Below are 115343 nucleotides of genomic sequence, written 5' to 3'. Positions count from 1 at the left end.
AGAAGAACCGAGAAAATGCACAATCATTAAACTGGTGAGAGCAGCTAAGAAATTGCCCCCAATGACATTCCGGGGTTGAGCCAAAGGGCTGTCAGGGACACCAAATATCAGAACGCTTGTAGCGCCAAACGGAGCCATTAGTAAAGGAGTATTAGTTTTTAGAGCAAGATAGGACGTTGCAGTAATTGCCAAAAAACTGCCAATCAAACTCCAAAAAATATGCCGAGGATGAGGTCTGTCTATTGGGCAGGTCAATGGACACGAGCGCCATCTCCCAAAGGTTTTAAACCAATAACTTTCCCATTTTAGTTGAATTTTTTTACTGTCAATCATAAATCAGGTTACTTGATAACCAGGCTTCTTAAATTGTCTGAACTAGCCTCCGGTAAAGTTAAGATATCATAACAATTGCTCAAAAAGTAGCTAAAGGCACAGATTTTTTACTTCTATGCCACTCAAGCAGCAGCTAACCACTCGCTTGGAACCCACTAGCAAGTTTGGTCGGTTTTGCAACCGACTTTATCGGCAGTCGCACAACTTCACCGTTAGCCGTCAGAGTTATTGATGAGGGTAAAGCCAGAGGTTACTTGTAAGGTGCGATGCCCAGTAAGCATAAATTGAAAGATCGCACCCACACTTTGGATAAGTCTCTAGGTCAGAATGCGATCGCCGTTTTCTGGTTAGTGCGATCTTCTCGCTCGCACTCGGATCTCATTACGAACTTAATCTTCGTTACGGAGAGTTTTGCCACTCGGCGGTAAGCTTGCGGAAATTGTATTGAGACGCGCCGGGGTGACAAGTAACGCAACTGCTGATATTTGCGGGTTGTGGCAGTTTTACTTTGGGGTGCAGTGCTTTGAAATAGCGAGAACTGGCGACTCGGTAGGCGAGTTCTTCGTCTTTTGCTTGGGGACGGGAAAAAGTTTGCAGGTAGTTCCAGACTAGCAGGCGGGGCGGGTCTACTAGCAGTTGGATGGTTTGTCCGTAGTGTTGGGAATCTTGCAGCAAGCGGCGCCAAGTTTCTGTAGGTAATACTTGCGGCGGTAAAGCGATGTGACAGGTGGCGCAGTTTTCTAGGTACAGTTGCTGTCCGAGTTGGTAGCGTTCGGGAATGCGATCGACCGTACCAGTATCCTCGATCGAAGACACCTGAGCAAGTCGCGCGGGAGTGCGAGAGTAGGCAGTCTGAGCTGCAACCCATCCGCCACAGGTACAGCAGATAATTATCAACACTAGCAACGTTGAGTAAAGCCCCCGCAAGCCTACTCTGCGACGTTTGCGGGGTTTTTCCTGTTTCATAATTCTGAATTTATTTTTGGTTAAATCACTGGTATGCTCATGCCTTCGCGGGCTAAGCAGGCATTGGCGAACGTTGCCTGCACCTCTGCTTCGACTCGATCGAGAAAATTGTCGTCGTGGCCCGGATCGTGGTGAAACATCACGATTTTTTTGACTCCAGCAGCTTTCGCTATTTCTACTCCTGCTTGCCAAGTCGAGTGTCCCCAGCCGACTTTCGGGGTTTTGAAGTTGTAATACTCTTCGTTGGTGTAGTTGGCGTCGTAAATCAGCACGTCGGCGTTGCGAGCTAGGTGTACCACGTTGTCGTCGAGGCGATCGGGAAAATGTTCTGTATCGGTGCAGTAGACGGCCGTGTGTCCCTCCCAGGTGACTCGATATCCGATCGCCGTATTAGGATGGTTGAGCAGTGCTGTTTCTATTTTCACATCGTCGAGTTCGAGAATATCCCCAGGCGTCAAATCGTTGAATTTGAGGTCTGACTGCATCACTTGGATGGGGACGGGAAAATTGGGGTGCACCATTTGGTCGGCAAGACGGTGTTTGATGGTAGTGCCGTTGGGGGCGATCGCACCGTAAATGTGAAAGCAGTTCCCCGGGATAAAGGCGGGAGTAAAAAACGGAAACCCTTGAATGTGATCCCAGTGAGTATGACTAAAAAACATATGGGCTTCCACTGGCATTTGCCGCAGCAAGTTTAGACCCAGAACTCGCAGGCCCGTACCGCCGTCAAAGATCAGGCGTTTTTTACCCAAGCGCATTTCTACACAGGAGGTGTTACCTCCGTAGCGAAGTGTTTTGGTGCCGGGGGTGGCTATGCTGCCCCGCACGCCCCAAAACTGAACGACAAACTCGGTCAAAGGACTATTTTCCATTGTGGCTTTGCGATCGGAAGGCTGTGGATTGGGTAGAGAGGGTGCGGAATCTGGCATTTTTTTTAGTTTTGGCGGCAGGAACTTGGGAGTTGAAATCTTAGTTTTTACTTTTTAGTTTTTACTTTTTAGCAATCTGTACTATAATCAAGCGCTTTATCGGGAAACCATCCGAGTGCCGAACACTTGGGCTGTTAGAATTCTCAACCTTACGGGTTGGTGTAGGAGATGTCACGCTTGAGAGATTATTTTTTGCATCATGCGGGCTGCCCGGCGTGTTCTGTGTTCTGAGATTAAGATAGCGCCGATCTATCTAAGTGTTAGGGTAAAATTTCCTCAAACGTAGAACGCATTCCCCAGGGGTATAATTTGCGCTTAATCTTACTCTAGGAGTAGTATTTTTTTCAAGATTGGGGCTGGGGCTGGGTTTTGAGGAATGCCGTTCCGGTGACTCGGCATTCACGACTGATTTGACCTTCTAGCTACCCGTTCCTCGACTGCATCCTTAGACTGGCAGCGGTTGCCTTAAGTTCGGCCTCCTGAGTTTTTAGTCGGGTTGCAGTCGAGGAGTGCGGGCTAGGGGCTTATTTGCGATCGGCTGCGATGCACTTTTCCACTAAGGCCATGACTTGATCGACATCTTGCCAACCCTGAATTTCCGTGACTTTTTTCTCCAAATTTTTGTAGGTTCTAAAAAATTCGGCAATTTCGTCCAAGCGGTGGGGGGCTACGTCTTTGAGGGACTTATAGTGAGCGTAGCGCGGGTCTTTGTCGGGAACGCACAGGAGTTTTTCGTCCCTGTCGCCTCCATCGATCATTTCCAGCATTCCGATCGGACGGGCTGCGATTATGCACCCTGGAAATGTGGGCTCATCCATCATCACCATGCCGTCGAGGGGGTCGCCATCATCGGCTAAGGTATTGGGTATGAAGCCGTAGTCGCACGGATATTGGACTGAGGAAGAAAGCACCCGATCGAGAGCAAAGGCTTGCAAGTCTTTATCAAATTCGTACTTGTTTTTGCTACCGGCGGTAATTTCGATGAGGACGTTGAGCAGTCCTGGTTTCGGCTGTGCCGGAATTAGCGATAAGTCCACAACAATATCTCCAAGTTAACAGATGATTGGGATGAGTGCTACTTGCCAAATCCCTTTGATAGCATTTTACGGGCGATCGGGGCCGACGGTTGCATGAGATTGACCGAAAGCCGACGAGTGCGATCGGGGTTACACAATTTGAGGATGAGGCTTGTGGGGTGTCCCACCTGCTGTGAAAATACACCGGAGGGGCGGGACGCATCCCACAGTTTGAGGGCGCAATGCTTTGTTTTTGTCGTGGGGAGATATTTTCATATCTACCATATAATCACTCCACCGTCTTTCAAAGTTCTTTTAATTTTCAATCCCAACCACTGGCTGAGTTCTGTTGCTAACCATTCGATTTCTGATTCACTTAGTCTCTGCTTCACTCCTAGTCGATATTTTTGGTGGCCGGCTTGAATAATCATCTGAGAAACTCGGCGTAATTTTTGTTGCGTGCCGCACCTAGTATATTCAATTTCTTTAATTTCCCACTGGCAAATGTCTTGTCTGGGAGCTGGTCGGGAATGATTCCATCTCAACCCTAGCAGATGCCAGCTATAGGAAATTTGCGGCCGATCGATTCTGAGACGCATTTCCCGAAATAGTGCAAATAAAAACATTACTCCTACCGCACCTAAGAAAGTTCCTGATATTATTATAAATAATTGGTGATTTATCGCTAACTGAGCGGTAAAAAAATTCCTCTCTATAAATGAGGTATTACTCGCCGCTACCGCAGCCGAAAGCAGGGTAATTAAACCAAAAGTGATTCCTTGTGGCGGAATTACAATTTCTATAAACTCATAATTTTTTGTTAGTTTAATATCGCTGCCTGGTGGCTGTACTGTCCTAAGACTTTTGTCTATCGGGCGGGGACTTTTGAGTGCTCGCAATGCTTCCCCAGCCGAAGATAACCGTTTGTCCCAACTCGGTTCTGTCATCCACTCCAGCCAATCAATTAAATCTGGGTTGAGCTGCGTTACCCGATCGGCAAACTGAATTTTCAAATCCTGCTGCGACAGTTCGGTGGGATGCAAACCCGTTACCAAATAAATTAAAGTTGCACCTAAACCGTAGAGGTCAGAAGCCGGAACCGAGCGCCCGCCAAATTGTTCCGGCGCCATATATCCATAAGTTCCCACTACTGTAATTGTCCCACCAAGTTTTGCAGCTTGGTTCTGCACCGAACCAAAATCAACTAAATAAACTTGTCCGACCGAGTGACCGGCTCTGCTGTGCAGTAAAATATTGCTGGGTTTAAGATCGCGGTGAATAACAGGCGGATTTTGCTCGTGCAAATAAATCAAAATTTCTAACAGCGATTTAGCTAATTCTTTCACCTCGCTTTCGCTAAAAGTACGCCCCGATCGCAAATGGTCTTCCAAAGTTTTCCCCTCTACATAAGTCTGTACCAGGGCAAATCCTTTGCTGTCTGGTTCGTCAATTTCCAGGTAGTCGAGGTAGCGAGGAATTGCTGGGTGATCGAGTGCTTTTAAAGTTTCCGCTTCCCGTTCAAATAGCTTGAGGTCTTGCCATTCAAAATCGCTGCCGAGGAATAGCTGTTTGATGACAACTAATTTTTGAGTTTGCAAATCACGAGCTAGCAGCGTTTGGCGACCAGTTTGTTTTCCCAGTTGTCGCTGTACTTCGTAGCGTTCTGCTAATACTTTGCCACTCATCTTTTTTTACCTTAATTTTAACTTGAGGTTATCATTGGGGTCCCGAAACCGGGTTTTTTAGCGAGTTTTGCGGTTGCAATGAAGTATTTTCGTAAAAACCCGGTTTCTTTGGTGGGAGTGCGTAAGTCCTATCTAAATTTTAGATTACAGTTCGCTTGCTTTTTGATACCACCGGGCAATAGACTTGCTACTTGCACCCATTGACAGTCCTGCAATTAGCGACGGTGCAAGCACAAAGATAATATACTCGCTGGAAGAGATAATATGATTACCGTTATCGTGGCTCACATAGATCTGCGCCATTGGCTGAAAGAAAACGATGGTTGTCCAGGTGCAGAGTCCAAAACTAATTGCAGTTAAAACCTGTCGGTGAAGTTTGGGATTAGTTAGGGGAAAAAACCACAAGCGCGTGACGATTCCTACGATTATTCCGTTCCCCACCCCCAGCAGCAAGCCGAGAACAAGACCGATACATGCTCCGACAATTGTCCCCAGTACCGGAATAATAAAGGTGCTGTAAATTGCTGCACAAGCTGCTACAGCTAGGGTTCCCATCCCAAAGCTGCGGTCGATCGCATTGTCGAACAAGCTAAAGGTAGTCACGGTTTTTCCCTGTCTCAATGTCTGGGAATATTTATTTATTTGCTGCGGTTTTTCTAGAACTTCTTTTGCCATCTGAACTGAGGCGGGACGGCGCTCTAAACTGGGATGTGTCATCCACTTCAGCCAATTGGTAAAACCGGGACTCAGTTGGGTAAATTGCTCGAATTCGATCTGCAAATCTTGTTGCGGTAAATCGGCAGGATGCTGCTTGGTAATTAAGGCGATTAATGTTGCTCCCAAGCCGTACAAGTCGGAAGCGGGAACCGCCCTCCCGCCAAATTGTTCGGGCGGCATATAGCCGTAGGTTCCGACAACGGTGACTGTTTTTCCCTGTTGCGTGGCTAGGGTTTGAACTGCACCGAAATCGACTAGGTAGACTTCGCCGACGCTGTTACCCGATCGATTTTTGAGTAAAATATTGCTGGGTTTAATGTCGCGGTGAATCACCGGGGGCTGTCGCTGGTGCAGGTATGCGAGGATGTCTAATAATGCTGTGGCTAATTGTTTGACTTCGCTTTCGCTGAAGGTGCGGCCGTCTGAGAGATATTCTTGTAGGGATTTGGCTTCGATGTAACTCTGAACTAGGGCGAATCCTTTGCGGTTGGGCGTGTCGATTTCAAAGGAGTCTAGATATCGGGGAATTGCGGGATGGGATAGGGATTTTAAGGTTTCGACTTCTCGCTCAAACAGTTTTAAGTCTTCCCAGTTAAAGTCGCTGCTGAATGAGAGAAGTTTGACTACTACTTGCTGTTGGGTTTTTAAGTCGCGGGCGAGTAAAGTTTGCCGTCCTGCTTGCTTGCCGAGCCGCCGATCGCACTGATAGCGATCGGCTAATATTTCTTTTGACAAATCGCCGATGTTTTGTCCGCTCATGTTCTCTTGCCCTAGAACCGATTAAACCTAGTGTAGTTGACAAAAGCGCAATAATCGGAAATGTTCGGGCTACGGCAAAAAAAATTTTATGTCAAAGAGCAACTGCCTTTAAGAGCCAGCGATCGCGCACCATAAAGATGCCCCTGAGTTAAGCTTGAATTTAATTTTGGATTTGCTTGTAAATTGACTGCACTACGTCGAGCAGGCTCAAGACTTGCTGCCATTCGGGAGCATCGGGCTTGTAGCTTTTGGCGCGCTGAGTTTTCAAACTGTGGTGCAAGAGGGAAAGCAGCGCGTCTGGAGACTGTAAGGAATTTTCATCTTCATCTGTTGGGGTTCCGGCTGCATTTTCTTCGATGTCTTCTTTAATTTTTTGTGCTCTATCGGCGAGGGCTAAAGATCTGCCTGCAAGGTTTTCCGGCATTTTTGGCTGTTCCGACAAAGACGCGCTGGTTAGTTCTACCAATAGTTGACAGACTCGATCGACCCATTCGCGATCGTTTACTGAAAAGGAACCAGATTTGAACACTTGCCCGTCAGGTCTTTGCTGAATGCTTTGTACCTTCTGGATCAGAGGGATAGCCTTAACAGTGATGTTTTCCGGGATTCTGGGGATATCTGACAAGGAGCTCCGAGCAATCTCCAGCAATAGTTGGTAAACCTGATCTACCCACTCAACATCTCCCGATTGCGAATTCCAATTATTCATAACTGACGCTAGTGGTTTTCTATATCTAAGACTAGAACATTGACTATCTGCGAAGGAAGCTCTTTTTAGGAGCCACTAACGCTATTAAGACTTACGCGGGCGGGGTGAGAAACCCGGTTTTTGAGCGGATGTTTCGTCGCCTTTCTCCAAGATTTTTCTCAGAAACCTGGTAACGCTGCCGCCCGTCATAACTATTTTTAAGCGCTTCAAATAATAGAAGTGCTAAGTTTGTTGCGGTAGGTAGTGCGAACGAAACACCTAGGGCGAAACCCCGGCATCTCGCTTGCAAATTCAAATCCGGTTATATAACCATAATACCTGTTGGAGCTTATTTACAATTACCTCAATAGGATATTCAGGTTAATAGGTGGTGGGGTGGGAGGCGCACCCCCCGATCGCGATTGCCCCACCCGGAACCCTGGCGCCACCGCGAGGATTTGCTGTGGGCTACTGCTATTTTTCTGTGAGATTCCACACACCATCCCAGTTGAGTACATCTGAAAACGCATGCTGAAATAACATACAGCGATCGACGTGCAATTTAGCTGCCTTGTTTTTCGGGTCAACATCCAGAACGGCCTTAAATTCGCCTTCAGCGTCTGTAAAGGCTTGCTTGGCTTTTGGTTCTAAGGCTTTCTTAAACTCGCTCAGCAGTTTTTTCACCCGATCGAGTCCCAGGTTTTCAAATTCCTCATCTAACATTTCTGCAACTGTCTCGCAGGCCCGACTTTTAATTTTCGCCTGCAATAGCTGCCTGATCTCTGCGGGTTTCAGCCTCTTGATTTGGGGATTTGATGGTTGTAAGATGTCTGCTTCCAAGAGCTTTTTGACTTCGCCTTCTTGCAAGTATTTAATATCGTCTGCTGATAGCGGCTTGATTTTTGCTTGCAGCAGCATTTTGGCTTCGTCTTCCGAGAGGTTTTTAATTCCTTCCAATTTCAGCAGTTGGATTTCTGTCTGCAACAGTACGATGAGTTTGTCGGCTTCTGACAGGTTTTTCGGATCGTACTCTGACAGCTTTTTCAGTTGATATAACAGCTTCCTTAGTTCGTGTTCCAACTGTTGCTCTAGATTGTAGGACAGTTTCTTAATCTCTGCCTCCGGCATTTCGGCGACATCCTTTAAGATGTTTTTCACCTCACTTTCTGAGAGTCTTTGGCTGACTGGAGTTTTGTAATGTTCGCGCCCCTTGGTGTAATGTTCTACAATTTTTTGCTGTGTTTCGGTTAGTGACTTGCCCACTGGCGAGTATCCCTCGCGGATGCCGATGAGTTCGTAAACGATTACGGGTTCGCTTTTGCCTTTGACAGTAATAAAGTCGAGTTCTCGCACGTACAGCCGATCGGCATAATCTCTGTAAGTATTGTCGCTGATGATCAAGTCGGTGCCGTACTGCTTGCTGGCGCCTTCTAAGCGAGAGGCGAGGTTTACGCCGTCTCCGATCGAAGTCAATTCCATGCGTTTGCTACTGCCGATGTTGCCGCTGACAACTTCATCGGAATGGACGCCCATACCGATGCCGATCGGCAATTCCCCATGTGCCATGCGCTCTTGATTGAACTCTGCCAGTTTTTCCCGCATTTTCACTGCGGTTTGCATGGCGCACCAAGCATGATCCTCTAGGGGCGCTGGAGAGCCAAAAACTGCCATCAGAGCGTCGCCGATGTATTTGTCGAGAGTCCCTCCGTACTCGAATACGACATCTACCATCACTTCAAAATATTTGTTTAGCATCACTACCACTTCTTCGGCTTGCAATTTTTCCGTAAGTGTGGTATAGCTGCGAATGTCTGAGAACAGCACCGAAACGTTTTTGCGCTTACCGCCCAATCCAATATCCCCTGAAGCTAACAAAGCTTCGGCTACTTCAGGCGTCATGTAACGGTACATCAAGTTCTTGACTTGCTTGGCCTCGCTAATATCTTCCATGACGACTAACGCGCCGTTGACCTTGCTGGGGTCGATCGCATCCGTCATAGAATTTATCGAGAGATTGATACTCTGCGGTTTCCCTACACAGGATACCAAAACTTGATCGGGGTAATACTGCTGGCGATCCTTATCGTCTTCGGGAGACAAAGACGCATCAAACCACTTAGCAAAATCGCCTTTTTCTAACTTAATTAACTCGCGCAAAGATTGACCTTCGGCTAATTCGGCATCGCTGACACCCAGTAATTTTGTGGCACTGGGATTTGTCGCTACTATATGGCCTTTTTTATCTGTAGAAATCACGCCGTTAGTCAGGGCGTGCAGCATATCTTTTTGTCTTTGTTCTTGCTGTTTGACTTCTGCAAACAGTTTGGCGTTTTGCAGGGCGACTCCTGCTTGGATATTAAACGCCTTCATAAATTCCATGTCGCTGCGATTGAAACTCGCTTTCCATTGTTCTGGGGCTTGTGGCCAGTTTTCGGGGTTGTAGGGGGGAAATTCTCCTTGTTTTTTTTTGTTCATTAATTGAGTAACTGCGATCAATTTGTGATCTGCATTAAAGACTGGCATACAGAGCATACTGCAAGTACGGTAGCCAGTTTTTGGATCCACTTCTTTGGCCATTTCAGCGCGAGGATCGTCGTACACGTCAAAGGGAATCAACAGCGGTTCGCCGGATTCGGCCACGATGCCTGCAAAACCTGCTGTTCTGGGTATGCGAAGTTCTTTCAAGCTGCCGGCGAACGGGATTTTCGTCCACAGTTCGTCTTTCTCTTCATCGATCAGCCACAGCGTGCTGCGATCGGCGTTCATGAGTTCTTGGGCCTGATCCATCACCCTTTTTAGGGTATCTTCTAAGTCTAAACCGCTCTGAGAAAGAGCGTTGACGGCGTTCATCAGCGCTGTCGCGGCCCGTTGTCTTTGAGTTGCTGCGTAGAAAGATTTAGAAGACTCTAGAATTAGGCGAATCGACGGGGCAAATTCTCGAAAAACTTGTTCGTCTTCTTGAGTAAATCCTGCCTTGTCAATCTGTGATTCTAAAGTACCATAATGTTGGTGGTTGGGTTTGAGTTTATTAATCAGTTGAACTACTGCTACTAACTCTCCTGTTTCTTCGTTGAGCAGGGGCATCGCCAGCATTGTATAAGTGCGATATCCATTTTTTTCGTCAAATTTTTGGGCGTTAGCCGATCGGGGGTCGTTATAAAAATCATAAGGAATGTTCACCACTTTTTTTTCCGTGGCTACTTCTCCCGCAATGCCCACATGGGCGGGAACTCGGATCTCTAGACTTTTGCCATTTTCGTCTTTAGCGACGATCGCCCAGAGTTCATTTTTTTCGTCGTCTAATAAATATATCGTGCTGCGATCGGCATTTAGCAATTCCCCGGTTTTGAGGGTAATCGACTGCAACATTTCGTTAAGGATGGCGTCGAATCCCTGCGCGTCAAGAATATTGTCCAGCATTCCCAGGGTTTGATTGACAACCTTAAGTTTCTCTTCTACTTCCTTAACTACTTCTGTAAAGCTTTCCTTATTTAGGAGATCGAGAACACCGGATAATCCTGGACTTTTGGCAAGGGCGCTACTGCTAGAGGAAGGCTGAGAATATTTTTCCTGATGGTTTTCACTGACAACAGTAAAATCATGGTTTTCACTGACAACAGTGGCCTCTACTGTCACTGTCGTGTTGTTTTCCATAGCTGGCAGATTGGGAGATGCAGATTTCATAGACCTTTACAGAATCTTAAGCGTAAGGGTTAGTCTCTAAGCTAGGAGAGCGGGCAAGTTCATTAGTGAGTCACCTGTCGCACAAAACTCAATTATGTGTGAAAGTATTTCCCAGTTTACAGAACTCCGGCCACAGGCCAAGGGAAATTCAGTTGGCCTTGCTGCTGAACGGAGGGTGGGAGAGTAACGAGGCTATGGGAGTGCTGCAATCTTTTTAGAGATCGCGAATGTTGTTTAAATGGTTTATTAACTGATTTTGACATTGTGCGTACCTGGTTTAAGTAGGTTCTGCCGATCTTTGAGCCGATCGCCTGCAGGAACATGAATGCGTACTGCTGGGAGGACTGCTGAAAGAGGGATGGCATTGTAGGACTATCGGCAATTGTGACACCACCAGTTGCTAGTGATGTGTGCCCTTCTCTACACAATTGTGGTTTTTAACTAGAATTTCTCTCAATTTTGCTGCTCTTAGCTTTCATCCCGTAACTAAACTCACGGGGCTTTCAGCTTTTTTTTGTAAAACTTGCGGTTGCCATTTTTAGTGTAACCTCCGGATCGGAAAAACTCCGCCTTTTAACCCCACGATCGGCTTGAGGGTCTGCTTAGGGTTTGGCAGACTGAGTTTGGCGCAATCCGGCGGCTTCGACAAGCAGGGATTCGGCGAAGGCGATGGCTTCTGTTGCTGAGCGGCCGCTGGCGAGTTGGGCGAGTTCTTCGCGCCGCTGCTCACTGTTGAGGGCGGCCACTCTGACTACTGTACGTTCCATTGGTTCGGAGTGGGCTGCGGCTTCCTCGATACTTGGTTCTGCTTCGATCGTCTGTTTGTTGACGCGAAAATGAAAATCAGCCATCGCAGCGATCAGCGGCTGGTGGGTGACGCAGAGAACTTGGTGTTTGTCGGAGAGTTGGTAGAGTTTTTTGGCGATCGCCCCGGCGACTCTCCCGGAGACTCCGGCGTCGATTTCGTCAAAAATCAGGGTACCGGCGCTTTCTATTTGGGAAAAACAAGCTTTGATGGCGAGTAGAAAGCGGCTCATTTCTCCCCCGGAGGCGATCGCGCCCAGAGGTTGCAAAGGTTCGCCCGGATTGGGGCTGAAACAAAAGGCGATTTGGTCGGCACCGGTAGCGGTTGGGGTACAAGGCGAGATTTCGACTTGAAACTGCACTTTTTCCATTGCTAACGGCTTAAGTTCTCCTACGAGGTGCGTTTCTAGTTTGAGGGCTGCTTCGCGCCGCAGGGTGGTGAGGTGGTTGCAAGCCTCTTTTAATTGCTCTAAAGCGGTCTGATATGCGAGTTCTAAGGCTTCCATTGACTCGCCTCCTTCTAAAAGTTCATTTAGTTCGTTTTGGATGCTTTGGTAGTAGGCGATCGCTTCTTTAAGCGGCCCGTATTTGCGGCAAATTTGTTTGAGTTCCCGAATCCGATCTTCTACTTCTTCGAGTCTTTCGGGATCTGCTTCTAATTGTTCGCCGTAGCTGCTAATTTGCCGGCTGGCTTCTGTGGCTTGAGCTAAAGCATCGCTGACCATTTCTAGGATTGGTTGCAACTGCACGTCGTAAACCGCCATGTCGCTTAAAATTACTTCGGCTTTGCTCAACAAGTCGGCGGCTGATGCGGTGTCGCCGTCGTTTTGGTACAGGGCTTGGTGGACTTGGTAACTCTGCTGCTGCAATTCGACGACGTGGCCGAGTCGGATCGATTCTTGTTCTAGCTGTTCGAGTTCGTCGGCGTCCTCGATGTGGGCTTCGCCGAGTTCTCGGACTTGGTATTCTAACAAATCAAGTCTTTGCAGTCGCTGCTGTTCCGACTGACGCCTGCGTTTGAGGGCTGTTTTGGCGTTGTTGGCTCCCAGCCACGCGGAGGCGATGATCGATCGTGCTTCAGTAAGCTTTTTGCCGCCGTATAAATCAAGCCATTCTCGCTGGAGGGTTTCTTGTCCGAGGTGGACGGTTTGGCCTTGGGCGGTAATTTCGACCAGCCGATCGCGCAGTTGATCCATTAACTGGCGGTTGACGAGAATTCCGTTCAAGCGCGATCTGGTGCGTAGAGCACCGCTGGATGCGTTAATTTCCCGGCTGCAAACGGCTAAATTTCCGTCTATGGGTTCGATTTCTTGCTCGCCCAGCCACAAAGCTGCGGCTTTGTCCAATTCAAAGGTAGCTTCCAATATTGCCCGCGCTGCTCCGGTGCGAATCGAGCGGCGATCGACTTTCCCGCCCAACACTGCATCGATCGCATCTAGGATAATCGATTTGCCGGCCCCGGTTTCCCCTGTAAATACGTTCAAACTCGGGCCAAAATCTAGATCCAGGCAGTCAATTAAGGCAAAGTTTTCTATTCTGAGGGATATTAACATGGGGAATTTGGAATTTGGAAATTGGAATTGGAAATTGGAATTAGTAATTAGTAATTAGTAATTAGTAATTGGGAATTGGTAACAACTGTCAACTGGCAACTGACTTCGGCTATAGTTTCAACCACCCAAACAAATCTCCTACCGTCAGCCGCAATTCTGCTGCCCAATCTGGAACGGGCAACACTTCTTCGGGTTTTGCTAAAATTTCTGGTTGCTTTCCAGGGGGATAAATTAAGATCGAGCGCACCATCGGATCGATCAGCCAACCCATTTGAGTGCCGTTTTTCAGACAGTGTAAAATATTCCCAGTTACTTTAGTTTGACTCGGCCCTGGAGACAGAATTTCAATTGTCCAATCTGGGTAAGTTTCAAATACATTAGCAACATCCCCATTTTCATCAACTGGTATTCTTTCCCAAGTAAATACTGTGACATCTGGCACGATTGACCTGCCGTCAAAAGTACACCGCAATTCAGGAAAAGCTAAGGCAATTTTCTGAATCTTAACAGCGACATTGATGGCTGGGACTAATTCACCTTGAATCCGGCTATGTTTTCCTTGTGGCATAGGTTTTTGGATGATTTGACCGTTGATATATTCGCTAGCTGGTTCGGTTTCGGGCAGTTTTAGAAACTCGGACAAAGTTAGTGTTTTTGTTTGTATTTGTACCATTTTTTACTCCTTTTATTCCATAAAACCCAAATGTTTTCTAGCAGCAAGAGTTACCATTCTGCCCCGACTTGTCCGCTGCAAAAATCCGATTTGCATTAAGTACGGTTCGTATACATCCTCAATGGTTTGAGTATCTTCTCCTGTCGAAGCTGCGAGAGTTTCTAAACCCACCGGCCCACCGTTAAAGTTCTCAATCATTGCTGTCAAAATCCGTCGATCTGTCCAATCTAAACCCAGCGGATCGACGTTGAATAATTCCAGGGCTAGTGAGGCCACTTCGGCATCAATTGGCTTTAAGTTTTTGACTTCGCTGTAGTCTCTAACTCGCCGCAGCAAACGGTTAGCGATCCGGGGCGTTCCGCGAGCTCTGCGGGCAATCTCTATGGCTCCTTCAGGAGTGATTTTAGTGTCGAGAACTTGGGCGGTTCTTTGGACAATTAGACTGAGTTCGTCTATTTCGTAGTAGCGCAATCTTTGGATCAAGCCGAAGCGATCGCGCAATGGAGATGTCAGGGACCCGACTTTTGTGGTTGCTCCTACTAAGGTAAATGGTTTCAGGGGAATGCTGCGGATTTTGGCACTTTTGCCTTGACCGATCGTAATATCTAAGCGGCAGTCTTCCATCGCCGGATAGAGGATTTCTTCTGTAACTTTAGATAAGCGGTGAATTTCGTCGATAAACAGCACGTCGCCTGCTTTGAGGTTGATCAGCAATCCGACAATATCTCGCGGTTTTTCTAAAGCTGGGGCGGTGGTGATTTTGCATTCAACTTCCATTTCTGCTGCTAAAATTAGCGACATTGTGGTTTTGCCCAACCCTGGCGGCCCGTATAGTAACAGGTGATCCATCGGTTCGCCGCGAGATTTGGCGGCTGCAATTGCGATCGCCAAAACTTCTCTCAAGTCTTTTTGCCCGATGTATTCAGCTAACCGCTGGGGTCGGATTTTGTCGTCTTGTTTGCTGTTGATTTCGTCGGGTAGTTCTTGCGATTCTAGCAGCGATTCCGCCTCGGGTTTGGCCACTTTTTTGCGACGGGTCGGGGCTATGTCTTCGGGTAGATTTGGGTCGGGGGGCTGTTGTTTGGAGGAGATAATAGCCATATTTATTTGCGATCGGGCAGCGGGAAGTGTTTACAATTGTTGTTAGCAGAATCTTTAAAATTATTGAGTTCGTTATGAGTATTCCATCTTCTTTATTAGCATCGGAAAGCATAACTTTTGAGGGGGCGATCGAGCTGACTCAATCTTTACTGTCGTTCATTGAGGCTAATCGACTTTTACAAGCCGACATCCAGCAAGCTGTTACATCTCTGGTGAAAACACAGAACGGTGCTAGGGGTTTTTTTGTCACCTATCTAACGGATGATCGACAGGAGGCAGATCACCCGTCACCCGGAGTAGTCGAGGCGCTGCGATCGGCTCCTGAGATCGTAGCAGAACTGCTGGTGAAAAATTTGGCGATGTCGGCGGCAATGGTTGTGCATCATTCGCGCCAGCAAAAGCAGGAAATGGCGGCCGATTCTGCTAGAGTGCAGGAGCGATCGCGCAATTTAATTCAAATCCTGCAAATACCAGCCTGTCAAACTATAGCGTCGCAAATGCTAGAAAGTTTGCAGAGTGCCAACGGCAAGTATGAAAAATTTTTCCAGCGGTGGGGCTACGACGACGAGCAAAAACTAGCGATGGGTTCGGCAGTTCGATCGGCGATCGGCTAAAATAACCTCCGAAGGAAGAGGAAAGAAGAAAGAAAGAAGAAGCCGAAGCTAGGGTGGCAGATCCTTGATCAAAGCGGCGGGGCTGTGGAATAATTGCGGTTTAACAAAAGCTGCACAATTGTAGCTTGAGTTGATTTAGGTGTGAAGCTAGTGAACGAGGGCGAAAAAATTGCTGAGAACGGTGAAAGGAGTTGCCCAAAAAGCCCGAAGGGTGCGCGGCAGGCTGCCCGCAATTACGCCCCGGCGGTGGGCGAAGCTGAATCTGCTGGCAACATTGGTGCGCCGGGACTTGGAAGCTCAATACAAAGGCTCGATTCTGGGCAATTTGTGGCCGCTGCTGAATCAGCTATCGCAATTGGTGATTTACACATACGTATTTTCGATCGTCCTCAAGGTAAAGCTCAGCCTTGCAGGCTTCCCGGAAAACAGCGACATTACATTTGGAGTCTGGCTGTTTGCAGGTTTGTTGCCTTGGAGTGCCTTCACCAGCGGTTTGATCAAGTCGGGAGTATCGGTGGTGGGGCAGCCGAATTTAGTGAAAAAAGTGGTATTTCCTCTCGGTTTGCTGCCGCTAGTGCCGATTTTTACAGCTTTTATTGAAAGTTCTCTGGGTTTAGCAGCTTTGATTGTGATAGTAGCAGTATCGTCGCAAAAGCTCAACGCTACTTTATGCTTACTGCCGTTGGTGTGGATACCTCAGTTGCTGATAACTGCTGGTTTGGGATATTTGACAGCGGGCTTGACTGTATTTTTGCGAGACATTCCTCAGACATTAGGTGTTATTCTAAATTTTTGGTTTTATTTGACGCCGATCGTCTACCCAGCATCAATAATCCCCCAAGAGTGGCGGGCGTGGATATTTTGGCTGAATCCAATGGCCGCCATCGCGGAGGTTTATCGAGACCTCATACTGCTTGGAGAAGTTAAGCATTGGGGCGAATGGGGTGTCGCCACGCTAATTTCTGCTGCTATATTTTGTGGAGGTTTGGCGGTTTACCGGCGTTTGCGTCCCGCTTTTGCTGACGTGCTGTAAATTTGTTTGAGATCTACAGTCAATCTAAAATCTAAATTCTAAAATCTAAAATCGATTGTGCTGTAAATATGTTTGAGATTTCAAGTCAATCTAAAATCTAAAATCTAAAATCTAAAATCGATTGACTGCCGCCAATGACAGAAAATGTAATTTCACTAAAAAATGTTTCCAAATGCTTTAAGCGGTACGATCGTCCAGGAGACCGCTTAAAGGAAATTATTTACCCCAGCAAAAAACTGGCTGACGAATTTTGGGCCCTGCACGACATCAATCTGGAAATTCCTCAAGGACAAACTCTGGGAATCGTCGGTCGCAACGGTTCGGGAAAAAGCACTCTCCTGCAAATAATTGTGGGGACGCTAACGCCTACCGCAGGAAGCGTGGAGGTTAAAGGGCGAGTCTCCGCTTTGTTGGAACTCGGAAGCGGGTTTAACCCGGAATTTACCGGGCGGCAAAATGTGTTTTTTAACGCTCAGTTACTGGGATTCAATCAAAAACAAACTGAAGAAAAATTTGACGATATCGCTGCTTTTGCTGATATTGGGGATTTCATCGAACAGCCAGTCAAAACTTACTCTAGCGGTATGTTTGTCAGGCTAGCTTTTGCTGTTGCAACTAGCGTCGAGCCAGATATTTTGGTGGTTGACGAGGCGCTTTCGGTGGGCGACGAAGCTTTTCAACGCAAGTGTTTTGCCCGCTTGCAAAGCATTCAGGAAGGTGGCGGAACGATTTTATTTGTTTCTCACGCTGCTACTTCTGTGGTGCAACTTTGTACGTCAGCTATTTTAATGGATAGCGGTGAATTGCTGCTGGCTCACACGCCGAAGGTGGTAATTTCTAAGTATCAAAAGCTGATTTATGCCGATCCGGATCAGGTTTTGGGGTTGAAGTCAGATATTCGAGCTCTGAACCAACTGACAAAACAGGAAAGTCAAGACCACCTTCAGGAGGCTAATTTAGAAAGCACAAAGAGGGAAGTTAAACCGGAGCAACATCTCTCTAAACCCAACGAATATTACGATGAATTTTACGATCCGGGGATGATACCGTCGAATACGGTAAGGTATCCGTCTCGCGGAGCAGAAATTATCAACCCCCACATCGAGACGCTGAAGGGAAATGTGGTAAATCACTTGCTAGGCCGTCAAGATTATATTTATACTTACTCGGTCACTTTCTCGCGGTCAACTTCCAAGGTTAGGTTTGGAATGTTGATTAAAACGATTAGCGGTTTTGAGTTGGCGGGTGCTTCTTTGAAGGCTTCTACTCAGTCAGTTAGGTATGTGGAAGCGGGAACGACAATTGTAGTTAAGTTTCAGTTTAAATGTTTGCTGAATCCCGGGGTTTATTTTCTGAATGCTGGGGTTGTGGGAACGGTTGATGGAGATTTAACTTATCTGGATCGCTGCGTTGATGTGGCGATGTTTAGAGTTCAGTCTTGTACTGAGTCCTGCGGTAACGGCATCGTTGACTTGCTGATAGAACCGTGTTTAACTGTTGTTAATGCTGATTCTATAGTGAAAGAGCAGTCAACAGAGGTTATCTAAAATTCTGTAAAAACAATGAGCGATATCAATTTAGATTTAGTCGGAAATCCCGTAATCAAAGCATTTATTCAAGATCAAGCTAAGTTTCCCGAAAATTTTAAACTGAATATCTGCGAAGACGATGAAATGTATTTGTTCAGCTTGAACAACGTCAAAGACGATCGCGATCGGGCTTTGGTGCGCTATTATTCGATCGGGCGTCGCATCTTGGATACGGTTAAACAAGTTGTGGAATGGCATTTTGGCAGTTTTGAAAATGTCCCCTCTTTTCTAGATTTTGCCTGCGGTTACGGTCGATTTACCCGGTTTGTGATTCAGGAAATGTCGCAGGAACAAATTTGGGTTTCTGATATTTATGCTAACGCGGTTAAGTTTCAAACGGAATACCTGGGCGTCAACGGTATTGTCTCAACGGGAGAACCAGAAAATTATTTAATTGACCGAAAGTTTGACTGCATTCTGGCTAATTCTTTTTTCAGCCATATGCCGGAAAGAACTTTTACAAGTTGGTTACAAAATTTGTATGATTTGTTGACTCCTAACGGCATTTTGATGTTCAGCGTTCACGATGAGTGTTTGCGTGCAGCTAATACAGAAATGCCGACCAAGGGTATTTTGTTTAGTCCTAAAAGCGAAAGTCAGTCTTTAGATAAGGAGGAATACGGCACAACTTATGTAACTGAAAAGTTTGTGAGAGAATGTGTCGAGAAAGTTAGCGGAGGCAAAGCTTTTGTTCACCGCCTCAAAAAAGGCATATGCAGGTTTCAGGATTTGTATGTTGTAACAAATGAGTTAGTTAGAGATTTTTCGGAGTTGAAATTCCATCATCATCCGGAAGGATATATTGATGTTGCTGCTTTTACGAATAAGGAAAATTTGTATCTGGAAGGATGGGTGGCTGATGTGAATTCCGGCGGTCGAGTTGAGGAGCTGCAAGTGCTGGTAAACGGCGAGGTTGTACAGAGGTGCGAGCCTTTTTACGATCGCCCTGATGTGGCTGGATATTTTGAAAATGATGGGGCTTTGCAGTCGGGTTGGAGGTGTTATTTACCAAAAAACACGGTGGCGCTGCAGGATGTGTTAATAGTCAAAGCAATCAATAACTATGGTTTGGAATGGATTCTGGAAACTTGCACTGTTAAATCGCTGGTTAACCAAAGGCAATCGCAGTCTTTGTTGGGGTCTACCCAGACAAAACTCAAATTACTCGAGACTCAGTTAGCCTCGGCTAAGATAGAATGGGAGCAAAGCCAAAGTGAGTTAATGATTACTCAAACAAAGTTGGAAGAAACTCAAACTGAATTAGTTTTAGCTCAAATGCAGTTGGAGCAAACTCAAAATCAGTTAGTATCGGTGCAAATGCAGTTGGATAAAACAGAAAATCAGCTAATTAATCTCAAGCAAAAACTAGAGCAAGCGAACAGTCGGGTTTTGGCAATGGAAAGCAGCAAGTTCTGGAAGATCAGAAGCGCGTGGTTTCAAGTCAGGCGCTCCCTGGGCTTAGCGGGAGAGTAGCGAGTAAATTTGGTGTGGGAATTAGGGCGAGGGAGAGAAATTGTGAGTACAAATGACAGCAAACCGTCGGTTTTTATTGTTACCGGAATGCACCGTTCCGGTACGTCTTTAACAGCTTCTTTGTTTCAGAAAGTCGGGGTTGATATTGGCAAAAAGTTAGTGGGCCCGGCCGACGGAAATGTGAAAGGTCATTTCGAGAATGTTGATTTTGTGGATTTTCACAAAAGTGTTTTGCGATCGCACGGTATTGATGAGCTAGGATGTACGTTTGAAAAAACGATTCCGGTAGCAGCAGAATACGTAGAAATCGCCAAACGCGCGATCGACCAAAATCAACAAACTCACAAACATTGGGGTTGGAAAGACCCCCGAACAGCCCTTTTTTGGGATTTTTGGCTGACTTTACTCCCCGAAGCTAATTTTATCTGTGTTTATCGATCGCCCTGGGAAGTAGTCGATTCCCTTTACCGCCGGGGAACCGATGTCAGCTTGCTGCAAAATCCCGAAATGGCAGTAAAAATGTGGATTCACTACAATCAAAAAGTTTTAGAACTTTACGAACGTTTCCCCGATCGCTGTCTCCTAGCCAATGTTTACCCCATCGGCAACACTCCTGAACTTTTCCTCGATCGAGTCAACGAAAAATTTAATGTTAACTTAGGTGCCATACCGGGCGACAATTTTGAAGAATCTTTATTAGTCAACGATATTGTCAAAAGTCACAGACCGAGTTTAATAGAAAAATATTTTCCCGAAGCATTAGAACTATATGAACTTTTGGAAACCCAAGCTGGCAATCTCAGCAGCGAATCGAAAGGTGCGATCGATCAAGTTATTCATTTCCCAGCCTCTCCAGTCTGGCCATTTGAAGATTGGCTAAAAATCCGCTTGCTGGAAAAACAGCAAAAAATTAGGTCTTCCGAACTCAAACAGTGGCAAGAAGAATTTCACCAGGCCCAGGCGAAAGTGTTGGGATTAGAGACAGAATTAGGATCAACTCAAGTACAGCTTGCAGGCAAAGAATCAAATTTTCAAGAAGCTTTAGCAAAACTCCTCGGATTAGAAACCGAATTAGGACAAACTCAGGTACAGCTTGCCGGCAAAGAATCGCAATTTCAAGAAGCTTTAACAAAAGTCTTAAAATTAGAAGCAGAATTAGGACAAACTCAGGTACAGCTTGCCGGCAAAGAATCGCAATTTCAAGAAGCTTTAGCGAAACTCCTCGGATTAGAAACAGAATTAGGACAAACTCAGGTACAGCTTGCCGGCAAAGAATCGCAATTTCAAACAGCTTTAGCGAAAGTATTAGAATTAGAAGCAGAATTAGGGCAAACTCAGGTAGAATTTGAAGAGACTGAATTTATATTGCAGCAAAAGTTAGCTGAGTTACTTCAGTTAGAAACAGCACAAAGTCAAACTCAGGAAAAATTAAAGGATACTCAGGAAAATTTAGAACAAGCCCGCCAGGAAAATGAAAATTTTCGTGCAGAACTTGCTATAATTAAGTCTTCAATATGGTGGCAAGTGAGAGAAAAGTTGTGGGAAGTTCAGCGCAAAATCCGCGACTTGTTCCCTAAATTTATTTTTTCGTTAGATCGACCCACTACTTGGCAAGTTTGCGATTCGCACCTGCTAATTGTCGGCTGGGTTTTTCACCAAAAAAGAGAGACTACAGCAGTCCGGGCAAGAATTAAAGACCAGGGTTTCGCAGGCGTTTACGGCATAGATAGAAGTGATATAGCGCTAGCACACTCTAATATTCCGGCTGCGAAGAAATCAGGTTTTACAATTCAATTGGAAGCGCCTGCCGGACGGCACGAAGTGCTGCTGGAAGCGCAAGATGAGCGAGGTAAATGGCATTTGTTGGCAGCTTATCCGTTGTTAGTTTCAACGATTCAAGCATCGTTAGATGTACCGGTGGTGTGGGAACAGCGTCAGGGTCAAATTTTGTTTGCAGGTTGGTGCTGCCACCACGATCGCAAAATTGCTAAATTAAGCTTGTTGTGCGGCGATACTTCTGTAGAATGCGCCTACGGTTTGCGGCGAAAAGATGTCGGCGAAGTCTTCCCCGACTGGGTTAACAGTTCGGAAAGCGGTTTTGAGGCCCTTGTCGATTTGCCTCCGGGCGAATGGCACGTTTCTCTGCAAGCTGAGTTAGAAACCGGGGAAATTTTGTCTTTTCAAGCGCCTAAAATATTGACTGTGCGGCGCTACCATATTTGGCAGCGAAGTGCTGATAAATTTGAGGAGTTATCAAGGTTTACAGCCGCAATCCAGCAGCGGGCGAGGGAAAGAAAACAGCGTCTGGGCAGGATTGTGCCGATGCCTTGGGAAATTGTGAAAGTGCTCCGCCAGTTGGGGAAGATTTACCGACAGCAAAAACAGTTTACTGCGCCGGGAGATTTGCTGCCGCCTGCGGGTTTTGTGGTGCCTCAACCCATTGATAGATATGACGCATGGCTGGGTGTGAATCAGTGGAACGATCGCGCGCGCGATTACTTAATTTCTCGGTTAAAATCCTGCCGGGAACCCCTGCCAAAAATTTCGGTAGTAATGCCAGTTTACAACCCGCAGATAGATTTTCTCGAAAGTGCGATCGACAGCGTAATCAATCAAGTTTATCCAAACTGGGAACTCTGCATTGCCGACGATTGCAGCACCGATTTCACTGTTGCGGACACTTTGAAAAACTGGGTTCAAAAGGACGATCGTATCCGCATCACATTTCGTACAGAAAACGGCAACATCAGCGCAGCAACCAACAGCGCCGCCGCCCTCGCAACAGGCGACATCATCCTGTTTTTAGACAACGACGACGAACTCACTCCCGACGCATTAGGCGAAGTCGCCTTATATTTTGCCTCGCATCCAGCCACCGATTTTCTCTATTCCGACGACGACAAAATCGACACTAAAGGTCGCCGATTCGCCCCGCAATTCAAACCGGAATGGTCGCCGGAACTGCTGCTTTCCTATATGTATCTCGGTCATTTGTGCGCCGTGAGAAGACACATTTTTGAACAAATAGGCGGTTTGCGGATAGGTCTTGAAGGCTCGCAAGATTACGATTTTGCATTGAGAGCAACCGAAATTTCTCGCCACGTCGCGCACCTGCCGTTAGTGCTGTATCACTGGCGAACCGCACCCGGTTCTACAGCCATATCTGGGGCCGCGAAACCTGCCAGTTTTGCCGCAGGTCAAAAAGCCATTCAAGATGCACTAAACCGTCGCCAAATTAACGGCAATGTCGCTCAGCACGCATGGGCGATTAAAGAAAATTTGGGCATATTTTCCCAGAATTTCCCGGATAATGGCCCATCAGTAACGCTAATTATTCCTACAAAAAATCAGCTTAAATTGCTGAAAGCCTGTCTGGATTCTATAGAAACTACCACATATAAAAATTATCAAGTTGCTGTCATCGACAACGAAAGCGACGATCCTAAAACTCTAGAATATTTAAAGCAATTAAATTGCCAAGTTTTGCATATAAAAAATCCTGGTGGCAAGTTTAGTTTTGCAGCAATTAATAACCGCGCTGCCGAACAAGTTGATAGCGAATATGTGTTGTTTTTGAACAACGATACTGAAGTAATTAACCCGCGCTGGCTGAGTCAAATGGTGGGATACGCTCAAATCCCTGGCGTGGGTGCAGTCGGCGCGAGGCTGTTATATCCCGACGGCAGAATTCAGCACGCGGGCGTAATTCACGGGCTGCATCACGGCTTGGCTGGTCACGCTTTTAAGCTGATGAACAGCGAAAATCGAGGCTATCTGTCTCAAGCGATGGTAACGCGAAATTACTCTGCGGTAACAGCAGCTTGCACGATTACTCCGCGTCAATTGTTCTTAGAATTGGGCGGTTTTGATGAGGAGAATTTTGCTGTTGCTTACAATGATGCAGATTACGGATACCGACTGTTAGAACGGGGTTATCGGTGCGTATATTGTCCCGATGCGGAGTTGTTGCACAAAGAGGGAACTTCTAGGGGTTTTACCGACAATCCTCAAGAAGTGGCGGCTTTTAGACGCAAGTATGCGGGGAAAAAGGACAGTTTTTACAGTCCTCACTTGTCTTTAGAAGATGAGTATTTTCATATTCAACCCCGACGGGTTTTTATGAAGGAAGAAGGAAGTTCGGCAACGAGCACTGTACAAGATGTAACTGATGTAACTGATGTCAGGAATAAGGAAGAATTAGAATGTGCTGATTGTGGTTTGTTATCAGTAGCAAACAGTTCTATCCACCCTATCAAAGTTTTGATGTGCAGCAATTCGCTGGATTTCACTGGTGCGCCGCTGCATCAGTACGAAATCGCGGTGAAATTGGCGGCTGAGGGTGTGATTAAGCCGATCGTACTTTGCACAACAGAGGGGCCTCTGCGTCAAGCTTACCAACAGCAGGGAATTGAAGTAATTGTGCGCGACAATCCTCTCGAACACATCTACCAGCGCGATGCTTATGATGAAGCCATCCGCAGTTTTAGCACAGAAATTGCAAGTTTAAAAGTAGATACAATTTATGCCAATACTTTAGAAAACTTTTTTGTAGTTGATGCGGCGCGCCAAATCGGAATTCCTGTGGTGTGGAACGTCCACGAAAGCGAACCTTGGCAAACTTATTTTAACAGGTTTGGTTCTGAGATTGCGGCCAGAGCTTTAGAGTGTTTTCGCTTTCCTTACAAGGTAATTTTTGTGGCGGATGCAACGCGGGACAGGTATTTGCCTCTCAACAGCCACCACAATTTTACGGTGATTCACAACGGCTTAGATTTGAGCAAACTCGAAAATTCGCAGAATTCTGAATTGGCTAGAAAAACTTTAGGTGTTGCAGCGGAAGATGTGGTTATTTTGCTGCTGGGAACGGTATGCGAACGCAAAGGCCAGCAGGATTTAGTTAAGGCACTTTCACTTTTGCCGGACAAATGGCACAAAAAAATTAGGTGTTTTATTGTGGGCGATCGCCCGAGTATTTACAGCAATAAATTAGCCGATTTGGTGGGGGAATTGCCAGAAGAGTTGCGGCAAAGGGTGACAGTAGTCCCAGAAACTGGAGAGACGGCCAAATATTACAAAGCGGCTGATATTTTTGTTTGCACTTCTCGCGTTGAAAGTTTTCCGAGAGTGATTTTGGAGGCGATGGCTTGCGATTTGCCAATTATTACAACGCCTGTTTTTGGAATTAGAGAACAAGTGCGGCCGGGAATTAATGGTTTGTTTTATACGCCCGATCGCCCGGAGGAATTAGCCGCCTCATTGAATAGTTTATTGGAGGATAAATATTTGCGTCAGCGATTAGCAGAAAATGCTAAATATGTGTTAGAGTCGTTGAATACTTTTGCAGAAATGACTGAAGCTTATGGTCAATTTTTTAGAGAAGCTTATTTTACTCCTAAAAACTAATCGTTCAAGATTCAATGGTAAGAAAGTATGGCGTAAAATTTCGAGCATCAGGGAAGAGAACACCTCAAATGAATTAACAGCTAAAATTTACTGGGAGACTAACCCAACAGCCGCCATTGGGAAGCAGGGTTACTGGTTGTCTAATCCGATTATTGAAAAAGCTATAAACCATCGGCTGTCAGGTGGTAAGACTCAAGGTTACTGGCTAACCTGGTTAATCAATAATTTTTTCAAAAAGCGACGGTTTGATAACCTTTTGTCTATTGGTTGTGGTGTGGGGAATCACGAAATCTTGATGGCTAAATTAGGATTTGTCAATCAAATTGATGCCTTTGACTTTTCCGAAAAATCTTTAGAAATTGCTAGAAAAGATGCTGCCGCAGCAGGAGTAGAAATTAATTTTTATAAAGACAATTTTAATTCATTTAGTATTGATGATAGTAAAAAATACGATCTAGTTTTTTGCTCAGGTTCGCTGCATCACGTCATAAAACTAGAACGATGTTTATCAATTCTTTGGAAATGTTTAAAACCAGATGGATATTTTATTGTCACTGAATACATAGGAGATTGCTACAATATATATAATCAAGCTCAATTGGATTTGATTAATCGCATTTACAAATGTTTTCACTACACGCTAAGGTCTGGAACAACTGAAATATTTTCGAGTCCAACTATTGAGAAAGTATTTACGAGAGACCCTTCAGAAGCAGTCCGGTCAAAGCTGATACTTCCGTTTTTAGAATTCTACTTTGATGTGGAAGTCTTGAATCTAGCCGGTGGAGGGTTGCTTCACGAACTTTACCCTTTGTTAGATCACGATCAACTTTCAGACGGAGAACCCAAGAGTGAAACGATCGTCAAGTTATTGCTTGACATTGAACAAATCTTAATGGCTGTACCCGGAGGACTATTAAGCGATTTTTGTTTGTGTATTCTGAGACATAAAAAACCAAAAACAGAGGATAAATATTTGCGTCAGCGGTTAGCATAAAATGCTAAAGATGTGTTAGATTCATTGAAGATTTTGGCAGAAATGACTCAAACTTACGGTAAAATTTTTCTAGAAGCTTATTTTATTAAAAAGTAACCGTTCCAGATTCAAGGGTGAAAAAGTATGGATTCAAATTATGATCGTATGGAAGATAACATCTCCGATCAATTTACCGCTAAAAAATATTGGGAGACTAACCCAACAGCCGCAATTGGGAAGCAAGGTTACTGGTTGTCTAATCCCATTATTGAAGCAGCTATAAACGAGCGGCTGTCAGGTGGTAAGGGTAATGGTTATTGGCTAAACTGGTTAGTAAATAAATTCTTCAAAAAGCGACGGTTCGAGCGTCTTTTGTCTATTGGTTGCGGCGTCGGCAATCACGAGATTCTGATGGCCAAATTAGGATTAGCTACTCAAATTGATGCCTTTGACTTTTCAGAAAAATCTTTAGAAATTGCTAGAAAAGATGCAGCAGCAGCGGGAGTAGAGATTAATTTTTATCAAGATGACTTTAATTTGTTTACGATTGATGATAATAAAAAATACGATATAGTTTTTTGCTCAGGTTCGCTGCATCACGTCAGAGAACTAGAACGATGTTTATCAATTCTTCGGAAATGTTTAAAACCAGATGGATATTTTATTATCAATGAATACATAGGAGATTGCTACAATATATACAATCAAAATCAAGTGGATTTGATTAATCGCATTTACAAATGTTTTCACTACACGCTAAGATCGGGAACAACTGAAATATTTGCTAGTCCAAGTATTGAGAGAGTATTCGCGAAAGACCCTTCAGAAGCAGTCCGGTCAAAGCTGATACTTCCGTTTTTAGAATTCTACTTTGATGTGGAAGTCTTGAATCTAGCCGGCGGGGGGTTGCTTCACGAACTTTACCCTTTGTTAGATCACTATCAACTTTCAGACGGAGAACCCAAGAGTGAAACGATCGTCAAGTTATTGCTTGAGATTGAACAAATCTTAATGGCTGTACCCGGAGGACTATCAAGCGATTTTTGTTTGTGTATTCTGAGACCCAAAAAACCAAAAACAATGGAAATAATACCGCCTAAAATAGACTACGAAGAAGCTTGGGATAGCTACGCCCAAGAATGGAAAGACAATAATCCTGAACTCGCTTATTTGGGCGATGAATGGATAGGGAAAGGTGCCGGTGCGGCTAACTCGCTATCAGAATATGAATCCTTGATAGAACAGCAATTTATTGCACCGTACATCAAAAAAGAACATAGGGTTTTAGAAATTGGTATCGGCGGCGGAAAAACAGGTTCGCTGTTGCTGAAATATTGCGATCGACTAATTTGTGCCGACATTTCCAGTCAAATGCTGCAAGCCGCCCGATCGCGCTTGGGGAGCGATCGCGTTTCTTACGTCAAACTCGACGGTTTAACATTAGACAGCATCGCCCCGTCCTCAGCCGATGCCTGCTTTTGTTACGATACAATGGTACACATAGAGCCGGTAGACATATTCAACTACCTAACTCAAATTCCCAAACTACTGCGGGGCGATCGAATTTGCGTCTTTCACCACGGCAATATTCTCAGCGAATTAGGGTGGCAAAAATTCGCCAGCGAGTGGGACAAAAACCTGCTGGGACGCAGAGACGGCACTGCATTTTCAGTTATGACTGATACAATTATGGAAAAATTTCTCACTCATTTAAACTATGAAATCATCGTGAAAAATACATCTTCAGTCCCGCGAGATTGCGTCTGGATATGCAAAGCACCAACCCCCAATGAATAAAACCAAAGCTTTTTAGCCGAATCTAAATATTTTATTCCAACTAAGAACAGAAAACAGTCAACAGTCAACAGTCAACAGACAACAGACAACAGACAATGAAAGCATTATTTCTCCATCCCAACTTCCCCGCCCAATACCGCCACATTATCACGGCGTTAGGCGCCGATCCCAAAAATCAAATTGTTTTCGGCACTAAAAACGAGCGTCCCGAATGGAACATTCCCGGCGTTCGCAAAGCAGCATTTACCCCCAGCCGGGAACCCCACGCGCAGACTCACCAATACGTCCGCCCTTTAGAAAGTGCCGTCATCTACGGACAAGCCGTATTTAGAATGGCAGAACAACTCAAAGCAGACGGTTTCGTACCCGATATTATCTGCGGACATTCCGGTTGGGGGCCAACATTATTTGTCAAAGAAGCTTTTCCAAATACGCCGCTTTTGTGTTATTTCGAGTGGTTTTATCATGCTATTGGTTCCGACGCAGATTTCGACCCAGCGGAACCTTTAACAGTTGACGATATGGCCAGAATTAGAATCAAAAATGCGCCGATTCTGATCGATTTATATTCTTGCGATTGGGGTGTGTCGCCCACTTATTGGCAGCGATCGCAATTTCCGCCAGAATTACAACAAAAATTATCCACACTCCATGACGGCGTAGATACCGATTACTTCAAACCAGACCCCGGTGCTAAACTGGTTTTGCCTAACTTAGACTTGTCTGGGGTGGATGAAATTGTCACCTACGTATCGCGGGGAATGGAACCTTACCGGGGTTTTCCCGAATTCATTGAGTCGATCGCCTATGTACAAGAACGCCGCCCCAACTGTCACGTCGTAATCGTTGGTTCCGAAAGAGTTTGTTACGGGCGTTCTTTACCCAACGGCGAGTCTTACAAAGACTATATGCTCAAAAAAGTACCGCTAGATTTGTCGCGAGTTCACTTTGTCGGGCCGCTACCTTACGGACTGTATTTAAAAGTAATTCAAGCATCCGACGTACACGTTTATTTGACCAGACCTTTTGTACTATCTTGGTCGATGATTGAATCTTTATCGACAGGATGTTTAGTAATCGGTTCCGACACAGGGCCAGTCAGAGAAGTTATCCGCGATGGAGAAAACGGTTTGCTAGTCGATTACTTCTCCCCCAAACAAGTAGCCGATCGCATTGATGAAGTTTTAGACCATCCTACCCGCATGGCAGAAATTCGCATCAAAGCCCGTCAAACTGCCCTAGAACGCTACAGTTTAGCTAAAATGCTGCCGCAACATTTACAACTAATTGAGCAAGTAGCCAATCGTTCCATGCCGCCTACAGTTGGTATGGAACCAGAACGGGAATTAGCAGCATCTTTTGCAGTGAGAATTTAGCAATAAAGTTGGTCAGCACTAAACCCCTGGTCATAAGCTCTCCTGTGCGGTGTAGTCGCACAGGAGACTCCACCCACTAGACGATAAACCTCGGAACATCTCGACGTTTTAGTTGCCAAATTAAATAGTTTGATAGCAGTCCGTTAATCCCTTCTAGGCTAGTCGCAAACTAGCTTCGAGAGCCATAATTTAGGCGTTGCATAATAGCGGGATGATTTTGATTTTTTTTGTGGGATGGGCGTCCCGCCCGTCCCGTGTATTTTCGGGCGTTGCATAATGGAAATATGAACTGTCCTAAATGTGAATCCGCCCCAATCAGCAATAGCAATGGAGCATCTCATATTTGTAAAAATACTTCTTCTCCTTCCTTCCTTCTGCCTCCTGCCTCAAAACTCCAATTTCTAGCTTGGCTGCAAAAGTGAGAGGCTACCGAAGGCTTCTATCCGTTTCTTACTTCATTACCTAAAGTATTGGAATATCCCCCTGCCGGATCGATTTTGATATAGTTGTGCAACCCTTAAAATTTATTGAACTCCCCTTCAGTTAAAATCAACTAAGAAATACCCAAAGCTGTTTCAGACATCGTAATTAAATTATTAGCAAAATTTTTCTGGTGAATTGGAATATCAATAATAAAGAGTGCCCCCTGATTAGGAGCTGAAATACAATTGAGCTGGCCGCCGTGTTTATCCACTACAATCTGATGGGAAATTGACAGCCCAATACCAGTACCCTTCCCGATAGGCTTAGTAGTAAAAAATGGCTCAAATAGGTGTTGGCTAATTTCTTCGGTCATCCCAGGGCCGTTATCCTTAATATGAATTAACACCCGATTAGATTCCGTGACCTCCGTGCGAATGAAAATCTTAGAAGGATTAGCTTTCATTTCACTTAACGATCGCGTCGTATTATAATCATCTATGGCATCAATAGCATTAGCAACAAGATTCATAAACACCTGGTTAAGCTGACCCGCATAACACTCTACCAGAGGCAGATTGCCGAATTCTTTAACCACCTCAATTGCAGGTCGATCGCCCCTTCCTTTAACGCGGTTATGCAAAATTAACAGAGTGCTATCAATACCCAGGTGAATATCCACCGGTTTCATTTCAGATTCATCCAATCGCGAGAAGATTCGCAGCGACTGAACAATTTCCCGAATTCGGTCTACACCTACCTTCATTGAAGTCAGCAATTTAGGTAAGTCTTCAACCAAAAAATCTAGTTCTATTTCGTCTATTTTATCTTCAATTATTTGCCCAGCCGCAGGGAATTTTTGGTGATAAAGATTGACTAGATCAATCAGATTTTGGGTATAATCATGGGCATAAGAAATATTCCCAAAAATAAAATTAACGGGATTATTGATTTCATGGGCTACACCTGCAACAAGCTGACCGAGAGAAGACATTTTTTCGCTCTGCACAAGTTTAGTTTGGGTCAATTGCAATTCACGAAAAGCTTTTTCTAAACATTGAGCTTGGGTTCGCAATTGAGCTTCCGATTCTTGCAATCCCGCCTCTGCTTGCAGACGCTCTTGAATCTCCTGTTTGAGCAATTGATTGGATAGAAAAAGTTCAGCCGTCCTTTCGTCAACTCGCCTTTCCAACTCCGATGCCAGCTTCAACAGCGAGGATTCCGCTTTGACACGCTGTTCGATTTCTGCTTGCAAGCACACATTTTGCTCTAGGAGTTTCTTCGACAAATTGCGGAGCTTCATGTGGACATTAACACGAGCTAAAACCTCTTCATGCTGAAGAGGTTTAGTGATATAATCCACCGCACCCAGACTCAAACCTTTAACCTTATCCACCGTATCAGCAAGAGCCGTCATAAAAATCACGGGAATGTCTCTCGTTAAATCATTCGCTTTCAAACGGCGACAAGTTTCAAACCCATCTATTCCCGGCATAAGCACATCCAACAGAATCAGATCTGGCGCAGCATATGCGACCTTCTGGAGAGCACTTTGTCCATCCCTAGCTACCAATACTTTGAAGCCATAATCAGCCAAAAAATCGAACAGGACACCTAAATTAGTCGGAGTGTCATCTACGATTAAAATGGTGCTTTGTTCGGCAAGTTCACTACTCATTGGTTGTCGTCCTATATTGTTTAATAAACTGTAGGATTTGTTGTTCTTCAAATCCTTTCGCTAACTGGCGCAGATGGGTAGCAAAGGGAACCCATTGCTCATTGAGTTGTTCGAGTTTTGCAGCTCGCTCCGCAATCCCTCGGAGATCGCCCATCATTGCTAGATCGAATAGAACGGCCATTTCCTCATCGGGGGGAGCTACAATTTCAGAACTTAGAGATTTTTTTTCTCCTTCTGCTCTCCTAATCTCTTCCAAATTTTTTTCATAAATCCATTCTAACTCTAAGTGAGTACGTAATTTTTCTAAAAGCTCCTCGAGTCGTATGGGTTTCGGAATAAAATCATTGCAACCTACCTCGGCACTTTGTTGTCGATCGAAATCAAAAACGCTGGCAGAAGTAGCAATCACCACTAACTTAGTCTGACCTAGTGATTGGCGAAGCCGGCGCGTTGCTTCTAAGCCACTCATTACTGGCATCATCAAGTCCATTAAAATACAGTCGGGTTTAAACTCTGCTACCTTGTTTAAACAGTCCTGACCCTCCGTTGCTTCCAGAATTTCAAATCCTAACGGCTGAAGCATTCCTGCCATGATCGAGCGATTCTGCCACTTGTCGTCAGCTATGAGAATTTTTCGTTTTCCGCCTTTGAAACCAACGATTGTGTGGGCATTGGCTTTGGCTGCATTAGTCGCCCATTCCGATACCTCTGGCAAATCTAAATCGAAGAAGAAAATGCTCCCTTGTCCTAATGTACTCTTCACCTTTATTTCACCGCCCATCATCTGGACTAATTGGCGGCTAATTGCCAGTCCCAACCCGGTTCCTTCAACCTTGCGGTTGGCATCCCCTACTTGGTGAAAAGGCAAAAATATATCTTGCAATTGCTCTGGTGCCATACCAACTCCGGTATCTTCAACTTGAAACCGGATTTTGCCATCCTGATATCCTACTTTGAAGGCCACCCCACCTTTTTCGGTAAACTTAATCGCATTGCCGAGTAAGTTGATTAAAACTTGCCGCAACCTTTTTTCATCACCCTGAACGGCAATAGGTAGTGGGGTAATTGCCTCGTAAATCAGGGAGATTCCCTTTTGTTCTGCGCGAATATTGCAAATTTCAGCCAGACCTTCCAAAAATTCTGATAAATGGAAATTACTCAGGTGAATTTCCATTTTTCTCGCTTCGATTTTAGAGAGGTCTAAAATATCGTTAATCAGGGTTAAGAGGTGATCGCCGCACTGACTAATCACGTTCAGACTATCTTTTTGCTGGTCAGCCAAGTTTTTTTGTCGTTTGAGGATTTGCGTGTAACCCAAAATGCCATTAAGTGGGGTTCGGAGCTCGTGGCTCATATTAGCAAGAAACTCACTCTTGGCAGAGTTGGCGGCTTTCGCTGATTTTTCTGCTTTTTGTAGATGGATATTTTTTTCTTGTAACTGTTGCGTTCTTTCTGCCACCTTCGCTTCTAAAGTAGCGTTGGCTGCTTCCAAATCGTTATAAAGACGGGCATTTTCAATCGAAATAGCTGCTTGAGAAGATAAAAGTTGTAAAACTTCTAAACGCTCGGGAGTAAAAGCACCAGTTGTGAGATTATTTTCTAAATACAGAATCCCAGTAAGTTTTCCTTGATGGATGATGGGAGTACATAATACTGACTTTGGTTTTTGGTTGACGATATAAGTATCCGCCGTAAAGGTTCCCTCACAAGTCGCATCGCTTAATACAACATTTTCCTGAGTTCTGGCAACATAGTTAATCAAAGATATGGGTAGTTGCTGACTATTTTCCACTGGTATTGTTTGCAGCACTTCTACATCGCTATCTACGGTTCCATAGGCTTCTATTAGTAAAGTTCCCGCTTTTTCTAAAATGAAAATGCCACTTTGAGCGCCCGCATTCTCGATCGCAATTTTCATCAATTTTGCCAACAGCTTACTCAGTACAATTTCACCAGAAAGAGCTTGGGATGCTTTGATCACAGTAGCTAAATCTAGAGATCCTGCACTTCCTGCACTCGTCGAGGTAGTGATCATCGTGACCGGGCTACCTTGACTTTCGGGCTTGGCTATCCGGGAAAATATTTGAGGATATCTCGCTTCCAAATCTTTGACTATAGCTTTAGCTCCCCAGCGAATATATCCGTAGCGAGCATCGGTTAAATAAATCCGAGCAATTTTATCTTTAGAACGGGAAAAATAAAAGTCTCCTGCTAATTCGTTGGCTAATGCTTCTTCTTGGATGTATCCCTGTTCTTTGGCTCCTGCTATGGCGCGATCGTAATAATCGCTCGCTTCTAAAGGTTGTCCCAAAATCCGCGCTTTTTCTGCTTCTACTAACTCATACTTGTGCTGAAAATTGCACGGCGCATGGAACGCCCAAGTCTTCATTCTTTCTTGGTTAGCTGCTACTACACTTAGATATTTTTCTTGCTCTTTTGGCAAGGCTTTTGGATACAGTGCTAGGAGGGAAAGAGAATGGTAAAAGTTGTCGATACTCATGTGGATTAATCCTGCACCCATGCTGGCGTATTTTAATGCTAAATCAGCAATCCTCACTGTTTGATTAAACTCTTTAAATAAATAAGATAGCATCATTTTGCCGGCATAATAGGCATAGAGCAAAGTCCCATTGTTAGAAGCTATAATTCCTGGCAGTAGTTCTTCTTCATTAAAGCTTGCACCTAGTAAATTGTATTTGTCTGAGTTTTTGTCCAGTAAATTGTCAACTATTTGCTGGTGAACTTTCACAAATAAAGTATCATATTCTTGTTTGAGCTGAATAGTCATAGCAACATATTTTGCCTGTTCTTGCTCAACTTTTTGTAGTTCTCCCCCGCTAAAAAATAAGTGATTGCAATAATTTGCTATACTGTGACAAGCATATTCTATATCTCCAGTTTCTATACCACTTTGAATTGCCTCAACAAAAGATTCTAGGGTTGCATTAAGCGGATCTTTCCAAAACCTTGCCAGACAATTAAATATACAAATAATTTTTGATTTAAGGGTAACTGCGTTAAATTTTTCTAGTAAAAAAATAGCTAATTTGCCAAATCGATATCCAGAATCTATGTCTCCTAATCCTCCACAGAGTAACACTCCATACCAAACATAAGCAAAAGCAGACTCAGGCGAATTTCCATACTTAATAGACAAGGCTATTTTTGTATAAAGAATTCGCGGAAACATCGCAGGATTTACAATAAAAGCTGGTGTTATAATAAGATTTAATATTCGCATAGCTGCGAGTTTATCGGGAGCTGTCATTGTCGGCAAGTTAGCTAAATCATCAACTATCAGTTCTTGAGGTGGTTCTTGCTCTAAGCTAATTCCGAACATTTCCAGAACGGCGAGTCCATTATCTATAGCTGATATTCTCCGATTTTGAGACATCTCTAATTGAATTCTAAGTTCATAGACCTTGCCTTTTTCCAGAAGGGTTTTCGCTTGTTTCAGGCTCGTCTCCGATAACTGTTGCGCTCGCTCATAATTAGTGTTTATATATTCAGTTTCTGCTGCTTCCAGATGCAGGTTAAACGTCAGCTCATATTGACTCTCCCAGCTATCATGAGGGAGAACTCCTAAACCCACATTCAAATATTTGACAGCCGACTCATAAGCTGTGGCAGCTTTGGCTTTCTGTCCGGCGATCAGATTCAGTTCGGCCAACTCATATCTTTCCCACTCCAAAGTGATTAAATCGGTGCCGTAATTTAGTTGGTTAACCAGTGCAAAGATATTTTCTTTTCGTTCTTCAGGGGTTGTGGAATTCAGCAGTAGTTGACCAATTTTTCGGTGAGTTTCTTTTTTTTGATCCTCGGGTATCAGAGAATAAGACGCCTGTTGCACTCGGTCATGCAAAAACTTGTAGGTGACATTAAACTGCTCCGTTGAGTTTTCTGTAGATATTTCCGAGTCAAATAGCAGGGGAATTTTGTAGGAATTATTTAGTGGCAGAACGAAACCAGCTTGTAGGGCTTCCCATAAATCCCTTGCCGTCTCTGACTGAGATTTTTTATTAGCAATTGCCAAAACGTCTAAACTAAATTTATCTCCTATACAGGCAGCTAATTTTAAGACATTCTGCGTCTGGGAGGATAGCTTTTGAATTTGGCTGACCATCAATTCGACGACATTATCGCTGATATCAATGCCTTGAAGCAGTTGGATATCCCATTGCCAACAAACTCGATCGAAATCAAAGGATAAAATTTTGTCTTGATAAAGGGATTTGAGCAGTTGAGTTAAGAAGAAGGGATTTCCCTGGGTTTTATTAAAAACTAACTCAGCCAGGGGTAAAACTTCGGAAATGTGACTGCGAAGAGTTTCGCTCACTAATTGGTTAACATGAGAGAGCTCTAAAGATTGGAGGATAATATTATTTACTCTTGCCCTAGTATTTTGAATTTGCTCTAAGGTATAAATTAAGGGATGAGTGGCACTGACTTCATTATCTCGATAAGCCCCAATTAATAGCAGATATTTACTATCTGGATCGGTCATAATTAGCTGGATAAGCTTGAGGGAAGCCGAATCTGCCCACTGCAAGTCATCCAAAAATATCACTAGGGGGTGTTCGGGTTTACTCAACACCTGTATAAATTTTTGAAACACTCGATTAAATCGGTTTTGAGATTCAGTGGGTCCCAAAGCCGGAACCGCAGGCTGTGGATCAATAATCTTTTCTACTTCGGGAATAACCTCAATAATAATTGACCCATTAGCACCAAGTGCTTCGAGAATTTTAGCTTTCCAAATTGCTATTTGAGCAGAATTTTCAGTGAGCAGTTGCCGCATCAATCCTTGAAATGCTTGAATTAAAGCAGCATAAGGAATATTCCGCTTAAACTGGTCAAATTTACCGGAAATAAAATACCCTCGTGCTCCGACTATAGGTTTATCAACTTCGTTAACTAAGGAAGATTTGCCGATACCTGAATAACCGGAAACTAGGATCATTTCCGTTGTCCCACCACTGACGCGAGCGAAGGCTTCTAGCAAACTAGCAACTTCTCTTTCCCGTCCATAGAGCTTTTGCGGAATCATAAATTGGCTGTAGGAATCTAGTTGACCTATCATAAAGGGAAAAATCTCTCCAGCCGAAAGCATCTGCTGGCAGGTTTCCAAGTCAATTTTTATTCCGAAAGCACTTTGATATCTATCTTCAGCAGTTTTAGATAATAATTTCATTACAATTTCCGAAACTGCATCCGGGATTTCTGGATTCAGCTTTTTAGGTGGTATGGGTGCTTTAGCTATATGGCAATGAACGAGTTCTAGGGGGTCTTTTGCGGAAAAAGGTAGCTTACCCGTCAGCATTTCATAAAATGTAATACCAAGGGAGTAAAAGTCGGTACGGTAGTCCACTGACCGGTTCATTCTGCCGGTTTGTTCCGGTGATATATAAGCAAGAGTTCCTTCTAATAAGTTTGGATTTGTGACCGTTTGATTTTCTCGCTCTAAAAGAGAAGCAATGCTAAAATCAATAATTTTTACTTCTTTTGTCTCTGAGTTAATTAGGATATTTGAGGGTTTAATGTCTTTATGGATTACATTACTGTGATGAATTTCTCCCAGAGTTTTTGCCAACTGAATTCCGATTTTGAGAAAGGCGTTTATAGCCAAGGGTTGATTGTTAAGAAAATCTTTCAAAGATTGACCGCTAAAATTTTCTAGTATCAGCGCTAAGCCGTTATGATAGTTTTCTAAGGCTATGGGTTTGACTATTCCTTGACTGTCTAAATGTCGGAGTATTTTATGTTCGTGTCTTAATCGGGAAATTTCTGCGATTGTCGGATGCTCAGCTTTGAAGGTTTTGATAATTGCTGAGGTTCTATCACTCTCTTTGATGCCGCGATAAATAATAGTATTGACACTTTCGTAAATAGCTGCGCTTAGGTTGTAACCCAAAATAGTAATGCTCATGTGCGTAATTTCACTAATAACAAGTTGAAGAGCAGGCGGTATTTCAGTAGGTCTACTGATATTTATGACAGAACCGAATTAAAAAACAATTTTCAATGCGCTATAAATAAGTATAATCAAAGCTTTTTGAAGAATATTTTAATTTTAACAAATCTCAATATGGTTGTTTGGTAGTTAATATGCGAGAATATTAAAAATTTATTAAATGTTTAAGTAAAGTCCTGAAAAAATTCACAGCAAAATTGCTGAATATACCGATGTGATAGTAGAGGATAGCTGGGACACAGAAGAGACGATTATTTTATCGGTTAGAGTAATAAAGAAAACAGCAGTTGGCCCACTATGTAGTCCAACCAATTATTGTCTTTATCAAAATAAGGTAGTCCTACATAGTCACGACTACCTTATTTTAACAGGAAAAAATGGCTGTACTTGCTTGAAAATACCGATTTTTGTTATTATTGTTAAAACTCAACTAAATTCCTATGAAATCAACTACTAGGGCGCTGAAAGAATGGAATGTAGCAGTTAATGCTTTGGAACAAGGTCAAACGATTGTGCTGTTGCGGAAGGGGGGAATTCGCGAGCAAGCAGGACAGTTCAATGTCAATGAGAAACAGGTTTTGCTGTATCCAACTTTTGAACACCAACAGCCTGATTTATTAAAACCGGATTTTGCGAGTCAGGTAAAAACTGTAGAATCTGGTTGGCATCCGGAAAATATTAGAATTGGCAGTTGGGCTGAGATTACCGATGTTTTTTTGGTAGCTTGGGAACCGGCAATTAATGCGCTATTTCCTTACCATATTTGGAATGAAAAATTTGTCAGCGATCGCCTGAAATGGAAACAAAATCAGCCAATTTATATTTTATTGCTGCGGGCTTATCGCCTTGCAGAAAGCCGCGAAATTCCCTACATTCCTGAATACGGCGGTTGCCGTTCTTGGATCGATTTGGCAGATGCTATTTCGCGGGAGGGAAGCCAACCTGTTTTGAGCGATCGAGAGTACATTGAACGCTCAAATGAAATCCGCAATCTGATAGCAAATCCTGCGACTGCTTCTGGTTCGCAGAGAGTGACAACGCTGACGGAAGGTAGCCAGGATTTTAGTCCTCATTAATAGTTTTTAAGGTACTTTTCGAGAGGCGCGCTTCTACCAAACCCAGCCCAAAATCCGCAGCTAAGGCCATTAAAGCCGCCGGAATTGCCCCAGCCAAAAGTAACTGATTGTTGACGGTAGCAACGCCGCGAAAAATAAATACGCCCAAGCCGCCGGCACCAATTGCAGCCGCAATGGTTGCCAGTCCGATCGCAATTACTGTGGCTACTCGCACGCCCGCCAGAATCACGCCCAGTGCCAGGGGAATTTCCACTTGCCATAACAGTTGCATATCAGTCATCCCCATGCCTCTTCCTGCTTCCGTAATCGCTGGATCGACGCCGACAATACCAGTATAAGTATTGCGGATAATTGGCAGTAAAGAATACAGAGTGAGGGCGATAATTGCCGTGTTATCGCCTATTCCACCCACTACCGGCACCGGGATTAGCAAGCCAAACAAAGCTAAACTGGGAATTGTTTGCATAATATTAGCAAATCCCAAAATGGGCTTTTTCAATTTTGGTTTTCTGGTGACTAAAATCCCTAGGGGAATCCCCACACTAATAGCGATAAAAATTGCAACAGTTACTAAATATAAATGCTCGGTGGCGCGCTGAATTATCTCAGCGCCATAGCGGTTGATAAAAATTATCATCGGGTAATTGGTTATTCCTGATTGCTGTCAATCTTATAAATCATTTTCCATTTCAGGACTTTGTTCACCAGGATAGAAGCGAGAGTCCAGAATTTCTTCTAAGGTGTAAAGGCAGTTTTGAGGAAATGTTTTGAGAGGTAAATCTGTTTCTCCTACAGCCAAATCTCTACCGTTTTGATAAGCTTCTTGGAAAGCTTCTTGCAAGTAAGGTTTCAGACTGGGGTTATCTTGTATCAGTCTCTGAGTGTCCCGCCGCTGCACTCGAAGTGTAGACAGCCACCTCGGACTCCGCTGCTGGGGCTGATATTGCCACTTCAGCAAATGTCCCAGCAAAATGCTCAAACGATTTCTAAGCTCTTGACGTTCCTGTTTGCCCAAAGATTCAATCTCCTCAATTAAATTTGGCAAGTCAAGTTGACTCCACTGACACTTGCGAAGTAACTTGGCTTGTTCTTGCGTCCAAGCATAGAAGTCTGTCTCGTAAAGACTGTGCATCGTTTGATTATCAGCTTAGTTACTAAAACTATATTATCAAACTTTTGCTAATATCATTCAAATCTAGCTACTTGCAAACATTCAAGAAATGCGCGAGCTTCTGGATGGTGAGATTTTAGAAAATTATCGGGCGATGCCAATTCAATCAACCGTCCATCTTGCATCAAACCAATTCTAGAAGCTAACAAAAAAGCTTCTTGAATGCCGTGAGTCACAAAAATCACAGTTTTGCCGAGTTGCTGCTGCAATTGACCAAATTCTCGCTGCAATTCCAAACGAGTAATCGGGTCTAAAGCACCAAACGGTTCGTCCATTAACAATATCGGAGGGTCAGCCGCCAGTGCTCTAGCGACGCCTACCCGCTGTCGCTGTCCGCCGGATAACTGATGGGGATAGCGTTTGGCGAAGTGCTGGGGGTCGAGGTTGACTAATTCTAACAGTTGCCGGACGCGAGATTGAATACGATCGCCCTCCCAACCTTCCAATTTCGGCACTAAACCGACGTTTTGCTCGACGGTAAAATGGGGAAATAAACCGATTTCTTGAATCACATAGCCAATTTTTCGACGCAGTTGAATGGGGTTCCACTGAGTTGTCGGTTTTCCCATGACAAGAACTTCACCGCTGCTTGGCGTTAGTAAATTGTTAATCAATTTCATGGTGGTAGTTTTACCACTCCCGCTTCGTCCCAGCAATACTAAAACTTCTCCTTGCAGCACTTTGAAATTGAGTTTGTCTACTAAATGCCTGCGGTTGAGGCGATATGTAACGTCGAGGCATTCGACAGCAACTTCATTATTGAGAGGCATGATTAGTTTTGGTGATTTTGGTTTTGAGCAACTTAAAATCGGCGACCCTCGAAAAACAATTCCTAATCTAGAATCTAAAATCTAAAATCTAAACTCGACTTGATTTTGCCATTCTAGCAGTAATGCTCGACATTGGAGGCAAGTTAATTTTTTGAGCAAGTCGCGAATTCCGTCTGGGGTGACAGGATATTCAGCACCGATAAGTTCGGGGTTTACTGTTGCTGTAGGGTGCAATTCTGCAACAAAACCGTAGAGTTTTTGATTGGAGAAGGAACTGTTTATTGCCCAGCCGACGGTGTTAATCGGTTCGATGCGGGCGATCGCGCTTTCTGTCACGCCTAGCTCTTTTTTGAGTATAGCTGGAACTTCCGCTGCTGGCGTGGCTTCGGCTTCTACGCGACCGCCGGGAAAATCCAGGGTTGCTTCTGCTACACCGGGGCGATACATCGGTGGGGGAAACAGCAATTTGTCAGCTTGAATGGTCAAGATTACAACTGAATCTGCTCTTTCTACTCGCCAATATTCTACTGTTTTTCCTTCTGTTGTTTCGAGATGTTCCGCGATTAGTTTTACCCAACGAGAGTTGATTTCTACAAAGCGGTCTAGAGTTTTCCAGTGGGATTTTGCAGTTTGGTTCATGTCGGAATTTTTTAAATAAATCAGATGTTGTTTGCTATGGTAGGCGATCGTTGCCGAGCGCAACAATAGCCGATCGACCTTTTCAGCTTTGAACCAGTTTTTTCCTCTCGATTGTAAATTTTTGCTACAACCCTACACATTCGCCTAGATAATTCGGTAACATACACTACAGAATCAAAGTTTATCTGCGCCTTCGCTCTGGGTTGTTTCAACCAGGCACTGGTGCAGGCTCTTAGCTCAAAAGGAGTAGTTATGCAACTGCAAACAGATATTCGTACTTGGCAATCCCAAGCAACGCCAGGAAGCTTCGCCAGTGTCCGCGACTGGGAAAAATTTGGCTGCGCCGTACCTGCACCAAAATTGGCTCCTTCTATGTGGGTTAAATTGTTCAATCCGCCAACAGCATTCAGCTTTGACGAAGCGTGGCTGTTGTGTGAATGTTCTGATGACAAGTGGCTAGCTTGGATTCCTGATTATGGCGAAATTTTACTGAGTACACATGAATTTTGCGCTACTAAATCCTGAATTACGCAGACAAACTTTCATAAACCGGGTGTTAAAATCCATATCCCTCGGGTTCCACGGGATATTTTGGACAAAAGCTGGTTTCTGCGTAATTATGTCGTTTGCAGTGAGGAATGCAAGTCCTCAAAGTTTGATAAGGACTTGCATTCCTCTCTGCAAACCCCTTATATGATGTCGTTCCAGCGGACATCATATAAGTCCTAATAGATATTAATTGAAATTTCGCTAACAAAAAGAGCAATAGAAAACCTATTGCTCTTTTTGTTCAAAAACACTCTCTAGTTTTTATCTGTAGATAGCGGAACTTATATCAAGTGGTCTCGATTGACCCCAATATCGCTGCGGTGACGGGTTTACTGTATTGATGCTCGCATGGAAGATATTGGTGAACCCGCCCTTACAGCAATTACGGTCAATTTAGCCGTCATGATATGGCTGGTTTATTTGCAAACTGCACGGTTATTTACGTTTCTAACAATCGTGCCTGCTCTGCCATTAATCCGAACCGGGTTCTTAGTGCTGGCTCGAATCAAGAGAGGCTGTTTGGCGAGACATTCTCTGATTGATGTTGCCCAGGCGGTGAGAGCTCCGGTGTATTCTGTACGACCCGCTGGGGCGCGAAACTGATCGGTAATTAGGAAATCCGAGGTAATGCTAGTGTCAGTACCAACATTGGTAATAATTGGAAAGTCAAAGGCTCTGGGCAAGGTTCTGTCCTGGATTCTGCCCGGTAGCAACTGGTATTTCATTGAGCCACCCTTGTAGTCAAAATCTACTTGAGGGCTTGTGGGAGGGCTTGTTTGAGCCAACCCAGGAACAGGCAGGCTGGCTACCAAAACGGTGCAAAAACTCCAAAATAATTTCGATTTCATCTGATTCATCTCCTCAACTTTATGACGATTAGCACTAATTAGGTAGGCTCTAAAAACAGTAGCTTTTATGAAAAAAGCGCCTCATGATATTGAGCTTTTGAGTTTGAGTTTAACCTACCTAATTTATTACCAAACATTCTCAAAAATGTTATAACTGGTTGGCCTGACAAACTGTAGAATAGTTTCAGTTGAGTTAGACATTTACACATCTGAAGTTGTTACAGCATTTGGGAGTCGGTTTTACCAGAATGATTCATTTTTGAGCGATGTCATTGGAACTTTATCAAATTTTGTCTCAGATATCAAGTTTTGCCGATCGCCTATCACGTTTTAACACTGGTTTGCGGCTCGATCGAGCTTTGACTGTTGCAAGGTATACCAAAGCGAGAAAGATGCTAGAGTGCACCAATGGGCGTTTGAGTATTTTCAGGCGACAATAGACAGAGAAGGGGCTTGAAAATAGGTGATTTTAGTGGAAGATAGTAAATTTATCGACGTATCGGACATTATGGGGGTTCCCGCAGCTCCGGCGGGTTACAAATCCGGCTTTGTGGGTATTGTCGGACGCCCGAATGTCGGAAAATCAACGCTGATGAATCAGTTGGTGGGGCAGAAAATTGCAATTACTTCGCCGGTGTCTCAGACGACGCGCAACAGGCTACGGGGCATCCTGACGACACCTGAAGCACAAATTATTTTTGTAGATACTCCCGGAATTCACAAGCCGCACCACCAATTGGGCAAGGTTTTGGTGCAGAATGCCCGCACAGCGATTCAGTCGGTGGATGTGGTGCTGTTTGTGGTGGATGGTTCGGTGGAATCGGGAGGGGGCGATCGATATATTGTCGAAATTCTCAGCAATTGCAAAGTTCCGGTGATTTTGGGGATGAATAAGTTGGACGAACAACCGGAGGATTCCGTGTTGATCGATCGAACTTACGAGCAAATTGTCAATCCTGAGTGGCCTGTAGTGAAATTTTCGGCTCTCACGGGCGAGGGTGTGGAGCCGCTGCAACAATTGTTAATCGAACATTTGGAGGTTGGGCCTTATTATTACCCGCCAGATTTGGTGACTGACCAGCCGGAACGTTTTATTATGGGCGAATTGATTCGGGAACAGATTTTGCTGCTGACGCGGGAAGAAGTGCCGCATTCCGTAGCAATTGCGATCGACATCGTTCAAGAAGAAGCAAAAATTACTCGCATTCTGGCGACAATTCACGTCGAACGGGATTCCCAAAAAGGCATTTTAATCGGTAAAAGCGGCAGTATGCTCAAGTCGATCGGCAGTGCGGCGCGAGAACAGATTCAAAAGTTAATTGAAGGCAAAGTGTATTTAGAATTATTTGTCAAGGTGCAGCCGAAATGGCGGCAGTCCCGCACTCGTTTGGCGGAATTGGGCTATCGCGTGGAAGAGTGAAACTTTGTCAGTTGGCAGTTGGGGTTCTTCCGTTCTATGAATCAAGAATCGAGCACGACTTTCGCTCTCAGAGAGTTTCATCGGGGCCGGAGAGTCGATACAAACCCCCGCTTAACAACTAGAACGCCTTTCCAACAACAGTACACTAAACTGAGAGCAGCCCCATTCGCCCCAGTTGACCTATGCCGCGTTGGTTCAATACTGCTGGCCCATGCCAAGAAGACATTCATTACGCACTGTCGCCCACGGTACGCTTACCAAGCTTAGAACGGTTAATCGCTCAACGCAACTATTTCGTCATCCATGCACCCCGGCAAGTGGGGAAAACCACCGCTATGCTGGCGTTAGCCAAACAACTCACCGAAAGCGGACAATACACCGCCGTGATGCTGTCGGTAGAAGTCGGCGCACCCTTCAGTCAAGACATTGCGGGTGCAGAAGAGGCTATTTTGGGGGCTTGGCGAGATAACAGTTCCGTCCGTCTCCCACTCGAACTGCAACCGCCTGACTGGACAGCGATGCAATCGGGACAGAAAATTCGGGCTGCTTTACAAGCTTGGACACAAGTTTCATCTCGTCCTTTGGTGGTTTTCATCGATGAAATTGACGCACTACAAGACCAAGCTTTGATTTCTATTCTGGGCCAATTACGCGATGGTTATCCCAATCGCCCGAAAGCGTTTCCGCAATCGGTGGGTTTAATTGGTTTGCGGGATGTTCGCGATTACAAAGTGGCTGCGGGGGGAAGCGATCGACTCAATACATCCAGTCCGTTTAATATTAAAGTGCGATCGATTACTCTGAGAGATTTTAATGCCTCAGAAGTCGCCGAACTCTACGCGCAACATACCGAAGATACCGGACAAGTTTTTACACCTGAAGCGGTAGCCTTAGCTTTTGAACTGACTCAGGGACAACCTTGGTTAGTGAATGCTTTAGCTAAGGAAATTGTAGAAGAATTAGTAACAGATGAATCTATAGAAATTACACCACAACATATTTTAGAAGCCAAAGAAATTCTCATAAAACGACAAGATACGCATTTAGATAGTTTGGCAGAACGACTGCGAGAAAACCGAGTCAAAGCCATTATCGAGCCGATGCTAGCCGGACGAGAATTGCCAGAATCTTCTAATGACGATCGCCAATACCTCGTAGATTTGGGCTTGCTCAAACGAGATCCAGCCGGGGGTTTAGTCATCGCCAATCCGATTTATCGAGAAGTGTTGCCGCGAGTTTTGGCGCAAGGGCCGCAAGATAGTTTACCGATTATCCGTCCGAGTTGGTTGAACGATCGCGGCGAACTACTACCAGATGCACTCCTGCAAGCGTTTCTCGCGTTTTGGCTGCAACATGGTGAACCGTTACTCAAAAGTGCTTCTTATCCCGAAATTGCACCGCATTTAGTGTTGATGGCGTTTCTGCATCGGGTGATTAATGGTGGGGGAACGTTGGAACGGGAATATGCGATCGGACGCGACAGAATGGATTTATGTCTGCGTTATGGTGAGGTAACATTGGGAATTGAACTGAAGGTTTGGCGCACTCGGAAAGTCGATCCGTTGAGTAAAGGTTTGGAACAGTTAGATGGATATTTGGCTCGATTGGGACAAGATGAAGGGTGGTTGGTGATATTCGATCGGCGCGAGAATGCGATCGAATTAGAAGAACGACTGAATACTGAAATTCATCTGACACCAATGGGGCGAACCGTTACAGTTATTCGTGCGTGAAGAAGTTGTGATAAATGTTTTGGTTGTGGCGATCGCCGCAGTGTTCGATCGACTCTCATCTAAAATATAATAAAGATAGCTTTTTTCAGTGCAACGGCTTAAGTGATTGAGTCAAATCGTGTGGCGAACTCTATCGAGGAAAGGAGATTCCGATGGGGAGTAAGAACGGGTTGACATACATCATCAAGCTGCGGTATTATTCGATTATATCCAGTATGGTACCGCAACTGCGATACAATTATAAGTTATCCCTAAACCCGCTCGCGCCGTTGAGGTTATCTGTTTCTATCAGAGATTGGGCAAGTAAAGATAATCGGCTTCCTTGGTAAGTTCCGAGAAGTTATTGGCGATCGCAAGACCTCATACTAATACTAATGTCAGAATTATTGTGTTCAATACCTAGAGGAAATCATGGCAGTTAACTATTCTGAGCAGCTAAAGAAAGTTTCGGTTAGGGATTTACAGAATGATGTTATTGGACTTTTAGAGAAAATTGAAAGTCTAATGGGGCGTGCCAGCAATGCGCTTAAATCTGATGGTACTGGTAAAAAATACGCAGAATTTGAACGGCAAATAGCTAGCAAGAAGCATGACGTAGAAGAGCTTGAGTTAGTCATGTCTATTGTTGCCCCGATGAAGGCAGGCAAATCTACGATTATCAATGCTGTTGTTGGATTCGACCTTTTGCCAAGCCGTGCGGCAGCAATGACTACTCTGCCTACAGAAATTGTATTTAAAAAAGATCTTACAGAGCCTATATTAATTGTCCCTAAAGATTGTGGTGATGCTTTCAATATAACTATGGAAGCAATTAAAGGAAAAATTCGTGATGAAGGAATGGCTACAACTCAAGAAAGGATCGCCACACATCCTCATTTACAGGAATTATTGCAGGAAGTTGAGACTACTGATGGATTCTTAAATTCTGAGCAGGTCAAGGGTACTGATGAAATTAAGAGAGTATTGACAGCCCTAAATGACATAGTACGTTTGGCTTCTATACTTGAGCCAACGAAAGATCCACTTGCACGAATCCGAGATTTACCAAGAATTGAAACTCCTTTCTGGCGATCGCAAAAACAAGAGGAGCAGGCTGATCTACTTGGCAGCTTAGTGATTGTAGATACACCAGGACCGAATGAAGCAGGAGAAAATCTCAAACTGTCAGCCGTTGTTGAAGAGCAATTAAAGAATAGTTCGATTATTCTCATTGTTCTTGACTTTACACAGCTAAATAACAAAGCTGCGGATGATATAAAGCGTCAAGTGAAACCAATAATTGAGCTATTAGGCAAAGAAAATCTCTATGTTTTGGTCAACAAGGTTGATCAACGGACTGAAAATGATCCAATGACATCGGAAAAGGTAGAGCAATTCGTTTTAGCCGATCTGGAGCTTGGTAATCCAAATGATACTGATCGCGTTTTTGAAGTGGCTGCAAGATGGGCCTTCTGTGCGACAAATTTTTTAACAGAAGCCCAAAATAATGAAGATATGGATATCAAAACTAATAATTCTGCAAGAGCTTTAGCAGAACAAACCTTGGGAACACGGTGGAAAGATAAGCTTAAAACTGTCAATATTGAAAAGCTTAAAGAGGAAGCGGACTTTATCTGGGAAGGCTCAGGTTTTCCAACTTTCCTAGATCGCTCTATCAATGCTCTTATGGAAAGAGCCGCCCCTCTAGCAATGAAGTCAGCACTTAACTATTGTCGAGGGCTGTTGAATGAATTAAAAGATGATGTATCTTTGCGAAGTAGCGCAATTTCTCAAGACGGTGAAAAATTACGCAATGAAGTTCAGGCATTAGAGGCAGACTTAAAGCGTCTTGAAATGTGCCGAATTAAACTTAAGGAAGTTGAAAGGGTTAGACTCAATCTCCAGAAAAATCTTGATGGAATTCTAGAAATCGTTAGGAAAAGTGCTTTGGTAAACCTTAAAGACTTTTTCGCAAAAGAGGAGTATGAGAAAGCTGATTCGCTAAAAAAATTAGATATAGAAGCAAGAAAATTTTTATTAAAGCCAATTAGTTCATTACCTCTTTTCCCTGATGTGATCTCTAAGATGTTTAGAAGTTTGGAATTTAAACCATCGGGAGTCTTTGAGTTTTCTACTGAGGCACAAGCTGAGAAATTTGCAAATCAATCTATTCTTTATGCCAAGCAGAAATCTGAAACTATTTTATCAAGTTATAAAGATAGAATTGAACAAGAAATCGATAAGGAGCGAAGAGGGTTGATTGATTTCCTCGATCAAGAGACGAAGCCAATTATCAATCAGGCAAAAGCCAGACTCAATCAGAATTTTAACGTTGATTTGTCCTTCCCTGCCCCATCTTTTGACTCAGATGGAATAAATTTTGCAAGTCCAAGAATCAAAAATAATTCTCGTATGGTTGACCAAGGATATGAAACTATTAAAGTAAAAAAGAGATCTTTTTGGAATTGGCTTTGGTTTGTTGAATTTGAAGTAGACGAACAAAGGAAAAAGCCTGATCGCAAAGAAAATTATTACACAATTTCTTTAGAAGAATTGATTCCTGAAATCAATCACTCAATTGAGAGTAGCATAGATGCTTTGCGTTTAGGAATTAACAAATATCTTGAGGAAGATTTTAAAGAAAAAGTTAATTCTTTCTTTGACAATCTTGATACTTACTTGGGTAGTTATCGGGATAGCTTGAGACAAGCACAATCTGATCAACAGCTATTAAAAGAGGAAAAGGATCAGCTTGTAAACGAGTTGAACACTATTGTTCCAGAGGCAACTGAATCTATAAAAAAGTGTAGTTCATATCTTGATTTGACCGAGCATCTTTTGGCACAACATAAATAAGTCAAGATATATGTACTATCCTTCTACTCAAAAGCTGTGTGAATTACAACGTAGAATTCCCATGGTTGGGGATAAAGCTCTGATCGATTTAGTTAATGGTTTATCAGTTAGCAAAGATATGTTGCGCTACCGCAAGAGTCGAGGTTTTTTCGGCAAGCTTTTCGACAAATTTGATGGAAGTAACGAAAAACGTAGATTAATTCTAGATGGTAATCTAATTGCTGGACAAGAAGCTCTTCAAGATTGGGTCTTGGAACTATGTGACTCGTTAAGTATTTCTCAAGTTGCTCTCACAGAGACACAGCGATCGCTTCTAGAAGTCCGTAATGCTGTTCGACTGTTAAAATCTCAGCAGTCAGTATTACAAGCATTGGGGTTTCAACTGGAAAGTTTAGCAAAACAGTTCGGAGATCGCATTGATAAATTAGAAGCAAAAGTTCGCCAGCTAGAGATCCGCGTGGCAGCCAAAGAAGATATTGATAGTATTTTTGCAGCTTGGGAATCTGAACAAACTTATCAAAATCTACCTTGGTTAATTCAAATTGTATTGCTCACACAAGAAGTATTTTCTAGTTCAGTCTCACTTTACGAATTACAAATGGATGATCGAGAGAAATATCGGCAGCTTTTAACCAACAAAATTGTTACTGCAAGTAAGCAGATGCCTAAAGGACTAATCGGTTTCGGTGAGTTGCTAACTATCTCTTGTCAAGAATTACAAAAAGAAGATGTAGACCTTGCAGCAAGCTTGCTTGAAGTCCGTTCTATTCATCCTCACCGTATTTTAAATACTCCTTATATTTTTACGATTGGTACTACTTTAGAAATGTATGTGCTACCAGAAGAAAGTAGACCTAACAACCCTGCCCGTCATGCGATCGGTCTATGTCGTCAGCAAATTGAATCAATCCCTCGAATGCTCGAAATACGGGAGTTAGTTACATACATAGTCGAAGAAATTGCTGATGATTGTCTAGGTAAAGTTTCCAGAACCTTCTAAACTATATGAACTATCCTAATAAATCTACAGTTGGACTCGTCTTGGTAGGCGGTGGAGCAAAAGGAGCTTACCAAGTTGGCGCTCTTAAATACCTTGATGAAATTGGACTAAATCCCCATATTATTGCTGGTACTAGTATTGGTGCTCTCAATGGTGCAGTGCTTGCTTCTAATGGGACTTTTAGCCAATCAGTTCAACGATTAGAGCAACTTTGGACAGACTTAGGTGAAGCAGAGATTTTACGCCCGAATGCTGGACTTATGAAGCCACTGATAAGTTATGGTTTGCAATCAACTGTTCCAATGTTCCGAGAATGGATGCTTTCATTTCTTTATGAGATAGGTATTCTAGAAGATACAAAATCAATATTTAATCCAGCACCAATCGAAATTTTTCTCCGTCAAGCGGTAAAACCCGATCTGTTGCGAAATGGTACAGAACTCTGGATCACCGCTTTTCCTTCTCTTAACATTCCATATATAGACAACGATTTATTACTAGCAGCAATAGATTTTTTTAGATCCCGTATGGGTACAAAGGCTGATTGGTTTTGCGTTCAAGATTGTGATGATAACGAGACTCTGTACAATACAATTCTCGCTAGTGCTGCAATACCGCTAGCTTTTCCAAAACGGCAAGTTAATGGGAAGAATTATATAGACGGCGCACTTGCTGATAATGTCCCACTAGGAGCTTTAGCCGCAAAGGGTTGTACCCATGCAATAGTTATTCATTTAGAAAATGGGTTAACATGGGATCGATATGATTTTCCTGATCAAACCATTATTGAGATCCGTCCTGAGCAGTCCATTAATAAATCGGATGCTTTTCTTATAGGAAAAGGTTCTGCTTTATTAGATTTTAGTCCTGAAAGAATCTCTGAATTAAAGAGACGAGGTTATGCTGACGCAAGGCGATGTATGGATAATATTATCCGCACTTTTACAGTAATAGGAGATCAGCGCAGATCCAGAGATGCTCTAATCAACTCAACTCAACTTCTTGCGGAGGATAATCCAGTATGACAATGGTTTGTACAATTTTTATCCCGATAGGCTCAAACCTTTAGCCAGTTACCTTTTCAGGATTTGACTATTGTACGGCTGTAGTCCAGGGAAGTTATTGGCGATTCCTCTGAGGATGCGTCCTATCGCAAAGACAAATGATTGTTAAGCGACCAGGGCATAACAAATCATTGGAGCGGACAAAATATGATATTTTTTAGTTGAGTTGAAAGGCGATCTATTGCCACTCACTTTAGCCGTTATCTCATAAACGCTGCCTGACTTTGGAGATGATTCGGAAGCTCGATCGAGAGCTTGACCTACAGAAAATTGGTAGAATCAATAGATACGCTTCGATCGCGCACCCGTGCAACAAGCTAGTAGATCCCAAAAAAAGATGTTTGTGTAAATCGTTAAAATAGTACCAAAAACAACCAAGGAGAAACCCATGTTAACCCTAGAAATGGCAATCCAAAAAATCCAACATTTTTCCCCCGAACAACGCAATAAAGTTATTGAATTTATCGAATTTCTAGAATTTCAAGCCAGCAAAACTAAAACGATAGAACCACAAAAAGATGACTCCAATCAAGAACAATCCTTTTTTGAGCTAGCCGGAATCTGGGAAGAAAAAAATATCACTCTAGACGACATTCGCAAAGACGCATGGGGCAAAGAAAACCAATGATTTTGTGTGACACCAATATTCTCATCGAATTCTATAAAAACAATACCGCCATCATTCAAGAACTACGACAAATCGGCAGCCAGAACTTAACCATTAGCATTATCACTAGAGCAGAACTGTACTATGGCGCACTTAACAAAAACGAACTCAACCGCATTCAAAAACACCTCGACTTACTTCAAAATATTCCCATCGATCGACCCATCTCAGAGCAATTCATTCAACTCATGGCGCAATATTCCCTAAGCCATAAACTCACAATTCCCGATGCCATGATTGCCGCCACCGCCCTAACCCATAACATTAGCCTTTATACCCTAAACCTCAAAGATTTTCGCTTTATCGAAGGCTTACAAATATATCAATCTCCCCTGTCCCCATGACCCAAACCGAAGCAGTGGGGTAACAGATTCAGCGCACCGAATAATTCAAAAAAGGCTTGCTGCAAAAAATGTTTGTGTAAATTAGGGAATAGGGAATAGAAATAAACTCCATTTCGAGAGAAATCGGAGGCAATGAGGTGGTTAGCCGAGTTCGGTAGGAGAGAGGAATTAAGCAAGTCCCGATTGATGAAGTCAAAAACGACCTGTCAGGTTATTTGCAAGTTGCCGAGAAGGAAAGGGCATCAGCATTGAGGCAATGAAGGCGAAATATAACAACCCCAATGCAGCGGACGGACGAGAGTCGCTGTGCTGAGTCCTGAGATAGCTACCGCCACTGATTGGGAGCGTTATCTCGCAAACATTGCCTGACTTTGGAGATGATTCGGAAGCTCGATCGAGAATTAAGGATTCCGGTGGATAAATGTCGGGCTACATTACCAACACTAATTGCTGCTTTATTCTACGATTTATCAACAGATAAAGAAATCAAAATCCCTTCAATCGGTGAAAAACGGGAACGGGAATTGCGAGCTCCTACAGCTAGGACTTGATATGATATCTACGAGCAAGCCAACTGGTTGAGCCAACAATCCCCGTACCTTGATAGTCGGGGAGTGTCAACAACAACTATCAAGGCAACTCAACCGAACTTGGTTTAGCAATGTGAGGCAAGCCCCAGCCCAATTTTTCCCGCAAAATGTGGAAAAACTCAAAAGATTGCACGCGAATAAAGCGGGCTGGGTACGGAGCTCGCTCGACTTGCACCCAATCTTCAGGCAGAACATAACATCCGCCGTTCCCGTCTACCACCATTACCAGGCGGTTCGGACTTGCCGGCAAAATCTTGACCGGCTCGGTGTTGGAAAACACCAAAGCCCGCGAAGCCATTGAATGCGGGCAAATAGGCAGCAACTGCAACACCGGCACTCCGGGAATGATCACAGGGCCACCCGCAGAAAGCGCGTAAGCAGTCGATCCTGTGGGAGTCGCGATGATGACTCCATCTGCAGCAATGTCAATAGAGGCGTGCTGGCCGATCGCCACTTCAAAATGACACATACAAGTCAGCGGTTCCCGGTGCAGCACCATTTCATTGAGACAAAGGGCTTCCCAGAGGCAGTCGTTTTCTCGAAACAGCCGCACCGCCAGCATCGATCTTTCTTCTATTTCGTATTCTCCGGCGATTACCTTTTCCAAAGCTTGCGGCAGCAAGTTCAGGTAAGTTTCTGTTAAAAAGCCCATGTGACCGGTATTGACAGTCAGCAGCGGCACTCCAATCGGAGCGACTTGGCGAAATGCCGACAGCACCGTACCGTCGCCGCCCAAAACCACTGCAAACTCCATGTCGCTGTCAAAACCGGGGGGGACGAGTTGTTCGATCGGATTGTGGCACATCGGGCGATCGGGGCTAGAATAGCCCAGAATTCCTCCGGAACCAGAAACCGAGCAAACCTCCCAGCCGCGGGCAGTCAGCTTGTCTTCCAACTCTGCGGCGATGCGACAAGCCACAGGTTTAACATCGTTGTATATAATTCCTGCTTTCGGCACTTTAAAATGTAAAGGGCATTTTTTGTTTACTCCGTTTTTTAGTTTTAAGCTGCTCGTACTCTATTTCCTTGAGCTTCTTCATAATCAGATTAAAGTATTCTTCGAGATAAGACTCCAAAGTAGTAGTTTCTTTAGGGTCTATTCCGAAGACACTGTAAACGTCATCCATCGGAGCTTTCAAGGGTTTTCCGGCTGCCAAAACTTCTGAAAAAGCCAATCTGTCAGCTACGTTCCAACTCCACTGAAAGAACTTAGCAAATTGACGAGTAGCCTTCAACAAGGCGTCTGGGGTGCGCGTAATTTTGGCTTGCTTCCCTGACAGCCGTTCGCACAACCGCACGATTTCGTCAGCATCCCAAGCGCGATTCCCCACCACCGGAAAGCTTTTTTTCTCGGTTTCAGGAACTGAAAGGGCCCGGACGGCAAATTTAGCAACGTCCTGAGTGTTCATGTAGGCAAGGGCGGATGGCTTGTTGGGCAGCCAGACTGCCTGATTGTCCAAAATCGGCATTGCATACAGGCTCACCAGTCCTTGCAAAAAGCCGCAAGGTCTCAAGATTGTGTAGTCTAGACCGGATTCTGCTAAGAACAATTCGGTACAGCGCTTGATTTCCAACAAGGGGACTTGGGGATATTTCTCCGCATCGAGAAAGGAAAAGAATATGTAACGCTTGATGCCTGCTGCTGCTGCTGCTTGGATCAGCGATACTTTTCCGTCCCAGTCTACTCTTTTGATGCTGACAGAATCGGCTGCACTCGCTGTTGCTGCATCGATAATAGCACTGACGCCTTCTAGGGCCGGAGGCAGACTGTCTGGCTGGCAAAGGTTCCCCGGTACGAGTTCAGCGCCCCATTCTTTCAAAAATGCAGCTTTTCTGTAACTTCTGACTAAACAGCGCACCTGGTAGCCCTCGTCTAGGGCGCGGCGGACTATTTGGCGGCCGAGAGTGCCGGTGGCACCTAAAATCAATAAAGTCATCTAGGGATTAATTATGAATCTTAAACTTTCAATAAGATGGTATCAGGTTTTTGTTAAGTTTGTTATAAAAACTTAACAAAAACCTGAAATTTTCTCATTTTAGGCTTGAGATATTCGGCAGAATGCTGGCTTTCGGCAGAAAGTAGACTCTAGAAGGCAGAAGGTAGAAGGCTTCTGAAGGATTGGTTGAAAAAAACTTATTCTTCGCGGCCTTGCAATTTGAGCAGGAGGAAGCCTCCACCTATACCCACGAAAATTAGGGAAAAGGACAAAAAGGCTGCAGTGAAAATTTCAGGATTCATGATTTTATATGTCCAATTGGGCGATCGCATGAAATAAAGATAATATAATTTGGGGCAACCAGGTACATGAATGCTAAAATTTCAGTGCCGAAATTGCTGTATTTTGTTGGAGAAAACTGCCTTGAGTCTCGATCGGGAATCACAACTAGCTGTAACTCTCGGAGATCCGGCGGGAATTGGCCCGGAAGTGATTCTCAAGGCATTGGCAGATCCCGCTGCTGGTTTGAGGGCAACGGTTATAGGTTCTAGGAGAGTTTTGCAGGAAACTTACGATAAGTTGCGATCGAGCAATCCAGCAGCAGAAGCGGCAAATCCCGAAACATTAAACATTATTGATATCGAACCAGACAGCAAGTGGGGCGAAATTGTCCCTGGTGTCGGGAGTGCAGCTAGCGGGGCGGCTAGCTTTGCTTACATGGAAAGCGCGATCGCCCGTACCATCGCCGGCGAATTCTCCGCCATCGTGACAGGCCCGATTTCCAAAACTTGCTGGCAGGCGGCCGGTTACAATTATCCCGGACAAACAGAACTCCTCGCAGAAAGAGCAAAATCGCAGCGATTCGGAATGCTGTTTGCCGCCACATCTCCCCACAGTGGCTGGACGCTCGTAACTTTACTGGCTACCACACATATTTCCCTCCGTCAAGTCCCCGATGCGTTGAGTCCCGAATTACTGAGTGAAAAACTAGAATTGCTGATAGACTGTTTGCGGGAAGATTTTGGGCTGGAAAGACCGAAAATTGCGATTTCTGGCTTAAATCCTCACAGCGGCGAAAATGGCAAACTGGGAAATGAAGAGCAAGACTGGATGATACCTTGGTTGGAAACGCAGCGCGATCGCTTTCCTCAAGTGCAGTTAGACGGGCCAGTCCCCCCCGATACCCTGTGGGTAAAACCGGCTAAAGTTTGGTACGGTTTAGCCAAGGAAGCTCACGACGGTTACTTGGCAATGTACCACGACCAGGGGTTGATTCCAGTAAAATTGATGGCTTTCGATAAAGCAGTCAACACTACAATTGGCTTGCCTTTTGTCCGCACCTCTCCGGATCACGGCACAGCTTTTGATATTGTAGGTCAGGGGATTGCAGATGCCTCCAGCATGAAGGCAGCATTGCAGTTGGCGGCCCAGTTGGCTAGTCGCAGAACAGCAGTTAAAATAAGGCGATAGCTTTAGTACGCCTGACGCTTGGAGAAATTGTGTCATTCCTATTGATTGTCGCTGGGGTGAGGCGGCAAGCAAGCTGGTAATTTCCTTCGGTCGATAAAAATTACGTTTGGGTAGGGCAGTATGGCAGCATCTAATGATAATTCAGGCAAAATGTATCAGTCAGAAAAAGAGGTTTCTGATGCAACTCAGGCAAGTTCTAAAGCTGGAGAGCAACTTCAGGAATTGCTAACCATACTGACTGAATTTCAGTTATTGAAGAAATCCAAAAAAGAGCCAAGCGAGCTGAAATTACCGCTTGCGGAAAAATCTGTGCAGCGATTAGAGGATGAGGAAAATCGGCGCAAACAATTGTCTTTCCTGATCGAATCACCGAGTATTGTACCGGAAGTATTAACTAACGATGAAGAGATCCCCTCTCAAAGACGAGAAAAAAGTAATCAGGAACCCGATTTATCTATAGCGGCGAAGGGAGCAAAAAAAAATCCGCCGTCGGAGGAAGAATTAGAACAAGCAGTGGAGGAGTTTAAGCGGTTGCAGCAACTGCTGTTTGAAAGGGATTTACCGGAATTTTACAGTAATGTTTTGAGCGTGGAACAAAGGTTAGAAAATTGTGAGAAGTTGATGTCTGAACCCCAAGAGTTGATGACTTTACTGAAGCCGTTAATTCCCGAGTTAATGAGAGATGAATTAGAGGGGTTGAAGTCGGAATTAAAAAAGGCGGTCGAACTCGCTAGCAGCGATCAAATTAATAGGCTCGAATTGCAGACAAAAATAGCGGATTTGGAAAATAAAATTGCTAGCTTCAACCAGCAGCAACTGCCGAATTCAGAACAGTTAATGCAACGGCTGATGTTGGTGGTGGGCGAGCTGCTCAAGCGTAAGGTAGAGGAGTCTAAGTTAGAGGTAGCTTCGGCGATCGCACCAAAAGTCAATCAAGTAATTCACAATCAAAACGGACTTGAAGAACAGGTAGTAAGAATTGAAGATAGAGTTGCGAATATTCAGCAGCGTTACCAGCAGCAACCTGAAGATATAATCAAGCAGCTAGTACCAGTAGTTAGCGAATTGCTAAACCGCAAAATTAGTGAATTAAAATCAGAGATTGTAGAAGCTGTTACCCCCTCAGTACAGGTAAGAATAGCTTGGGTAGAAATAGAAGAAAAAGTATTGAGCATCATCGAACGCCGACTGGCTACACAACAGTCGCCTATTCAGAAGCCAGAAGAGATACTGGCGATGCTAATGCCCGCAATAGCTGATTTGCTGAATCAGAAAATCGATGAATCAAAATTACAAGTAGCAGCGACGATTGAACCTTTGATAGAATCAGCAATTCTTCAAAGAGAAGTTCAAGGAAAATTGAGCGACGTAGAAAGTAGACTAAATAATCTTCAGCGACAGCAAAAATCTCAGCCGGAAGATATAATGGCAAGGTTAATGCCGTTAATGATTGAGTCGCTGAACCGGAAAATCGAGGAGACAAAGTTAGAGGTGAGAGAGGCGATCGCGCCTGGTGTCAACACAGCTCTTCAAAACAGCGGTATTGCAGCACAAATATTAAATAATGAAAGTAAGATTGTCGAAGTTCAGCAGCAAGTTTTAGCCGAGATAGAAGGCTTGATGGCAAGAATAATGCCAGTGATTGTAGAAATGCTGTCTCGAAACATCGGGGAAGCAAAGCTAGAGATAGAATCTGCGATCGGCCCCGCTGTCGATGCCATCATTCAGAATAAAAGGATCGATCAAAGACTCGGGAAGATCGAACAACAGATTGTGGCGATCGAACACCGGATTTATGAATCGACAGACTTGTTTACCGATTTACTGAAACCTTTAATTGACGAGCTGATGGTTAGCCATCACGCCCAACTGCAAAAGTCGGTCATAGAGTCTATTTTACCATTGTTAGATGAAGTTGTAAGTTATAATTACAGACTCAACGATAAAGTAGGGGAACTCGATCGCAAAATTACTGATGCGGAATGGGGAGGCAATCGGGAAGAATTACTTGCCCGAATTAAAATCATGTTTCCCGAAATGATGATCCAAACCATTAATGAGTCGAGAAAATCATTTGCCGAAACCATAGCTCCGATAATTGATGAAGTAATTAATACCAAAACCCGAGAAAACAGGCAATCGATGGGAGTAGCCATATCGCCTGCTCTTCCTGTAGGAATCAGCCACAGAATCAGTGAATCGCCCGATGAAATTGCAATGGCGCTCGCGCCGGAAATGGCCGCCGCTATCAAACAGCAAATTCATCTCAAGCGAGAAGCAATGTCGGATGCACTTTATCCGATCATCGGCAGCACGATTTTAAAATACATCGCCGAGATGATGCGGGAAATTAATGAAAAACTCGAAGCATCTTTAAGTCCCGAGAGAATTAGTCGCAAAATTAAATCCAAATTACAGGGCATTTCTGAAGCAGAATTGCTGATGAAAGAAACAACACCACTGAGTGTTAAAGCTGTATTTTTAATTCAAACAGAATCGGGATTAGTAATTTCAGCAGTGCAGAAGTCTGAACGCGAACAGCTAGAATCAGACATGGTAGCGGGGATGCTGACTGCTATTCGGGCTTTTGTCAACGATTGCATATCTCAGTCGGGAAATATTGCAGAGATTGATGCTATAGAATACGGCCCATTTACGATCGTATTGGAAGTAGCGGGTTCGTGTTATCTGGCAGTAGTGATGCAAGGAGAAACCCGCCAGTGGTTTAAGTACAAAATGCGAGCGATATTCAACAATATTGTTCAAGAATACGGAGATCAAATTCGGTCATTTAACGGCGATCCAGCAACTGTACCACCAGAAGTAAACTCGAAATTGCAAAAATTAATCGATACAGAGGTAAAAGTTAAATCTTCTAAACTTCCCATTTTACCAATTATCGGTTTGGCAGCGTTAGGTTTAATTGGGGTACCTTGGGGAATTCATCAATACCGCAGCGCAGTTGAAGCGAGCTTAGAAGCAGATACGAATTTAGCATTACAATCTGCTCCAGAGTTATCGGTTTATCGTATCGCGGCAGATGTTAAAGATAAATTATTGCAGATTTCGGGACGAGTGCCGAATCAAAATCTGCGATTGAAAGCGGAAAAAATCGCTCAGCAAGTGGCTCCACAATCAAGAATTGAAAATAAAATTATAGCCGTTGAAGTACCTCCCGATCCGGTTTTAGTCGAAGCCGATGTCAAGCGGACGGCAGCTCTTTTGAATAAAGTAGAAAGCATTAATATCTCAGCTCGCTATGCAGAGGGAAAAGTCGCCGTTGCAGGCAGCGTAAGCAAAGTGCCAGATGCTCAGAAAATAACTCAAGCTTTTGAGAAAATTCCGGGGGTGAAGTCCGTAACAAATACAGTGATAATAGGAACTCCACCGCCGCCAAAGATAATAATGCCAGTTCGCGTGTATTTCGGTGCAGGTTCGGCAAGTTTGGAGGCGAAAGATGTAGCACAAAAGCTTAGTAAAGTCAAGGAATATATGGAGAAAAATAGCACGAAGAATTTAAGGATAGTTGGCTACAGCGATTTTAAAAGCACTCCGGTAGAAAATCAAAAGTTGGCACTGGAAAGGGCGACAAATGTGAAAGGTATTTTGGTTAGACAAGGGATAAATGGCAACAGAATACAAGTTGCTTCTACTAAGGGTCGTCCCGAAGGTGTGGAGGCAAATCAACCGCTGTGGCTGAGCAGATTGGTAGTATTTGAGGTGGTAAATTAAAATTGGGAATTGGGAATTGGGAATTGGGAATTGGGAATCGGGCATCGGGAATTGGGAATTGGGGATAGGGAATCGGGCATCGGGCATCGGGCATTGTTAATTGGGAATTTTCCCTAATAACTAATGACTTTTTTCTCTTAATTTATAGTAACTGGCAAGAAGGTTAGAACATTTTTTATCGCTGAAAATATTGCTATGACTGCATTTCCTTTCTTCCTTCTTCCTTCTTCCTTCTTCCTTCTTCCTTCTTCCTTCTTCCTTCTTCCTCTTAAATTAATCGAACTCGCCCAGAGGTAAAGGGTTGTATTCGATCGCCCGCCAAGCATACTAACAAGCGGCCGCTTCCATCAATGCCGGCGGCTTCTCCGCAGATGGTTTCCGACGCAAGTTCGATCGCCACCGGGTGGCCAATCAACGCATCGCGGCGGCGCAATTCCGGCAAAAGTAGCGCTAAACCGGACTTGGAGGCTGGCTTGTCTGTGGTGGAAAACATATCGGCTAGTTCGAGTAAATAGTGCCGCAGTCGATCGAGCAAACACAGTTCATCTGGTACTGTACTAGCAATAGAATGCAAGCTTACCGCATTGCCGATCGCCATTTCATCCAATCCCGCAGCCGCGAAATCTACGCAGCGGTTGAGTCCAATTCCCACAACGGCGCGAGTTTTACCAACAACATTGCCGGAAGTAGCTTCGCAGAGAATTCCCGCTAATTTGTGGCGATCGATCCAGACATCGTTTGGCCATTTCAGGCGCAGCATATCGCGACAGTCGGGAACCAAATCTTCGATCGCGTAAATCACGGCTAAACCCGCTGCTAAACTGAGTCCCGGCAATAGATTGGGGTTGAGGTTGTCGAGTACAAAACTGGCTGTCAAGACACCGGTTGGGGCGTGCCAGGTGCGCCCGTGTTGGCCGCGCCCGCTGGTTTGTCGCTTGGTAAATACTGCATCTCCGTGGTGGAGTTGGGCGGCGCGGGCGATCGCCCAACTGTTGGTACTCGGACAGGTATCTAAGGAGTGTAGCCAGTGAGGGAGGTTTGGGCGATCGGCTTCTGGCAATGCGGGCACGGGAGTTAAGGGCAATTCAGACAAGGTTTGATTTGTAGTATTGGATATCTAAAAGCTGATTATCGCAGGGCGATTAATCTTTTGTGCGAGTTTGGGCTATCGGCATTTTCGTCAGTGTTAATTCTTGCCGTTGCGATCGAAGTTTTCTATAAATATGTCTCAGCGGGGATTGACAGTGCAGGCGTGGGATATTTCGCCTCCCGATCATCGAGAATTGCCAGCGACTCCACCACAGTCAAGTCTTCATCCACTAAAACCGATATGCGGTGGAACGCGTTAATTGCCAGAAAATCCGGTGCAAAGTGGTCGGCGTCGAGGTTAAGTGCGATCGGCTCAAACGCAATCTGCTTTTCCTGAAGTGCCACCTCGCGCGACGGCGAGAATTTAGAGAAATTCGAGTGTAGTACAATTTCAGCATCGGATTCAACTAACGCGACACTACCATTGCAGCAGCCAAATATTTGATTTATAAGGGGTTTAGCAAAAAGCAGCGCCTCACTTTTCCCGCTTCGCAGCAACTTTAAAAAAAAAGTTGTATTACCCCCTTGACAGTCTTGTAATACGTAATGTAGTATAAAAGTATGGCGAAGGGGAAAGAGCTTCAAAGCCTTACCCCACGAGCAATATGAACCTTGAAAACTGAATAGGAAGTTAATCATGTCACATAATTGTGGACATTGGCGGTGTAGACTCCGGCAACAATAGCCCGATCGGGTTGTAGTACGCGGAATCAACCGCCACCCGTCCCAACTTCAGTAATTTAAGGACAGAATATTGTTCATTTTCGCGGGGGTATAGCTCAACCGGTCAGAGCAGTCGCCTGTCGAGCGAAAGGTTGCGAGTTCAAGTCTCGTTACTCCCGTCAAAGTCCCGTAGGCAAAAGTCAAGCCGTCTCCCCCTCAAGGAGAAGATTGCGAGTGCAAACCTCGTCGGGACTCCCAGGTTAGGTGGCCGAGTGGTTGAAGGCGTCGGTCTGCAAAACCGAATTTCGCGGGTTCAAATCCCGCCCTAACCTCTGTTCCTAATCAGAAATTAAAAAATAGAAATTAAAAGATTAAACTAACAGTCTTTTAATTGATTTTTTTAACTTTGAAAAGGAACGAAGCGAAAGTGACCTTGCAGCGTAGCTTAATGGTAAAGCGCCAAGTTCATACCTTGGTCAATGCGGGTTCAATTCCGGCCGCTGCGACCACAAGCAGGGATGGTGTAACTGGCAACACTCTGGTCTCCAAAACCAGCATTCTGAGTTCAAATCTCAGTTCCTGTGCCAATTTATAGTGCTGTAGGCAAATGGTTTAAGCCGCTTGGTTTTCACCCAAGTGATTGCGGGTTCAACTCCCGTCAGCACTTCTCGTGGGTCGTTGGCAGAATGGTTTTGCAGCCGCCTTTTAAGCGGATGGATCGAGGTTCAATTCCTCGACGACCTACCAAAATTTCTATCTTGGGTCGGCCCTCCTATTGGCGTGGGTAGCTGTCTGTAAAACAGTAGCTTAAAGCGTTGCTGGTTCAATTCCAGCCCGACCCATTTGTAACTGCATTTAATCCGCAGTTGCAATTGTGAGAACGTGGTGTAGCCGGATAACATCTCAGTTAATAAAACTGAAGATTGAGGGTTCAAATCCCTCCGTTCTCGCGCTCGGAGAGGTGGCCGAGAGGCTTAAGGCGCTTTCCTGCTAAGAAAGAGCGGTTTAACAGCCGTCGAGGGTTCAAATCCCTCCTTCTCCGTTTTCCCCCGATAGCTCAGTTGGTAGAGCGCTTGTCTGAAGAATAAGAGGTCGTCAGTTCGATACTGACTTGGGGGATTGCGTTGCCTTATAGCTCAATGGTAGAGCAAGCGGTTGTTAACCGCTAGGTTGTAGGTTCGAGTCCTACTGGGGCAGCCATTTTTTAAATTGCCGGGTAGACAAATTGGTAAAGTCGCCTATCTCTGAAATAGGAGTTTCTGTAGGTTCAAAGGCTACCCCGGCACCCAATAATTGGGAAGTCGCCTAATCGGTATGGCACCGCTCTTTGAAAGCGGAAAAATGCAGGTTCGATCCCTGCCTTCCCAGTTCTGCTATTACCAAAGCAGATCAATTACACTCCTGTAGCCCAATTGGCAGAGGCCGCAATTTCAAAAATTGTGTTGTGTGAGTTCAAATCTCACTCCCGAGTACCAAATTTTCAACTAAATTTTTACTTGCTCCTGTGGCGGAATTGGCAGACGCGGCAGACTTAAAATCTGTTTTATTTTGAGTGTGAGTTCGAGTCTCACTAGGAGCATGAACGGGATGTAATTCAGCGGCCAGAAGCCATGCTTTGGGAGCATGGAGTCGTTGGTTCAAATCCAACCATCCCGACTTTACTCCTGTGATGTAATTGGAAAACATCACTCGCTCAAAACGAGTGTTTTTTGCAGGTTCGAGGCCTGTCAGGGGTATGAGGTTTTATTCAATCTCAAATCTCAAATCTCAAATCTCAAATCGGTTTTGCCCCTGTAGCCCAATCGGTAGAGGCGCTAGATTTAGGATCTAGTTAGTGCTGGTTCGATGCCAGTCAGGGGTATTTGGTGACATCGCGGGTGAAGTAGCCTGGGTAGGCTTGGAGGTCTCATAAGCCTCTTAATAGCAGGTTCAACTCCTGCCCCCGCCACCAAAAATGCAGGTGTGATGTAATTGGCAACATGAGGCTTTTGTAAAGCTTTCTGGCCAGTTCAAATCTCACCATCTGCTTGGCGTGCTGGTGTAGCTCAATTAGGCAGAGCAACTGATTTGTAATCAGTCGGTTGTAGGTTCAATTCCTATCACCAGCCCCACAATTGCGGATATGGTGTAACGGTAGCATTCGAGTCTTCCAAACTCTAGGCACGAGTTCGAGCCTCGTTATCCGCTTGGCGAAACAAGAAGTTTGTTAAATCTCACATTTTGCACCATTCTCCAGAACAGGCAAGATGCCTGTTCCACAAAGAGTAGATTTTCTTGTGGAACAGGCATCTTGCCTGTTCATAAAAAGCTTATTGACACTGGTGCAACATCTCAGTTAAATCCAAAATCTCAAATTTTAAATCGGTTTGCGGATGTCATGTAGCGGCTAGCATCTGAGTATGCCATTCTCAGCGCATGGGTTCAAGTCCCATCATCCGCTTTTGTAGTCCTGAGCTTCGATGGTAGAGCGTTTGCCTTACAAGCAGACGCGGGGTAATCTCCTGTCAGGACTACCAATTTATGGGAGTGTAGCTCAATGGATAGAGCGCCGCGCTTCGGACGCGGATGTTGTGGGTTCGAGTCCTGCCACTCTCGTTGTTTTTGCTTTAATTTAAGGAGGTTGATTCCATTGAATGGATAATTTTTTATATTAAGATCGATCGCCCTTTGCGTGCCCCAATCTTTGGAGCCTACATACTTTAGTACGAGAGGAAAGGTAACGCTGTCAAAATCAGCGGGCGTTTGAGAACGAGGAGTGCCATGAACCCGGCAGGTTGGCTTAAAGGTAGCCATCCTTTAAAGAGTGTGTAATAACTCATCGGCGGAGTCCCTCTAGTAACTGAGAAAACGCAATGCTCTGATAACTTGCACGTCAAAGTGCGTGAAGCGCAGCTATCCCGTAGGGAATCGCACATTAACAAAAAACATGGGAGCGTAACTCAACTGGATAGAGTGTCGAGCTTCTACCTCGAATGTTGTGGGTTCAAGTCCTACCGATCCTGCTGTCTGGGGTTCGTAGCTTAATTGGTAAAGCATCTAACTGGCTGTTAGAAAGATATCGGTTCAAATCCGATCGCAATCCACCACACCAATTTTAGATTTTAGATTTTAGATTTACTCCACAGGTGAATCTTTTACGCGGGGTCATAGCTCAATTGGTAGAGCGCTTGCTTTGCACGCAAGAGGCCAGGAGTTCGATTCTCCTTGACTCCACTTGCGGTGTCTGAAGCCAAAGCGGTAGCGGCGCTGGTTTGTGGAACCAGTAATAGCGGGTTCAATTCCCGTCAGACACCCCTTGGAAGATGCCGCTAAATGGTTGGCAACCAGTCTTGAAAACTGGGGTACAGGTAACTGTAAGGGTTAGATTCCTTCATCTTCCTTTTGACCCACCGGAAGTCGAAAAGCGAGACACCGTGCTGATAACGCGGCGATAGGAGGGGCAGTACCTCCTCGGTGGATGGATTGGTTTATAATAAGTCTAGATTTGCTAGTTATTCAACATAGAAGCCATGAGCATTCAAGTTCTCAAATTAGAATTGATTCAGTGGATTTTGTTATTAAAGGATATTCAACTTTTAAACGAAATCCAAAAACTGAAAGAAAAGTCACCCGAAAAGACTGCTGTTCTCAAACCTCGTCAATTTGGCTGTGGTCAAGGAATTTTTACTTACGTTGCGGATGATTTTGATGAAACACCTCCTGGTTTTGAAGAATATATGTTGCCATGAAATATCTAATTGACACTCACATTCTAATTTGGTTTGTTGAAGGTAACGCTCGGCTTGATGAGTATGTGCGCTCGCTGATTGCTAATCCTGTCAATGAAATCTATATCAGCCAAGCGAGTCTGTGGGAGCTTACTATCAAAATCAGCATCGGTAAGTTGTCTTTGTCTATTTCTGTGTCGGAGTTAGAAATTTTTCTGATCGACCACGACTTTCAAATTCTAGAAACTAAGTTCCTCCATTACGATAAATTGCAAAATCTTCCTTTTTACCATCAAGATCCTTTCGATCGCCTAATTATTTCTCAATCCCAAGCAGAAGATTACACTATCATTACACATGACGATAGGTTCAAACAGTACGATGTAAAATTGTTGTAATATCAAATTATCAAAACAAAGGTTAAATATGAGAAAACTAAAATATTACGTTGCTTGCACCGTTGACGGGTTTATTGCTCGCGAAGATGGCTCATTTGATTGTTTTCCTATGGAAGGAGAGCATTTCGCTGATTTGTTCGATTCCTTTCCTGAAACTTTTCCGGCTCACTTTCAGGAAGCACGAGGCATTCGTGCAGAGAACAAGCAGTTTGATGCGGTTTTGATGGGACGGAAAACCTATGAGGGAGGGCTAAATGTTGGTGTAACTAATCCTTATCCTACCTTGAAGCAGTATGTTTTTTCGCGCACTATGAAAGCCAGTCCCGATCAGAATATTGAACTTGTTTCGGACAATCCTGTTGCATTGGTTAAGGAATTGAAAAAAGAAACGGGTAAAGACATCTGGCTGTGCGGTGGTGGCGCTTTAGCGACAACTCTTTTTTCTGAGATTGACGAGATAATTGTGAAGTTGAATCCGCTAGTTATCGGATCTGGAATTCCTCTTTTTTCCCGTGCACTAGATACGACAAATTTGGAACTTGCCGATCGCAAAATCTATAGCAACGGTTTCATGTTACTTCATTATCGAGTGAAGCATTAGCAATCGGGACTTTAGGCGTTGCAATTGCTGGGGGCAAAAAAGGACTGAAGTGTTTACTACACAATAATTTTTTAGGAATTACACAAACGCTGAATTTTTAAGGGTGGTTAGCAAAGCGGTTATGCACCCGGCTTTTAACCGGTACCAGATAGGTTCAACTCCTATACCACCCACTTTCAATCTATCTGCCTTAATCAGCGTTTATCTGCGGTTAAAAATCAAAAACTTGGAAAGTGCGGCTGTGTGGAGGGCAACTGGTTTGGAATACCAGGGTGCAGCGAAAGCTGTAGAGGTTCGACTCCTCCACTTTCCTTTTTAATCATTAGTCATCAGTCCTTAGTCATTAATAACAGGCTAAGGACTCAAAACTCATGATTAAGAACCAAAAACAACTCTTAGAGGAGAATCAAATGTAATGTCCCGCACCAAATTTGAACGGAACAAACCCCACGTCAATGTCGGTACGATCGGTCACGTTGACCACGGCAAAACAACCCTAACAGCGGCAATTACAATGACGCTGGCTGCACAGGGTCGGGCCAAGGCTAAAAAATACGATGAAATCGATGCTGCACCGGAAGAGAAACAGCGGGGAATCACGATTAATACGGCTCACGTTGAGTATGAAACTGGCGATCGCCATTATGCTCACGTTGATTGTCCGGGTCACGCTGATTACGTGAAAAACATGATCGTGGGTGCCGCTCAAATGGATGGTGCAATCCTCGTCGTGTCGGCTGCAGATGGTTCGATGCCTCAAACTCGCGAACATATCTTGTTAGCGCGGCAAGTGGGAGTGCCGAAGTTGGTTGTCTTTTTGAATAAGAAAGATATGGTGGACGATGCGGAAATTTTGGAGTTAGTCGAGTTAGAAATTCGCGAACTTCTCAGTTCTTACGGTTTCCCGGGCGATGATATTCCAATTGTCGCAGGTTCGGCACTGAAAGCCCTGGAAAAAATGACTGCTAATCCGAAAATTCAGCGCGGCGAGGATGAGTGGGTTGATGGCATTTACGATTTGATGGATGCGGTAGATGAATGGATTTCTACCCCCGATCGCGATATTGACAAACCTTTTCTGATGGCTGTTGAAGATGTGTTCTCGATCAAAGGTCGGGGAACTGTCGCAACTGGCAAAATCGAGCGGGGTAAAATCAAAGTCGGCGATACTGTGGAATTGGTGGGAATCCAAAACACTCGCACGATAACTGTTATCGGCGTTGAAATGTTCCAGCAAATTCTGGATGAAGGAATGGCTGGAGATAATGTCGGTTTGTTGCTTCGCGGCATCCAAAAAGACGAAATTGAGCGGGGGATGGTGGTTGCTAAACCCGGTTCAATTCAACCTCACACTGAATTCGATTCTGAGGTTTACGTGCTGTCGGAAAAAGAAGGCGGCCGCCGAACTCCTTTCTTTGCGGGATATCGCCCTCAATTCTACGTGCGGACAACGGATGTTACAGGTACGATCGCATCTTTTACGGCTGATGACGGAAGCGCGATCAACATGGTAATTCCGGGCGATCGGGTTAATATGACTGTGAAGTTGTTGCAGCCGATCGCGATCGAACAAAATATGCGTTTTGCCATCCGCGAAGGTAATCGCACTGTCGGCGCCGGTGTCGTCTCCCGAATTCTGAAGTAGACGCTTTCGGAACCAATTAGAATCAGTAGGGTGGGCCAAGGTCCACCTTACTGATTAATTCACAGCAAATTTTTCTGTGTGGATGCAGTAGAGCGCCAAGATGGAGTCAAGCGAATTGTCGAGATTGGAGATGGCCAAGTATCAGATTTGGTTGGATGGTCGGCCGAACGTTTTGCACAACTCTGGGGAGGTGCTTGAGGTCGATCGCGCTTAAATCAAATGTGGAATCAGGGCGATGGAACTTACATTAAATATTTGAGTAAGGGCGATCGCCACAAATTTTTACAAAAATAGTTGAGTTTTCCGAAGGGTTGTGTTATACTAGCTTAGATGCGGGAGTATAGCTCAGTTGGTTAGAGCAGGTGACTCTTAATCTCAAGGTCGAAGGTTCAAGTCCTTCTACTCCCATCCCAAATCCTGAACCTAAATTTATCGAAACTCACGAGTGCAGTCAACTGCTGTAGCGGTTCGATGCCTCGGGGTGTTTGCGTTGTCGGATTTTTAACGCCGATCGACCATTGGGGCGAGTTGATCGATAAAAGTGCGATCGCCCAAGCTATTTTTAAACTGAATAACAACAGGAACAGGTGATTAGCTATGATGGCCAATCTCTCGGCGCGCTGCTATGCGGGCGATCGCGATTTAACTGCGATCGCCCATTTAATCAATACTTGCGAAGAAGTCGATCGGCTCGACGAAGGTACTTCCATATCGGAACTGCAACAAGAATTTAACGCCCCGTTTTTCAACAAAGGCCGGGATATTCGCCTTTGGGAAGATGCGGAGGGAAAATTAATCGGTTTTGCTCAGTTGTCCGTTTCTGAGCCTGGGGAAGTAATTGACGGTTGGCTGTGGTTTCGCGTCCACCCGGAGGCGCGCGGAGGCGATGTGGAAGCAGCCGCGATCGCCTGGAGTGAAGTGCGGATGCGCGAGGTGTCTGCGATGCGCGGCGCGCGCGTGAAGTTGCGAACCTACGCGCGCGCTGAGGATTGCGATCGCATTTCTGTCCTGGCTAGTTGCGGTTTTAAGGTCGATCGCTATTTTTGCCGAATGGCGCTATCGCTATCTGAACCAATACCTGAACCGCAATTCCCCGAAGGTTTCGCGCTGCGTCAGTTCCCCGGCGAACAGGATGCGGCAGCTTGGGTAGAAATGTTCAACCAGTCGTTTATCGATCACTGGAATCATCACGATTTAACGGTGGATAAATTTAAGCACGAGTTAGCTAAACCCGATTACAGAAATGATTTAGACTTGATTGCTGTTGCTGATGACGGCACATTTGTCAGTTTTTGTTCCTGCGAGATTAGTGTGCAAGAGTGCGATCGTACCGGGCGCAATGAAGGCTGGATTGCTTGTCTCGGCACTAGGCGCGGCTTCCGCAAAATGGGATTGGGACGAGCGATGTTGCTGGCTGGTTTGCATCGGCTGAAAGCTGCCGGTGTTGCTACTGCTATTCTCGGCGTGGATGCTGAAAATTCATCAGGTGCCTTGCATCTTTACGAGTCTGCTGGCTTCCACAATATTCGCGATAGCATTTCTTATGTTAAGGACGTTTGATCGATGTTACAGTTCGCGATCGCGCTTTGACCAAAGAAACCCGGTTTTTTACCGACTCTGCGGATAGCAACGAAATATTTTGGTGAAAAAACCCGGTTTCTCGCCCCTCGTGTAAGTTTTATCTAAAAAACTTTTCCGACCCCCTTGACAACTTTGTATTACATATGTAGTATAAAAGTATGGAAAGCACAGGACAAGCAAAAACCTGTATTTTCCGTGCAAATTCTGAACCTTGACAACTGAATAAACGATCAAAATTTCAAGGAACATCAATTTGGAAGTCTTGCAATACAGACTCGATGGTCATGTTGTTACTTTATACGAGACTGTTCGGTTACAAACTGACTCGACCAGAGTCAGATGCTGTAGTAAATCAGTCTAATTTCAATGAATTTCAGGCGGATTCAGAACAGACAAGTTCGGCCAGATTTCAAGCAACCAAAAAGGCTGAGGAAATCCGCAAAATCAAACAAGCTTATCACCTAGAACGGCGCTTCTTTCAGTAAAGGTTATCAGATTTCGTGAATCTTTACCGCTACTGGCAATTTGCTAAGTCTCACAAAAAGCCAAATTCGAGAGCAGATAAGCTACCAATCCAAAATCCAAAATTGCTCTAGGAGGTATCGGTAATGGTTCACATTCGTTTTGAAGGACGTTCCTATGACTTGGCAGAAAACCAACTGGGTATCGCGGCAGGAATGAGCGACAAGGCTATTAAGGAACGTCTGGCAAAGCATTTTGATGTCAAGGGCGAGCGCTTCGAGTCTTACGTGCTCGATCGCCGTCCCAGCGGTGATTTAATTGTCCGCCCAGAAGCCGTTTACGGCTAGAAATTCACTGAAAGCACGTATTAGACAGCGCACCCCAACAAAAGAAGCTTACAAACTGGAAACGTTCAACTTAAAATCCAATTGTAGGTTCCATTCCTACCGGCCCCTCGGCTGAAAAAAAGCTTCTCTGACTTGTGCGCTGCCTTTTATAGCTGAATTTTTTATATCTTTCAGGCGCTTAAAAGTTCCACTTCGCGCCCCAACAAAGGAAGCTTACATACTAGCTCTTGGTAGAGCATTTCTCTTTAAAGAAAAGGTCGCGGGTTCAACTCCTGCGTATGTGCCAACGGCTTTCTTAACTTGCGTGGAGGGACTTTTAATGCTATAAAAGGCAAAAATAATTGAGCAATTTAGAAGAATCACAAGTCAAAACTTTCTAGTTTAGAGATTAGAAAAATTTTGTTCCGCACCCTAACGAGTGAAGCGAATACACACATTTTAATCGATTTGTCGCAGGTTCAAATCCTGCCAGCCCCGTTTAAGGGGCTGTAGCTCAGGGGTAGAGCGATCGGACAGTCAAAACGCTTTGCTAACTTGTGCGGAACATCTCATATTTATAAATATTAGATATAAAAGTGGTGAGGATAATTAAATTATGAAAAATACAACTCTAATTTACCGAGCGCCCAAGGAGATAGATAGTCTGATTCATGCCTTCCAAGAATGCAACCTCTTGCGAAGTCAATGGACGCACGAAGCACATTTAACCGTTGCCCTGTGGTATCTGTGTTATGACTCGGAGCAAGAAGCGATAAATGCGATTCGCAATGGCATTAAACGTTACAACTCGGTTCAAGGAATTGAAATCACACAAAACAGCGGGTATCACGAAACGCTAACGCTGTTTTGGATGCGAACTATTCGTCGGTATCTCGCCGATGAAAGCCAAAATCGGTCGATCGTAGATCTGGCTAACGGTTTGATTGCAAAATATGCCGATCGCACTTTACCCTTTCGCTACTACACGCGCGATCGCCTGATGTCCTGGGAAGCCAGAAATAGCTGGGTTGAACCCGATTTGAAGTCCCTCGAATCCGAAATAGTCCGCCAGGGATTGAAATCCCTGTCTAATAGCTAAAGTCCTCTAAAGAGGACTAAAGATATTTGTTTTGGTTCGTTTTTAATCACAAAAAATACATTTGTAAACACGCATTTCAGTCCTCTTAAGAGGACTTAAGCTTTGAGCCAGGGATTTCAATCCCTGGCGGACTAAGGCGCTAGGTGCAAAATATTAGGTAACACCAATGAATATGAATACAGCAGAACGCGATTTGCGTTTGGAAATGCTCAACAGTCTGCTCACCACTCCTCACCGTGTATTAGAAAAAGTAGCAGAAATTCACAAGTTAATTATCGAATTAGACCCCATTTTTTACGGTCATTTAGCAGTGTGGTATCAACGCCACGGCGACGTGCGCGATCACAAGGAAGTTTTTGCCGGAAATTTGCTGACTTCGGCGCTGACGGAACACCGAGATGCCGGGTTTATGATGCTGCAAGAGTTCCCTCCCTACGAGGTTTCGCGGATTGTGGACTTTATGAAGCGGCACCAGAATAAGGTGCCCCGCAGCGCGCGCACTGCTGTCACTCGCTATCTGAAATCGCGGGAAAAGAATCCGCAGTTTTTCGATCGCGCCGCAATCCGCAACCGCAAGGCGATGAAGCATTTGTACGCAACGCTGCACGTCAAGCCGAGCGATCGCGCTAATGCTATTCTGTTTAAAGACAATCCGCCGGAAGACTCTCTGGCATTCGTTTTGAAGCAGTTGGCGAAGGCGACGACACCTGCGGAACAGGCGAATTTGATTGTTGAGTACAAGATTCCGTATACGATCGCAGTTGGTGCGATCAAACAGCTAACGCCAACGGTTTTGGCCGCGCTGATTAACTCGATGTCGCCGCAGGAAGTCATCAACAATTTGAAATCGATTCAGTCGCGCGGCGCGATGGATCACGCGGAAGTCAAGCAGTTGATTGACTCGAAGCTGGATGAAGCCGCAAAGTGCGATCGGGTTTCTGCTTACAAAGCGAGTGTTGCGGGCGCGGGCGCGAACTTCGACGCAGCAACGGCGGCCAAGCTGGAAGCGGTGACAAACGAACAGGTGAAGAAGCGCGGCAAGATTGCCAAAGCAACCGGTTTGTTGATTGACAAGTCTGGTTCGATGGAAAGTGCGATCGAAGTCGGCAAGCGTCTCGCTGCTTTGATTTCCGGCATTTCCGAGGCTGCACTGTTCGTTTATGCCTTTGACACGATACCGTATCCAGTGCAAGCAAACGGCAGCGAATTGACTGACTGGGAAGGCGCTTTCAAGCACATTCGCGCTGGCGGCGGCACAAGTTGCGGTTGCGCGGTGGAAGCAATGCGAATTAAAAAGCAGGTTGTCGAACAATTCATTATGGTGACAGATGAAGGCGAAAACGCTGCACCTTATTTTGCAGATGCTTATCAGAATTACTGCCGCAGTTTGGGGGTAATTCCTGATGTTGTGATTGTGCGAGTTGGTGCTTGGTGCGAATATGTCCAGAAGCAATTGAAGGACAAACAAGTATCGGTGGAAACCTTTACGTTTGCGGGTGATTATTACTCCTTACCGAATTTAGTGCCGATGTTGAGCCGTCCTTCGCGACTGGAATTGTTGATGGAAATTCTCGACACGTCGCTGCCTGTGAGGGATGACAAGTGATATAATTGGGCATGGCTCGTGAGTTAAGCTGGCGGGCAATGCTCACTTTATGGGAGAGCTACTGTGCCATACCTCAAAGCAAAACATCTATCAACCCAAGGTAAAAGGTTGAATGAGAGGGTAAAAACTGCTAATCGCAAGTTAATTTATATTGGTGGTGAAATCAGGTTTCAATCCGAGATGGATTTGGAAGATTATATAGATGAGAAATTTGATGAAATATTTCCATCGCTAATTAAAATCAAAAGGCAGCATACTGTAAAAATGCAGCGATGCGATTTATTGTGCTGTACCAAATCCGAAAAGCAGCCGATAATTATGGAGTTGAAAAATGAAGAAGATCGAGGATTAGTTTCGCAGTTAACTCGGTATCGTAAAGCTATTATCACCAATAAATGCTTTGATGATAAAATTGACTATTCCTTGCCCGTTAAAATGATAGCGATCGCACCGAGTTTTCACGCTGATAATTACACAGACAAAGAAGCTTCAAAATTTGAAGAAGATTTTTGTTTTTGGGAATTTGCTGTACAAAATCATCATAATTCAGGTCAATTTCAACTATTAAGTCAAATTTATGAAATTTCTTACCCTGTATTTGGGTTGCCAGAAATCTCTCCTAATTTAGATCGTAGCAGTTTACCTGCTTTTACTCGCAATTTTGTAGGTAGGCTCCCACCAGACTATCATACAGATTTTCTGAAGTTGCGAACTTTGCTTTTGTCTCAGCCAAAAGTAAAAGAAATGGTTAGTACCACTTACAGAAAAATATTGTATGGAACTGGCGATGGAGTTAACCACACAAAACTGGCAGAAATAACTAACACGACTAAGGGAGTCGTGTTATTTCTTTGGTTGCCAACTAGCGTTCATAAAAATATCAAAACACCCGTAGCTCGATTGGGATTTGTTTTAGAAAAAGGAGGCAACCCCTTTGCTCACAACTCTTCCTTAGAATGGGTTGTTTGTACCAAAGATACTATCAACTTAAAAGAGCAACCTCAACCTAATACATTTTCAGGAATGACTAGGCATGGAATGTTAAAATGGTGTAAACCTAATATGTACTTGACGCAAGCTGCACTAGGTTATAATACTTTTTTCTTACTTTTGTATCTCCTTAAAGGAATTACTCCACCTATTGATAGCACTACTAGGGAATGGTGGGAAATTTACAAAAACGAGACAGAGATTAATTTAGGATGGTTTATAGATTTAGCTATCAAAACCTGGAATTATCGCGTCAAGTAGAACTTTTATATACGGATACATTCAGCAGCCAACGAAAAACAGCCCGCAATCCTTCAGGTGTTAGCATTGTAAATTATTCTCTAGTTTGAGCGATAATTGCTTGTAATTCTGGATTAGCGATGGATGACACTAACTGGGAATCCGCACCAGCCAAAGCCGCGCGCAACTTTTCTGCAGTGAGTGCAGGATATTTCTCTAAAACCTGCTGTTGTGTCCATCCCGCAGCAAAGAGCCCCAGCAAAAATTCTACAGACAATCGAGTTTCTGGGGCTGCTGGTTGACTTGTTGAAGCTTTCGAGTTTGGATGAATGAGCTTTCGCCAGTCCATTGTTTTACTTAAACGATTTGGGAAGATTCCGCCGATTATACTGCATTTGGGCACAGTAGAAACACCGACCTCGTTGACTGATTGTGTAACATGATACGGCAGGTAATACCAATTTAGATTTTAGATTTTAGATTGCGAATCACTGATGACAACCAGGGTTTGGAGTTTGGCGACAGTGGCATTTTTTTTGAGCTGGTGTCATTTCCCCATTTTGCGATTAAATTGTTATTACGATCGCAGTACAGCGCTTTCTTATAGACTAGAGTGATGGGGTAGCGACGGGGCGATAGACCTTTTTGCTCCAGTCCGTTTCTATACCAAACTGCGCTCGCGCTAAATCTCAACGAACTGTGCAACGAACTGTGCAACGAACTGTGCAACGAACTGTGCAACCCACAATACAACTACTTTAACTTCTTAAAACTATGGGAAAAAAGTCGAAAGCCAAAAAATCCCAGCTCAAAAAATCCAGTTTGCTCTGCCAGCGACTCCAAGAAGCTCTCGATCGAGGCAGTAAAGTTTGGATTAAAACAAATAATAGTAGTTTCGGCGGCATCCCGACTAATTTGTTCGGGGAGTTTGTGGAACTTTTGGTGATAGTTCCCCCTAACGAACAGGCGGAACATCTCGATGCTTACGGGCAAGTTACGTGGCTGATTCGACTCTCTGATATTATTGCACTTGCTTACCCTACTGAATATTGGTCTAAAGATAGATTAGAAAGTTTGCTGCCACCCGATGCAGTTACTTCCGAAGTAGGAGATTAACTGCGTAGGGTGTGCATTGCGTACCCTCATTTTAGCTGATTTGTATTTGGTATGGTGTGCAATGCACACCATACATTTACTATTTTTTAAGCTGCTTTAGCAGCCCACATATACACCTCTTCCACCGATTTTGATCCCTTTAATTAGTTGTTGCAAGCTGAAAGCTGCACTTTACAGTTGCCGCCATCTAGTTCGCTGCAACCGGCGAGAGCTTGAGCTTCTGCTGCTGCTTTATCGCCGGCCCAGCCCGCACCTGCTCCTCCTTTGCCTACTGCGATCGCTCCACAATTATTGCTATTAGAGGTCAGCGCTTTGCAATCGTTAGCACCTTCGCTTTGTTTATTGCAGACAGCTACTGCTGCCTTTAGTGCTTCTTTCTCTGTAGCATAATCCCAACTAATACCAGTGGCGTCAGAAGTCGGAGAATAAGCAGTAGCTCCATAGGTGTTCTGAGCTTTAGCTACCTCGGTTGATCCAAAAGTCGGAAGTGTTAAAGCTGTCAATACAACCAACTTAGAAAAGAGCTTTTGCAGCATATTTACTGGAGAGATCTACAAGATTAAAATTGGATGATCGCTCAATATTATATTAGGGTAAGGATTCGTGTCAAGAGTGTTTACAAAGCTTTATTTTTGCTTAAATTAAAAGTTCTATCGGTAAAAAAAGTAAGATTACGGAGGTCAATCCAGTGGCAGATATTCGCAAAATAATCAGCCAACTCGCGGCCCAAGAACGGCAACTGCTCGATACTCAATTCCTGGCTCCTTGCGTGCAGGGGGGAAGCGTGCGGATACGGGTTAGCTCAATGGTTTATACTTTTCAACCGCAGCCGCCCAACTTTGAAGGATGGGCTATTTTTGGGCCAGTCAATGAGAAAATTGCTGCGGTGATTGAGGAACCAAGTTTGCCGCAAGTGGCCGAGTATTTGCAACTGCTCGTACCCGTTCGCTTGCAGTTGGCTTGCGTGCTGCAAGGGCAAACTTGGCTGGCTTATCCTGTTAACGAATCTGATGCTAAACAGCGCACTGGTGTTGCAAAACCCGTACCAGTTCATTTAGTAACAGAAGGTTCGCATTTTGAGCCGATTGTTGCGCGCTGGGACGGTCATTGTTTGTGGTTTGAAGAGATTGACAGGCGCGCCGATCCGCTGCCGTCTGAGAAGTTAAAAGCAGCTATAAAAAAGTTGATTTTGCCTCAAGATGTTCGCTTTAAAGGGATGACACCGGAAATGCGAACAGTTTACGAATTGGTGTCCAGAAATATTAAAGATTTCGATCCGAAAGTCCGGGCCCAACAGCGCTTGCAGGGGGCGCTAAAAATGGGCGGCGGTGAATTGCGGGATTTTTGCGATCGCGAAAATTATTGGCTGGTTGAATGGACTAGCGGAACGGGAGAACACCACACTTCTGCGATCGCCAAAAATGACTTGACAGTTATGAGTGCGGGGATTTGTCTCAGCGGATTGGACAAAGACTTCGACTTGCATTCATTGGTTGGAGTCGTCGAAGATAGATAATGGGAATGGGGCATGGGGCATGGGGCATGGGGCATCGGGGAATATCTAATAGTTAGTTGTCAGTTGTCAGTTGTTAGTTGTTAGTTGTTAGTTGATCCTGGTTTTTCTAATAAAAAATAATCAAGAAATAACCAATGCCCAATGCCCAATGCCCAATGCCCAATGCCCAATGCCCAATGCCCAATTCGCAATTACCATGAGTATATTTTTTCACGAACAACTTTACAGAAGTGCCGCAGTGATGTCGCAGATCAAAAATTTCCCGGTAACGGTGTGCGGGGCGGGCGCTTTGGGTGCGAATATTACAGAAAGTCTCGCGCGATCGGGCTTTTGTCAGTTAAAAGTCATCGATCGCGATCGCATTGAGGAACGCAACCTTTCCACTCAACCCTATTATCGATCGGACATCGGCGCATTCAAAGCCAAAATTCTCGCCAACAACCTCTACCGCGCTTTGGGAGTCAGCATTGACGCGCACTCAAAAGAATTGACACCCGCAAATGCCGATCGGCTGCTTGCTGTCAGCGCCACAGTCATCGATACTTTTGATAACAGTGTCGGGCGGCAAGCAGTCAAGGATTACTGTGCGAGTGCCTCCCTTCCCTGCGTGCACGTCGGATTAGCTGCCGATTACTCCGAAATAATTTGGAACGAACACTATCGGGTTCCTTCAGCGGCGAATGATGACGTTTGCGATTACCCGCTGGCGCGAAACTTGGTAATGCTGACGGTGGCAGTTGCTTGCGAAGTAATTGTTACCTTTGCTGCTACCAAAGAGCAACAAAATTTAACTTGCACGATCGGAGATTTTGCAGTAAAGCCACTTATATTGTAGAATGTCGGTTGACTGTTGCCAGAAACCCGGTCAATCAAGATTGGATGCCCCCATCCTATAAACCCGGTTTCTCACCCTCAAACAATCGTCCAACTTGCAAAAAACGCTTGAAAAATTAACAGGGAAAGTATGGCCGGATCACAGACTTTTTATTATTTACTAGCAATTCTCGCCCTATTAGTTTTGACGGGCACAAGTAGAGCAAACTATGCAGCAGGCTCCGCAGTTTGCTCTACTGATGATTGCCATCGACCAGCAGTAAGACACCATAAAAGGATTTTAAAATGCGGATCGAAAGGGCACGATGTGAAGAAACTGCAAAAGTTGTTGAACGCGCGGGGCTTGTCCCCACACCCGATCGTAATTGATGGCGTGTTCGGTCCGACAACCGAAAATGCAGTGAAAAGATTTCAGCGACAAGCTGATATTCCTGTAGACGGAGTTGTGGGAGGTCAAACTTGGGACAGACTGTTTACTAATTCGTAAATTTAAGCACCGGACAACAAAAGTTCCTAAGTGAGCATTGCTAATCATTAATCGCTGCGGTTTGTAGTTGTGCAGAGATCGCATTTTGTGCAACTACAGAAACAGAAGCTTTAATCAACAATCAATCGCATACTAGATTGCTAATGAATGAAGTTTTAGATTTTTGGTTTGGTCGATCGCAATCTCCCGAGTTTGGCAAAGTCCAAAAGAAATGGTTTGAAAAAGATGCGGATTTTGATGCAGAAGTGCGATCGCGCTTTATGCAGCAATACGAACTCGCCGCCTCCGGTCAACTCGACTCATGGCAAGATTCCCCCGAAAGCTGCCTAGCATTAATTATACTGCTCGATCAATTTCCGCGTAATATGTTTCGGGGAACGCCCCAAGCATTCGCCACAGACAGCAAAGCTTTAGCCACCGCCGAATACGCTATTAATAATAAATTCGATCGCGAATTGCTGACTGTACAAAAATTATTTGTTTATCTGCCTTTTGAACACAGCGAAAACTTAGAAAAACAGCAAAAATCTGTCGAACTATTTAGCCAACTCAGCGGCGAACCTGACAGCGATTCATTCATTGAATACGCGATGCAGCATTTGGAAATAATCGAGCGTTTTGGGAGATTTCCCCACCGCAATGAAATTCTCGGACGCGAAACAACCCCGGAAGAAGCAGAGTTTCTGAAACAACCCGGTTCGGGATTTTAAAGCGCGATCGCCAAATTTTTAGGTGATTTGCTGTACAGACTTAAAAATACTATAGTTAAGAGGAATGCCCCACTGATTTTACAGCAAAAAGCACGGATTACAATTGATATAAAAAATAGCGATTTTCTGCTAACATTTAAAATTTAAAATCAAATCGGCTACTAAAATTATCAATATGTGTTTCAAACACCAAGAATATATAGATAAGCTTTCAACTCAATGCCCGCCACAGGACTATGAACCTAAAGAAATGCTGGCTTTTAGATTTGTATTTGAACCCCATGATGAACGATCTATTAATAACTTTAAACCAGTGCTGATAATAACTCCGCAGCGCAACCTACAACCAGAAACAGAAGCAACCAGATGTCAAGGTTATGCGCTATCATTATTTGATACCAAGGAAAATGCCGAAAAACGTTATTTAAAACTAACAAAAAAAAGAAAAAAACTCCGCGATTCTCTGGGGACTCACATAGCAGCAGGCTCGATCGACAAGACAGATGGAGTTGTCTCCAAAATAGATGATAACGGTCACTTGAGCCTACATGAATTTGCTACTGCTGATTGAGCAGCAAAATTTGTAATAACATCTTGTTTATTGTAAGGTACAAAAAAATGGAACAATTAATAGGATTTAAACTAAGTAAATTTCCTTTATCTCTCAGAAGCATAGTCAATTTAGAGTATTTCGACGGCCCCCTGCTATCGCTTTTTGAGAATGAATACGGCGATAGCTATCTTTATTCTTGGTGCGATGTAGATAATTTGTACAATCGCTGGTTGGTTTTCAGAGTTGCACGAGTAACTCTCAAGCTTTACATAGAGGGACAAGTTTCATTGCACGAGTTAATTGTAAATCCTGTTGACGGATTTCTATATTCATTAGATATAGACAAGGATTTACAGGTGAAAAACACTTATTTAATCCTGCCTGATAATTTACCGGCAATCTACTTGCCCGAAACAGATTCCTATTACGAACTGTCTGATTTAAATCGCGAAACTGCGGAAGAAGATAGGTTATTAATTTTTCAAAAGCTTTCCGGTGAATCTCAACTTAGCAAGGTTTGAAGCTGACTAAACAACCAGATCCCCGACTTCTTGAAGAAGTCGGGATCTAATCCATCGCCCAATCCTCAGCCGCGATACTGCACCCGATAAATCCGGTTGTTCGCTTCCTCAGTAAACAGCAAACTCCCGTCAGGTAAAACCAGCAAACCAACCGGCCTCCCCCAAGTTTTCGGGCCAGACGGATCTGTCAGAAAACCAGTGAGAAAATCCTCATAATAACCTTGAGGGCGTCCGTTCGCCGCATTAAAAGGTACAAACACGATTTTATAACCAGTTCCAGCGTTCCGATTCCAACTGCCGCGAAACGCCACAAACGCCCCGTTCAGGAATCTTTTAGGAAACGTTTTGCCGTCGTAAAACTGAAGCCCCAAAGCCGCCGAATGCGCCTGAAACAGCACGTCCGGCATTAATGTTTTAGCCGCTAAATCAGGTCGATCGCTATTGCCGTTTCTAGCGTGGCGCGGGTCGAGCAAATTCGGCTTAAAATAAGCGTAAGGCCAGCCGTAAAACTCGCCTTGACGAATTCTTGTGAAGTAATCCGGCACCAAATCATCTCCCAAACCGTCGCGTTCGTTGACTGTCGTGTAGAGTTGATTGGTTGTTGGGTGAAAATCCAATCCCACCGGATTTCGCAAACCGGAAGCAAAAATTTGCTGGTTCTTGCCGTCCAAATTCATCACTTGAACAGAGGCCCTCGGCAGCGGTTCGACATCGGCATTAGACTGCGATCCAACTGATACGAAAAGCTTGCTCTTGTCGGGGGAAACGACAACATTTCGCGTCCAGTGTTGGTTGTAGCCGCCGCCCGGTAAATCGGCAATTTTTTGACCGGCACCACTCAATTGTTCCTGTCCTTTTGTGTAGGGAAATCGGCGGACTTCAGCGGTATTTCCGAGGAAAAAATAGCGATCGGCAAAAGCCATACCAAAAGGAATATTTAACCCGTTTTGGGCACTTGCAAAAGTCTTGCGAACCTCAGCAACCCCGTCGCGGTTGGCATCCCGCAACAGCGTAATCCGATTCTGCCGGGTTTCTGTTACCAAAACATCGCCTGTCGGCGTCAAAGCCAGCCATCGGGGAGCGTCTAAATTGTCAGCAAAAACGTTAACGACAAAGCCAGGAGGCACTCGCAGCACTGGCGATGCGGGAATCGGTACTACTTGAGGAGGTTTTGAGGCGCTATCGCTGGCTCCTGGCTGCGGCAAAGAAGTTGCAACAATGCGGATTGGCTGCGGCGACAGCGGTTTGGTCGGTACAATTTGATTTGTGCCAACATTTGTCAGCGGTGCACGGGAGGGAATTTGCGACACGGGGCCGGTGTCGCCAACAGCAGGGGCGATCGCATCTGTAGCTCGATCGCACGCAATCATCGGCAACAGCAGAATTAGCAGCAAGAAACGCAGGTAATACATAGCAGCCATTTCTCCACAATTGCTGGACAATTCTATTATTCTAACTGGTATTAAACAGCTAAGCCACCGCCGGCGCGGTGGCTTAATTCGATTTACTGATACCAGTTGCAAAAAAGAATGCAACTGTAGACCTGTGATTCCAACTTTGAGCTTGATCAGTCAATCAATTTTAGATTTTAGATTTTAGATTTTAGATTGAAGAAAGCGACCCCACTGATAACTCCGAGGGCTTGCGATCCGGATTCGAGCTTTTTTCTCGCTCCACGAATGAATCACGCGGCTGGTGACCACATTGCTTTTGGTCATTCCCATCGAAAATCAAAAATCAAAAATCGAAAATGGTATAACCTAGGTCTACCAAAGTCCTCTCACAGGAGCCGGACGGGGAGCCGGAGCCGGAATCGGACGGGGAGCCGGAACCGGAGCCGGAGCCGGAGCCGGACGAGGAGCCGGACGCGGTGGCGGTTCTGGGGCCGGACGCGGTGCCGGTGCTGGGGTTGCAGGACGAGCAACCGTTGTGGCTACAACCTTATAATCGGGGATCACCGCGATATTTTGTATCTGAGATCCGGCGACGGTGGCTCTGACTTTCATTCCCGGTACGAGGCCAATAATTCTCAGGACGCATCTTTGAATCCTGAGAGTCCTGTACGGCGCGCTTTCTTCGCGAATAGTTACTACGTCGCCGACAATACTTTTGACAAAACCCACAATGGTTCTAGTGTTTGCTGTTGTGGTGGTTTGCGTTTGGGCTATTTGAGTTGCAGGGTTAGCCATCGCAGGATGTACTGAGACCGCCGAAATTACCACCGACAGTGTTGCACCTGTCAATAATTTGATGTTCTGAAGACGCATTGAAACCTCACATTAACTGCTATTCAGGGTCGGGTTTGCTTCCGCTGCGCGAAAGTCCCAACCTCTATACCTAATCCAGTTTAATCCCCAGAGTAGGAAATTTATGACAATCTCAAAAAAAGATTATCGAACAAGTATTGAAAGACTAAATTTTACATCATAAGTTCCCGATTTACAACAAGTTCAGCGGTTCGCATCTCTAGAGTGTTGCCGTGATATATTGAGTTTATTCGATCGACCGTAGCAGTTTTTTTCCGCCAACCTAACTGTTGCTGGGGGCAACTCTACCCAAAGACAGAGTGTGCTTGCCGGATACAGCAGCGCCATAGTTTGAATACTCGATCCCCAGTCTGCCATCCCCAGTCTGCCATGGCTAAAAAATCAAATTAGTCGGAGGTATAATTTAATCATTTTCTGGCAATATTTACGCATAAACCGGGTTTTCTCACGACATTCTCTTGCGTAAGTCCACTGAGCCACTTATAAAAACCTTGTTTTTTTCGTAGTATTATTGCCTAAGCTTTGTGTTGAGTTACAAGTTATCAGTGGTGTAATTTCAACTAACAACTGTGCAGCGCAGTTGCAGTCAAAAAGCCATCTCAAAATTTTTCCGATCGGGTGCGGTTGGCGGATAATTAGATAGGAACTTTGTAGGAACTGCTGGTGAGGAGTTTAGCGAACAAAACAATGGTGAAGAGCAAATTTTTGTTTAACAAGTTAATTGTACTGAGCTTGAGTGCAGCCGCGCTGTCGGTTGGCCTACAGCAGCAGGCGATTGCCGAAGTGGTGGCTAATTCAAGTAATAGTGCGATCGCGGCGCAGCGGCCAACATCCGAGACCAAATTGCCGAATCTCGGAACCCCAGAACTGCCGCCCCTGGGAGAACCATTTCGTTATATTCCCCAGGAACCCAAACCTGCGGTAAATCCTATTGAGGAAGTGCGTTTAGTGCTGAAATTGCGAGAACGCCGCGTCTATGTTTACCGACAAAATAAGGTGCAAGCCAGTTTCCCGGTTGCTGTGGGAAAAGGCGGGTGGGAAACTCCTACAGGCAATTTTAAAGTTATGCAAATGATCAAAGATCCAGTTTGGCAAAATCCTTGGACAGGAGAACTTATTCCTGCTGGGCCCGACAATCCATTAGGGAGTAGGTGGATGGGGTTTTGGACGGATGGCAAGAATGTGATTGGTTTTCACGGTACTCCGAATCCAGAGTCGATCGGGGGGGCGGCTTCTCACGGCTGCGTCAGAATGTTTGATAAAGACGCACAGGCTTTATTTGAGAAAGTCGCAGTTGGCACACCGGTGATAGTTGAGCATTAATTATTTGGAGGTTGGGGTGCATAAAAACACATGAACAGGCTTTCCGGCCTGTTCCACAAAGACTTAAATTTGGTTGTGGGGTGGGCAGGAGAGCCCGCCCATGAAAGACTTATTGATAATGCAGCTATTGGCTGAGTTAAAACTTACATTTTTTACCCCTCTCAGCAACAGGCTTTCCGGCCTGTTCCACAAAGAGTTAAATAGATTGCTGATATTTTTCCAGCAACTCCGGGATGTAATCGTAGCCGTCCACACCGATCGCCGGAATGATATTCGCTCGACTTTTCGCCAAAGATTGTTTAAAAGATTCTGCCCCCATTTGACCCCGCAAAATTGTCAACAAACCAGCCGATTGACGCCACTCCATCGCACCAATTTGTTCCAAAGTATACATCCCCAAACTGCCCGCAAATATCGCTTTTTCTAGTGAGTTGATTCTGTAATAAGCTTGAGCCAGGTAAGCCAAATTCAGACCTTGCAAATATAAATCCCCTGAGAATTGAGCCGCTTGCCAACCTTTGAGCAAATACTCGATCGCAGCTTCAGCATTTTCCAGGGCGATTTTAGCAATACCGAGACTGCTGGAACAAAAAGCTTGACTTTGGCGATCGCCCAATTTTTCCGATAGCAACAAACCTTGTTCCAAATAACCGATCGCACTCTCGTAAACCTCCGGTTCCACCTCCTCCAACTGCCGCGCTTGAAACACTTCACTGTAACCCAAATTAGCCAGAGCATTTGCCTCGCCTTGTCGCTCTCCCGCTTGTCGTGCCATAATTAAAGCCCGCTGGCTGTAATTAATCGCTTCCTGATAATTTTTTTGAGCAACATAGTTGCGGCTGATGTGATTGAGATTGGCAACTTCGCAAGCTTTGTCTCCTTCGGTACGGGCAATTTCCAGCGCTTGCTTGTGCAGCAAGAGCGATCGCTCGTAGGCCCCAGCCGCCTGCATCGAATAACCCAAAAGCGTCAGAATCCGAGCTTTTGCTTGAGTGCCTTCAACTCGCCGCAGCGGTTCGTCTAAATAATCCAAAGTATGCCGCAGCGCTTTACCATCAAACGAAGCAAAAATTCCCCCGTAAAGCGGAAAATATTCTCGCTGAGAAAAAGCGCGCAAAATTTGCAAAGTTACTTGAAAACAAGCATTTGCCAACTGCTCGCCGCTCTTGGTAGAATTATTAAACCCACTAGCTAGCTGACTCCAAATTACCGCAAAAGTAATGTAAGTAGAAATTGAAGCTTTTGTTGACACTTTGGAATCATAAACTTGCTTGTCAAACCATGTCGCCAACGCCCGCTGCAAGCACTGCAAAATAATCGCCGCTTCCACCAATATGCCTAAATCTAAATTCGATTGCTGGGCGGCGAATTGAACTACAGATTCACCGAGCGCAATAGTATTCAAAAGAGCCTGGGGAAAGGGACTGTTAACTTTTTTTGCCCAAAAAGCCCAAGGCCCATTTTGTTCGGGACTACCGGCAAATCCTAGCTGCTGCGGCTGATAAATCCAGCCCACGAGTTCCGGTTCCAACCGCTGCCAAGATTCTAAACCTTTAGCGATGCCGGCGGTGATTTGCTGCAAATCTTGTTCGGTTTCGGGATTGGCCGTTTGCAGCATTTGTTGGTGCAGAGATTTTGCCAATTGCTGCAATTGAGCCAGAGTCAGCGGATGTTCTTTATTCGGGTCAATTACTTGCAATAATGCCAGGAGGCGGGCGTTAGATTCGGCAGTAACGATTTGTTGGATTGATGATGCAATTGCGCGATCGACGCGGTTATCTTTCTGCCAGCGTTCCCATTCTCCCTGGATGGTTTTGAGAGCTCGGAGGGTGCGATTTGCCTTTGCTTGTTTGATTTCGTCTTTTTCATTTCTGACTTGATTTTCGGCGGCATCAAGCCGTTCGCCGAAACAGCGTTCAAAGATTTCGCCAGTACCGGTGCTAATGTCTTGCACCAGCATTTGATAAACTTGTTCTTTGGAGCGAATTTGACCTTTGAGGGTGATTTCGACAATTTTGTCGATTAGAGCTAGGTAGCGATCGCGCAGTGAGGTAGAGTCTGGCATAAGTTATTTTTAGTTAATAAATTTTTATGGACATCGCTTGCAGCTTGCACCATTTCATGCTGCTATTTAATTTTACAGCTCCTCTGGATTAATGCCCATTGCTCGCAGTCGATCGGCTAATGGATTTGCTCGCTGACTTTCTGATTCGGCACGCTGACTTTCTAATTCAGCTCGCTGTCTTTCAAACTCCTCGGGAGTCAGAACCCAATTTCCACTGACATCGTACCAACGCAGCCACCACCTCGAACAACCTTGATAACAACCTTCCCACAAATCTATACCTAATTCTAATTCCGGTATCCAGAATCTGGGTTCGGTTAAAACTTGTTCGCGGTAACGATTGCCAATCAAGCGAAATATTCTCAAATGATTGTTGTACCGACTGAAAACAAAGTAGTAAGGAATCTGCAAAATCTGTTCGTAAACTCGCCACTTAGTAGGCGGTTTATTTCGTGCTTCTTGTGTAATTACTAAATCCTCATCTTCAGTTCCAGGTGACAGCAGTTCTACTACTACCAGAGGACTGACATTTTCTTGCCACATCACGTAGCCCAGGCGCAATTCCTCACCTTGATATAATCTCGGAACCCCCAAGACGACAAACCAATCAGGTCTTTTGTACCAATTGAAATGGTTAGAATCGTAGTAGAGATTGAGGTCTGTCGCTATAAATATTTGTTCTGGCGGATGATTTGCGGGGCGGCAGGTTAGACGCAGCAGTTCGGGTTGAAACTCGTGGAATTCGTCAGGCAAACCGGGTTCCTCCGGGTCTTCACTGGGTAAATCATACATCGTAGGAAGGACTTTTGTTTGGGAATGCTGCGAATCCGGTACGTACATCGTCATAAGATTACCCAGGCGAGACGGCTTGAGGAGATTGAAGCGGTACGGTAATTGTAATATTATAGCGCGATGTGATTTCTTGCGGCAGAAAGTCAGTATCTTTTGCACCTGGAATCTTGGCTAAATAACAATCACGAACTGCTAACATAAAACCTTTAATTGCCTCTGGCGAATTTTGAAAGTCTGCATCTATTAGAAAATCGCGCCACTTGCTTTCATCTTCACCATAAATATCGACTAAATGCAATCCTGCTAAATACTCCGCTACGGGGTCAAGTACAAACCGGACATTCTCTTTGCTAGGGACGTTCGTTTGGATGAGGTGGAGTTTTTCTTGGAGATAGTTGAAGCGTCTATCGACATCTTGTGAATTAAATACCGATAGCGCATTGATGGCATCTGGAATCTTAGTGCTAGCGGGTCGATAAGTGAGTCTCAGGCATTCCCAAGCGAGCAATTTAGCATCTTCGTGAACCGTGATATCTGTCAATTTATTTTCTACCATGTCCCGGTTCAGTTCGTTCAGATAGGACAGCATCAAATCTGGTATATTTTCAGGTAAGTTACCACTTTTGTTGCCTTCCATTTTCGCGACCAACACATCGGCGTATAGTTTGGCAAACAATACAGTTGTACTTCTGCCTTGAATTCTGATTTCCTCTAAAAGTTTAGCCAAATCGCCGCAGGCATAATGAAATTGCGAACCGTTAAAAAGATTTAATTTCCCTAGCTTTTCTAAGTATTTTTCCATGAAAGCTGATAGTTCCGATCCCTCAATTCGCAGCGGGTGAAGCGTGTTTTTGTTGGCTTTACCCATTGTGGAATCAAGTCGCGAAGTCACAATCAAAGCATTGATGGGAAAATCGGCAGCATTAGGGTCAATTTCCTTTTGAGTTGTTTCTGCCATTTCTGAAAAGTGGTCAACAATTACTAGGATACGGCGCTGTTGTAGCAATTTTTGCAGCAGTTCTTCAGCAATGGGCGTGGGATGGTTGGTGATAGATTTTAGTTGACCGCGTATGGCTTCAAAAAAGGGATTTTTGCCTTCCGCGACTTTACTGTCTAGTTCTTCTTCGATCAAGATTGGAATCATCAGGTGTTTGCAGAGGCGTTGGGTTTTATCGGGTTCCATTGCCCAATCGGCAATTTGACAAGCGATGCTAGTTTTGCCGATACCGCCTTCACCCCAGATGAGCAGACAGATTCGCTTTTTGGTGAAAATTGCTGGCAAATCTTGACCCCTAAGTTGAGGTAGTTTTTTGTCGTCTAATTCAAAAGAAACTGGGATGTAAGTAGCGCGGCTTTTGACTGTATTTCGTTGAACAAATTGTTCGCGGACTGTTTCGATGTGGGCCGAAATCCAGGAATCTAGAACTCTGGGACGGTAAATAAAAATACTGAAAAAGGTAAGGTCGCGAATTCGCACGGGAGCACCGCCCCATGTTTCAGGTAGTTTAAATTCGTAGGGTTTGAGTGCGTCGTTGATTCGCAGCAGCCATAGGGGACGGAGCCGGAGGATTAGAAACCACAGGGACGGGAAGAAGATTAGGTAAATTATTGTTGCTGCTACCCATTGATTCTGGCTAATTAAATTGAATAAATTGGCGTTTTGTTCTATTTTTAGAACATTGAGGTATGCACGGAAATTGGCGATTCTTTTATTTTTTTGCGACTCATTATATGAAAAAAAATCAGTAGATCCTGGTTGAGACTTTTCCAAAATTTTTAAAGCTGATTCTAGGTTTGATACAGCCTGATTTAACTCCGATGGGGTTAGCTTTTTTGCCTTTTCTTGAAGGCTAAGAGCAATATTTTCCAAGGCAAAGGCGGCACTGCTACGCACATTTTTATCGGAGTCTTTGAGCAACAGAATTAGCTGCGGCACAGTAGTTTTAGCTTCTGCACCGATTTGTCCCAAGGCAAAGGCGGCACTGCTACGCACACCTGCATCGAAGTCTTTGAGCAACAGAATTAGCTGCGGCACAACAGTTTTAGCTTCTGCACCGATACTCCCCAAGGCACCGATGGCACTGCTACGCACATTTTTATCGGAGTCTTTGAGCAACAGAATTAGCTGTGGCACAGCAGTTTTAGCTTCTGAACCGATATTTCCCAAGGCAAAGGCGGCACTGCTACGCACATTTTTATCGGAGTCTTTGAGCAATAGAATTAGCTGTGGCACAACAGTTTTAGCTTCTGCACCCATTGTCCTCAAGGCAAAAGCGGCACTGCTACGCACGTCTGCATCGGAGTCTTTGAGCAACAGAATTAGCTGTGGCACAGCAGTTTTAGTTTCTGAACCGATATTTCCCAAGGCACTGATGGCACTGCTACGCACGTCTGCATCGGAGTCTTCCAACAAGGGAATTAGCTGCGGCACAGCAGTTTTAGCTCCTGCACCCATTCTCCCCAAGGCAAAGGCGGCACTGCTACGCACATTTCTATCGGAGTCTTTAAGCAAGGGAATTAGCTGTGGCACTGCATTTTTAGCTTCTGACGACTGTTCAGGTAACAACCGATTATTACCAACCATTGTTTTTAACACGTTGACCGAATTACGGCGTACCTTTACGTCCGAGTCTTTCGACGCTTTGACAAGAGCAGGAATAGCACGATCGCCAATTCTTTGGAGAACCTGAGTAACACTCCGGCGGACTAGCAAATTTTCCTCTTGCAAAGCTTCAATCAAAGCAGGAATAGCTGGTTCACCTATTTTTCCTAACTTCTCAATAGCTGCATCAAGTTCCTTTTCATCGTTGCTCTTTAACTTCTGAATGAGGGAGGAAATCTCTTTGGAACTAGCTTTTTGTGCGCTGACACTTTCAGCCCCAGCGCTGCGAATCAACAGCAAAGGCGATGTGAAAGATAAAAACGAGAGGGCAATTACGGCAACTAATTTTTTTCGGTAGCGCGTCGTCATGGGCCAGAATCCTTGTATTTGATGAGCCGTCTCAGCCATTTGAATAATTGTATCTACATTCTCATCACACTGGTTTAACTGGTTCCCAGGCTCTGCCTGGTAACGAGTATAATCATTTAGGATTGCTATATTAGTCACCTTCTTTATTTTTTATTCCTTAGCTATGGCATTGCAGTTTAAGCTTTTGCGCGGATTTTATTCAAAGCAGACGCTGTACTACTACGCACATTTACATGGGAGTCTTTCTGCAAGAGAATTAGCTGCGGCAGTGCAGTTTTAGCTTCTGCACCGAAACTTCCCAAAGCAGAGGCTGCACTACTACGCACAGTTGCATCTGAGTCTTGAAGCAGGGGAATTAGCTGTGGCACAGCAGTTTTAGCTTCTGCACGCATCCTTGCCAAAGCATAGTCTGCACGGCTACGCACCTTTGCATCGGAGTCTTTCTGCAAGAGAATTAGCTGCGGCACAACAGTTTTAGCTTCTGCACCCATACTTCCCAAAGCATTGGCTGCACGGCTACGCACGGTTGCATCGGAGTCTTTCAGCAAGAGAATTAGGTGCGGCACAGCAGTTTTAGCTTCTGCACCCATCCTTCCCAAAGCATAGCCTGCACGGCTACGCACAGTTGCATCGGAGTCTTTCAGCAAGAGAATTAGCTGCGGCAGTGCAGTTTTAGCTTCTGCACCAACCGACACATCTGAGTCTTTCAAGGTTTTGACAAAGGCAGGAATAGCAGGAAGATGAATTTGTCTTAGAACCTCAGCAGCACCCTGGCGGACTGACAAATTCTGAGCCTGCAAAGCTTCCAGCCAATCAGGGATGGCTGGTTCACCTATTTTTCGTAACAGCTTAATAGCTGGATCAAGTGCCGTTTCATCGTTACTCTTTAACTTCTCGGTGAGGGAGGGAATCTCTTTGGGATTAGCTGTGGGTTCGTCCTTAATTCCAGCCGCAGCATTGCGAGTCAACAGCAAAGGGGATGTGAAAGATAGAAACGAGAGAGCAATTACGGCAACTAATCTTTGTCGGCAGTGCTTCGTCATGGGCTAGAATCCTTGTGTTTGATGAGGCGTCTCAGCCATTTGAATAATTGTGTATACATTCTCATCAAACTGTTTCAGGACTCCGGGCGATCTAAATTTGTGCTTGTCTGTGGTGAAATCGATCGCCCTAAATACTGCTTAAAAAGCTGCACTTTAAGAACATTCCGCAGTCTAAGGCATAATTAGATATCTTATATTCGTTCTATGATGTGTTTATGATTTCCGAACCCCTTACCCTCTCAACCAGCAATCCTGTTTTAGCAGCCAAAGGATTAACTCGTCGTTTTGGTGGTTTAATTGCTGTAAAAAACGTATCTTTTACAGTTGAAAAACACGAAATTTTTGGATTAATCGGCCCTAACGGCGCGGGCAAGACAACTCTATTTAATCTAATGACTGGACTGATACCTGCTTCTAGCGGCAACCTGATTTATCAAAATGAAAATATTTCCCAATTGAAGCCTTATCAAATTGCCAATAAAGGTATTGCCAGAACTTTTCAAAATATCCGGTTGTTTGGGGAACTTTCTGCTGTGGAAAATGTGGCGATTGCCCGACACATCCACAGTCGATCGGGCAATCCAGTTTTATCGGTGCTGGCGGGGATTTTCGGCTTGCCAGCATCTAACGCAATGGAACGCAAAACCCAGCGAAAAGCCTTAGAATTGTTGGATTTAGTCGGATTAGGCGATCGCGCGGGCGAACAAGCCAAAAACTTGCCCTACGGCGACCAGAGGCGCTTAGAAATTGCCCGCGCTTTAGCCTTAGAACCGCAAATACTCTTGTTAGATGAACCTGCAGCAGGGATGAATCCCAGTGAAAAGCACAAATTAAGCGAATTTATCCGAGAAGTACGCCAACAATTCAATTTAACTGTAATATTGATCGAGCATCATGTACCGCTAGTTATGGGGTTGTGCGATCGAATTGCCGTCTTGCATTTCGGTCAGCTTATTGCTTTGGGAGAACCTGCTGTTGTGAGGAATGACCCGGCGGTGATTGAGGCTTATTTGGGAGATGAAACGTAGAAATTGTAAATGTTTCCCCGGCTCGGGCAGGGAAGCGACATCTACAGGCTCCGCCTCGTTTGGTAACATAAAAAATCGAGGCCGAGCCTCTGGTTCTGCGTTACCAGACCGAGCGGGGAAACGAGTAAGATTAATAGTTATTGTTAAATGTATCTCCCAGTCCTCTTAAGAGGAATTCAGCTATGAGCCAGGGGTTGAAACCTCTGGCGGACTCGCGGACTAACCGACTAGCGAACTGCGGGAAAAGAGAGAAAATTTTATCAACAATCAAGTCACACAAAATGCAACACAGCTCACCCAAAACCACCCAAAACATCCTCTTAGAACTCAAAAATGTTTCTGTAAGTTATGGCGGAATTCAAGCCATACAAAATATTAATCTCACGATTAATGCAGGCGAGGTTGTCAGTCTCATCGGTGCCAACGGTGCGGGCAAAAGTACCACCCTGAGAGCGATTTCTAAAATAGTTAATTTGCGGCAAGGACAAATTATTTATAGCGGGCGCGATATTAGCCGCCGCCAAGCTCACGAAGTTGTGAAATTGGGAATCGCCCACAGTCCAGAAGGGCGGCGGGTTTTGGCGCAGCAAACGGTGTTGAGTAACTTGGAATTGGGGGCCTATATTCGATCGGACTCGGCCGCAGTAAAAGCCGATTTAGAGCGCCAATTTGAGATATTTCCGCGCCTAGCAGAAAGGCGCCGCCAGCTAGCAGGAACTCTCAGCGGCGGGGAACAGCAAATGCTGGCGATCGCCCGCGCTCTGATGAGTCGCCCGAAGCTGCTATTATTAGACGAGCCTAGTTTAGGCTTAGCACCTGCGATCGTCAAAGAAATTTTTGCAATTATTCAAAACCTCCGCTCAACAGGCGTTACAATCCTCTTAGTCGAACAAAACGCCAGTTTAGCACTGCAAATTGCCGATCGGGGTTACGTACTAGAAGCTGGTAATATTACCCTCACAGGTATTGGAACGGATTTGCTAAACGACGAGCGAGTCAGGAGCGCATATTTAGGATGACTTGGTTAATTTTTGGAATTTTGAGCGCTTTCTTTGAAGCCGTCAAAGACGTTTTGGGCAAACAAAACCTCAAAAAAAGTGACGAATATGTCGTCGCTTGGTCTTTCTCATTTTTTTCAGTCATCTTTTTGATTCCCTGGGTATTTTATACAGGAATTCCGACCTTAAACTCTCAATTTTGGCTCGCCCTATTAATCGGAGGTAGCATCAACGCTGTCACAGCCCTCCTCTACATCAAAGCCATCAAAGTATCAGATTTATCCCTGACACTACCGATGGTAGCTTTGACACCTTTATTTATGTTGGTAACTTCACCGTTAATTGTCGGTGAATATCCCAAATTATTTGATTATATTGGCATTTTACTAATCGTAGCAGGCTCTTATTTATTAAATATCAAAGAGAAATCCAAAGGATATTTAGCCCCATTCAAAGCACTGCTGGATGAACCAGGGCCAAAATTGATGTTAATCGTCGCATTACTATGGAGTATTGCCGCAAATTGTGACAAAATAGGAGTTACCAATTCCTACCCTATTTTTTGGGTATTCTCTTTGTTTGGTACAATGAGTGTTTTGCTACTGCCAGTTTTATTGCACAAAACCCCAAATCCAGGGCGACAAATTCTCAAACAATTACCAATGCTAGCTGCTATGGGGTTTATCAATGCTACTGGAATAATTTTTCAAATGCAAGCTTTGACATTAACTTTCGTAGTGCGAGTGATCGCGATTAAGCGTACTAGCGTGTTAATGGGTGTATTGTTCGGTCATTTCATTTTTAAGGAAAAAGATATTCAAGAAAGATTATTAGGGGCCGGAATCATGATTTTGGGAGTTTTATTTATCAGTTTATAGGTTGAGACTTGCGGAACTTTGACGCTCATTCTCCCCCCGAATGTAGGGGCGGTGCCCCCGTGCTCGCCCTCTCTCGGTTGGGCGGGGATGTCTGGGTGGGAAACAAGCCCGCGCCTCTATTGATGTATAAGTCATGTTATACTCAAGGCGATCGCACTTTTTCTCACTATTTATTAAGATAAAAAAAATTAATGCACAAAATAGCCGCCACACCCGGAGGTTGGAACCCTCAAGCAGAAGGAGTAATTTTTATTCAGCAAACCCCAGCACCAATAGTATTTATTAGTGCTGCTGACACCGACATTCAAACTCTCGCAGCCGCCGCATCCAAAATGCCGGCAAAATTTCCCAAAGTGCGGGCAGTAAACCTGCTTCAGTTGCAGCAACAACTAACAATTGATACTTATGCCGAGGAAGTTTTAGAACGCGCAGAGGTGATAATCTTAAGACTGTTAGGAGGGCGTTCTTATTGGTCTTACGGGTTAGAAATCCTGCGAGAAACTGTGCAAAAAACTAACGCATCACTGATTGTAATGCCGGGAGAAGACAGTCCCGACCCCGATTTAATCAGCCATTCCAATGTATCGCTGTCAGCAGTCAATCAACTGTGGCGCTATTTCACAGAAGGTGGAGTCCAAAACTTTGTTAATGCACTAAAATTTGCCGCCGATACTTGCTTGAAAACTGTTTATAATCCGCCCCTACCTCAAACAGTTTCCCGCGTCGGAATTTATGATTGGAAAAAGCAAATTGAATCGTCCCCAACTTGCGGACACGGGGACATTGCTTCTAAATCTAAAGTCGGAATTTTATTTTATCGCGCTCATTACTTATCAGGAAACTTAGCACCAGTTGATGCACTTTGTCAAGCTCTCGCAGAGCGAAAATTAGTACCAGTTCCCGTATTTGTGTCTTCTCTTCGGGAACCGGATTTGCAAATAGAATTGCTGGAATATTTCCAGCCAAAAGAATCAGAACCCATTCAATTATTGCTCAACACCACAAGTTTTGCAGTCTCGGGTTTCAGCAGTCAAGAACCGGCACAAAACAGCTTAAAATCCTTAGACGTTCCCGTATTGCAAGCAATCTTCAGCGGTGGCGGTTTGGAACAGTGGGAAACGGAACTTCAGGGACTTTCGCCCCGCGATGTGGCTATGAATGTAGCATTGCCGGAAGTAGACGGAAAAATCATTACTAGGGCTGTTTCTTTTAAAGCGGTACAGACTTGGAATAGCGAATTAGAAACAGATGTAGTAGGCTATGTAGCAGCGGGCGATCGCATTTCATTTGTAGCAGATTTAACCGCGAATTGGGTGAAAATGAAACAAACCCCAGCCGCCAACAGACGCATTGCCATAATTCTGGCAAATTACCCCACCCGCAACGCCCGCTTAGCCAACGGTGTCGGCTTAGATACGCCCGCTAGCTGTGTCGAAATCCTCAAAGCTATGCAGCAAGCTGGCTATCAAATTGAAAACATCCCCGCTAGTGGCAATGAGTTAATTGAACTGTTAACTTCTGGCGTGACAAATGACCCGGAAGGACGCGAATTGCGGCCTGTTCATCAATCTTTGGATTTGGCAGAATATGAAGAATATTTTGCTACTTTGCCGCAGGAAGTGCAAGATGGGATTTGTAAAAGATGGGGGCTTCCGGGAAGCTATGCACAAGATTTTATAAGTAACAATACGTCTTTTCCGATTCCGGGGATTCAGTTCGGTAATGTATTTGTAGGAATTCAACCATCGCGGGGATATGAACTTGACCCCGCATTAAATTATCATGCACCAGACTTAGAACCAACTCACAATTATCTAGCTTACTATTATTGGCTGCGAGAAAAGTTGGGAATTGACGCTATAATTCATGCCGGAAAACACGGCAATTTAGAATGGCTTCCCGGTAAAAGTATAGCATTGTCTAACAAATGTTATCCAGAAGTAGCATTAGGCGCAATGCCGAATTTTTATCCCTTCATTGTCAACGATCCGGGGGAAGGTTCCCAAGCAAAAAGACGATCGCAAGCCGTGATAATCGACCACCTGACACCGCCGATGACTCGCGCCGAACTCTACGGGCCTTTGCAGCAGTTGGAAACCTTAATCGACGAGTATTGCGAAGCCCAAAGTTTAGATCCGTCCAGATTGCCCATGATTCGCGATCGCATTCTCGCCCTCACCAACAAAGAAAACTTAGATAAAGACTTAGGAATACAACTAAATAAATCGGAATTTACAGAATTTATTACCCGCACAGACGGCTATCTGTGCGAACTCAAAGAATCCCAAATTCGCGACGGATTGCACATTTTTGGGCAGTGTCCCGAAGGTAGACAGTTGAGAGATTTGATAATTGCGATCGCCCGCCATCCCACCAACGGGCGATCGGGCATAACCCGCGCCCTAGCAGAAGACTCAGGTTACGATTTCGACCCCTTAACCTGCGATCCAACCTCGATAATTCAGCACCGCACAGCAGGCGATTTAACAGCAGAACTCGAAGAAAAAGCCGCTGAATTAGTAGATAATTTAATCGAAAACATCCGCATTAATCCGCGTTTATCTGCGGTTATAAATTCCCAAACAGGAGAAGCAACCAAACACGAATTAGACTGGATAAATAACTATCTTTTACCTTCACTCCTCCAAACAAACCAAGAAATTACCAACCTTTTGCGCGGGTTAGATGGGCGGCACATACCAAGCGGCGCATCGGGCGCGCCCACTCGCGGCAGACCAGATGTATTGCCCACAGGTCGCAATTTTTACTCAGTAGATATCCGCGCCATTCCCACAGAAACCGCCTGGAGAGTTGGCAGAGTTGCTGCTGAAACTTTAATCGAAAGATACACCCAAGAAAACGGCGAATATCCGAAAACTTTGGGTTTGTCAGTGTGGGGAACATCCACTATGCGGACGGGGGGAGACGACATCGCCGAAGCCTTGGCGCTGATAGGAGTTCAACCAGTTTGGGATGGCCCTTCGCGCCGGGTTGTAGATTTTGAAATCTTGCCAGTTTCTGTTTTGGGGCGGCCGCGCGTTGATGTTACTTTGCGAATTTCGGGTTTTTTTCGCGATGCTTTTTTTAATTTAATTGATTTGTTTGATAGTGCGGTAAAAGCTGTGGCATATTTAGACGAATCGCCAGAAAATAATCCTTTAGCAGCACAAGTTAAAGCAGAGATTCAGTATTGGGAATCTACAGGTTTGAGTCAGGAAGAGGCGCAAGGGCGATCGCAATTTCGAGTCTTTGGCTCAAAACCGGGTGCTTACGGCGCAGGACTTCAAGGCATAATTGAAGCTCAAAACTGGACAGACGACAGCGATTTAGCAAAAGCTTACATTAATTGGAGCAGTTACGCCTATACAAGTACCCCCCCAACCCCCCCTTATCAAGGGGGGGCTAAATCTAATTCCTCTCTTTTACAACCAGAGAATACCCCCCCAACCCCCCCTTATCAAGGGGGGGCTAAATCTAATTCCTCTCTTTTGCAACCAGAGAATACCCCCCCAACCCCCCCTTACCAAGGGGGGGCTAATTCCAACTCTTGTCCCCCCCCTTTACAAGGGGGGGCTAGGGGGGGTGAATTAAGTTCTGAGGCTAATTCCAACTCTTGTCCCCCCCCTTTACAAGGGGGGGCTAGGGGGGGTGAATGGGGATGTTCTGCACCCGAAGCATTTGAAAAACGCCTCGGCCAAATGCAAATAGTTCTGCAAAACCAAGACAACCGCGAACACGACATCCTCGACTCCGACGATTATTATCAATTCCAAGGGGGAATGACGGCCGCAATTCGCAATTTGCAAGGCAAAAATCCTGAAACCTATTTCGGAGACAACTCGATTCCCGAGAAGCCGAAAGTGCGACAACTGCGGGAAGAAATTGCGCGGGTTTATCGCAGTAGGGCTGTAAATCCCAAATGGATAGAAGGTGCGATGCGACACGGTTATAAAGGTGCTTTTGAAATTGCCGCAACTGTTGATTTTTTGTTTGCTTACGATGCTACGGCAAATTGTGTAGAGGATTTTATGTATGAAGGAATCGCAGAGGCTTACATTTTTGATGAGAAAGTGCAGACATTTATTCAAGAAAACAATCCTTGGGCACTGCGAGATATGGCGGAAAGATTGCTAGAAGCTCGTCAGCGGGGGTTGTGGGAGAGTGCGAACCAGGATACATTGGATAAATTGAGGTCGATCGCCCTTGAAGCCGAAGCAGTCATCGAATCCCATACTGGTTTCTAGTCTGAACGGAGAAATGATAGAATATAGTTAATATGCGAGGAATCCATGTTGCGCGATCTCACCATCCAAAATTATCGCTGTTTTAAAGATTTTCATATAGACAAGCTAGCTAGAGTTAATCTGATAGTCGGTCAGAACAATAGCGGTAAAACTACTTTTTTGGAAGCCATTTATTTATTAGTACACCAACAGAATATTCAAGCTGTGTTTGATGTGCTAAGTAGCCGCGGCGAACAGAGCAAGATACAGACTCAACTTGCTTCGGGTCAAGCAGTAAACCGCAGCAAGTATCAATTTGAACATATTTTTTACGGACATCAACTAACTCCAGATCTAAGCATTTACATTCAATCTCAGAAAGAAGAACTACTCTCATTCAAAATACAAGCAAACCCTACAAACCAACAGGTATTAATTCCGGTAGCTGAAGAACTTGAAACAAGTTTTTTGTCAGGAGAGTTAATTGTTTGCTACAATCACAATGCCACAGTCAAAATTTCACTGCTGCGCGATGGTTCTATTGCTGATTTAGTTTCTTCTAAATTGACCGAGAGAAATAATAACTATTTATCGCTTGTCGGTTCCAGTCAAGATAATTTTAATTTACTCAAAACTACTGCGATAGCTTTTAACGATATGGCTGTGTTTTGGGATGCTATTACACTGACACCAAAAGAAGAAAGCGTAGTAGCAGCGCTGCAAATCTTAGAACCCGATGTAGAACGTATCAGTTTTACCAGCAATCCCACTACTGATAGCGGTATTTTGATTAAAATTAGAGGACAAAATCACCCAATTCCTCTTGGCAGTATGGGAGATGGTATGGGACGAATTCTTAGTATAGCAATGGCAGCCGTATCATCAGAGAATGGGTTTTTGTGGGTTGATGAAATTGATACAGGTCTTTACTATCAAACGCAAACTGATATGTGGCGATTGATATTTGAAACAGCACAGCGATTGAACGTTCAAGTCTTTGCAACTACCCACAGTTGGGACTGCATAGCCGCATTTCAAGAAGCCTTAGAACAGTCAGAAGATAGTTCTGTTGGCAAATTATTTCGCTTGAGCCGGCGCGGCGAGGATATTCGTGCAGTTGAATACACTCCCGATGAATTGTCCGTTGCAGTGCGCCAAAGTATCGAGGTGCGCTGATGCCAAAAGCACGAAAACCTCCTCAACCAAAACCTCAACAGTTATTGGTAGAAGGTAAGAATGACCGACACGTCATCTGGGCTTTGTGCCAGCAATATCAACTGCCAGAAACATTTTCCGTCGAAGTGCCGCAAGAAGACGGTACAGAAGGAATTGAAGCGCTGCTAAATGGCTTGCCCGAAAGATTGAAAGCAGAGAATTTACGCACGTTGGGAATTGTGGTTGATGCCGATCGCAATTTAAGTGGGCGGTGGCAATCTCTTAAACATAAACTGAGTTCGATCGGCTATCGAGATATCCCCCAATCTCCCCCTCCCGAAGGCTGGGTTTGCACACCTTCAGATCCATACTTGCCTCGCGTCGGAGTTTGGTTGATGCCAAACAATCAACTTCCTGGAATGTTAGAAGATTTTGTCGCCTATCTCATCCCCCCTGGCGACACCCTGCATCCGAAAGCCGAAGCAATTTTACAAGAGATCGAACAAGCCGGACTTAACCGCTACACTTTAATTCATCATCCCAAAGCGCTAATCCACACTTGGCTGGCATGGCAAAAAACGCCTGCAATGCCGATGGGACAAGCAATAACAGCGCAGGTGCTTAGCTGCGATTCCCCGCTCGCCTTAATTTTTATTGAATGGTTAAAACATCTGTTTGAGCTAATTGCTCCATCCCCCGGATAATTAGTAATATCTATTAATGTTTCGCGATCGCTGAAAGCTTTATGATTCGCCGCTACATTGCTAGCATCAGCACCAGCATCTTAAAACGTACCTGCGCCGCAACCGCCTTGCTAGCCTTAACTTTGGGATGTTCGTCTACCAAGCCGCCCAACACCGCAGCGCCATCGGGTTCGATCGAATCCGCAGTCTTAGCGCAGTCCCCAACGTCTCTGTTAGCCCGAAACCCCAACAAATCCAAAAAATCCGTCAGCGTTTCTTCATGCCCTCAAAACGATGGCTTCACCGAGGCAGTTAACTTTGCCACCCAAGCTTCTAATTTGGCTCAATCAGCCAATTCAAAACAAGAGTGGGACAAAGTAGCCGCCCTGTGGGTACAGGCCGTCGCCTGGATGCAAGCGGTTCCCGCCGGCAGTCCCAGACGGGCGTTTGCGGAGAAAAAAGTAATCGAGTACATGAGAAACCTGGTTTATTCCCAGCAGCAAGCGAGCGCAACCAGATCGCAAGCCAGTACAGTCAGCTTCAGCAGCGATTTGCTAAACGAACAACTAGAACTTTACCTATCCTACGTTGCTGCGGTCGGCCCGCCAGATGTTTTGATTGTCGGCAGTTCCCGGGCATTGCAGGGCGTCGATCCCAAACAGCTAAAACAATCTTTGGCCCAAAGGGGCCGTCCGGGCTTAAAAGTATTTAACTTTTCAGTCAACGGCGCAACTGCACAAGTAGTTGACTTTCAACTGCGGCGGCTTTTGAAGCCGGGTCATTTGCCTCAAATGATTGTCTGGGCGGATGGTGTGCGCGGATTTAACAGCGGCCGGGACGATCGCACTTTTAATTCGATCGTCGATTCTGAAGGCAGCCAACTTTTAGCAGCAGGCATTCGCCCCGAACTGCCGTCGGATGAACCCAACGAGATTCCGCTGTGTTACAGATTCCCGCAGCCCTGCGCTAACAACACTTTCCGCAAAGCATTGGCATCTGTCGATCGACCTTTCAGGGGCGGACAAGATGCCCACCCCACAATCAAATTCCTCTCTAGTGGAACGGGCATCTTGCCCGTTGCTGACACCCACCCCACAATCAAATTCCTGTCTAGTGGAACGGGCATCTTGCCCGTTGCTGAGAATGCTGCAAGATATGAGTTAAAACCGATCGCAGCGAATGCAGCAACCCAAAAAGCACAATTGATTCCAGTCTCGCGACGCACAACAGTAGCCATGAGACAACTCAACCAATTGGCAGATTCGATCGACTCTAACGGATTCATGGCTATATCGGGCACTTACAACCCCAACACTTATTATCGGGAACGCGCTTACGTTTCAGGCCAGTACGATCGCGACTACGAAAACTTCAACCTCGGAGGCAAACAAGCAACAGCCTTTAATTCAGTTGTAGCATTTACCAAAGCTCGCAAAATTCCCCTAATTTTCGTTAATTTGCCCCTCACCAACGACTACTTAGACGGAACTCGCCTGTGGGCAGAACAGCAGTTCCGGCAGCGAATGCAGCAACTCTCGCGGCAAAAAGGCTTCGCTTTCCGCGACTTGTCGCAGCGCTGGCCGGGCCGTAACGACTATTTTTTTGACCCCAGCCACCTCAACCGCTTTGGGGCGATCGCAGTTTCTCGCCTACTCGCGGCCGATTCCAGCATTATCTGGCCGCGGCCCAAATCCAGCCGCAGCGAGGGATAATACCATTTTCGATTTTCGATTTTCGATTAAAGAATTGGGAATGACAGATGATATCAAATCTGCCCTTCATCGGAATTATTCATCTCTCTTCCCTTCCTCTGTATCCTCTGCGTCCTCTGCGGTTTAATCATTCCGATATAACCGGAATTGATATGAGATAAGGGTTTGCAGCTTGCCAAAAATTGGATTACTTTTTGGAATTGCTATAAACCAGAGGCAGAATCTCCGAGGGGAGATGCCCTGCGGCATCGGAATAAGATTTTTCCGAGTACAGTGCGATCGTCCCGGTCGCGGCACTTCAGTCTAAAATCTCATCATCTAAAATCTAAAATCGATGTGCAGTGCGATCGTCCCGCTCGCGGCAATTCAGTCTAAAATCTAATCATCTAAAATCCAAAATCTCAAATCTAAAATCGATAGGTTGTGCAACTAAAACAAGTAATTATCGCCCACAAAGCCAGAGATACCCTCAGCCAGCGTTGGGCAGAACAGTGTGCCCGCCAATTAGAAAGTCGCGGGTGTCACGTTTTAATGGGGCCCAGTGGCGCGAAAGATAACCCGTATCCGGTGTTTTTAGCTTCTAGTAACAGCCCAATTGATTTAGCGGTAGTGCTGGGGGGCGACGGTACGGCCCTAGCTGCCGCGCGGAATTTGGCGGCTGACGGCATCCCGATTTTGGCAGCGAATGTGGGGGGACATCTGGGGTTTTTAACCGAGTCTTTTGAGGATTTCCAAAATACTGAGGAGATTTGGGACAGACTTTCGGAAGATAGGTATGCTGTGCAGAAGCGGATGATGTTGCAGGCAACAGTTTTTGAGGGAAACAGAAGCAATCTCGAACCCCAAAGCGATCGATTTTTGGCACTAAATGAAATGTGTGTCAAACCTGCTTCAGCCGATCGAATGCCGAGCTGTATTCTAGAAATGGAAGTTGACGGCGAAGTAGTCGATCAGTATCAAGGCGACGGTTTAATTGTGGCAACTCCCACCGGTTCGACTTGCTACACCGCATCTGCCAACGGGCCGATTATGCACTCGGGAATGGATGCGATCGCAGTTACTCCGATTTGCCCTTTGAGTTTATCCAGTCGGGCGATCGTACTCCCGCCCGGTTCAGTCGTCAGCATTTGGCCTTTAGCAGATTACGAACTCAGTACCAAACTCTGGACAGATGGCATTTTAGGTACTGCAATTTGGCCAGGACAGCGCGTAGACGTGCGGAGGGCAGACTGCGAAGCCAAGTTTATCATTTTGCGGAAAAACTATTCTTATTACAACACTTTGAGGGAAAAACTTCACTGGGCAGGAGCCAGAATTCGGTACAGCAACAATCACCGCAATTAATCCGAATCATCCACCATGAAACTGCATTAACCCCTAGGACGCGTAAGCGTGAAAAAACCAACAATCATACAAAAACCGCCCTCAGCCAACGCATAATCTCTGTACTTTGTTAAGATCGCTCAATATCTTGACAAACAGCCTGATCCATGCAGATTTCCAAAAAATCAACCCGACCTTTCAACCCTCAAGATACATATCCCTGTCCCGTGTGTCGCACCGGTCAAATTTCCACCCTAGCGCTGATGGACGCCCTAGCTTGCAACTTCTGCCAGCACATTTATACCGCAAGCGTTGAAAGACAATCGCTCCAAATGGCCGATCGCCAACCGCCCGTAACTTGGCACTGGAACGGCAAACAGTGGATAGGAGCCCACCTCGAAGGCGTAGAATTCGGATGGCCCTACTTTGCAGCGGCTCTTGGTCTAATTTTCCTTCCCACTACCTTGCTGGGACTTTCAGCTTACTATTTTCCCCCGGTTCCCGGCAGCCGGTTGTCGTGGCTGCCCGTAGCTTGGACAGGCTTAGCTTTTTTGTCGCATTTAGGCATTGTGCTGTGGTTGGTAGGTGAATTTTATCAATTCCCGGTGGTGACTTACTTCAGAGCTTGGGGGCGCAGGATTAGCCGGCGCTAGCTTAAATGCTCTCTAACAGCCGATCGCCCTCCGGCGGCCCACCGACATCGATCCAGGTAAAATTAGAGGCGATCGCAAAACACTCGCCCAAATCCGCACTTAAGCAGCTATAATCGTTAGCTATTCTAAATAGTCAGATACAAACGCATTGCGATTTGTGAGGAGACGAATGAACATACTTGGAATCTCGGCGTATTACCACGACAGCGCCGCAGCCTTAATTCGCGACGGAGAAATTATAGCGGCAGCGCAGGAAGAAAGATTTTCCCGCAAAAAACACGACGCCAGATTTCCCAAGAATGCGATCGCTTATTGCCTGAAAGAAGCGAAAATAGATTTGCGGGAACTCGATCACATAGTCTTTTACGACAAACCTTTAGTCAAATTCGAGCGCCTTCTCGAAACCTATTTAGCCTACGCGCCCCAAGGTTTTCGCTCTTTCCTAACAGCCATGCCGATATGGCTCAAAGAAAAGCTTTACCTCAAAACCATGCTCAAAAGAGAGCTTGCAGAAATGGCAAACTGCAAAACGAATAAACTGCCATCTCTGCTATTTACCGAACACCACCAATCGCACGCAGCATCGGCATTTTTTCCCAGCCCGTTTCAAAAAGCAGCCGTTTTGTGCCTAGACGGCGTGGGCGAGTGGGCAACAACCTCGGTTTGGTTGGGAGACGGGAACGAACTTACACCTCAGTGGGAAATTGATTTTCCCCACTCCTTGGGTTTGCTTTATTCAGCTTTCACCTATTACACCGGCTTCAAAGTCAACTCTGGTGAATACAAACTCATGGGTTTAGCTCCTTACGGCGAACCCAAGTATGTAGACAAAATTCTCAACTATTTAATCGACCTCAAAGATGACGGAACTTTCCGTTTGAACATGGATTATTTCAACTATACTGTTGGCTTAACCATGACAAACAAGAAGTTTGACGAACTGTTTGAAGGGCCGCCGCGTCAAGCTGAAGGAAAATTGACTCAGCGAGAAATGGACATTGCAGCTTCCATTCAAGTTGTTACCGAAGAAGTTGTTTTGCGGCTTTGCAGAACAGTTAAAAAAGAATTGAATGTCGATTATCTTTGTCTTGCCGGCGGCGTTGCTCTCAACTGCGTTGCTAACGGTAGACTCTTGCGGGAAGGTATTTTCAAAGATATTTGGATTCAGCCGGCGGCGGGAGATGCTGGCGGTGCTTTGGGCGCGGCTTTGGCGATTTGGTACCAGTATTGCGAACAAACTCGCACTGTGAGCGCCAACTCGACAGCAAATAGTATAGAATCCCTCAAGACTGAGCTTGTCACTACAAACGCAGCGGTTGAGGAGAGGACTTCCGTTGTCACTACACACCAAGCGGTGGCAACTGTGGCGAAATCAGTTGCTCATTTAACTTGTCACGACCAAATGCGGGGCTCTTATTTGGGGCCGAGGTTTACTGACGCAGAAATTCTCGAATATTTGGATGCTGTCAAAGCCAGCTACCACCGATTGGACGATGCCGAATTAATGCCGCAGTTGGCTGAGATTTTGGAACAGGGAAATGTGGTGGGATGGTTCCAAGGGCGGATGGAATTTGGGCCGCGGGCTCTGGGCGGTCGATCGATCATTGGCGATCCCCGTAGTGCTAAAATGCAGTCCGTGATGAACCTGAAAATTAAATATCGGGAATCATTTCGACCTTTTGCTCCGTCAATCTTAGCTGAGCGAGTTGCGGATTATTTCGAGATTGACCATTCTAGCCCTTATATGCTATTAGTAGCACCTGTCAAAGCCAGTCTCCGTATTCCGATGACTCCCGAACAAGAGCAGTTGTTTGGCATTGAAAAGCTCAACATTCCGCGATCGGAGATTCCGGCTGTCACTCACGTCGATTACTCGGCTCGCATCCAAACTGTTCACAAAGAAACCAATCCTCGCTACTATGACTTAATTAGTCATTTTGAAGAGCGATCGGGCTGTTCGATTGTCGTAAATACTTCTTTCAACGTCCGAGGCGAACCCATTGTTTGCACTCCAGAGGATGCTTACCGCTGTTTCATGCGAACCGAAATGGACTATCTGGTTTTGGAAAATTACTTGCTTCCCAAGTCCGAACAAATTCCTTGGAAACAAGATGATGCTTGGAAAAATGAATTTGAACTAGATTAGTCATTAGTTATTAGTTATTAGTTGGAACGCATAACTAATAACTAATTCCCAATACCCCATTCCCAATTCCCAATTTCCCATTTCTAATGAGCGACGAAATTAAAAAACTCGATAAAAAGGGCTTGCGCGATTTCGGGCTGCTAATTGGCAGCTTGATTGCAGTGCTGTTCGGTTTAGCAGTACCTTTACTGCGGCGGCATTCTCTACCTTGGTGGCCTTGGGCAGTCTGCGGAGTGCTAGTGCTGCTAGCATTGGTTGCGCCGAAATCGCTGAATCCCGTTTATCACGCGTGGATGCGCTTTGGACTTATTCTTAACAAAATCGAAACGCCGATCGTCCTAGGGATAGTTTTTTACCTGATAATTTGGCCGATGGGAGTGATCAAAAACATTTTCGGCGAAGATGCGATGCGACGAAAACTCAATCCCAAAATGGATACTTACCGCATCCCAAGTAAAACAAGAACAAAAGTTAGTATGGAGCGTCCTTTCTAAGTGTTTGAAGCAACTTTAGATTTTCTCAAAGATTTGTGGGCGTTTATGAAAGAACGCCAAAAGTATTGGCTGTTGCCGTTAATTGTGACTTTAGTCTTTTTGGGAGCTTTGATTGTATTGAGTCAGGGTTCTGTGATTGCTCCGTTTATTTACACCCTGTTTTGAAACAATGAGCAAGTTGAAAAATTTGGGTGTCAATTTAGGTTTGACACTCGGCGGTTTATTTATGGGGGTGGTAATTGGTGAAATTGGATTGCGGGCGGCCAAGATTGAAGGCTATCCCAAAATAGGAGCTTTGGTAGACTCGGCGCCAACTCATTTCCACACTGCCGATCAGAATTTGGGCTGGAAGCTGAAACCGGGTGTGTCGGGGGAGTGGAATGGGGAAGGTGCGAGTCTTGTGCAGGTGAATAGCGAGGGTTTGCGCGATCGCGAACATACAAAAGCAAAACCTCCAAATACTTTGCGTGTGGCGGTTGTGGGCGATTCTTTCACCGAAGCAATTCACGTACCTGTCGAACAAACTTTCTGGTCGAAATTGGAACGAAAGTTAGGCAACTGCGTGGCCGTTAAGGGACGCAAAAATGTTGAGGTTATCAATTTCGGCGTGCAGGGTTACAGTACTGCTCAAGAATTGATAATGCTGCGAAAAAAAGTGTGGGATTACAGTCCTGATATTGTAATTCTTGCTTTTTTTATTGGCAATGATGTAATAAATAATTCTCCGAAACTGGAATACGATCGCTACCGACCATTTTTTGCTTATGATGCTAGTGGCAAGTTAGTACCGGATATGTCTTTTCGCAATCTGGCGCCGATCGACCGCAACGAAAGAGCAGTTTCCTTCGTAGACAGGATGCCCAGTTTGCTCGTCAACAATTCGCGCATTTTGCAGGTCATTAAAAAGGTAGACTTAGATAGGAAAAAGCGGGAGTTATCCGAGGATTTTACCGAGTTAAGTACGCAAAACTTCAAGGAACCTCAGGATGCAGCTTGGCAAGAGGCTTGGAGGGTGACAGAGGGTTTGATTGTGACGATGCGGAATGAAGTCGTGCAGAAAAATGCTGATTTCTTGGTTGTGACGATCGGCGATGCGATGCAAGTTAGACCGGAAGCCCAGGAGCGAAAAAAATTTATGATAAAAAACAACATTCAGGATTTGTTTTATCCCGACAGGCGGCTGGAAAAATTGGGTGCGCGCGAGGGTTTTCGGGTACTGAATTTATCCGAACAGTTCCAACGTTACACTGAAAAATATCAAGTCTGCGCCCACGGTTTTGAGAATTATGTACCCTGTGGGGGTCACTGGAATGAACTCGGACACCGGCTGGCCAGTATCCTGATTAACCGAAATTTGTGCCAACAATTGAAGCAGTCTCAAGTCCCCAAAAAACAACCGTAATCAGTCAAATTTCATGAAAGATTCAACGGCGCTCGAAAAAGGCAAAAATATATTAATTATAATCGCGGTTAATTTGGCGATCGCCTTTATTTGTCTGGAAGCTTTGTCGCTAGCTTTTTATTTTATAAAACAAAAAGAGTTTTTTTATACCCGAACTAAAGGTAAAGAACAAGTAGTAGAAGATATTGAGCGGCTCGGAATTAGAGTAGATGAATCAATTGTAGAAAGACTGCACCCGTTTTTTGGCTACGTGCTGAAACCAGGTGCTTTTACCAATGAAAAATTCAAGTTAAAAGTCAACAAACACGGCTTTTTTTCCCTCTACGAATATCCCTTTGTTAAAACCCATAAAAAACAATTTATTATCGGAGTTTTTGGGGGTTCGGTTGCCAACAATTTTGCAGTAGATGAATATAAAAATCAAATATTGTCTAAAAAATTGCAGATTTATCCAGAATTTGCCGAGCGCGAAATTGTGGTGTTAAATTTTGGCAATGGCGGCTACAAACAGCCCCAACAATTATTAATTGTAAATTACTTTCTGGCTTTGGGTCAAGAGTTAGATTTAGTCATCAATATTGACGGTTTTAACGAAGTAGCATTGTCAAATTTAAACAACAAAGCCCAAGTAGAAATAGGAATGCCCAGCCTTCAGCACATACAGCCTCTGACGGGTTTAGCCAACAACAACTTGCCGCCGGAAGCGATGAGTTCGATCGTGGAAATTAACGAAACCAAAAAAGAGTTGAAAGCAGGTATTGACAAATTGCAAACTTGTCAGCTTGCTTTGTGTCACGCTGTTACCTCGCTACAGGTGAAACAATTAGTCAACAATTACCAGCAAGCCGTTGTCAAGTACGATACGCAAGTCAAACAATCCAACTCAGACACGGCAAATAGCAGTATAGTGTACATTCCCAAAGCTGACTCTGTTTTCGAGGATGCCGCTGCTTTTGACAAAATAGCATCGATGTGGTACCAATCGTCGATCGGGATGAATCAAATTTTATCAAGTAGAAAGATTAAGTATTTTCACTTTATCCAGCCCAACCAGTATTATCCCACTAAGCGAGCGTTTACCGCCAAGGAAAAGGAAATCGCGATTAACAAAGAGAGTCCTTACATTGAAGGGGTAAAAAAAGGTTATCCGGTGCTTTTGTCCAAAGTGGATGATTTGCAAAAAGCTGGGGTTAATATTTTTAGCGCAGTGAATATTTTAGACAATACAAAAGAGACGGTTTACAAAGATGCCTGCTGCCACTATAATTCAGTGGGAGAAGAAGTATTGGCAAATTATGTTTCCAGTTCTATTATTAAAGTAGTCAGGGAGTCGAAATAGAGGTTTATGAAAGATTTAAAAGTCCTCAACAAAGGACAAGAATTTCTAAAAATTGCTTTGATTAACTTAGCGCTTTTACTGGTTTTCCTGGAACTTGGTTCCTTGGGATGGTATTTTGTCAAGCACAAGCAATTTTTCTATAATAGAGAAAAGCCGCAAGATAAGTGGGCTTTAGGAATTAATTTAGAAGGAGTGCGGCTGAACGAGTCTATTGTCGAAAGATTTCATCCTTTTTTTGGATTTATTCAAAAACCCGGTCCCGACTTTCGCCCCGGTTTTAAAACTAACAACTATGGGTTTATCTCACCTTACAATTACCCTTTCAAAAAGACTAAACCAAATCAATTTGTTATCGGAGTATTCGGCGGTTCAGTGGCTTCTGGTTATGCAATATTTGAAGTTCAAAATCAAATTCTCCCTAAATACCTCAAACAGTTGCCGGGTTGGAAAGATAAAGAATTCATTATTTTATCTTTCGCCACGGGAGGCTATAAACAGCCACAACAGTTATTGGTTTTAAACTACTTTTTGGCTTTAGGTCAAGAATTAGATATGGTTGTCAATATAGATGGTTTTAATGATGTAGCACTTTCTAATTTAAACAATAAAAATAAAGTCGATTTGGCGATGCCAAGCATTCAGCATATTTGGCCGCTGGCTAACTTCGCGAATAATAGCCTTTCTACTAAGGCTATGGAAGCAACCCTCAGAATTCAAGAAAATAAAACTAGGATTAATCAGGGTTTGTCAAGTTTGCAAAACTGCTCTTTAGCTGCGTGCAATGCTTTGACTTCTGTTTACGTTCAACATCTAGTAAATAACTATAAAACCGAGCTTCTTAAGTTTGAAGAAGAACGGACTAAACAACAAAAAGATGACAGTGCCAGCGTTATTTATATCAATACTAATAAGTCGGTTTTACAGGATTCAGTAGCTTTTGAAGAAATGGCACGGAATTGGGCAAAAAGTTCAATTTTTATGCACAAAGTCCTGTCTGCTAGTAATGTACCTTATTTTCATGTTCTTCAGCCTAATCAATATTATCAGACCAAAAGGGTGTTTGGTGAAGCAGAAAAGCAGATTGCTTTTAACAAGGAGACTCCTTATGCTAAATCTGTACAAATTGGATATCCGGCTCTTTTCAAAAAGTTTCCGAATTTGGAAAAAAATAATATTAATCTAGTGAATGCTGTCACTGTTTTTGACAAGACTAAAGACGCTGTTTATGTAGATAGCTGCTGCCACTACAATCAAGCTGGAGAGGTGGTTTTCAGCAATTATGTAGGTCGTTCTATTCTGGAATCTTTGCGGAAAGATGAGGCTAGAAGCAAAAAGAAGTAGGTCTGAAATATCCGCTGAATGGTTGATGTAGGGTGCGCCTAGCGCACCTTACCGCTGAGTTTAAATTTTAGGTGTTTGGTTGGGTTCTAGGTCGATCGCCCGCTGAGTCGATCGGCATTACCAATATCTTATCAACTCGGTTGCCGTCCATATCGACTACTTCCACGCGCAAACCGTTCCACTCAAAATGCTCGGCTGCTGTGGGAATTTTGCCCAAATTTGTAATCACAAAACCGCCCATTGTGTGATAACTTCCTTTGTGTTCTGCTGACTCTTCGATTCCAAACAGCTCAAAAAAATCTTCGACTGCTAGCATTCCGTCTAACAGCCAAGAACCGTCTTCGCGCTGCACGGCTTCCGGCTCGTCAGCATCTTCAATCGAGGGAAAGTCGCCAACGAGTTCGACTAAAATGTCGTTGACTGTAACCAATCCTTGAATGACGCCGTATTCGTCTACCACCAAGGCAATTTGATTGCTAGATTGCTTGAAAAGCTCTAATACTTTTAACCCCCGCGTGCTTTCCGGTACAAATAAAGGCCGCCGTAAAGAGGCGCTTAAATCGAGGGGTTGACCGGTTAAAGTCCTCGACAGCATATCTGTAACGTGTACTAAACCGAGCACGTTGTCGAGGCCTCCTTGACACACTGGAAACCGAGAATGGCCGCTGCCGAGCATTTTTTGGCGGTTTTCTTCTACTGAGTCGTCGAGGTCGAGCCAGGTAAGATCGGGACGCGGGGTCATTAAGGCGCTGACTCGCCGATCGCCCAAACGAAAGACTCTTTCTACCATGTCTTGTTCGGCTTCTTCAAAGGTTCCGGCTTCTGTCCCTTGCTCTATTAAAACTTTAATTTCTTCCTCTGTAACTTGCGGTTCTGTTGAAGGCACAATCCCCATGATCCGCATCACTAAGTCAGTGGAATGACTTAACAGATAAACCGCAGGAGCGCCAATTTTTGAGAGCATTCGCATGGGAATTGCTACACTAGAAGCGATCGGCTCCGGGTTGTTGAGCGCTAGTCGCTTCGGCACGAGTTCGCCGATAATTAAGGTCAGATAAGTGATGGTTAAAACTGCTACTACTGAGGCGATCGTCTTAGAGTAGGGCGCGAGGACAGGAATCAGGTTCAACAAAGGCTCTACTCTTCTAGAAATCGTCGTTTCTCCAAAAGCGCCCGACAGAATGGCCAGCATCGTAATCCCGATTTGAACTGTCGGTAAGAACTGATTGGGGGCATTAGCCAGATCCAAGGCTACGCGGGCATTGGTTGAACCTTGGTTGGCCATCTGTTGCAGTCTCACCTTCCGTACAGAGATGATGGCCATCTCTGACATCACAAACAAGCCATTGAGGAAAATTAGCAGGAGAACAATCAGAATATCGGTACTTGGGGACATTTCTAAAATTTTCGGTAGTAACGGCTAAGCGCTCTGCCCGGTTAAAGGAGAAGCCTGCAAGCTGCGAATCTCGATCGCAAAAGCGAAATTTTTTCTAAACCTGTCACTAGATTAACGTCCCGGGCTCGATCGCGATCGCAGGATCGACATATTAAAGCAGAAATCTATCTCCAGTTAAGTTCCAAGGCGTCAAGAGCAGAGCGGCACAATCATGGATGTTTGTCGTACAATCTCCTTAACAGGCAAAGGGAAAGAGCCTTCGCCGATCGGGGATTAAAATTAAAAGCGCATGACTTTCTCTTCAATAATTCGTACCCTGGGGCGATCGCCCCTAGCCACAGAACTCCTCAACAAGCTCAAGCGCCATCGCTGCTTGCAACTCAACGGCATCGCTCGCTTGCCCAAAGGTTTAGTAGCTTCCGCCCTCGCACAGCAAGAAGGGCGGAGTTTACTGGTAGTGACGGCCACTCTAGAAGAAGCGGGCCGCTGGGTGGCAGGGCTGGAAGCTATGGGCTGGCAGACTGTGCATTTTTACCCAACTTCGGAGGCTTCGCCCTACGAGCTATCTTACTCCGACGAGAACGAAATGACTTGGGGACAAATGCAGGTGCTGGCGGATTTGGTCGAGAAACGAGAAACAAACGCTAATTCTAAGCCGATCGCGATTGTAGCTACCGAAAGAGCTCTCCAGTCTCACTTGCCGCCACCTGCTGTTTTTGAACCCTACTGTCTGACGCTGAAGCGAGGTGCGGTTCAAGACTCGAAGATACTTGACCGCCAACTGGTGTCGATGGGGTACGATCGGGTGGCTCTGGTGGAAATGGAGGGTCAGTGGAGCCGTCGCGGTGATATTGTCGATGTGTTTCCGGTGGCGGCTGAGTTGCCGGTGCGGCTGGAGTGGTTTGGGGATGATTTGGAGCAAATTCGGGAGTTCGATCCGTCTTCGCAGCGATCGCTCGATAAGGTCGAGCGATTAGTTTTAACTCCTACTAATTTTAACACAATTATTAAAGCAGTTTTATCTGAAAAAAAGCTTGACGCAATCAACCACCTAGGCTCTTTCGACCCCGAAAATGAAGTGGAAAATGAAGGGGAAAAATTTGTCCGCAGGCTGTTGGGTTTAGCGTTCGAGCAACCTGCATCTTTGTTGGATTATTTGACAGAAAATACTTTAGTTGTTATTGACGAACCCCAAGGGTGCGAAGGTCACAGCGACCGCTGGTTTGAGAATGCACAGGAACAGTGGAATAATTGCAATCGGGAATCGGCAGTTGCTGGTGAGGCCACAGAAAAATTGCCAATTGCTAATTTGAAAGTTCCGAAAATTCACCGCACTTTTGCTGAATCAATGGCAGATGTCGCAGCTTTCGATCGGCTAGAACTTTCTGAATTGGCAGAAGATTCTACTGCTAAAAAATTTCAAAGCTCTGCGGATATCGACCAGCTAGCGCCTGCGATTAATTTGGCCAGCCGGCCTGTGCCGGTGATGCCTCACCAATTTGCGAAGCTGTCTCAAATGCTCAGGGAAGAGCGCGATCGGGGTTTTACCATTTTTCTGGTTTCTGCTCAACCGAGCCGATCGGTTTCTCTGCTTTCGGAACACGACTGTCCGGCTCAGTTTGTGGTGAATCCGCGCGATTATTTGGCGATCGACAAGTTGCAATTGCAGCACGTTCCGGTTGCTTTGAAGTACAGCGGGCTGGCAGAATTGGAAGGTTTTATTCTGCCGACTTTTCGGATTGTTTTAATTACCGATCGGGAATTTTACGGTCAGCATTCTCTTGCTACTTTTAGCTACGTCCGCAAGCGCCGCCGCGCTGCTTCTAAGCAAGTAGACCCGAATAAATTAAGCCCTGGTGATTATGTGGTTCACCGCCAGCACGGAGTGGGTAAATTTATCAAGTTGGAACGTTTGACGATCGATCGCGAAACTCGCGAATATTTGCTGATTCAATACGCTGACGGTACTCTGAGAGTGGCGGCAGATCAGTTGGGGGCTTTGTCGAGGTTTCGGACTGTAGGCGATAAAGTACCGGATCTAAACAAGCTGACAGGCCAAACTTGGGAAAAAACTAAAACTAAGGTTCGCAAAGCTGTTAAAAAATTGGCAGTGGATTTGCTGAATCTTTATGCTAAAAGAGCTAAACAAACAGGTTACGCTTTTCCTCCTGATATGCCTTGGCAACAAGAATTAGAGGATTCTTTTCCTTACCAGCCAACCCCCGATCAGTTGAAGGCAACTCAGGATGTGAAACGCGACATGGAGGGCGATCGACCGATGGATCGCTTGGTCTGTGGCGATGTCGGTTTTGGCAAGACAGAAGTTGCTCTGAGAGCGATTTTTAAGGCGGTTACGGCGGGCAAGCAGGTGGCTTTGCTCGCGCCGACGACGATTTTGACCCAACAGCACTATCACACGCTCTCGGAACGTTTTTCCCCTTATCCAATCGAAGTGGGTTTGCTCAATCGCTTTCGCACTGAAACCGAGCGCCGGGAGATTCACAAGCGTTTGGCGACTGGGGAATTAGATGTGATTGTCGGTACTCAAGCTGTTTTGAGCAAAGCTATTAAATTTCGGGATTTGGGCTTGTTGGTGGTGGATGAAGAACAGCGGTTTGGAGTTAAGCAAAAGGAAGCGATTAAAGCTCTCAAAACAGAGGTAGATGTTCTGACTCTGACAGCAACGCCGATTCCCCGGACTTTGTATATGTCGCTGTCGGGGATTCGCGAGATGAGTTTGATTTCGACTCCGCCTCCCAGCAGGCGCCCGATTCAGACGCATTTGGCTCCCTATAACCCGGAAGTGGTGCGATCGGCAATTCGTCAAGAGTTGGACAGGGGCGGTCAGGTGTTTTATGTGGTGCCCCGGATTGAGGGGATTGATGAGTTGGCCGCTCAGTTGCAGGAGATGGTTCCGTCGGCCAGAATTGCGATCGCCCACGGTCAAATGGATGCTTCGGAATTAGAATCGGTCATGCTGACTTTCAGTGCGGCAGATTTCGATATTTTGGTGTGCACGACGATTATTGAGTCGGGTTTGGATATTCCGCGAGTCAATACTATTTTAATTGAAGACGCGCAGCGCTTTGGTTTGGGTCAGCTTTACCAGTTGCGGGGACGGGTGGGACGCGCGGGGATTCAAGCTCATGCTTGGCTGTTTTATCCCAAGCAGAACAAGCTGTCTGATGCTGCAAGGCAGCGGCTGCGGGCAATTCAAGAGTTTGCCCAGTTGGGTTCGGGCTATCAGTTGGCCGTCCGAGATATGGAAATTCGCGGTTCGGGTGATGTTTTGGGTACTGAACAGTCGGGTCAAATGGAGGCGATCGGTTTTGATTTGTATGCTGAAATGTTAGAGGAGGCTATTCGGGAAATTAAGGGTCAGGAAATTCCGAAAGTGGAGGACGCGCAAATTGACCTCACTTTGACGGCGTTTATTCCTGCAGATTACATCGCAGATTTGGATCAAAAGATGAGCGCTTACCGGTCTGTGGCTTCTGCTAATACCCCTGAAGAATTACAGCAGATTCAGGCTGATTGGTGCGATCGTTATGGGCCAATTCCTCTTCCAGCCCAGCAACTTATCCGTGTGGTAGAACTCAAACAAATCGCTAAAAAAATCGGTTTTTCTCGGATCAAACCGGAGAATAAGCAGCACATAGTTTTGGAAACAGCTATGGAAGAACCTGCTTGGAATTTGCTCAAGGCTAATTTGCCGGAACATTTGCGCTCTCGTTTTGTCTACAGCAAGGGGAAGGTTACTATTCGGGGTATGGCGGTTTTGACGGCCCAAAAGCAATTGGATAATTTGATTGATTGGTTGGGTAAAATGCAGGGCGCTTTGCCGGAAGCAAATGTTGGATTTTAATATATAATCCCCAAATCTAGCGCACCCCCGAAACCACAGAATAATACCGATGGAACCGGAAAAAATATTACTGCTGTTTTCATGATTGTTTTAGGGACAGGAATAATTAAAATCGTGAAAAGGTTAGTGAGTATTTTTTTGGCGATCGCGCTAGTGCAAGGAGTGCCTATGGCGGTTAAATCTCAAGAAATAATTGACCCGATAGACCGGGTTGTGAGCGCAGGATTGATGAATAAAGATGCCAGTGGCAACTTTAATGCTGAGGGCCTTGTCAGTCGCGCCGATTTGGCGATGATTTTAGTGAAAACTTTTGGTTTGGAACGGCGAAAAACAGCTCAGAAACCCGATATGGAATTGCCGGACGTACCGAAGAGTTATTGGGCTTACAGTGCGATTCAAACTGTTTTGAAAACGGGAACGATGAGTGGATATCGCGACGGAATGTTTTTCCCAAATCAAAGGGTGAGTCGCGCTGAAGCTTTGGCGATTTTTGCTCAAGCTTACGGGGTTTTTCAGTTTCCCGAACCCAGCATTTCCGAAATTTTAGCTAAGTATCCAGATGCAGGCGACATTCCTACTTGGGCTAGAAAGTCTATGGCTACTGCACTTTATGAAGGGTTTGTTAATCTTGATCTCGCAACTAATAAGATTAATCCTTTGAAGCCGATGACTCGCTGGGATATCGCTTACGCTTTGAGCAAGTATTTGGAGCGGCAGGTAAGGCCGACTTCTTTGCCTGTCCCGGCCGAGCAGCCTCCCGATCGCGGCGTGGGAAGGTGATAGTGTTGAGTTGTGATATCCTTTCCGGTTACACCGGAATGATGTTGACGGTTGACAGTTGACTGTTCACTGTCAACTGTCAACTGTCAACACTGAACTCGAATTTACTATAGCAATTCCATTTGAGATGTAAATATGGATTTCTCTGGTAAAATAGGAAAATTTGATAATAAATGAAAGGGAAGAAAGCAAATGGAAGCCAATCAAAATGAAAAAGAAAGACAAATAGAAGGTTTAAT

At 44.9% G+C, this 115343-nt stretch carries 89 protein-coding genes and 30 tRNA genes (1 of these 119 running past the window's edge); 87 read left to right on the top strand and 32 right to left on the bottom strand.

What is annotated here, in order from left to right:
• The 11 genes from QUA62_RS05245 to ruvB form a co-directional block, all read right to left on the bottom strand.
• Positions 1–333, bottom strand: the 5' portion of a protein-coding gene (locus QUA62_RS05245) for an HPP family protein (protein ID WP_445301640.1). The gene continues 225 nt to the left of window position 1, outside the view; 333 of the gene's 558 nt are visible here — the first part of the coding sequence; its start codon is at positions 331–333; its stop codon lies beyond the left edge, outside the window.
• A 399-nt stretch (positions 334–732) separates the two neighbouring features.
• Positions 733–1299 (bottom strand): diheme cytochrome C, encoded by a 567-nt coding sequence (locus QUA62_RS05240; protein WP_333216029.1) that lies wholly within the window; start codon positions 1297–1299, stop codon positions 733–735.
• A 20-nt stretch (positions 1300–1319) separates the two neighbouring features.
• Positions 1320–2228 (bottom strand): MBL fold metallo-hydrolase, encoded by a 909-nt coding sequence (locus tag QUA62_RS05235; RefSeq protein ID WP_333402794.1) that lies wholly within the window; start codon positions 2226–2228, stop codon positions 1320–1322.
• A gap of 524 nt (positions 2229–2752) precedes the next feature.
• Positions 2753–3265 carry an inorganic diphosphatase gene (locus tag QUA62_RS05230; protein ID WP_333283632.1) on the bottom strand — a complete coding sequence of 171 codons (513 nt, stop codon included), beginning with the start codon at positions 3263–3265 and terminating at the stop codon, positions 2753–2755.
• A 257-nt stretch (positions 3266–3522) separates the two neighbouring features.
• Positions 3523–4929: a serine/threonine-protein kinase gene (locus QUA62_RS05225; RefSeq protein ID WP_333402792.1), complete on the bottom strand. Its 1407-nt coding sequence runs from the start codon at positions 4927–4929 to the stop codon at positions 3523–3525.
• Positions 4930–5073: 144 nt separating this feature from the next.
• A complete protein-coding gene (locus QUA62_RS05220) occupies positions 5074–6405 on the bottom strand; it encodes a serine/threonine-protein kinase (RefSeq protein ID WP_333402791.1) in 1332 nt (443 codons plus the stop codon).
• Between the two features lie 160 nt (positions 6406–6565).
• Complete coding sequence (locus QUA62_RS05215; RefSeq protein ID WP_333402790.1) at positions 6566–7114, bottom strand: inorganic pyrophosphatase; 549 nt, start codon at positions 7112–7114, stop codon at positions 6566–6568.
• A gap of 453 nt (positions 7115–7567) precedes the next feature.
• A complete protein-coding gene (locus tag QUA62_RS05210) occupies positions 7568–10777 on the bottom strand; it encodes a GAF domain-containing protein (RefSeq protein ID WP_333216018.1) in 3210 nt (1069 codons plus the stop codon).
• Positions 10778–11379: 602 nt separating this feature from the next.
• The gene (gene recN, locus QUA62_RS05205; RefSeq protein ID WP_333402788.1) at positions 11380–13134 is read right to left on the bottom strand and encodes a DNA repair protein RecN; all 1755 of its coding nucleotides are present in this window, start codon (positions 13132–13134) and stop codon (positions 11380–11382) included.
• Between the two features lie 109 nt (positions 13135–13243).
• Positions 13244–13807: a Uma2 family endonuclease gene (locus QUA62_RS05200; RefSeq protein WP_333402787.1), complete on the bottom strand. Its 564-nt coding sequence runs from the start codon at positions 13805–13807 to the stop codon at positions 13244–13246.
• Positions 13808–13819: 12 nt separating this feature from the next.
• Positions 13820–14908 carry a Holliday junction branch migration DNA helicase RuvB gene (ruvB, locus tag QUA62_RS05195; RefSeq protein WP_333402785.1) on the bottom strand — a complete coding sequence of 363 codons (1089 nt, stop codon included), beginning with the start codon at positions 14906–14908 and terminating at the stop codon, positions 13820–13822.
• Positions 14909–14982: 74 nt separating this feature from the next.
• Here ruvB and QUA62_RS05190 point away from each other — a divergent pair, with 74 nt between their 5' ends.
• From QUA62_RS05190 to QUA62_RS05155, 8 genes are all read left to right on the top strand, one after another.
• Positions 14983–15522 carry a hypothetical protein gene (locus QUA62_RS05190; protein WP_333283645.1) on the top strand — a complete coding sequence of 180 codons (540 nt, stop codon included), beginning with the start codon at positions 14983–14985 and terminating at the stop codon, positions 15520–15522.
• A 181-nt stretch (positions 15523–15703) separates the two neighbouring features.
• Positions 15704–16555 carry an ABC transporter permease gene (locus QUA62_RS05185; protein WP_445301639.1) on the top strand — a complete coding sequence of 284 codons (852 nt, stop codon included), beginning with the start codon at positions 15704–15706 and terminating at the stop codon, positions 16553–16555.
• A 134-nt stretch (positions 16556–16689) separates the two neighbouring features.
• The gene (locus tag QUA62_RS05180; RefSeq protein ID WP_333402783.1) at positions 16690–18102 is read left to right on the top strand and encodes an ABC transporter ATP-binding protein; all 1413 of its coding nucleotides are present in this window, start codon (positions 16690–16692) and stop codon (positions 18100–18102) included.
• Positions 18103–18117: 15 nt separating this feature from the next.
• On the top strand, positions 18118–19617 hold the full coding sequence (locus tag QUA62_RS05175) for a methyltransferase (protein WP_333402781.1): 1500 nt from the start codon (positions 18118–18120) through the stop codon (positions 19615–19617).
• Between the two features lie 42 nt (positions 19618–19659).
• Positions 19660–25020 carry a glycosyltransferase gene (locus tag QUA62_RS05170; protein WP_333402779.1) on the top strand — a complete coding sequence of 1787 codons (5361 nt, stop codon included), beginning with the start codon at positions 19660–19662 and terminating at the stop codon, positions 25018–25020.
• The gene (locus tag QUA62_RS05165; protein WP_333402777.1) at positions 24977–26017 is read left to right on the top strand and encodes a class I SAM-dependent methyltransferase; all 1041 of its coding nucleotides are present in this window, start codon (positions 24977–24979) and stop codon (positions 26015–26017) included. Before QUA62_RS05170 ends, QUA62_RS05165 begins: the two co-directional genes overlap by 44 nt.
• 123 nt (positions 26018–26140) lie before the next feature.
• On the top strand, positions 26141–27793 hold the full coding sequence (locus QUA62_RS05160) for a class I SAM-dependent methyltransferase (RefSeq protein ID WP_333402775.1): 1653 nt from the start codon (positions 26141–26143) through the stop codon (positions 27791–27793).
• A gap of 95 nt (positions 27794–27888) precedes the next feature.
• Positions 27889–29169, top strand: coding sequence for a glycosyltransferase family 4 protein (locus tag QUA62_RS05155; RefSeq protein ID WP_006634596.1), 1281 nt, complete (start codon positions 27889–27891; stop codon positions 29167–29169).
• Positions 29170–29722: 553 nt separating this feature from the next.
• Here QUA62_RS05155 and QUA62_RS05150 read toward each other — a convergent pair.
• Together QUA62_RS05150 and QUA62_RS05145 are read right to left on the bottom strand one after the other, a co-directional pair.
• Positions 29723–31267: a response regulator gene (locus QUA62_RS05150; RefSeq protein ID WP_333402773.1), complete on the bottom strand. Its 1545-nt coding sequence runs from the start codon at positions 31265–31267 to the stop codon at positions 29723–29725.
• Complete coding sequence (locus QUA62_RS05145; RefSeq protein ID WP_333402771.1) at positions 31260–37193, bottom strand: AAA family ATPase; 5934 nt, start codon at positions 37191–37193, stop codon at positions 31260–31262. Before QUA62_RS05145 ends, QUA62_RS05150 begins: the two co-directional genes overlap by 8 nt.
• Positions 37194–37678: 485 nt before the next feature.
• On the opposite strand from QUA62_RS05145, the gene QUA62_RS05140 reads away from it, so the two are divergent.
• On the top strand, positions 37679–38314 hold the full coding sequence (locus QUA62_RS05140; protein ID WP_333402769.1) for a DUF1802 family protein: 636 nt from the start codon (positions 37679–37681) through the stop codon (positions 38312–38314).
• Here QUA62_RS05140 and QUA62_RS05135 read toward each other — a convergent pair.
• From QUA62_RS05135 to QUA62_RS05120, 4 genes are all read right to left on the bottom strand, one after another.
• Positions 38301–38951: an ABC transporter permease gene (locus tag QUA62_RS05135; protein WP_333402767.1), complete on the bottom strand. Its 651-nt coding sequence runs from the start codon at positions 38949–38951 to the stop codon at positions 38301–38303. The genes QUA62_RS05140 and QUA62_RS05135 overlap by 14 nt on opposite strands.
• Positions 38952–38984: 33 nt before the next feature.
• A complete protein-coding gene (locus tag QUA62_RS05130; RefSeq protein ID WP_333402765.1) occupies positions 38985–39446 on the bottom strand; it encodes a DUF29 domain-containing protein in 462 nt (153 codons plus the stop codon).
• Between the two features lie 53 nt (positions 39447–39499).
• Entirely contained in the window at positions 39500–40255 is a 756-nt protein-coding gene (locus QUA62_RS05125) for an ATP-binding cassette domain-containing protein (RefSeq protein ID WP_333402763.1), read from the bottom strand.
• Positions 40256–40336: 81 nt separating this feature from the next.
• Entirely contained in the window at positions 40337–40894 is a 558-nt protein-coding gene (locus QUA62_RS05120) for an NUDIX hydrolase (RefSeq protein ID WP_333402761.1), read from the bottom strand.
• 252 nt (positions 40895–41146) lie between these two features.
• On the opposite strand from QUA62_RS05120, the gene QUA62_RS05115 reads away from it, so the two are divergent.
• On the top strand, positions 41147–41419 hold the full coding sequence (locus QUA62_RS05115; RefSeq protein WP_333283670.1) for a hypothetical protein: 273 nt from the start codon (positions 41147–41149) through the stop codon (positions 41417–41419).
• Positions 41420–41859: 440 nt separating this feature from the next.
• On the opposite strand, the gene QUA62_RS05110 is transcribed toward QUA62_RS05115, so the two are convergent.
• A complete protein-coding gene (locus QUA62_RS05110; RefSeq protein WP_333215988.1) occupies positions 41860–42291 on the bottom strand; it encodes a hypothetical protein in 432 nt (143 codons plus the stop codon).
• 508 nt (positions 42292–42799) lie between these two features.
• On the opposite strand from QUA62_RS05110, the gene era reads away from it, so the two are divergent.
• The 8 genes from era to QUA62_RS05070 all read left to right on the top strand — a co-directional run bounded on the left by era (position 42800) and on the right by QUA62_RS05070 (position 51905).
• Positions 42800–43711: a GTPase Era gene (era, locus tag QUA62_RS05105; protein WP_199292477.1), complete on the top strand. Its 912-nt coding sequence runs from the start codon at positions 42800–42802 to the stop codon at positions 43709–43711.
• A 182-nt stretch (positions 43712–43893) separates the two neighbouring features.
• Positions 43894–45444, top strand: a complete 1551-nt coding sequence (locus QUA62_RS05100; RefSeq protein WP_333402759.1) for an AAA-like domain-containing protein — start codon at positions 43894–43896, stop codon at positions 45442–45444.
• 411 nt (positions 45445–45855) lie between these two features.
• A complete protein-coding gene (locus tag QUA62_RS05095) occupies positions 45856–48279 on the top strand; it encodes a dynamin family protein (RefSeq protein WP_333402757.1) in 2424 nt (807 codons plus the stop codon).
• Between the two features lie 10 nt (positions 48280–48289).
• Entirely contained in the window at positions 48290–49279 is a 990-nt protein-coding gene (locus QUA62_RS05090; RefSeq protein WP_333402755.1) for a diguanylate cyclase regulator RdcB family protein, read from the top strand.
• Between the two features lie 5 nt (positions 49280–49284).
• A complete protein-coding gene (locus tag QUA62_RS05085; protein ID WP_333402753.1) occupies positions 49285–50304 on the top strand; it encodes a patatin-like phospholipase family protein in 1020 nt (339 codons plus the stop codon).
• Positions 50305–50731: 427 nt separating this feature from the next.
• Positions 50732–50971, top strand: coding sequence for a DUF2281 domain-containing protein (locus QUA62_RS05080; protein ID WP_333402751.1), 240 nt, complete (start codon positions 50732–50734; stop codon positions 50969–50971).
• Entirely contained in the window at positions 50968–51354 is a 387-nt protein-coding gene (locus QUA62_RS05075; RefSeq protein WP_333402749.1) for a type II toxin-antitoxin system VapC family toxin, read from the top strand. Before QUA62_RS05080 ends, QUA62_RS05075 begins: the two co-directional genes overlap by 4 nt.
• Positions 51355–51692: 338 nt before the next feature.
• Positions 51693–51905 carry a hypothetical protein gene (locus tag QUA62_RS05070; RefSeq protein ID WP_333402747.1) on the top strand — a complete coding sequence of 71 codons (213 nt, stop codon included), beginning with the start codon at positions 51693–51695 and terminating at the stop codon, positions 51903–51905.
• A 79-nt stretch (positions 51906–51984) separates the two neighbouring features.
• Here QUA62_RS05070 and QUA62_RS05065 read toward each other — a convergent pair whose 3' ends face one another.
• The 3 genes from QUA62_RS05065 to petM all read right to left on the bottom strand — a co-directional run bounded on the left by QUA62_RS05065 (position 51985) and on the right by petM (position 54183).
• Positions 51985–52902 carry an NAD(+) kinase gene (locus tag QUA62_RS05065; RefSeq protein WP_333073675.1) on the bottom strand — a complete coding sequence of 306 codons (918 nt, stop codon included), beginning with the start codon at positions 52900–52902 and terminating at the stop codon, positions 51985–51987.
• A 1-nt stretch (position 52903) separates the two neighbouring features.
• Positions 52904–53881, bottom strand: coding sequence for an NmrA family NAD(P)-binding protein (locus QUA62_RS05060; protein ID WP_333402745.1), 978 nt, complete (start codon positions 53879–53881; stop codon positions 52904–52906).
• 197 nt (positions 53882–54078) lie between these two features.
• Complete coding sequence (gene petM, locus QUA62_RS05055; protein ID WP_071587849.1) at positions 54079–54183, bottom strand: cytochrome b6-f complex subunit PetM; 105 nt, start codon at positions 54181–54183, stop codon at positions 54079–54081.
• A gap of 70 nt (positions 54184–54253) precedes the next feature.
• On the opposite strand from petM, the gene pdxA reads away from it, so the two are divergent.
• Positions 54254–55351, top strand: coding sequence for a 4-hydroxythreonine-4-phosphate dehydrogenase PdxA (pdxA, locus tag QUA62_RS05050; RefSeq protein WP_333402744.1), 1098 nt, complete (start codon positions 54254–54256; stop codon positions 55349–55351).
• 120 nt (positions 55352–55471) lie between these two features.
• Positions 55472–59083 carry an OmpA family protein gene (locus tag QUA62_RS05045; RefSeq protein WP_333402742.1) on the top strand — a complete coding sequence of 1204 codons (3612 nt, stop codon included), beginning with the start codon at positions 55472–55474 and terminating at the stop codon, positions 59081–59083.
• 268 nt (positions 59084–59351) lie between these two features.
• Here QUA62_RS05045 and QUA62_RS05040 read toward each other — a convergent pair whose 3' ends face one another.
• Both QUA62_RS05040 and QUA62_RS05035 read right to left on the bottom strand, forming a co-directional pair.
• The gene (locus tag QUA62_RS05040) at positions 59352–60176 is read right to left on the bottom strand and encodes a biotin--[acetyl-CoA-carboxylase] ligase (protein ID WP_333402740.1); all 825 of its coding nucleotides are present in this window, start codon (positions 60174–60176) and stop codon (positions 59352–59354) included.
• A gap of 122 nt (positions 60177–60298) precedes the next feature.
• On the bottom strand, positions 60299–60517 hold the full coding sequence (locus tag QUA62_RS05035) for a glutathione S-transferase family protein (RefSeq protein WP_333402738.1): 219 nt from the start codon (positions 60515–60517) through the stop codon (positions 60299–60301).
• Positions 60518–60940: 423 nt separating this feature from the next.
• On the opposite strand from QUA62_RS05035, the gene QUA62_RS05030 reads away from it, so the two are divergent.
• The 41 genes from QUA62_RS05030 (at position 60941) to QUA62_RS04830 (ending at position 73511) form a co-directional block, all read left to right on the top strand.
• A tRNA-Asp gene (locus QUA62_RS05030) sits at positions 60941–61014 on the top strand.
• A 4-nt stretch (positions 61015–61018) separates the two neighbouring features.
• Positions 61019–61093: transfer RNA gene (locus QUA62_RS05025), tRNA-Glu, on the top strand.
• A tRNA-Cys gene (locus QUA62_RS05020) sits at positions 61094–61167 on the top strand.
• A 102-nt stretch (positions 61168–61269) separates the two neighbouring features.
• Positions 61270–61344: transfer RNA gene (locus tag QUA62_RS05015), tRNA-Met, on the top strand.
• A gap of 3 nt (positions 61345–61347) precedes the next feature.
• Positions 61348–61422 (top strand) — tRNA-Trp (locus tag QUA62_RS05010).
• Positions 61423–61428: 6 nt separating this feature from the next.
• Positions 61429–61502, top strand: a tRNA-Glu gene (locus QUA62_RS05005).
• 5 nt (positions 61503–61507) lie between these two features.
• Positions 61508–61582: transfer RNA gene (locus QUA62_RS05000), tRNA-Lys, on the top strand.
• A gap of 13 nt (positions 61583–61595) precedes the next feature.
• Positions 61596–61677: transfer RNA gene (locus tag QUA62_RS04995), tRNA-Tyr, on the top strand.
• Positions 61678–61711: 34 nt separating this feature from the next.
• A tRNA-Tyr gene (locus tag QUA62_RS04990) sits at positions 61712–61785 on the top strand.
• 5 nt (positions 61786–61790) lie between these two features.
• A tRNA-Ser gene (locus QUA62_RS04985) sits at positions 61791–61877 on the top strand.
• Between the two features lie 4 nt (positions 61878–61881).
• Positions 61882–61954: transfer RNA gene (locus QUA62_RS04980), tRNA-Phe, on the top strand.
• Between the two features lie 6 nt (positions 61955–61960).
• A tRNA-Asn gene (locus tag QUA62_RS04975) sits at positions 61961–62035 on the top strand.
• 10 nt (positions 62036–62045) lie between these two features.
• A tRNA-Gln gene (locus QUA62_RS04970) sits at positions 62046–62124 on the top strand.
• Between the two features lie 5 nt (positions 62125–62129).
• Positions 62130–62203 (top strand) — tRNA-Gln (locus QUA62_RS04965).
• A gap of 130 nt (positions 62204–62333) precedes the next feature.
• Positions 62334–62414: transfer RNA gene (locus QUA62_RS04960), tRNA-Leu, on the top strand.
• Positions 62415–62418: 4 nt separating this feature from the next.
• Positions 62419–62491 (top strand) — tRNA-Pro (locus tag QUA62_RS04955).
• 131 nt (positions 62492–62622) lie between these two features.
• A tRNA-Leu gene (locus QUA62_RS04950) sits at positions 62623–62696 on the top strand.
• A 95-nt stretch (positions 62697–62791) separates the two neighbouring features.
• A tRNA-Thr gene (locus tag QUA62_RS04945) sits at positions 62792–62863 on the top strand.
• Between the two features lie 6 nt (positions 62864–62869).
• Positions 62870–62946: transfer RNA gene (locus QUA62_RS04940), tRNA-Thr, on the top strand.
• A gap of 5 nt (positions 62947–62951) precedes the next feature.
• Positions 62952–63022, top strand: a tRNA-Gly gene (locus QUA62_RS04935).
• A gap of 258 nt (positions 63023–63280) precedes the next feature.
• Positions 63281–63351, top strand: a tRNA-Val gene (locus QUA62_RS04930).
• A gap of 6 nt (positions 63352–63357) precedes the next feature.
• A tRNA-Arg gene (locus tag QUA62_RS04925) sits at positions 63358–63430 on the top strand.
• 333 nt (positions 63431–63763) lie between these two features.
• Positions 63764–63837, top strand: a tRNA-Arg gene (locus QUA62_RS04920).
• A gap of 7 nt (positions 63838–63844) precedes the next feature.
• A tRNA-Ala gene (locus tag QUA62_RS04915) sits at positions 63845–63921 on the top strand.
• Between the two features lie 54 nt (positions 63922–63975).
• Positions 63976–64048: transfer RNA gene (locus QUA62_RS04910), tRNA-Ala, on the top strand.
• Positions 64049–64054: 6 nt separating this feature from the next.
• A tRNA-His gene (locus tag QUA62_RS04905) sits at positions 64055–64128 on the top strand.
• Positions 64129–64132: 4 nt separating this feature from the next.
• Positions 64133–64215 (top strand) — tRNA-Ser (locus tag QUA62_RS04900).
• A gap of 129 nt (positions 64216–64344) precedes the next feature.
• On the top strand, positions 64345–64563 hold the full coding sequence (locus QUA62_RS04895; RefSeq protein ID WP_333044881.1) for a hypothetical protein: 219 nt from the start codon (positions 64345–64347) through the stop codon (positions 64561–64563).
• Positions 64560–64940: a type II toxin-antitoxin system VapC family toxin gene (locus tag QUA62_RS04890; protein ID WP_333402736.1), complete on the top strand. Its 381-nt coding sequence runs from the start codon at positions 64560–64562 to the stop codon at positions 64938–64940. The genes QUA62_RS04895 and QUA62_RS04890 overlap by 4 nt, the downstream gene beginning before the upstream one ends.
• A 28-nt stretch (positions 64941–64968) precedes the next feature.
• Positions 64969–65541 carry a dihydrofolate reductase family protein gene (locus QUA62_RS04885; protein WP_333402734.1) on the top strand — a complete coding sequence of 191 codons (573 nt, stop codon included), beginning with the start codon at positions 64969–64971 and terminating at the stop codon, positions 65539–65541.
• A gap of 101 nt (positions 65542–65642) precedes the next feature.
• Positions 65643–65714: transfer RNA gene (locus QUA62_RS04880), tRNA-Lys, on the top strand.
• Positions 65715–65956: 242 nt separating this feature from the next.
• Positions 65957–67186, top strand: a complete 1230-nt coding sequence (gene tuf / locus QUA62_RS04875; RefSeq protein ID WP_333402733.1) for an elongation factor Tu — start codon at positions 65957–65959, stop codon at positions 67184–67186.
• Between the two features lie 57 nt (positions 67187–67243).
• Positions 67244–67384, top strand: a complete 141-nt coding sequence (locus tag QUA62_RS04870; protein WP_333402859.1) for an ATP-grasp domain-containing protein — start codon at positions 67244–67246, stop codon at positions 67382–67384.
• Between the two features lie 136 nt (positions 67385–67520).
• Positions 67521–67594 (top strand) — tRNA-Lys (locus QUA62_RS04865).
• Positions 67595–67783: 189 nt separating this feature from the next.
• On the top strand, positions 67784–68746 hold the full coding sequence (locus QUA62_RS04860) for a GNAT family N-acetyltransferase (protein ID WP_333402731.1): 963 nt from the start codon (positions 67784–67786) through the stop codon (positions 68744–68746).
• Between the two features lie 305 nt (positions 68747–69051).
• The gene (locus QUA62_RS04855; protein ID WP_333402729.1) at positions 69052–69252 is read left to right on the top strand and encodes a radical SAM protein; all 201 of its coding nucleotides are present in this window, start codon (positions 69052–69054) and stop codon (positions 69250–69252) included.
• A gap of 123 nt (positions 69253–69375) precedes the next feature.
• Positions 69376–69576, top strand: coding sequence for a hypothetical protein (locus QUA62_RS04850; RefSeq protein WP_333039015.1), 201 nt, complete (start codon positions 69376–69378; stop codon positions 69574–69576).
• Between the two features lie 215 nt (positions 69577–69791).
• Positions 69792–69862: transfer RNA gene (locus tag QUA62_RS04845), tRNA-OTHER, on the top strand.
• A gap of 309 nt (positions 69863–70171) precedes the next feature.
• Positions 70172–70654, top strand: coding sequence for a hypothetical protein (locus QUA62_RS04840; RefSeq protein ID WP_333402727.1), 483 nt, complete (start codon positions 70172–70174; stop codon positions 70652–70654).
• Positions 70655–70820: 166 nt separating this feature from the next.
• Positions 70821–72260, top strand: coding sequence for a hypothetical protein (locus tag QUA62_RS04835; RefSeq protein WP_333402725.1), 1440 nt, complete (start codon positions 70821–70823; stop codon positions 72258–72260).
• Positions 72261–72323: 63 nt separating this feature from the next.
• A complete protein-coding gene (locus tag QUA62_RS04830) occupies positions 72324–73511 on the top strand; it encodes a hypothetical protein (RefSeq protein ID WP_333402723.1) in 1188 nt (395 codons plus the stop codon).
• A gap of 73 nt (positions 73512–73584) precedes the next feature.
• On the opposite strand, the gene QUA62_RS04825 is transcribed toward QUA62_RS04830, so the two are convergent.
• Positions 73585–73839 carry a DUF433 domain-containing protein gene (locus QUA62_RS04825; RefSeq protein ID WP_190657021.1) on the bottom strand — a complete coding sequence of 85 codons (255 nt, stop codon included), beginning with the start codon at positions 73837–73839 and terminating at the stop codon, positions 73585–73587.
• Between the two features lie 425 nt (positions 73840–74264).
• On the opposite strand from QUA62_RS04825, the gene QUA62_RS04820 reads away from it, so the two are divergent.
• Positions 74265–74606, top strand: coding sequence for a hypothetical protein (locus QUA62_RS04820; protein WP_190657022.1), 342 nt, complete (start codon positions 74265–74267; stop codon positions 74604–74606).
• Positions 74607–74749: 143 nt separating this feature from the next.
• On the opposite strand, the gene QUA62_RS04815 is transcribed toward QUA62_RS04820, so the two are convergent.
• Positions 74750–75142, bottom strand: a complete 393-nt coding sequence (locus QUA62_RS04815; protein WP_333218336.1) for a DUF4189 domain-containing protein — start codon at positions 75140–75142, stop codon at positions 74750–74752.
• 152 nt (positions 75143–75294) lie between these two features.
• Here QUA62_RS04815 and QUA62_RS04810 point away from each other — a divergent pair, with 152 nt between their 5' ends.
• The 6 genes from QUA62_RS04810 to QUA62_RS04785 all read left to right on the top strand — a co-directional run bounded on the left by QUA62_RS04810 (position 75295) and on the right by QUA62_RS04785 (position 79227).
• On the top strand, positions 75295–76122 hold the full coding sequence (locus QUA62_RS04810) for a hypothetical protein (RefSeq protein WP_333402721.1): 828 nt from the start codon (positions 75295–75297) through the stop codon (positions 76120–76122).
• Positions 76123–76318: 196 nt separating this feature from the next.
• The gene (locus QUA62_RS04805; protein ID WP_333283714.1) at positions 76319–76957 is read left to right on the top strand and encodes a ThiF family adenylyltransferase; all 639 of its coding nucleotides are present in this window, start codon (positions 76319–76321) and stop codon (positions 76955–76957) included.
• Between the two features lie 129 nt (positions 76958–77086).
• On the top strand, positions 77087–77443 hold the full coding sequence (locus tag QUA62_RS04800) for a peptidoglycan-binding domain-containing protein (protein WP_333402719.1): 357 nt from the start codon (positions 77087–77089) through the stop codon (positions 77441–77443).
• Between the two features lie 143 nt (positions 77444–77586).
• A complete protein-coding gene (locus QUA62_RS04795) occupies positions 77587–78153 on the top strand; it encodes a DUF924 family protein (protein ID WP_333402717.1) in 567 nt (188 codons plus the stop codon).
• Between the two features lie 175 nt (positions 78154–78328).
• On the top strand, positions 78329–78724 hold the full coding sequence (locus QUA62_RS04790) for a hypothetical protein (protein ID WP_333402716.1): 396 nt from the start codon (positions 78329–78331) through the stop codon (positions 78722–78724).
• A gap of 47 nt (positions 78725–78771) precedes the next feature.
• A complete protein-coding gene (locus tag QUA62_RS04785) occupies positions 78772–79227 on the top strand; it encodes a DUF6575 domain-containing protein (protein WP_333402715.1) in 456 nt (151 codons plus the stop codon).
• A gap of 65 nt (positions 79228–79292) precedes the next feature.
• On the opposite strand, the gene QUA62_RS04780 is transcribed toward QUA62_RS04785, so the two are convergent.
• Positions 79293–80648 (bottom strand): sorbosone dehydrogenase family protein, encoded by a 1356-nt coding sequence (locus tag QUA62_RS04780; protein WP_333402714.1) that lies wholly within the window; start codon positions 80646–80648, stop codon positions 79293–79295.
• Between the two features lie 345 nt (positions 80649–80993).
• Positions 80994–81494, bottom strand: a complete 501-nt coding sequence (locus tag QUA62_RS04775; protein ID WP_333283725.1) for an autotransporter — start codon at positions 81492–81494, stop codon at positions 80994–80996.
• Positions 81495–82181: 687 nt separating this feature from the next.
• Here QUA62_RS04775 and QUA62_RS04770 point away from each other — a divergent pair.
• Positions 82182–82817, top strand: coding sequence for a L,D-transpeptidase (locus tag QUA62_RS04770; RefSeq protein ID WP_333402713.1), 636 nt, complete (start codon positions 82182–82184; stop codon positions 82815–82817).
• Between the two features lie 196 nt (positions 82818–83013).
• Here the strand turns inward: QUA62_RS04770 and QUA62_RS04765 are convergent, their stop codons facing one another.
• The 4 genes from QUA62_RS04765 to QUA62_RS04750 all read right to left on the bottom strand — a co-directional run bounded on the left by QUA62_RS04765 (position 83014) and on the right by QUA62_RS04750 (position 89688).
• Positions 83014–84882, bottom strand: coding sequence for a tetratricopeptide repeat protein (locus QUA62_RS04765; RefSeq protein WP_333402712.1), 1869 nt, complete (start codon positions 84880–84882; stop codon positions 83014–83016).
• 72 nt (positions 84883–84954) lie between these two features.
• On the bottom strand, positions 84955–85728 hold the full coding sequence (locus QUA62_RS04760; protein WP_333402711.1) for a Uma2 family endonuclease: 774 nt from the start codon (positions 85726–85728) through the stop codon (positions 84955–84957).
• A 4-nt stretch (positions 85729–85732) separates the two neighbouring features.
• Positions 85733–88783 (bottom strand): HEAT repeat domain-containing protein, encoded by a 3051-nt coding sequence (locus tag QUA62_RS04755; RefSeq protein ID WP_333402710.1) that lies wholly within the window; start codon positions 88781–88783, stop codon positions 85733–85735.
• Positions 88784–88821: 38 nt separating this feature from the next.
• Entirely contained in the window at positions 88822–89688 is an 867-nt protein-coding gene (locus QUA62_RS04750; RefSeq protein ID WP_333402709.1) for a HEAT repeat domain-containing protein, read from the bottom strand.
• Positions 89689–89903: 215 nt separating this feature from the next.
• Here QUA62_RS04750 and QUA62_RS04745 point away from each other — a divergent pair, with 215 nt between their 5' ends.
• From QUA62_RS04745 to QUA62_RS04670, 16 genes are all read left to right on the top strand, one after another.
• Complete coding sequence (locus QUA62_RS04745; RefSeq protein WP_333402708.1) at positions 89904–90716, top strand: ABC transporter ATP-binding protein; 813 nt, start codon at positions 89904–89906, stop codon at positions 90714–90716.
• A gap of 281 nt (positions 90717–90997) precedes the next feature.
• Positions 90998–91735: an ABC transporter ATP-binding protein gene (locus tag QUA62_RS04740; protein WP_333283739.1), complete on the top strand. Its 738-nt coding sequence runs from the start codon at positions 90998–91000 to the stop codon at positions 91733–91735.
• A complete protein-coding gene (locus QUA62_RS04735) occupies positions 91732–92592 on the top strand; it encodes an EamA family transporter (protein ID WP_333283741.1) in 861 nt (286 codons plus the stop codon). The genes QUA62_RS04740 and QUA62_RS04735 overlap by 4 nt, the downstream gene beginning before the upstream one ends.
• A gap of 191 nt (positions 92593–92783) precedes the next feature.
• Complete coding sequence (gene cobN / locus QUA62_RS04730; RefSeq protein ID WP_333402707.1) at positions 92784–96836, top strand: cobaltochelatase subunit CobN; 4053 nt, start codon at positions 92784–92786, stop codon at positions 96834–96836.
• A gap of 45 nt (positions 96837–96881) precedes the next feature.
• Positions 96882–97991 carry an AAA family ATPase gene (locus QUA62_RS04725; RefSeq protein WP_333218351.1) on the top strand — a complete coding sequence of 370 codons (1110 nt, stop codon included), beginning with the start codon at positions 96882–96884 and terminating at the stop codon, positions 97989–97991.
• On the top strand, positions 97991–98674 hold the full coding sequence (locus QUA62_RS04720; protein WP_333402706.1) for a DUF3226 domain-containing protein: 684 nt from the start codon (positions 97991–97993) through the stop codon (positions 98672–98674). Before QUA62_RS04725 ends, QUA62_RS04720 begins: the two co-directional genes overlap by 1 nt.
• Positions 98675–98715: 41 nt before the next feature.
• On the top strand, positions 98716–100365 hold the full coding sequence (locus QUA62_RS04715; protein ID WP_333402705.1) for a hypothetical protein: 1650 nt from the start codon (positions 98716–98718) through the stop codon (positions 100363–100365).
• 165 nt (positions 100366–100530) lie between these two features.
• Positions 100531–100740 carry a hypothetical protein gene (locus QUA62_RS04710; protein ID WP_333402704.1) on the top strand — a complete coding sequence of 70 codons (210 nt, stop codon included), beginning with the start codon at positions 100531–100533 and terminating at the stop codon, positions 100738–100740.
• Between the two features lie 48 nt (positions 100741–100788).
• Positions 100789–101709 (top strand): NAD(+) kinase, encoded by a 921-nt coding sequence (locus QUA62_RS04705; protein WP_333218354.1) that lies wholly within the window; start codon positions 100789–100791, stop codon positions 101707–101709.
• Positions 101710–101855: 146 nt separating this feature from the next.
• Positions 101856–102341, top strand: coding sequence for a hypothetical protein (locus QUA62_RS04700; protein WP_333218355.1), 486 nt, complete (start codon positions 101856–101858; stop codon positions 102339–102341).
• Between the two features lie 169 nt (positions 102342–102510).
• Positions 102511–104487: a carbamoyltransferase gene (locus QUA62_RS04695; RefSeq protein WP_333283750.1), complete on the top strand. Its 1977-nt coding sequence runs from the start codon at positions 102511–102513 to the stop codon at positions 104485–104487.
• Between the two features lie 86 nt (positions 104488–104573).
• On the top strand, positions 104574–104981 hold the full coding sequence (locus tag QUA62_RS04690) for an SxtJ family membrane protein (RefSeq protein ID WP_333402703.1): 408 nt from the start codon (positions 104574–104576) through the stop codon (positions 104979–104981).
• Positions 104982–105146 (top strand): DUF5989 family protein, encoded by a 165-nt coding sequence (locus tag QUA62_RS04685; protein ID WP_190657062.1) that lies wholly within the window; start codon positions 104982–104984, stop codon positions 105144–105146.
• 4 nt (positions 105147–105150) lie between these two features.
• Positions 105151–106383 (top strand): SGNH/GDSL hydrolase family protein, encoded by a 1233-nt coding sequence (locus tag QUA62_RS04680; RefSeq protein ID WP_333402702.1) that lies wholly within the window; start codon positions 105151–105153, stop codon positions 106381–106383.
• Positions 106384–106396: 13 nt separating this feature from the next.
• Positions 106397–107722, top strand: a complete 1326-nt coding sequence (locus tag QUA62_RS04675; protein ID WP_333402701.1) for a hypothetical protein — start codon at positions 106397–106399, stop codon at positions 107720–107722.
• A 6-nt stretch (positions 107723–107728) separates the two neighbouring features.
• On the top strand, positions 107729–109063 hold the full coding sequence (locus tag QUA62_RS04670) for a hypothetical protein (protein WP_333402700.1): 1335 nt from the start codon (positions 107729–107731) through the stop codon (positions 109061–109063).
• Positions 109064–109130: 67 nt separating this feature from the next.
• Here QUA62_RS04670 and QUA62_RS04665 read toward each other — a convergent pair whose 3' ends face one another.
• Positions 109131–110459 (bottom strand): hemolysin family protein, encoded by a 1329-nt coding sequence (locus QUA62_RS04665; protein WP_333218361.1) that lies wholly within the window; start codon positions 110457–110459, stop codon positions 109131–109133.
• A 289-nt stretch (positions 110460–110748) separates the two neighbouring features.
• Between QUA62_RS04665 and mfd the strand changes: the two genes are divergently transcribed.
• Entirely contained in the window at positions 110749–114324 is a 3576-nt protein-coding gene (gene mfd, locus QUA62_RS04660; RefSeq protein ID WP_333402699.1) for a transcription-repair coupling factor, read from the top strand.
• A gap of 126 nt (positions 114325–114450) precedes the next feature.
• A complete protein-coding gene (locus QUA62_RS04655) occupies positions 114451–115104 on the top strand; it encodes an S-layer homology domain-containing protein (RefSeq protein WP_333402698.1) in 654 nt (217 codons plus the stop codon).
• Positions 115105–115343 lie beyond the last annotated feature (239 nt).

Origin of the sequence: Microcoleus sp. MON1_C1 (assembly GCF_036701945.1) — a bacterium.
Lineage (GTDB): Bacteria > Cyanobacteriota > Cyanobacteriia > Cyanobacteriales > Microcoleaceae > Microcoleus.
The sequence above is the reverse complement of the archived record's forward strand: the minus strand, read 5'-3'. Positions and strand labels throughout refer to the sequence as shown.

Excerpts from the sequence above, each read along its gene's own strand:
- QUA62_RS04745 (WP_333402708.1), top strand. The coding sequence starts at position 89,904 with ATGATTTCCGAACCCCTTACCCTCTCAACCAGCAATCCTGTTTTAGCA.
- QUA62_RS05200 (WP_333402787.1), bottom strand. The coding sequence starts at position 13,807 with ATGGTACAAATACAAACAAAAACACTAACTTTGTCCGAGTTTCTAAAA.
- QUA62_RS05235 (WP_333402794.1), bottom strand. The coding sequence starts at position 2,228 with ATGCCAGATTCCGCACCCTCTCTACCCAATCCACAGCCTTCCGATCGC.
- QUA62_RS04775 (WP_333283725.1), bottom strand. The coding sequence starts at position 81,494 with ATGCGTCTTCAGAACATCAAATTATTGACAGGTGCAACACTGTCGGTG.
- QUA62_RS05140 (WP_333402769.1), top strand. The coding sequence starts at position 37,679 with ATGAAATCAACTACTAGGGCGCTGAAAGAATGGAATGTAGCAGTTAAT.
- QUA62_RS04825 (WP_190657021.1), bottom strand. The coding sequence starts at position 73,839 with ATGGACTGGCGAAAGCTCATTCATCCAAACTCGAAAGCTTCAACAAGT.
- QUA62_RS05090 (WP_333402755.1), top strand. The coding sequence starts at position 48,290 with ATGTACTATCCTTCTACTCAAAAGCTGTGTGAATTACAACGTAGAATT.
- mfd (WP_333402699.1), top strand. The coding sequence starts at position 110,749 with ATGACTTTCTCTTCAATAATTCGTACCCTGGGGCGATCGCCCCTAGCC.
- QUA62_RS05175 (WP_333402781.1), top strand. The coding sequence starts at position 18,118 with ATGAGCGATATCAATTTAGATTTAGTCGGAAATCCCGTAATCAAAGCA.
- QUA62_RS04760 (WP_333402711.1), bottom strand. The coding sequence starts at position 85,728 with ATGACGATGTACGTACCGGATTCGCAGCATTCCCAAACAAAAGTCCTT.
- QUA62_RS04780 (WP_333402714.1), bottom strand. The coding sequence starts at position 80,648 with ATGGCTGCTATGTATTACCTGCGTTTCTTGCTGCTAATTCTGCTGTTG.
- QUA62_RS04770 (WP_333402713.1), top strand. The coding sequence starts at position 82,182 with ATGGTGAAGAGCAAATTTTTGTTTAACAAGTTAATTGTACTGAGCTTG.
- QUA62_RS04750 (WP_333402709.1), bottom strand. The coding sequence starts at position 89,688 with ATGACGAAGCACTGCCGACAAAGATTAGTTGCCGTAATTGCTCTCTCG.
- ruvB (WP_333402785.1), bottom strand. The coding sequence starts at position 14,908 with ATGGCTATTATCTCCTCCAAACAACAGCCCCCCGACCCAAATCTACCC.
- QUA62_RS05085 (WP_333402753.1), top strand. The coding sequence starts at position 49,285 with ATGAACTATCCTAATAAATCTACAGTTGGACTCGTCTTGGTAGGCGGT.
- QUA62_RS05115 (WP_333283670.1), top strand. The coding sequence starts at position 41,147 with ATGCAACTGCAAACAGATATTCGTACTTGGCAATCCCAAGCAACGCCA.
- QUA62_RS04695 (WP_333283750.1), top strand. The coding sequence starts at position 102,511 with ATGAACATACTTGGAATCTCGGCGTATTACCACGACAGCGCCGCAGCC.
- tuf (WP_333402733.1), top strand. The coding sequence starts at position 65,957 with ATGTCCCGCACCAAATTTGAACGGAACAAACCCCACGTCAATGTCGGT.
- QUA62_RS05160 (WP_333402775.1), top strand. The coding sequence starts at position 26,141 with ATGGATTCAAATTATGATCGTATGGAAGATAACATCTCCGATCAATTT.
- QUA62_RS04665 (WP_333218361.1), bottom strand. The coding sequence starts at position 110,459 with ATGTCCCCAAGTACCGATATTCTGATTGTTCTCCTGCTAATTTTCCTC.
- QUA62_RS04670 (WP_333402700.1), top strand. The coding sequence starts at position 107,729 with ATGAAAGATTTAAAAGTCCTCAACAAAGGACAAGAATTTCTAAAAATT.
- QUA62_RS04725 (WP_333218351.1), top strand. The coding sequence starts at position 96,882 with ATGTTGCGCGATCTCACCATCCAAAATTATCGCTGTTTTAAAGATTTT.
- QUA62_RS04765 (WP_333402712.1), bottom strand. The coding sequence starts at position 84,882 with ATGCCAGACTCTACCTCACTGCGCGATCGCTACCTAGCTCTAATCGAC.
- QUA62_RS04790 (WP_333402716.1), top strand. The coding sequence starts at position 78,329 with ATGTGTTTCAAACACCAAGAATATATAGATAAGCTTTCAACTCAATGC.
- QUA62_RS04895 (WP_333044881.1), top strand. The coding sequence starts at position 64,345 with ATGAGCATTCAAGTTCTCAAATTAGAATTGATTCAGTGGATTTTGTTA.
- QUA62_RS04820 (WP_190657022.1), top strand. The coding sequence starts at position 74,265 with ATGGGAAAAAAGTCGAAAGCCAAAAAATCCCAGCTCAAAAAATCCAGT.
- QUA62_RS05210 (WP_333216018.1), bottom strand. The coding sequence starts at position 10,777 with ATGAAATCTGCATCTCCCAATCTGCCAGCTATGGAAAACAACACGACA.
- QUA62_RS04835 (WP_333402725.1), top strand. The coding sequence starts at position 70,821 with ATGAATATGAATACAGCAGAACGCGATTTGCGTTTGGAAATGCTCAAC.
- QUA62_RS04675 (WP_333402701.1), top strand. The coding sequence starts at position 106,397 with ATGAAAGATTCAACGGCGCTCGAAAAAGGCAAAAATATATTAATTATA.
- QUA62_RS05100 (WP_333402759.1), top strand. The coding sequence starts at position 43,894 with ATGCCGCGTTGGTTCAATACTGCTGGCCCATGCCAAGAAGACATTCAT.
- QUA62_RS04795 (WP_333402717.1), top strand. The coding sequence starts at position 77,587 with ATGAATGAAGTTTTAGATTTTTGGTTTGGTCGATCGCAATCTCCCGAG.
- QUA62_RS04680 (WP_333402702.1), top strand. The coding sequence starts at position 105,151 with ATGAGCAAGTTGAAAAATTTGGGTGTCAATTTAGGTTTGACACTCGGC.
- QUA62_RS05045 (WP_333402742.1), top strand. The coding sequence starts at position 55,472 with ATGGCAGCATCTAATGATAATTCAGGCAAAATGTATCAGTCAGAAAAA.
- QUA62_RS05125 (WP_333402763.1), bottom strand. The coding sequence starts at position 40,255 with ATGCCTCTCAATAATGAAGTTGCTGTCGAATGCCTCGACGTTACATAT.
- petM (WP_071587849.1), bottom strand. The coding sequence starts at position 54,183 with ATGAATCCTGAAATTTTCACTGCAGCCTTTTTGTCCTTTTCCCTAATT.
- QUA62_RS05220 (WP_333402791.1), bottom strand. The coding sequence starts at position 6,405 with ATGAGCGGACAAAACATCGGCGATTTGTCAAAAGAAATATTAGCCGAT.
- QUA62_RS05120 (WP_333402761.1), bottom strand. The coding sequence starts at position 40,894 with ATGAACCAAACTGCAAAATCCCACTGGAAAACTCTAGACCGCTTTGTA.
- QUA62_RS04860 (WP_333402731.1), top strand. The coding sequence starts at position 67,784 with ATGATGGCCAATCTCTCGGCGCGCTGCTATGCGGGCGATCGCGATTTA.
- QUA62_RS05150 (WP_333402773.1), bottom strand. The coding sequence starts at position 31,267 with ATGAGTAGTGAACTTGCCGAACAAAGCACCATTTTAATCGTAGATGAC.
- QUA62_RS04890 (WP_333402736.1), top strand. The coding sequence starts at position 64,560 with ATGAAATATCTAATTGACACTCACATTCTAATTTGGTTTGTTGAAGGT.
- QUA62_RS04700 (WP_333218355.1), top strand. The coding sequence starts at position 101,856 with ATGCAGATTTCCAAAAAATCAACCCGACCTTTCAACCCTCAAGATACA.
- QUA62_RS04740 (WP_333283739.1), top strand. The coding sequence starts at position 90,998 with ATGCAACACAGCTCACCCAAAACCACCCAAAACATCCTCTTAGAACTC.
- QUA62_RS04800 (WP_333402719.1), top strand. The coding sequence starts at position 77,087 with ATGGCCGGATCACAGACTTTTTATTATTTACTAGCAATTCTCGCCCTA.
- QUA62_RS05095 (WP_333402757.1), top strand. The coding sequence starts at position 45,856 with ATGGCAGTTAACTATTCTGAGCAGCTAAAGAAAGTTTCGGTTAGGGAT.
- QUA62_RS05155 (WP_006634596.1), top strand. The coding sequence starts at position 27,889 with ATGAAAGCATTATTTCTCCATCCCAACTTCCCCGCCCAATACCGCCAC.
- QUA62_RS04735 (WP_333283741.1), top strand. The coding sequence starts at position 91,732 with ATGACTTGGTTAATTTTTGGAATTTTGAGCGCTTTCTTTGAAGCCGTC.
- QUA62_RS05190 (WP_333283645.1), top strand. The coding sequence starts at position 14,983 with ATGAGTATTCCATCTTCTTTATTAGCATCGGAAAGCATAACTTTTGAG.
- QUA62_RS04815 (WP_333218336.1), bottom strand. The coding sequence starts at position 75,142 with ATGCTGCAAAAGCTCTTTTCTAAGTTGGTTGTATTGACAGCTTTAACA.
- QUA62_RS04885 (WP_333402734.1), top strand. The coding sequence starts at position 64,969 with ATGAGAAAACTAAAATATTACGTTGCTTGCACCGTTGACGGGTTTATT.
- QUA62_RS05225 (WP_333402792.1), bottom strand. The coding sequence starts at position 4,929 with ATGAGTGGCAAAGTATTAGCAGAACGCTACGAAGTACAGCGACAACTG.
- QUA62_RS04720 (WP_333402706.1), top strand. The coding sequence starts at position 97,991 with ATGCCAAAAGCACGAAAACCTCCTCAACCAAAACCTCAACAGTTATTG.
- pdxA (WP_333402744.1), top strand. The coding sequence starts at position 54,254 with ATGCTAAAATTTCAGTGCCGAAATTGCTGTATTTTGTTGGAGAAAACT.
- QUA62_RS04840 (WP_333402727.1), top strand. The coding sequence starts at position 70,172 with ATGAAAAATACAACTCTAATTTACCGAGCGCCCAAGGAGATAGATAGT.
- QUA62_RS04850 (WP_333039015.1), top strand. The coding sequence starts at position 69,376 with ATGGTTCACATTCGTTTTGAAGGACGTTCCTATGACTTGGCAGAAAAC.
- QUA62_RS05110 (WP_333215988.1), bottom strand. The coding sequence starts at position 42,291 with ATGAAATCGAAATTATTTTGGAGTTTTTGCACCGTTTTGGTAGCCAGC.
- QUA62_RS05145 (WP_333402771.1), bottom strand. The coding sequence starts at position 37,193 with ATGAGCATTACTATTTTGGGTTACAACCTAAGCGCAGCTATTTACGAA.
- QUA62_RS05215 (WP_333402790.1), bottom strand. The coding sequence starts at position 7,114 with ATGAATAATTGGAATTCGCAATCGGGAGATGTTGAGTGGGTAGATCAG.
- QUA62_RS05130 (WP_333402765.1), bottom strand. The coding sequence starts at position 39,446 with ATGCACAGTCTTTACGAGACAGACTTCTATGCTTGGACGCAAGAACAA.
- QUA62_RS04690 (WP_333402703.1), top strand. The coding sequence starts at position 104,574 with ATGAGCGACGAAATTAAAAAACTCGATAAAAAGGGCTTGCGCGATTTC.
- QUA62_RS05240 (WP_333216029.1), bottom strand. The coding sequence starts at position 1,299 with ATGAAACAGGAAAAACCCCGCAAACGTCGCAGAGTAGGCTTGCGGGGG.
- era (WP_199292477.1), top strand. The coding sequence starts at position 42,800 with ATGGGGGTTCCCGCAGCTCCGGCGGGTTACAAATCCGGCTTTGTGGGT.
- QUA62_RS04715 (WP_333402705.1), top strand. The coding sequence starts at position 98,716 with ATGATTCGCCGCTACATTGCTAGCATCAGCACCAGCATCTTAAAACGT.
- QUA62_RS04805 (WP_333283714.1), top strand. The coding sequence starts at position 76,319 with ATGAGTATATTTTTTCACGAACAACTTTACAGAAGTGCCGCAGTGATG.
- QUA62_RS05135 (WP_333402767.1), bottom strand. The coding sequence starts at position 38,951 with ATGATAATTTTTATCAACCGCTATGGCGCTGAGATAATTCAGCGCGCC.
- recN (WP_333402788.1), bottom strand. The coding sequence starts at position 13,134 with ATGTTAATATCCCTCAGAATAGAAAACTTTGCCTTAATTGACTGCCTG.
- QUA62_RS05075 (WP_333402749.1), top strand. The coding sequence starts at position 50,968 with ATGATTTTGTGTGACACCAATATTCTCATCGAATTCTATAAAAACAAT.
- QUA62_RS04785 (WP_333402715.1), top strand. The coding sequence starts at position 78,772 with ATGGAACAATTAATAGGATTTAAACTAAGTAAATTTCCTTTATCTCTC.
- QUA62_RS05165 (WP_333402777.1), top strand. The coding sequence starts at position 24,977 with ATGGTCAATTTTTTAGAGAAGCTTATTTTACTCCTAAAAACTAATCGT.
- QUA62_RS04855 (WP_333402729.1), top strand. The coding sequence starts at position 69,052 with ATGTTGTTACTTTATACGAGACTGTTCGGTTACAAACTGACTCGACCA.
- cobN (WP_333402707.1), top strand. The coding sequence starts at position 92,784 with ATGCACAAAATAGCCGCCACACCCGGAGGTTGGAACCCTCAAGCAGAA.
- QUA62_RS05060 (WP_333402745.1), bottom strand. The coding sequence starts at position 53,881 with ATGACTTTATTGATTTTAGGTGCCACCGGCACTCTCGGCCGCCAAATA.
- QUA62_RS05180 (WP_333402783.1), top strand. The coding sequence starts at position 16,690 with ATGACAGAAAATGTAATTTCACTAAAAAATGTTTCCAAATGCTTTAAG.
- QUA62_RS05080 (WP_333402751.1), top strand. The coding sequence starts at position 50,732 with ATGTTAACCCTAGAAATGGCAATCCAAAAAATCCAACATTTTTCCCCC.